Below are 102,353 nucleotides of genomic sequence, written 5' to 3'. Positions count from 1 at the left end.
GGCCCCGCGAGCGCCCCGGTCGCCGGGACGCGCGGGCGCGGCCGGTGCCGCCGGTGGCCGGGACCCGGCCACCGACCCGGTGGGGGCGGGAACCGGGGCGGCCGGGGCGGATGGACCGGCGCTCGAGCCCGGACTCGGGGTGGGCGACGCGCTCGGCGTGCTGCCGCCGCCGAGCAGGCCGTCGACGATCTGCCCGACGCCGCCGAGGAGGTCACCGACCGGGCCGGACGTGGCCGACGGCGACGGCGCGGGTGCCAGGGCGAGGGTCAGCGCGAGCACGACGACGGCAGGCATGGGTCACCTCGAATGGGTCGATGTGCCAGGCACGCTACCCCAGCGTGCTGCCACGAGTGACCCGACGACGGGGTGGGGGACGCGCGTCGCGCGTCCCCCACCGGCGTCATCCGTTCGGTCAGACGGGCAGGCCGCCGACCTGGGTGTTGATCCAGGAACGGATCGAGGGCAGGTCGACGTAGATGGACGGGCCGGTGGCGCAGGTGGAGTTGTTGTTGCCGGCCCGGCTGGTGGCGCCGATCAGGTTCCACACCCCGTTGACCCGACGCACCTGCGGGCCGCCCGAGTCGCCGTAGCAGGCACCCGAGTTGCCGTTGGTGTTGTTGGTGCAGATCTCGTACGGGCCGTTGATCCCCGAGCAGCGGCTGTCGGCCACGATCGAGGTGTCCAGCTCGTTGGCGACCGCCGGGGCCGAGCCGCAGCTCGGCCGCGGGCAGGTCTGGCCCCAGCCGATGATCCGGGTGGCGGTGCCGACCGCGCCGGAGGTGGTCGGGATCGGGGCCGGCGCGTAGGTGACCGAGCTGGCCAGTTGGAACAGCTTGACGTCGACGCTCGGGTGGTTGACCGCGCGGGACACCCGGGCCACGGTCCCGCCGCTGCTGCGGTTGACGCTGCCCACCCGGACCGAGGACGGCGTCGGGCAGTGCTTGGCGGTGACCACCCAGTTGGCCTTGATCAGCGTGCCGGTGCAGCCGGAGACATAGACCATGAACGGGTAGTTCTCGGTGGCGGGCCGGCCGCCGACGACCGTCGGCCCGATGTCCGAGGCGCCGGTCCAGGTGTACGTGGTGGCGGCGGGCGGGGCCAGCGAGCCGGCGAACAGGGAGTTGACCCGACTCGCCTCGGCGGCGCTGGGGTTGGCGTTGCGACAGGAGACCGGGGCGCTGCTGCCGGACATCAGGTCGGTGCAGAGGCCGGTGCGCCGGTCGGGCAGGCCGAGGATGTGGCCGAGCTCGTGGGTGGCGATCCGGGTACGGTCGTAGCCCTGGTCGACGGCCTGGCGACCCATCCAGATCCGGCCCGAGCCGAGCCCGGTCGGTTGCGCCCGGGGCCAGCCGCTGTCGACGTAGATGGTGATGCTGGCCGGGGTGCCGGCCAGCAGCCGGACGTTGCTGACCCGGCTGTTCCAGATCTGCGCCGCCTGGTCGAAGTTGGTGCGGAACTCGCCGGTGCGGCTCGCGTCGTAGTAGAGGGTCCGCCCAGCGGCGGCGGGACCGCCGGTGGCGAGCTGCACCCCGGCCGCTCCCAGGATCACCGCCAGCATGGCCAAGGCCATACGTCTCACTTGTCGTCGGAACATCACGCACTCCCCTGCGATCGTCCGGCGACCACGGTGTCGCCGGTCATTGATGTACGTGAATGCTAAGCGAGCATAGGTCGAGATCGGGCATAACGGATTCGTCATACCGACGTTGCCGTTGTTACCCGGCCGTTACGCCGCAGCGAAGTGGCCGTGCCGGGGCGGGCCCACCGTCAGCACAGAGGGCCGCCGGCAACACCGCCGCGATCGGCCTCGGACACGGAACGGAGACACCACGATGAGGATCAGGAGCGCACTGACGGCACTGGCGGTCGTACTCGCCGGACTGGTCGCCGGCGCGGGCAGCGGCGCCGCGGCGAGCACCACCATGGCGGCGACCGGGTCGCCGTACTGCGGGATCACCTGGGGCAGCGCGGACAAGACGGCCGGCACGCTGAGCACCGCCCCGCTGATCGAGGTACGGACCGGCCGCCAGGACTGCTACGACCGGGTGGTCTTCGAGTTCGCCGGTCCGGTGCACGGCTACTCGGTCGGCTACGGCGAGACCTGGACCGAGGGCGAGGGGCTGCCCCTGTCCCCGTACACCGCCGGGGACGAGCTGCTGCGGGTCTCGCTGCGGGCGCCGGCGTACGACGCGGCCCACCAGGGCACGGTGCCCTACCAGGTCGGTGAGCACACCGCGAACGTGCTGCGCTACCCGACACTGCGCGACGTCGTCTTCGGCGGCAGTTTCGAGGGCTACACCACCTTCGCGGTCGGCGTACGGGCCCGACTGCCGTTCCGCATCCTCGTGCTGGCCGGCCCCGGCACGCACAGCCGGATCGTGCTCGACGTCGCCCACCAGTGGCAGGAGTGACGCCCGTCGAGGCCACGGCCGGGGACCTCGACACAGGGCCTAACCCGCGGGGGCGCGGCGAGCCGTACTGAACCTCCGCTGGTAGGCCGCAGGGCTGATCGACAGGTTCCTGGCGAAGACCCGTCGCATGCTCTCGTAGCTGGGGAACCCGGCGAGGGTCGCGGCCTGCGTGGCGGTGTGGCCCTGGTCGAGCAGGGCCCGGGCCATGTCGAACCGGATGCTCTCCACGTAGCGGGCCGGTGTCGTGGAGAGCTCGTCGCGAAAGAGCCGGGTGAGGTGCCGGGTGCTCACGTTGAGGTGTTTCGCGAGTTCGCTGAGCGAGTGGTCCCCGCGGGGGTTCGCCGTCACGACGTCGGTAATTCTGCGCAGAGCCGGCGAGCGGGGCGGCGGCCCCTGCAGCGGCGCGGAGAACTGGGACTGCCCGCCCGCGCGTTGCATGTAGACCACCAGGGCGCGGGCGACATCGCGCGCCAGGTCGGGCCCGTGGTCCTCTTCGACAAGAGCGAGCGCCAGGTCGATGCCGGCCGTCACCCCCGCCGAGGTGTACGTGGTGCCGTCGCGGACGTAGATCGCGTCGGGCTCGACGCGGCAGGCTGGACACCGGGCAGCAAGCTCGTGCGCGACCTGCCAGTGGGTCGTCGCGCGCTTGCCGTCGAGGAGGCCAGCGGCGGCGAGGACGAACGCTCCGGTGCAGATCGACGCGACCCTTCCGGCCGCAGCCGCCGGTATCCGTGCGGCGTCCGCCAGGTCGGCGGGGACCTGGACGCGCGGGTAGTGGTCGGACCCGGCCACCAGTAGCGTGTCGACAGGTGGCTCAGCGGAGACGGCACCGTCGACCGCCATCCGAATCCCGAGACTCGACGTGACGTCCGCACCGGTCGGCGACAACAGCACGATCCGGTAATCGGCACCGAAACGGTTCGCCTCCTTGAACACCTCGGCCGGGCCGGCGACATCCAGCAGTGTCACCCCGTCGTAGACGACGACCGCGACGCGGTGCGGACCAGCGTTCAGCACCCCGGGCCTCTGGGAGCCGGATCCGTACGGCGAACAGGCGGCTTCGACACCTTTCATTGGTAGCACGCCGTTACCGGAGATGACGGAATGCCCCCGTGGACGGATTTGCCCACCTGGCGATTTTCGTCGTAAACGAACTCCCCGTGATCTGTGGTCGATAACGTGCAGGTTGTCCACGATTTCGCCCTGTCCAGATATGAGGGATTCCTGGCTGGACGAGGGCGGCGCGTCCGACGATCGGCGGGCAGCATGGTGGCCGTAAGCCCGTTCGCGCGCACTGCTGGGGAGGTCAGAGGACATGTCAGAGGTCATCGCGGGGTTGGAGATTCCTGCGACAGCGGCGGTTGCCGAGGCAACCAGGCACATTCAGGCGACAACCAGGCCGGTCATCTACCACCACTCCCGACGGGTCTATCTCTTCGGTCTGATCCACGCTCGCAGGCTTGGCGTGGAACCGGACCCGGAGCTGCTCTATCTGGCGGCCATGTTTCACGACACCGGCCTCCTGACCCCGTTTTCCGACGTCGAGCAGCGCTTCGAAATCGACAGCGCCGACCACGCACGCACGTTCCTCCTGGACCGGGGCTTCTCGACGGCCGCTGCCGAGACCGTGTGGACGGCGGTCGCGCTGCACACCACGCCGGGCATCCCCGACCGGATGGGCCCGGAAATCGCGACCACCTACCTCGGCGTCCTGACCGACGTGCTCGGCCTCGGCCTGGACGGCCTGGAACACGACCAGCTCGACGAAATCCTCGCCGTCCATCCACGGGACGACTTCAAGAACGAGTTCCTGCGCGCCCACGTCGACGGGCTGAAGAACCGCCCCGAAACCACGAACGGCACCGTGAACTCCGACATCCTCGAACACTTCATCCCCGGCCTCCAGCGCGTGACGACGGTCGAGCGCATCGTCGGCTCACCCTGGCCGAGCTGATTGGACACGCATGCGAGCTATCACCGCGCGCGACCGTAACGCGGGTGTCAGCGGGCTCACCCTGACCGACGTGCCGTATCCCCACGCAGCGGAGAACGACGTCATCGTGCGCGTTCACGCCGCGGGCTTCACTCCCGGAGAGCTCGACTGGCCGGCGACGTGGTCCGATCGTGCCGGCCGCGACCGGACACCGAGCGTCCCCGGGCACGAGCTGTCCGGAGTCGTGGTCGACCTCGGCTACGGCACGACCGGCCTCACCGTGGGCCAGCGGGTGTTCGGCCTGACCGACTGGACCCGCAACGGTTCCCTGGCCGAGTACACCGCGGTGGAGGCTCGCAACCTCGCCCCGCTCGCGGCCGACATCGACCACACCGTGGCCGCGGCGCTGCCCATCTCCGGACTGACCGCTTGGCAGGGCCTCTTCGACCACGCCCATCTCGCGACCGGCCAGACCGTCCTGATCCACGGCGCCGCGGGCGGCGTCGGCTCGATCGCCGTCCAACTCGCGCGTGAGGTGGGCGCCCACGTGATCGGCACCGGTCGAGCCGACGATAGTGATCTCGCGCTCGCCCTCGGCGCGCAGACCTTCGTCGACCTGGACGCCGACGATCTGCGGCACGTCGGCGAGGTCGACGTGGTGCTCGACGTCATCGGCGGCGACATCCTCCAGCGATCGACCGAACTGGTCCGCCCCGGCGGCACCGTCGTCACCATCGCCATGCCGCCCACCGTCCAGCCGAGGGACGGGCGAGCCATCTTCTTCGTCGTCGAGCCTGATCGCGCCCGGCTGATCGACCTCGCCCAGCGCCTACGGACCGGGCGGCTCAAGCCCGTCGTCGGCGCCGTGCGGCCGCTGGCCGAAACGGCCTCCGCGTTCGCCCGTCACCACCGGGCACCGGGCAAGACGATCATCCAGATCGTGGACGACCACACAACGCAGCATCCGGGCGAGCACGTCGACACGGGGAGACGCGAATGGCCAAGGTAATAGTGGGAGCGACCCCATTCGAGGGACACGTGAGCCCGGTCCTCACGGTCGCGGCGGACCTGGTCAGGCGTGGTCACGAGGTGATGGTGTACACCGGATCCCGGTTCGAGGAGCGCGTTCGGGCGATCGGGGCGCGGTTCCGGGCGCTGCCGCCGGCAGCCGACCTCGACGACCGGAGGCTGGACGTCCTCTTTCCGGTGCGGGCCACGCTGCCGCCGGGGCCGGCCCAGTTGTCGTTCGACTTCGAGCACTTCTTCCTGGGCCAACTGCCCGCGCAGGTGCAGGGCCTACGGGCGCTGCTGGCCGAATTCCCCGCGGATGTGGTGCTGGGTGAGTTGGGGTTCTGGTCGATACCGGTGCTCCACCTCTCCACGCCGCCGGAGGAACGTCCGACGCTCGTGACGCTGGGCTCCGTCCCCCTGCTGATGCAGAGCGAGGACACTCCGGCGTTCGGTGCCGGAATACTGCCGACGGCAGGCGAGGAGGCACGCGCCCGCAACCGAGCGATGAACGCTGAGGTGCGCCAGGTCTTCGCCGCTCTCCAGACGTTCGCCGAGGCGACCCTCACGTCGTTGGGCGTGGCGACGACGGATTACCTCTTCGACGTCCCCTTCCGCCGTACGGACCACTACCTGCAGCTGACCGTGCCCGGCTTCGAGTACCCCCGCGGCGACCTTCCGGCGCACCTACGCTTCGTCGGTACGCTGCCTCCGGCACGCAGCAGCGGCTACGAGGAGCCGGCCTGGTGGCCGGAGTTGTCGTCGGGTCGGCCGGTGGTGGTCGTCACCCAGGGCACGGTCGCCAACAACGATCTGCACGACCTGGTCATCCCCGCGGTGCGTGCCCTCGCCGACCTCGACGTCCTCGTGGTGGCCGCCACCGCGCGCGAGGACGGCCCAGCCCTGGTACGCCAGGCCCTGCACAACGTGCCGGACAACGTGCGGCTGGCCAGCTTCGTACCGTTCGACGGGCTGCTCCCGCACGCCGACGTGCTGGTCACCAACGGCGGTTACGGCGGGGTGCAGACCGCCCTGTACTACGGAGTGCCGCTGGTGGTGGCCGGTGCCAGCGAGGACAAGCCGGAGGTGGCCGCCCGCGTCGAGTGGACCGGCACCGGGGTCAACCTGCGCACCAGCAGGCCGGGGATCATCGAGCTGCGCGCCGCGGTGCAGACGGTGCTGCACGACCCCGGCTACCGCTCCCAGGCCGAGGTCATGGCCAAGGAGATCGGCCAGTACAACCCGTTCGACGCGATCGCCGACATCATCGACGAGGCAGCCGGCGGCACCGCCCGCCCTGGCCGGCTCGGATAGCCGGTGGACGTGCGGTGCCGCTGTCCGGGTCGTCAGTAGTTCACGTAGGCGGTGACGGCGCGGTGCTCGGAGTACTCGCCGCCGGTCATCGACGGCGTGATGGTCGCGACGTTGCTGAAGCCGTTGCCACTCTTGACCAGCAGGAAGTCGATCCGCCGGCTGCCGTTGGTGTCGTACGCCGAGGAGCAGTCCCGGCTGCCGCACTTCTCGGCGATCGGGTCGCGGTACCCGTCGGCCTTGCCGTCGTTCCACCAGCCCGCGTCCTCGGGCTCCGCGTTGGCATCACCCGCGACGATCTTCAGGCCGCCGCCGAGGCGGTCCATCGCCTCGTCGGCCTCCTTGATGTTCTCGTCGGCGCACAGGGGGCCGTGCCAGGTGTTGGTCGGCCAGTGGATCGAGGCCACGGACACGTCCTCGTTGCGGACGTTGTCGTGCAGTCGAACGGCGATGTTGTGGACGCGGTCCTGGCTGCTGCGGGTGGGCTCGAGATTCTGGCACCCGCCGGTGCCGGCGTCGTAGTCCTCGGGGGCGTCGGACCGCCAACGCGTGGCGTCCTCGTAGGTGAACCGGTCCGAGCGGTAGATGACCGCGTTGGTCTGCTGGTTCTTCAACTTGCCGCAGGTGCTGGTGTAACCCATCGAACCCGGGCTCGCGATCGCGATCTGCCCGGCGTACGTGCCGGGTAGCTCGTCGGAGAGACGCTGCGTCAGGGTGTTCAGCTGCGTCTGGTTGGACACCTGCTGCACCGTGAAGACGTCCGGGCTCAACGGCCGGCCCTTGATGTAGGTGATCAACCGGTCCCAGCTGTAACCGTCCGCGCAGGAGCTCGGCAGCCAGTTCTCGATGTTGTTGTTGTAGACCACCAGATAGCTCGCCGAGCTGTTCACGGCGGCCTGGGCCCCGGTCGAACTGGCGACGCTGATCGCCGCGGTTGTCAGGGCCGTGGTGAGCACAGCGACGGTGCCGCGCAGGAAACGGCTACGACGGATGGACAAATTCGCTCCTTTGGTACGCAGAACAGCCAGTGTTGGTACGGGAGAACCAGTGAGCCTCAGAGCGTGCGCTGGTACTCCTCCCAGGTCCGTTTGGGACTGACCGCCGGGCCATCATCGGCGCCCCGGTTGGCCAGACCGTTACGACCGAGGTAATAGTCGCCGGCCTGATTCTGCGCACCGGTCGACTGGTCGGTGTCGGAGAGCGCGATAGCGTGGATGTGGTAGCCCCAGTCCCCCTGCGCCGGCGTTCGCAGCCACGCGGCAAAGCCCACCGTCCGCAGTCGACGCAGCACGTCCGTCCGGACAGCCGAGGACAGACCGCTGACCGAGAGGTCGAGCGCACCACCGCCGTCGTGGGTGCCGGCGGAGGCGCCCACATCGCTGCTGTACGAGCCCTGCGTGATGCCGAGCTGACGGCCGAGCAGGCGTTCGGCCTCGAACAGCATCGACCTGGTGCGGGTGTTGACCTGCACACCGCGCAGGGTCACCACACTGCCGGGTGAGATCGCCTTGACGACGGTGTAACGGCCCTCGCCGAGCGACCGCAACGACGACGGGCCGGGAAGGCCCGTCGCGTCGAGCCCGGTGTAGCCGAGGGAGCGCTGGTACGCCGCGTACGCGGCGATCGTGCTGGTGCCGAAGTGCCCGTCGACGTACGTCGACGACAGCAGCCCCTTCGCCTGAAGTGCGCGCTCGACCAGCAGGACGCTGTCCTTGGCCCCCTCGGTGAGCGCCGTGTCCGGCCGGCGCGGGTCGATCTGCGCCGCCTTGATCAGCGCCTCCATGTCCAGTTGCGGCAACGCGGCCGCGGCCGCGTTGGCCAGCGGTACGGCGCCGACAACCGCAGCACCGGCAGCGACGAGCAGGCTTCTTCTCGTGACCACGTTTCCTCCGTAAAATATTGACGCATCCGCATAGCGCGATGGAGCTATTCTTCAATGTAAAAGCCGAGTTGTCACCCCGCCGGAAGCCCCATCCTCGAAGGACCCGTTCTGGGCTGCGTCCGGTCTCCCGGATCACGAACCTCGCTCGTCGGCCCTCGTCGTAGCGCGCGACCACACCGAGGCCGTCTTCTCTCCCCTCGCTGGGCTCCAAGGTGACCGGCTCAGGTTCGCGTCCTTTGCTCTGCTTCAACGGACGCAACGAAGCGACCCGATCGGTGTTGCGCCGGGTGAAGCAGAGCAAAGGACCCGAAACAGCAGGCCCGGGGCACGAGGCCCGACGGCGGGCTGAGCGATGACTGACCGCCCTCGACCCGCCGTCTCCTCAAGAAATCCGCGAAACAGGACCTAGCGGCCAGAACCCTGCTGGGCCTGATCGGGCACCTCGTCGGGCGCCTCGTCGGCCAGGTGCCAGACCTCGCGCATCGGGGCCCACCAGTCCCCCGAGCCGGGCTCGGCGATCGACTCCTGACACGGGTCGGTCAGCTTCCACCACGCCTGCGTCTGCGGGTCGGCGGCGATCAGCCGCAGGTCGGCGTCGTAGTCGTCACCGACGTACTCGTAATAGCCGAACAGCAGGTCGTCGCGGAGGAAGATCGTGTAGTTGCGGAAGTTCGCCGCCCGAAGCGTCTTCTCGACGCTCGGCCAGACGGCGGCGTGTAACCGCAGGTAGGTTTCCCGCTGCTCCGGGCGGAGTCGAATCACGCAGCCATGACGTTGCACGTGGCGCCCCTTCGTGTGCGGTGATCGGATCGAGGACGAGCCCGGTGGCCGGCCGGCCTACCGAAACCGACCATGTTGCCAGGACTACGCACGGTGGCAGCGGGTCTACCCTCAGGTGATGGAGGGCCGCGTGCTGGTGGTCGAGGACGATGCCTCCATCCGGGAGGTCACCGCCCTCGGTCTGCGCCGTGCCGGCTTCCGGGTCGACACCGCCGTCGACGGGCGGCAGGCCCTGGCGGCGTGGCGGGCCCATCCGGTCGACCTGATCGTGCTCGACGTCATGCTGCCCGGCCTCGACGGCCTGGAGGTCTGCCGGGAGATCCGACGGACCAGCCAGGTGCCGATCCTGATGCTGACCGCTCGCACCGACACGCTCGACGTGGTGGTCGGGCTCGAGTGCGGGGCGGACGACTACCTGCGCAAGCCGTTCGACCTGCCCGAGTTGGTGGCCCGGGTCCGCTCGGTGCTGCGCCGGGCCAGCGCGCCGATCGCCTCGACCACCATCGAGGTCGGCAACCTGGAGATCGATCCCGGCAGCTTCGTGGTCCGCCGCGACGGCCGGGAGGTGGCGTTGACCGCCACCGAGTTCCGCCTGCTGCTGGAGTTGGCCCGCCGGCCCGGGCAGGTGTTCACCCGGGAGCTGCTGCTGGACCTGGTCTGGAACCACAGCTTCCTGGGCGACTCGCGACTGGTCGACGTCGCGGTGCAGCGGTTGCGCGCCAAGGTCGAGGACGATCCGGCCCGCCCGCGGATGGTCCGCACCGTGCGCGGCGCCGGCTACAAACTGTCCAGCGACTGACGGAAGGGGCGGCGATGGCCGGACGCGCGGTGCCCCCTGGTCGCCTGCGACGCCGGCTGACGATCGCGTTCGTGCTGGTCGCCGGGGTGTCCGCCGGCCTGCTCGCCGGTGGGGCCGGGCTGCTGTTGCGCCAGTCCTGGTCGGACGCCTCGCTCCAGCAGGCCGCCGCCGACGCCCGCTACCAGCTCGTCCTCGCCGGGCAGTTCCTGCCGCTGACCGACCAGCGCGGCACCGACCTGCTCACCAGCTTCGAGGGCAGCGGTCGACACGTGGTGCTCGTCGACGGCCCGGCCCGACCCTCCCACCCGGCGTACGCCCCGACGATCGGCGAACGGCTGCGGGCCACCGTCGCCGAGGGGCAGCTCGGTTACCAGCGCTCCGCCCCAGCGGAGCGGCCTCGGCTGCTGGTGGTCGGCGGCCGGATCCCCGGCTCGACCGCCGAGCTGTACGTGATCACGGTCGAGGACGACATCGCCGCCGACGTCGGTCAGCTCCGCACCGCACTGCTGGCCGGCTGGGTGCTCGTGGTGCTGCTCGCCGCCGCCGTGGGCCACGCGCTGGCCCGCCGCACGTTGGAACCGGTCGGCCGGGCCAGTCGGGCCGCCCAGGCGCTCACCGAGGGTCTGCTCGCCACCCGCCTACCGGTGCGGGGGCGCGACGAGTTCAGCGTCTGGGCGGCGTCGTTCAACGAGATGGCCGACGCGCTGGAGTCGAAGATCGTCGCCCTGTCCGCGGCGCAGGCCCGGGAGCGGCGGTTCACCGCCGACGTCGCGCACGAGCTGCGTACCCCCGTGACCGCCCTGGTGGCGGCGGCATCGCTGCTGCGCGAGCACCTCGACCAGCTGCCCGGCGACGCCCGGCCGGCCGCGCGGCTGCTGGTCGGCGACGTGGTCCGGCTGCGCCGCCTGGTCGAGGACCTGATGGAGATCTCCCGGCTGGATGCCGGCCGGCAGCCGCTCTCCGTCGGCCCGGTCGACGCGCCGGCCCTGCTGCACGCGATCGTCGCGGCCCGGGGCTGGTCGGACCGGGTGCTCATCGCTGCCGACCCGGTCGTGCTGCCCACCGACCCGCGTCGGCTGGAGCGGGTGCTGGCCAACCTGGTCGCCAACGCGGTCGAACACGGCGCGGGCGAGATCCGGGCCAGCGTGGCCGCCGCCGGCCCCCTGGTCGTCTTCGAGGTCACCGACCAGGGGCCGGGCATTCCGGCCGAGCATCTGCCGCACCTGTTCGACCGCTTCCACAAGGTCGACCCGGCCCGCTCCGGCCCCGGCAGTGGCCTCGGTCTGGCCATCGCCCGGGAGAACGCCATCCTGCTCGGCGGGGTGCTGAGCGTGCACAGCTCTCCGGGCGCTGGCGCCCGGTTCCGGCTGGAACTGCCCGCCGAACCGCACGGCGGCGACCGCGAGCAGCGACCGGCCGAGCCTCCCGCACAACACACCGGCGGCCAGCCCGCCGGCACGACGACGGGCGGCGCGGGATGAGGCGGGGGCGCGCCGCCGTGCTGACGCTCGTCGTCGCGCTGCTCGTCGGCGGGTGTGGCACATCCCGCTCCGGTGCGCTGGGCCCGGCACCCACCGTGGCCCCGTCGACCGCCGCGCCGACCGTGCGCCCGAATCCGGCGCCGACGCCGTCGGCAGGGCCGCGACCGTCCGCCACCGGCACCCCGTCTGACCCGGCGGCGCCGGCCAGCACCGGAGGACGCCAGCTCGACACCGTGACGATCGAGCTGTGGTACGTCCGGTCCGGGCGGCTCGTCCCGACCCGGCGGACCCGACCGGCCACCGTGGGGACGTCCCGACTGGCACTGACCGAACTGGCCGCCGGGCCGACCGCGGCGGAGGCGGCGACCGGGCTGGCCACCCTGCTCCCGGCCGGCGTCGAGATCACCCGGATCGTCGACGGCGTGGCGACGCTCGGGGCCGTCCCGTCGGTGGACGACCGGTTGGAGCACCGCCTCCGCGAGGCGCAGGTGGTGTGGACGCTCACCCAGTTCCCCACCGTGCGGCAGGTCCGCTTCGCCGGGGGCGCGCCGGTCGACCGGGCCGACTACGCGGATCTGCTGCCGCCGATCGTGGTCGCCGGCCCGAGCGTCGGCGCGCGGGTCACCTCTCCGCTCACCGTCACCGGCACCGCCGACGTGTTCGAGGCCACGGTGAGCGTCCGGGTCCTCGACGGCACCGGCCGGGAGGTGGCCACCGGCTTCGGCACGGCGAGCTGCGGCAGCGGCTGCCGGGGCGCGTACCGGGTGGTGGTCGGCTGGCGTACGGCCCGGGAGCAGCGCGGCACCGTCGAGGTGTACGAGGTGTCCGCGCGGGACGGCTCCCGGATCAACACGGTGGCCGTACCGGTGCTCCTCTCCCCTACCGGTGGCTGACCACCTGGTTCATCCGCCGGACGCCAGGGCGAAACGTAATCGTTTCGGCAGCTCAGTGCGACGAAACTCATAAAACCCTGCATGATCTCCAAACCGCGAACTACGTTCAGTACGACATCGTTTCGCGGGGGGTCGAGATGCTGGGTGGTCAGCAGGTGGGCGCGGGCGCCGGGGTGCCGGCCGCCCGCAGTGCGCGGTGCACCGACAGCGCCCTCTTCGCGGTGGTCATCGAGCTGCTGCGTGAGGTCGGTTTCGACCGGTTGACCATCGACGCCGTCGCCGCCCGCGCCCACGTCAGCAAGGCCACCGTCTACCGGCGCTGGGACGGCAAGGCCGAGCTTGTGGTGGCCGCCCTGCGCGACCGGCACGTGGGAGTGCTCAACCCGCCCGACACCGGCTCGCTCCGCGGCGATCTGATCGAGCTGCTGCGCGCCACCGCCGCGATCTGCGTCGCCGACTGCGACCTGATGCAGGCGTTGACCTTCGCCATGCGGACCAACCCCGAGCTGGAGCGCCTCGTACGCCACCAGGTGCTGCCCGCCGGGCGGGTGGCCAGCACGGCCATCCTGGTCCGGGCCGCCGCGCGCGCGGAGATCCCACCAGAGGCCGGCGAGCGGGAGCTGTTCCACGATCTGGCCCCCTCGCTGATGATGTCGCGCATCGTCGCGCACGGCCTACCCGCCGATGACGCGTTCCTCACCCAGGTCGTCGACCAGGTGCTGATCCCGGTGTTGCTCTACCACCCCGACCGCCCGTCCCACGCCTGATTCCACTGACACACCAGAAACACGGAAGGCTTCACCATGCCCGGAACTACCTCGACCGCGCCCGGCGCACCTGACGCCGGGACGTCGACAGGCGCACCGCATCCGCGGCGCTGGATCGCGCTGGCGGTCATCGCCGTCTCGCAGCTGATGGTGGTCCTGGACGCCACCATCGTGAACATCGCGCTCCCGAAGGCCCAGGTCGACCTGGGGATCACGGACGCGAACCGGCAGTGGGTGATCACCGCCTACACGCTGGCCTTCGGTGGCCTGCTGCTGCTCGGCGGCCGGATCGCCGACTTCTGGGGCCGCAAGCGCACCTTCCTGGTCGGTATGACCGGTTTCGCGCTCGCGTCCGCACTGGGTGGTCTGGCCACCACCGGCACGATGCTCTTCGCCGCCCGCGCGTTGCAGGGCGCCTTCGGCGCACTGCTCGCCCCGGCGGCGCTGGCGCTGCTCACCGTCCTGTTCACCGAGGCCACGGAGCGGGCCAAGGCGTTCGCCGTGTACGGCGCGATCGCCGGTGGCGGATCCGCGGTCGGCCTGCTGCTCGGCGGGGTGCTCACCGAGTACGCCAACTGGCGCTGGTGCCTGCTGGTCAACATCCCGGTCGCCGCGATCGCCATCGCCTTCGCGCTTCCGCTGGTGCCGGAGAGCCGGGCGCACGGCAACACCCGCTACGACGTGCCCGGAGCGGTGGTCGTCACCGCCGGCCTGGTCTCCCTGGTGTACGGATTCACGAAGGCCGCCGAGGATGGCTGGGACGCCGCCGCGACGCTCGGCTTCATCGCCGCCGGTGTGGTGCTGCTCGCCGCGTTCGTGGTGATCGAGTTGCGCTCAAACCACCCGCTGCTGCCGCTGCGGATCATCCTGGACCGCAACCGCGGTGGGGCGTACCTCGCCTCGACGCTGATCGGCGCCGGCCTGTTCGGCGCGTTCCTCTTCCTGACCTTCTACTTCCAGGTGGTGCTGCAGTACAAGCCGCTGGAGGCTGGGCTCGCGTCGCTGCCGGTCACCGCGGGTGTGCTGATCGCCGCGGGTGGCGCCAGCCAGTTGATGCCGCGGGTGGGCGCCAAGCCGCTGATGGTCGGCGGTTCCGTGCTCGCCGCCCTGGCGATGCTGGCGCTGACCCAGATCGACGTGGACACCTCGTTCCTCACCCTCCTGCTGCCCGCCCAGGTCATCCTCGGCATGGGCCTCGGTTTCACCTTCGTGCCGCTGTCCAGCCTCGCGCTGGTCGGGGTGCCGGAGCACGACGCCGGCGCGGCCAGCGCCACGCTCAACGCCACCCAGCAGGTCGGTGGCTCGCTGGGCACCGCGCTGCTGAACACCTTCTACACCAGCGCGGTCGCCGCCTATCTGGTCGGCCGGGCGCCGAACCCGGTCAACCAGGTCGAGGCGCTGGTGCACGGCTACCGCGTGGCGTTCGCGTGGGGCGCGGCCCTGATCGTGCTCGCCGGTCTGGCCACCCTGATCCTGATCAAGGTGCGCAAGGAGGACATCCCCACCGGCAACGCCGTGCACATGGGCTGAGTCGACCGTCGGGGTCGCCGGCCGGCCCGCCTCCAACCCGGGGGTGGACCGGCCGGCGACCTCGTCCGGTAGCGTCCCGATTATCGTCGAAGTTCCGTTGAGGAGACCTATGTCCACGGCTGCCGACCACGTCATCACGACCCTGCGCGCGGGCCACGAGGAGCTCGCCGCGCTCGTCCGGGACCTCAAGGACGACGACCTGCTCCGCCCGTCGGGCGCCAGCGAGTGGCCGGTGTCCCAGGTGCTCAGCCACCTCGGCAGCGGCGCGGAGATCGGCCTCGCGTCGCTGACCGCCGCCCGGTCCGGCGCGCCCGGCCCGGACGGCGATTTCAACCGTGGCGTCTGGCAGCGCTGGGACGCGATGACCCCGGCCGAGCACGCCGCCGGGTTCCTCGCCGCGAACGAGAAGTTGGTCGAGGCGTACGAGGCGCTGGACGCCGAGAGCCGGGCTTCGCTGCGAATCCCCCTCGGCTTCCTGCCGGAGCCCGTCGACGTCGCCACCTCGGGTCGGTTCCGGCTCAGCGAGTTCGCCCTGCACCAGTGGGACGTCGAGGTGGCGTTCAACCCGTTCGCGGCGGTGACGCCGGACGCGGTCACGCTGCTGCTGGAGCAGATCGGCGGCATGCTGGCCTGGTCGAGCCGACCGGACGTGCTCGCGGGTCGGCCGACCACGCTGCGGCTGCGGCTGACCAGCCCGGAGCAGACGTACGGGCTGCGGCTGGGCGAGCAGGTCGAGCTGACCGACGTCCCGGAGCAGCCGGACGGGGAGCTGACCATGCCGGCCGAGGCGTGGCTGCGACTGGCCACCGGCCGTCTCGGGTCCACGTACACGCCGGACACGGTGACGCTGACCGGCCCGCTGACCCTGGACGAGCTGCGCCAGGTCTTCCCCGGCTACTGAGGCGACCGCGCGGGCCGGTCCCACCGGCCCGCGCGTACCGCTCTCAGCCCTTCACGCAGACGACCTGCTTGAGGTGCGCGACCACCTGCACCAGGTCCTCCTGCTGGGCCATCACCTCGGTGATGTCCTTGTACGCGCCGGGGATCTCGTCGACCACCCCGGCGTCCTTACGGCACTCCACACCCGCGGTCTGCGCGGCGAGGTCTTCCGTGCTGAACGTCCGCTTGGCCTGCGCCCGCGACATCCGCCGCCCGGCCCCGTGCGAGGCCGAGCAGTACGCGTCCGGGTTACCCCGGCCCCGCACGATGTACGACCCGGTGCCCATCGACCCGGGGATGATGCCCAGGTCGCCCTGACCGGCCCGGATCGCGCCCTTCCGGGTGACCAGCACCTGCACCCCGTCGTAGCTCTCCTCCGCCACGTAGTTGTGGTGGCACGAGATGGGCTCGTCGTAGCTGACCTGCGGGAAGTGCTCGCGCACCACGCCGCAGAACAGCGCCAGCATGACCGCCCGGTTGCGCCGCGCGTACTCCTGCGCCCACCACAGGTCCCGCCGGTACGCGTCCATCTCCGGCGTACCCGCGAGGAACACGGCCAGGTCCCGGTCGGGCAGGTCCGCGTTGTGCGGCAGCTTCCGAGCCACACCGATGTGCCGCTCGGCCAACTCCTTGCCGATGTTGCGCGACCCGGAGTGCAGCATCAGCCAGACCCGGCCCTCGTCGGCGCCGCCCTGCTCCAGGCAGACCTCGATGAAGTGGTTACCCCCGCCGAGGGTGCCGAGCTGCCGCCGTGCCCGCGTCTCCAGCTGCGCCACCCGCCGGTCCAGGCCCGCGAACCGGCCCCAGAAGTCGTCCCAGCCGGCCTGCTCCAGACCACGGATCCGGCGCGGGTTGACCGCGTCGTCCCGCTGCGCGAAGCCGACCGGGATGGTGGCCTCGATCGCGGAGCGCAGCCCCGCCAGGTCGTCGGGCAGGTCGGCGGCGGTCAGCGAGGTGCGGACCGCCGACATCCCGCAGCCGATGTCGACGCCGACCGCGGCCGGCGAGACGGCCTGCCGCATGGCGATGACCGAGCCGACCGTGGCGCCCTTGCCGAAGTGCACGTCCGGCATCACCGCGACACCCTGCACCCAGGGCAGCGCGCCGATGTTGCGCAGTTGCTGAGCGGCCTGCGGCTCGATGGCGTACGGGTCGGTCCAGACCCGGACCGGTGCCCGCGTACCGGCGAGAGGGGTGAATCCCATGGTCGTCTCCTTATGTCGTGCCGCCATCAAACGATGACCGAAAATGATCAGATGCGGTCGCGGGGTGGCGCGACGGCGTGGATACGAGAAAGCCGCCCGATCCTCGAAGGGATGGGCGGCCGACGGACGCGTCAACGTCAGTCGTGCCCCCCTGGCTGCCGGCGCTCGTTCAGGCGGCAGCAGCGGGTTTTGGCACCGCAATAGACAAGGGTGTTGCCGGGGAGCAGGTGCCAGGCGGCGTTGGTACGGACGCGCTGCGACACGGCGTGCTCCCTTCGGGGTTGTGGTCGACCTTGCACTGACGAGAGTAGGAGGGCCGGACCGAGTCCGCAATGGATATCGGCGCACCGCGAGCAGAGGGCGGGGCCGCAGCCCAGAGCCACGATCCACCTCCCCTTTTGTGGACGTCGTTTGCAAGACAATCGCTGGCAGACTTGCCGGCATGGTGGAGACCTCGGTGCGGCTGCTGCGGCTGCTGGCCCTCTTGCAGGGCCACCGGGACTGGTCCGGCGCCACGCTGGCCGAGCGGTTGGCGGTGACCACCCGGACCGTGCGCAACGACGTCGAGCGGCTGCGCGTCCTCGGCTACCAGATCGAGTCGCGCCCGGGGGTCGCCGGCGGCTACCGGCTCGGTGCCGGGTCCGCGCTGCCACCACTGCTGCTCGACGACGACGAGGCGGTGGCCGTGGCGGTCGGCCTACGGGTCGCCGCGTCCGGCACGGTCAGCGGCATCGAGGAGACCTCGCTGCGCGCGCTGGCCAAACTGGAGCAGGCACTGCCGGCCCGGCTGCGGCACCGGGTGGACGCCCTGCGCACCGCGACCGTCTCCGCCGTAGCCGGTGGGCCGACCGTGGAGGCGGCGACACTCACCGCCGTCTCCACCGCCGTGCATCGCCGGGAGCGCCTGCGCTTCGACTACGACGGGCATGACGGCGCGGCCACCGTCCGGGACGTCGAGCCGTACCGGCTGATCTACACCGGCCGCCGGTGGTACCTCCTGGGATGGGACATTGGGCGCGGCGACTGGCGGACCTTCCGTGCCGACCGGATCCAGCCGCGGACACCGACCGGCCCGCGCTTCCCACCCCGGGAGCCGCCGGGTGGTGACGCGGTCGCGCACGTGCTGCGCGGCGTCGGCTCCACGGCATGGCGACACTCCGCCCGGGTACGTCTGCACGCCCCGGCGGCGCTGATGACCGAACGGATCCCGACCACGGCGGGGCTGCTCGAGGCGGTCGACGAGCGCACCTGCCTGCTGCACACCGGTGGGGAGTCGCTGGCCAACCTGGCCGCCTTCCTCGGCACCATCGAGGTCGACTTCGACGTGCTCGACCCACCGGAGCTGCGCGCCGTGCTCCAGGCCGTCGCGACCCGGTTCGGCCGTGCCGCCGGGTAGTCGTCGCAGGGCCTGACCGGGACGCCGGGCGGACGCCCGACGTCCCGGCGTGGGTCAGGCCGGGATGGTCCAGCGTTGGTTGGCGTTGCCCGTGCAGCTCCAGATCTGCAGCGGCGTTCCGTTGGCCGTGCCCTGCCCGGCGGCGTCGAGGCACCGGCCCGTCGCCGGGTTGACCAGGGTCTGCGCCGAGCCGCCGTAACGCCACTGCTGGTTGCCGCTGCCCGCCACGCAGTCCCAGATCTGCACCCTGGTGCCGTCGGCGTTGACGCCGCCAGCCACGTCGAGGCACTTGCCGAGCGCCCGGACGGTGCCGTCCGACCCGACGGTCCAGCCCTGCGCCGTCCCGTTGGTGTCGCAGGTGTAGAGCTGCACCACGGTGCCGTTCGCGCTGTTGGCTCCGGCCACGTCGGCGCACTTGCCGCTGCCGACTCCGCGGATCTTGCCCGACGTCACAGGCGGGGGTCCGGAGCCGAGGGTCACCTCACCCTGGTTGAGCACCCGCGGATGGTAGTAGGTGGCCTGGATCTCGGCGTTGGTGTTGGTGCCGCGCAACTGCTCCGACCAGATCATGAAGTACGCCCAGCGCGGCTGGCTCGACAGCAGCGCCGCGTTCGGCACCTTGCCCAGCTCGGCGAGGGCGATCGGCTTGCCGGCCGCGATCGACTGGATCTGCTGGTAGTCGCCCGCCGACGGATAGTTCTTGTACCAGGCGTCGAGCGTCACCACGTCCACGTAGCCGTTGCCGGGGTAGTAGTTGGCCCAGCCGCCAGCGGGGTTGTCCTGCACGTTCCACACCCAGATCAGGTTGTCGAGACCCTGGCTGTCGAAGTAGTCGCGCATCTGCTGGAAGAGCTTGGCGGAACCGTTCGCGCCGGGCCGGTTGCCCCACCAGTTCCAGCTCTCGTTCATCTCGTGGAACGGCCGCCACAGCACCGGCACCCCGGCGTCCCGGAGCTGTCGCAGGTACGGCACGACGGCCGCCATCCGGCTCCGCCAGGTGGTGTTGAGCGCCGTGCCGCCGGTCACGACCTGCTGGAACTGGGCGTCGGAGATCTGCGTCTGCACCCCACCTCCGAAGGCGCAGGTGGCGCCGACGGTCGGCGAGCAGGCGTGCCAGGTGAGCGCGACCAGTGACCCGCCGGCCCATTCGAGCTTGGCCTGGTCGATCACCCGCTGCCGGTTGGCCACGTCGTCGGGGTTGAACATCATGTCGCCGCCCCACAGGCCCGGCCACTGCCCGGTGACGTCGTACACCTGGCGGGTGTACTGGCCCGGGGCGGTGGCCGGTTCCTTGTTGTGCTGGCCGCTGACGATCGAGACTCCGGTGATCGAGCGCAGGTAGCTCAGCACCGTCGACTTCGGCGTCGCGGGGAAGGCCTGCGCGGGTGGCGGGGCCAGGGTGGCGACGACGAGCGCCGTCACCAGGGCGGTCAGGGGAATCCGCCGGACTTTCATGGGCTCCTCCTTCGTGGGGAGTGGACGGACCGGGCGCGGCTCACGCCCGGCGGAGCACCGTGGCCAGGTCGGTCAGCACCCAGGGCGCCTTGACCAGGGCCGGTTCCAGCTCGGCCGGTCCACGGACGGCGATCGTCGTGGATTCGCCCGGCAGCAGGGTGAGAAAACCGCGGTCGGTGACCGCGGCCGGGTGGATCCGGTCGGCCTGCAGCAGCACGTCGCGGGCCAGTCCGGTGGCCTGCACCCGCACGTCGAGGCCGCCGGGGACCGCGTCGGCGCTCACCGTGAGACCGGCGTCGGCGTGCGGAAAATCCCGATCCGGTACGGCGAACCAGAGCGCCCGCGCGGCGTCGAGCCGAGCCACGAGGATCTCGGCGTCCGAGGTGAACCCGGTGACGTGTCGCGGTACCGGCACCAGCGCCACCGTCCGCGCGGCGACCGTCGCCTCCTGCGTGTGCTCGGCGACCACCTCGCCGCCGGCGTCCTGCCGCGCGACGGTGAGCTGGCCGTGCCACGGCTGTGGGCTGTCGTTGAGCACCGCCAAGACCAGGTCCCCGTCGCGCGGTTGGATGGTCAGCGCGCGCGGCGCGTAGAGCTCGCCGAGCGCGTGGTACAGCGGCTTGTACCGTCCCGCCCCGTCGATGGCGGCCCACGAGGTGACCGGCCAGAGGTCGTTGAGCTGCCAGAGGATGGTGCCGCCGGTGTGCGGCCAGGACGACCGCCAGTGTTCGACACCGGTGCGGATCGCCCGCACCTGGTTGAGCTGGTGGAGGTAGTGCCACGCCTCGACGCTCGTCGGCTCGGGAAAGTGCGGAGCGAGACCACGGGCGAGTTTGCCGTTGCCGTCCTCGGCCTTCTGGTGGTGCAGCACGCCGGGCGAGTCGGGGCGCAGCGGCTCATCGGAGATCGCGTCGCGCAGGGTGCGCCAGGCGGGTGGTGCCTGCCAGCCGAACTCGGCGACGAAGCGGGGCGTCGAGTCGCGGTAGTGGTCGTAGCCCTCCCGGTTCCAGACCTCCCAGGAGTGGAAGGTCTGGTGGTCGGGATCGTTCGGCGCGTGCTGCCACGAGCCGGACCAGGGGCTGCCCGCCTGGTACGGGCGGCTGGGGTCGAGCTCGGCGACGATCTCCGGAAGCGTCCGCAGGTAGTAGGTCTCGCCCCAACTCAGCTCGCCGCCGGGCTGCCGATCCCAGCCACTGGCTCCTCGCAGCCACAGGTTCTCGTTGTTGCCGTTCCAGGTGATCAGGCTCGGGTGTACGGCCAGCCGGGTGACGTTCTCGCGCGCCTCGGCCACCACCTCGGAGTAGAGCGGCTCCTCCTCCGGGTAGCAGGCGCAGGCAAAGAGGAAGTCCTGCCACACCAGCAGGCCCAACTCGTCGCACACCTCGTAGAAGTCGCGGCTCTCGTAGATGCCGCCGCCCCACACCCGGATGAGGTTGACGCCCACGGCGGCCGCCTCGCGGAGCCGCCGCTCGTAGCGCTCCCGGGTCATCCGGGCCGGAAAGATGTCGTCGGGGATCCAGTTCACGCCCTTGATGAGCACCGGATCGCCGTTGACCTGGACGACGAAGCGGTGGCCGACGGCGTCGGGCGTGCGGTCGATCTCCGCGCTGCGGAAGCCGGTACGCCGCTGCCAACGGTCCAGGACCTCGCCGGCGGCGCTCAACTCCACGGTCAACTCGTGGAGCGGCTGGTCGCCGTACCCGATCGGTGCCCAGGGCCGCACCTCGGCGATGGCGGTCTCGACCCTGCCTCTTCCGACTCCGGGCGGCAGCACGAAGTCGGCGACCGCACGCCCGTCGAGCAGTGCCCGTACGCGCAGCGGCGGCTCGTCGCGGGTGCGCTCGACCTCGACCGTCAGGTCGAGCACTCCCCCGCCGTCGCGCCAGGTGGCCAGGGGCCGGACCGCCGCCAGCCTGGCGGTGCTCCACCCTTCCAACCGGACGGGCCGCCAGATGCCGGCGGTGACCAGCGTCGGCCCCCAGTCCCAGCCGAAGCTGCACGCCATCTTGCGGATGAAGTTGAACGGTTCCGGGTAGGCGTTCGGTCGAGGGCCGAACGCGGAGCGCATGGTGTCCGCCTCGGTGTAGGCCGACGTGAACCGCACCTGGAGCGACCTCGGATCGCCGTCCAGCAGGGACGTGACGTCGAGTCGGTAGGCGCGGTGCATGTTGCGCGTCGTGCCGAGGGTGACGCCGTCCAGTTCCACCGTGGCCACCGTGTCGAGCCCGTCGAAGACCAGATCGACGCGGTCGTGGGCGGGTCCCTGCCAGGCGACGTCGCGGCGGTACGTCCAGTCGGTGTGACCGACCCAGGCGACCGCCAGCTCGTTGGCGTCCTGGAACGGGTCGGGCAGGAGGTCGGCGTCGAGCAGGTCGACGTGCACGCAGCCCGGTACGGTGGCGGTCAGCTCCCGGCCGACCAGCGGCGCGGCCTCGGGGGCGGTGGCGTCGTCCGCGACCCGCAGGCTCCACGGCCCGCCCAGATCCTGCACCCAGATCATCGATCGTCCTTCCGCGCGGTACGCGCTCACTTGGTGGCTCCGGTGGTGATGCCGTTGTAGATGAAGCGCTGCAGCATCAGGAAGATCACGACCGTCGGCAGGATGACGATCATCGTGCAGGCCGCGATCGTCTCCCACTGCGCTCCGTAGGGGCCCTTGAAGCGGAAGAGCGCCGTCGAGATCACGTTGAGGTCCGACGACCGCAGGTAGAGAAACGGGATGTAGAACTCGTTGTAGATGGCGATGCCCTTGATGATCACCACGGTGGCGATCGCCGGTCGCATCAGCGGCAGGACGATCCGCCGGTACACGGTGAACCGGGACGCGCCGTCGATCACCGCGGCCTCGTCGAGGCTGCGCGGGATCGACTGCATGAACTGCACGAAGATGTAGATCGAGACGATGTCCGTGCCGAGGAACAGCACGATCGCCGAGCCCAGCGTGTTGACCAGGCCCATCGACTTGACGATCTGGTACGTCGCCACCTGGGTGGTGACGCCCGGCACCAGCGCGGCCACCAGGAAGAGCCCCAGCACCAGCCGCTTGAGGCGGAAGGTGAAGCGGCTCACCGCGTACGCGGCGAGGGTGCCGACCGCGACCGTGCCGATCAGCGAGATCACCAGGATGACCGTCGTGTTCCAGAAGCCGCGCAGCATGTCGCCGTCGGTCCACGCCGTGCGGAAGTTGGCGAGGTTGAGCCAGTCCCGTGGCGGGGTCAGCGGCCCGGTCGCGTTGTACTCGGCGTGCGTCTTGAACGCGGCGAACAGCACCACCACCAGCGGCACCAGCGTCACCACCGCGGCCAACAGGAGGGAGGCCCACTTACCCGTACGGGCGAAGAGGTTCACGACAGCGTCACCTCGTCGTCCGGGACGAGCCGACGCTGGACCCAGGTGATGACCAGCACCAGCAGGAGCAGCACCACCGCCATCGCCGACGCCAGGCCGATCTGCCGGAACTGGAAGGCTGTCTCGTACGCCCGGATCACGAACGTGCGGGTGCCGTTCGCCCCGCCGGTCATGATGAACGGGATCTCGAAGACCGCGAGGCTGCCCGAGATCGCCAGGATGAACGAGAGGCTGATGATCCGTCGGATGCCGGGCGCGATGATGAAGCGGAACTGCTGCCACCGGCCCGCACCGTCGATCTCCGCTGCCTCGTACAGCTCGGTCGGGATCGACTGGATCGCGCCCAGGAACAGCACGAAGCTCAACCCGGTGAACCGCCACACCGACGTCCCGGCGAGCGAGAAGTTCGCCACCTCGGCGTCGCCCAACCAGTACCTGGTGTGCTCGCCCAGCCCGACGAGTCGCAACACCGTGTCGAGCGTGCCGTCCGGCTGGAACAGGTAGAGGAACACGAACCCGACCGCGACCCCGTTGAGCAGGTACGGGAAGAACAGGATGCCCTTGAACAGGTTGCGCAGCCGGGTCTGGAAGCTGAGCAGCACCGCGAAGTAGAGCGCGATCGCGATCTGCGCGAACGAGGCGACGAAGTAGTAGAGGCTGACCAGGAAGACTCGCCAGTAGTCCTCGTCGCTGAACACGCGGCCGTAGTTGTCCATCCCGACGAAGGTCATCGTCGGGCTCAGGCCGTCCCAGCGTTGGAAGCTGTACCAGATCATGTTGCCGACGGGCACGTAGGTGAACGTGATGAGCAGGGCCAGCGCCGGTGCCAGGTAGAGCCAGTGGGCCCACCGGCGCCACCACCCCGTACGCGGCCTGCCAGCCGCCGAGCCGGTCGCGGGCGGCGACGCGGACACCGCCGCCCCGGCCCGGTACTCCACACTGGTCACTTCATGACCTGCCGCTGGGCCTCGCCCCACCGCTCGTTGAGGTCGGCGAAGTAGGACTCCTTGTCGCCCTTCGCGGCGCCGCGCGCGATGTCGACCAGCTTCTGCCGGTAGATGTTGCCGGTCAGGTCGATCTCGGAGTCCTTGATGATCAGATCCTCCTTACCGGTGTTCGTGGTGGCCGCCGGCAGCTCGATCAGACTCACGCCGGTCTTCTCGAAGTCCTGCAGCACCGCCGGCAGCGGCTGGCCGGTGGGGGTCGGGATGGCCTGCTGGTCCTGGGCGAACCCCGACTCGCCGACGAACCAGTCCAGCCACGCTCGGGCGGTCGCCTTGTTCTTCGAGTTCTTGCTGACCCCGGCCTTGTAGTCGCCCTCGATGCGGGCGTGGAACTTTCCCTCGGTCTGGTAGGGGAACGGCCAGAACGCGATGTCGTCGGGATTCGCCCCGGCCGCCTTCGCCGCGTCCTTCATCTGCGGCACCGCCCACGAGCCGAGGATCATCGCGCCCACCTTGCCGGTGGCGATCATCGGCTTGGAGTTCTCCCAGTTGGTCGTCAGCGGGTCCTTCTCGCTGAGCCCCTGGCGCACGATGTCGAACAGCAGACCATCGGTGATGTACGCGAGCTTGCCGGGCTGCCAGGGCGCCGGATCGGTCGGGAACGTCTCGTTGATCGCCGGGTCGGCCAGGATCGCGCGTTGACTGTTGAAGAAGCTCAGGGGCCAGCCGTCCTTGTAGTTCGTGTAGTACGGCACCGCCTGGGTCTTGTCCTTGATCGCCCGTAGTCCGGTGAGGAACTCCTCCGGCGTCCGGGGCGGCGCGGTGATTCCGGCCTGCGCCCAGATCCGCTTGTTCACCACCACGCCCTGCGCCACGCCGCCGAGGGACAGGCCGTACACCTTGCCGTCGTAGGCCTTCTCGTCGGCGAACCGGAACTTCGGCTTCAGCTCGTCGGCGCTGCCCAGCGGCGCGAAGAACTGTGCGAGCTGGTCCACCGGCACCGTGTTGGGGATCAGCAGCACGTCGCCGTAGTCACCCGAGCTGAGCTGAGTGGTGACGTCGCCCTCGTAGTTGGTCACGGGCTCGAAACTGACCTTGGTGCCCGGGTACTTCGCCTCGAACGTCTTGGCGTACGCGGGCAGCGCCGTGTTCGCGAGGTCGGTGCGGTTGGTCAGCACGGTGATCGACCCCTTGACGTCGCCGGAGAAGTCGCCGGCGTCACTGTCGTCCGTACCGGCTCCGCCGGTACAACCCGTCACAAACGCGAGCACCGCGGCCGTGCCCAGGGCGAGAGTCTGTCTTCTGGTTGTCATGCTGATGTCCTTCTGCCTCGGCATCGATCCACGCTGATGGAGTTGCGGGTGGCGTGGCTCACAGCATGCTGCGGAGGTTTCGGAGGTGTCAAGCATAGATTAATAATTTAAGTAGTAGCCGCCTCCGATGTGGAGCCGTGACGTGCCGATAGATCAGTGCGCTGCGGTGCTCTCGCGAACCACGATGTGAGCGGTCGGGGCCTCGTAGACGGCAGCGGGTCGGTCCGCCATCACGTCGCTGATCGCCTGCGCGGCCAGCTCACCGATCCGGCCCACGTCATGGCTCATGGCGGACAGCGCCGGGACCGCGAGCTGGCACAGGGCCGAGTCGTCCCAGGCCACCATGGACACATCGCCCGGCACGGCCAAGCCCCGTTCGGCGGCCGCCTGCAGACCGCCGAGTGCCATCAGGTCGTTGTCGAAGACGATCGCGCTCGGCCGCGACGCCTCCACGGCCAGCAGCTCGGCGGTCGCGGCACGGCCGGTCTCGTAGGAGTAGTCACCCTCGGACGTGAGCAGAGTCAGACCACGGGTCGCGCTCTCCGCCTCGAGACCGCCGCGGCGCAGCTGCGTGTGCGCGAACGACAGCGGGCCACTCACCTGCCCGATCACCCGGTGCCCCAGGTCGGCCAGGAACCGCACGGCCTCGCGGGCGAAGCCGGCGTCGTCGGTCCAGACGGTCGGCAGGCCGTCGGCGGTCGACGGATCACCAAGCACCACGGCGGGCAGACCCAGCCCGGCGACGAGCCCCACGCGCTCGTCACCAGGGCTCAGATCGACCAGGATCACCGCGTCCACGCCGCGCTGGGCGGCCCAACGCTCGTACACGGCGACCTCGGCGGGCCGGTCAGTGACCACGCTGACCAGCACCGATACGCCCGACGGGGTGAGTACGCGCTCCAAGCCCTCGAGAAACTCGTGGTAGAAGGGTTCCTCGCCGAGCACCTGGGAAGCCCGGGCCAGCACCAGGCCGACCCGCCGTGGTGTCTTGGTCACCGAATCCTCCGCCCATGCCCCTGCCGTGCTGGCAGGTACGGTATCGCCTGACCACCGACGGCCGCGCGCCGTCAGCCCGAGATCGGAGTTCGCAGTCGGATGGCACGTCGTGAAGCGCCCGCCGCGGGGCCGGGCAGCCGCGCGCTGGTCGTCGACGTGATCCGTTCCGCGGGCGCGATCAGCCGGGTCGAACTCGCCGAGGTCACCGGTCTCACCCAGCCCTCGATCTCGAACATCGTGCGTGACCTCATCGCCGAGGGCGTCATTCACGAGACCGGCTCCATCGATTCGGTCCGGGGCAAGCCCCGGAAACTGATCTCGATAAACCCGGCGAGTCGATTCGGCGTCGGATTCCACCTCGGCCCGGACACGATGACCTGCGTCGCCATCGACCTGACCGGGGGCGTGGTGGGCCGCGAGGTGGTGCCGCGGATCCCCGGCGACGACGCACTCGCCGCCGGGCTGGCCGACCGCTTCGATGCCTTCACGGCCGGCCTCGACCTGCCCACCAGCCGCATCGAGGGCCTGGCGATCGTGGCGCCGACGGCGGTGCCCGGCCGGCCCACCGAGCCGGCCGAAACCGGCGACGTACGCGCCCAGGTCGCCGACCGGATCGGCCTGCCGGTCATCGCCGAGAACGACGCGGCGGCGGCCGCGCTCGGCGAATTCTGGAGCCGCCGGGTCTCGCGTGAACAATCGTTCGGCTGCGTCTATCTCTCGGCCGGAATCGGTGCCGGATTCGTCTTTCACGGTGCACTCTTCCGAGGTGCCAGTTTCAACGCCGGCGAACTCGGCCACCTGTCGATCGACTTCGACGGGCGGGAGTGCCCCTGCGGCAACCGCGGCTGCGTCGAGCGGTACGCCTCGATGACCGCGGTCGTCGAGGCGGCCCACGCCGACCCGACCCTGCGAGGCATCCTCCCGCCCGACGCCACCACGACCGCCGGCACCTACGACGTGCTGGCCCGCGCCGCGGTCAACGGTGACCCGGCCGCGTTCGCCGTCCTCGACCGGGCAGCCGCCCAACTGAGCGTGGCCGTCACCTCGGTCGTCAACCTGCTGGACCTCGGTCGGCTCGTCCTCACCGGCCCCGGAGTGGCGCTGGCCGGGTCGATCTACGCCCGTCGGGTCCGCGCGCACCTGGACCGGACCGCGCACGCTCGTCACCGCCACGGCATCGTTGTCGAGTTGTCCGCCCAGCCCCGCGACGCCGCCGCGATCGGCGCGGCCGCCCTGGTCGTGCAGGCAGCGGTCGCCCCCGGGCACTACGGGCCCGAAAGCTGAACCCCCTTCTGCGCGATCTTGCACTTGCTGCCTCGACGTAAGGCACATTTCACGCAGATCGGCGACCGAAAGTGCAAGATCGCCGGGGGTCGGCCGGTTCGGCGGTGCGCATCCTGACCCAGAACATCGACGGCCTGCACCAGAGGGCCGGGTCCACCCCGCGCAAGGTCCTGGAACTGCACGGCAGCATGCGCGAGGTCGTCTGCACCGGCTGCCACCTGCGGTCACCCACGGCGGCCACGCTGGAGCGGGTCGCGGCGGGAGAGGAAGACCCCAGGTGTACGACGTGCGGCGGGATCCTCAAACTGGCCGTCGTCCTCTTTGGTGAGCACCTCGACCCCGCAACGGTCGCGCAGGCGGAGAAGATCGCGCAGGCGTGCCAGCTCATCCTCGCGGTGGGCAGCTCCCTGCGGGTGGAGCCGGCCGCCTCGCTGTGCGCCGTCGCGGTCAACACCGGGGCTCGGCTGGTGATCATCAATCGGGACCCGACGCCCTACGACGACCTCGCCGTCGCGGTGGTCCGCGAACCGATCGGCACCGCACTCCCCCGCATCACCGCAGCCCTCGCCGAGGCCCGGACGGCGAACCGACCCGCAGCCAGTCGCTGATCGGGGATCGCCGTCACCGCGCCGGACGGGGGCGGATGGTGTCGGCCGGAGGCAGGCTTCGGACCGGCTCGTCGATCGAGTAGACCTCGAGGCAGGACAGGAAGCCGTCGCGTACGAGAAGGATGACACCGGCGTAGGAGTCGCCCTCGCCGAGGTCGGCCGAGACGGGTGCCGTGGTCACGACCGGAGCAGGGGCCGCTGCGGACCGTTCGACGGACAGGTTGATCGTCGCGCAGCCGCACCGGCAGCCACCGTCGACGACGGTGTGGCCCAGTTGGGCCAGCAGCTCGTCCCGGCCCGGGAACGGTACGGCGAGCAGACGTTCGATCACCGCGCGTTCGGGCTGGCGAAGAGGGCGGGGCAGGTCCTCCGCCCCATCATCCTCGGTAGGCATGTTCCATGTCCCTCAGGTGTCGTAGCAGCCGTCCCAGGGTGGGTCGAAGCCGAGATCGTCGGGGAGGAACTCGGCGTGGTCCTCGCCGTCGTACTCCTCCGACTCGTCGACGAGGCCGAAGATGTGCCCGTCGACCTCGATCTGGAACAGCCTAATCGCGATGTCAGCGAAGACACGGCCGGGCAGCGCGTCGAGCCACTCGACGAGGTGAGCCTCCGCCGAATCGCCGGAGGCTGCCTCGTCTTCGCTGGTGCCCGCGAACCACACGTCCGACCCGGCGTGCGTGCCGTCGGCGTCGAAACGGTGCAGCACGGCGTACCACCGCTTGTACCGGTACCAGTCGTCCTCGGCGCCGCTGCCGTCCTCCAGGGTGGCCGTGACGGAGCCGAAGAACTGACCCTCGTCATATCGACCAATGTAGCGAGTGCGGTAGTCGGGTTCGTAGGAGATGGGTACGCGGTCGGGGATGGCCATGCGCGGACGTTACTGCACCGGTTCTACGGCTGGGTCACCAGTCGGAAGGACTGCGCCGCAGTGCCGTTGCAGGTGAACTGGATGAGCTGAACACTGTCCGCGGTGGACCCTCCCGGCACGTCGAGGCACTTGCCACTGTTGCGGTTGACCAGCCGGTAGTACCCGCCACCCTCGGACTCTGCCCGCCACTGCTGGTTGTTGCCGTTGCTGTAGGACCAGAGCTGGATGGGGGCCGAGTCGGCGGTCGACACGTTGGTTACGTCGAGCACCTGGGCGGGATTGTTGCGGTTGTTGACCCGCAGGTAGCCGCCGCTGGTCGGCACGAACTGGTACTGCTGGGCGTTGCTGCTGTTGCAGGCGTACTGCTGGATGGCGGTGCCGTTCGAGCTGGCGGCGGCCCGCGCGTCGACGCACTTGCCGTTGCCGCGGTTGACCACCGTGTGCCAGGCGGTCGGCGAGATCGGGCCGTCGGTCGGCGGGGGTGTCGTGGGCGGGGTGGTGCCGACGCCGGCGAGCCAGTGCAGCCCGTCGATCACCAGTTTGTTCTGCTGCGCGCTGTCAAAGGTGGACGACAACCCGGTGTTGGTGTTGTAGTCCATCGCGTTGTGGCCGAAGTTCGCGTACAGCATCTTGTACTGCCGGTTGCTCCACACGATCGGGTAGTAGCCGCTGTACCAGGATTGGTTGGGGTCGGTGCCGACCGGGAAGCTGGACGGGTCGATCGACGCGAGGATGTCGATGTTGGGGTTCTGCCGCAGGTCGTTGCTCCACGAGTACCACTCGCTGATCGCCGAGGGGAAGGTCGCGGGCAGGTTCCGGGTGGCGGCGTGGGTGCGGTTGTCCGCGCGCAGCGTGACCCGGGTGGGGCCCCAGGTGTTCGTCTGGAACGCGCCGGTGCCGAGGAAGGTGTTGTAGTACCAACTCCAGCTCGACGGGTTGGTGTTGAACGCCGTCACGTGGAAGCCCATCCACGCCCCGCCGTTGCGCATGTACTGCTCGAACGCGGGCCGCTGCGCAGCGGGCGGCGCGTCGTCGAGGAACATGATGACCTTGTACTGGGCCAGGTTGGCGGTGTTCAGCAGACCCCAGTTGGTGGTCGACTCCCAGGAGAAGCCGTACTGGGCCGCGGCCTGCGGGAACCAGGCACGGGCGTCCCGGTCGAAGTCGATGTGGGCGGCGTCCCAGGTGCCGTTGTAGAAGGCGAGGACCTTGAACGTCGGTGCGGCCTGCGCCGGCCGGGAGGCGTTGACGAAGATGCCGGCGCTGACTGCCACGACGAACGCGACCAGCAGTGCGAGAACGCGCCTTGCGCGAGAGGAGAAGTCTGTGATCACCGTGATCGCCCTTCGATGGTGGCGTGGGACGCGCGCCGCCGCGTCAATCTGCCTTTTGTTCACAAGGTTTACAGATTGATGAAATGTTATTCGCAGCATCGGGTGTCGTCAATCGCGAGCCCGGTTCGCTGGCGAGGTGCGATCGGCGCGGTAACGGGTAAACCGGCCGGATGACCAGCCCGGACGCGGTCGACGTCGACCAGCCGCTCGCCCTGGACGTGCCTCCCGCACCGCACGACGCCAGCGGCGAGCGGGTGCCAACCCGCGACCTGTCCGGCTTGGCACCCGCGGCCCGGCCGGCACGCCGCTGGACCCCGAACCGGGTGGTCGCCACCCCGGCCGCACTCGAACACCCGCACGGTCAGCGGATCGTCGACCGGGTACAAGCCCTGGGCATCGAGGTGGAACCGCTACGCGCCAACCGGCTCACCGGGGTACGCGGGCAGACCGACCGAGAGACGTACGCCCGCGCCAAAGGGACCCTGGCGATCGTGGTGAGCCCGCCGTCGCGACGCACCCTGCAACCCATCGCGCCCAGCGCCGACTGGCGGGTCGACCTGGCCGAGGGCTGCCCGGCGCACTGCCAGTACTGCTATCTCGCCGGGTCACTGACCGGCCCGCCGGTGACCCGGGTGTACGCGGACCTCGACGACATTCTGGCCGGGCTCACCTCGTACGCGGGGCGCGGCACGGTGACCAGCCGCAACGCGCGGCGCGCCGACGAGGGCACCACCTTCGAGGCGTCCTGCTACACCGACCCGCTCGCGCTGGAGCACCTGACCGGCAGTTGGCAGCGGGCCGTGCAGCACTTCGCCGACTGGAACGCGCCGGTGCAACTGCGCTGGACCACCAAGTACGCGGACGTGGACAACTTCGTCGGGCTGCCACACGCCGGCCGTACCCGGGTCCGGTTCAGCGTCAACTGCGCCCCGGTCAGCGAACGGTTCGAGGGCGGCACCGCCCGGGTGCCGGACCGGCTCGCCGCGCTGCGCCGGCTCGCGCTCGACGGCTACCCCGTCGGGCTGACCATCGCGCCGATCATCGCCCTACCGGATTGGCGGGAGAGCTACGGCGAGCTGCTCGAGCAGGTCCGCGCAGCGGTCGACGGGGTGCCGGAGCTGGACCTGACCGCCGAGCTGATCACCCACCGCTTCACCCCGGGAAGCAAGGACGTGCTGCTGAGCTGGTACCCGCGGACCCGGCTGGAGATGGACGAGGAGTCGCGCAGCCGCAAACACGGCAAGTTCGGCGCGGTGAAGTACGTCTACCCGCGCGACACGATGGCCGAGCTGCGCGACTGGTTCTACGCCGAGCTGGCCGCGCGAGTACCGGCCTGCCGAATCCTCTACTGGACCTGACCCCCACGCCCGCACCCGATGGTCCAGTGTTGCGTCCTTTGCTCTGCTTCAACGGACGCAACGAAAAGGTGCCGCAAGTGTTGCGCCGGTTGAAGCAGAGCAAAGGACGCCGAACAGTGGCCCGGGGCGCGGTCGACTCACTTCCGGTTCGCACGCCGGTGCGATCCCTGTCGTGACGGTCCGCGGCAAAGCGGCCCAGGCACTCGGCCTCACCACAGGAGAATCCCAGGTCGACCAGGTGGCCCGCGTTGCGCAACGCCGAGGCGTGCTCAGACGCCGACGGTGCCGTCGACCCCCTCGCGCAGGAAGTCGGCGTGGCCGTTGTGTCGGGCGTACTCGTGGATCAGGTGCAGCATCACCAGCCGCAGCGACACCACCTCGCCGGAGCGGGCGTTGCGGCCGGTCACGTCCAGCGATGGTGCCGCCTGCTCGATCCGGCGGGCGTGCGCGACCTCGCGCTCCCAGGCGTCGAAGGCCTCCGCGCGGGTGGACGAGCTGGCGTCGTACGCCTCCTGGAAGTCGCCGGCCTCCGACCAGACCAACGGGATGTCCTCACCGTCGATCACCCGCCGGAACCAGGCGCGTTCCACCTCGGCCATGTGCCGAACCAGGCCGAGCAGGGACAGCGTGGAGGGCGGCATCGACTGCCGGCGCAGCTCCTCGTCGGAGAGGCCGTCGCACTTGAGCGCCAGCGTCGCGCGGTGGAAGTCGAGGAAGGCGCGCAGCGTCTCTCGCTCGTCGCCGGTAACCGGGGGGCCGATCCGTTCGGTGGTCATTGAACCGATCATGCCGGATCGCATCGGCGGCGGCGGTGCCGCCCCGGCCTCAACCGATCGAGGAGCGGGCCACCGGCGCGGCGAAGTAGGTGTCCGGGTACGGCTCGTCGCGGAGACCGTAGTGCCACCACTCGAGGTCGTAGTTGACGAAACCGGTGTCGGTCATCAGCCGCCGCAACAAAAGCCGGTTGTCCCTGGCCACGCCGGTGATCCGGGGGTCGGCGGTGTGCGCGCGGGCGTCGAAGCAGTCGAAGCCCGTACCCATGTCGATGCTGTTGTCGGCGAAGCGCTGCCCGCGCGGCGCGGTGCAGGCGACCAGCGACTGCCCGGGCCGGTACGGGGGCTGGCTGGCGGCGGGCTCGTCGACCAGCGTCAGATCCATCGTGCTGCCCCGGCTGTGCGCGGTGGGCGCCCCGATGTAGCCCTCGGCGAAGAGCCGACTCTTGGGCACGTCCGGATAGAACTCGGCCTTGGTCTGCTGCTCGTTGGGGCGCTTCGCCCAGGCGACGAAGTCGTCCACGGCCGGCTGCGGGCGGTAGCAGTCGTACACCTTGAGGCTGTGCCCACCCGCCAGCGCGGCGTCCTGGACCCGGCGCAGCGCCTCGGCCGCCTGCCGGGTGAGCAGGCACAGCGGCTCCGGGTAGGCGGTGATCGGCCGGCCGACGAAGTTGTGCGGCGTGGCGTACCGGATGTCGGCGTGGATGCGCGGGTCGACGTCGGTCAGCACCACGAAACCGGGCAGCTGGGCGGCTGCGGACGCCGACGGGGTGGGGCTCACGGCCGAGGGCCGCGGTGGGGTGGGCGGCGGGCGGGACTCCGCCCCCGAGCAGCCGCCGGGCAGCGCGACGAGCGCGAGTACGGCGGCGGCGAGGCGGTGGCGCACCAGTTCTGTCTATCAGCCCCACTCGGCCGTCGTGGCAGCTCAGGCTTATCCGCGCGCTTGATCGCCCCACCTATTACGGCTGGACGGTTACGAGCTGAACCGTCGCGACGATGCGGTCGCCCGTCGGGAATTGCTCGTCCAGCCGAGGGGTCGGGGTGCTGAGCCCGTCACGCGTTAGCACGAAACGGAAACTGTCCAAGATCTGTAGGCCAGGCCCGCCGCACTGGGCAGTTTGGCGTGCTCATCCAGCACGGTGATGGTCAAACTGCGGGTGCGGCCGGCGAATGGGTCCGGCTGTCGTGCCGAGGTGCCAAGATCCGCGCACTTTCCAGGAAACTGCTGCCTCCCAAGCGGGTCGAGACAACAGTTTCCCTGAAGTTGCGCGGATCTTGACCTGGGGCGCTCAACGCAGCGCGCTCAGCCCAGCGTGATCACCTCGAACTCCGCGTGTAGCCGGCGGGTGTGGTCCACGTGCCGCGCCGGACCGGCCAGCGCGACCGCCGCCACGAGCCGCGCCTGCGTACTCGATGAGGCCAGCCGCAGTTCGACATCGCCCGGCTCGACCACCCGCCGTCCGTCGCGTCCGGTGAACGAGAGCAGGTCGGCCGGTACGGTCACCGCGATCCGGCAGGACGCGCCCGCCTCCAGTGGCACCCGCAGGTAGCCGATGAGCCGCTGTACGGGCTGCACCACCGACGCCACCGGGTCGTGGGCGTAGAGCTGCACCACCTCGCTCCCCCACCGGGCACCGCTGTTGCGCAGCGTGAACGCCAACCGCAGTTCCCCGTCGGTCTCCGCCACCGCCTGCTCGACCATCAGCTCCGACCAGTCGAATCGCGTGTAGCTGAGCCCGTGCCCGAACCCGTACGCCGGGGTGGGGTCGAGGTTGGAGACGTCACTGGCCTGCCCCAGCCGGGCGGCAAGGTAGGTGGTGGGCTGGCCGCCGGGGCTGCGCGGCACGCTGACCGGCAGCCGCCCCTGCGGCTCGACGCGTCCGCTGAGCAGCCCGGCGACCGCCGAGGTGCCCCCCTCGCCCGGGAAGAACGACTGCACGATGGCCGCCGCCTCGTCGACCGCCCGGCCCAGCGCGTACGGCCGGCCGGCCACCATCGTGACCACCACCGGCGTGCCGGTGTCCAACAGCGCGTCGAGCAGGTGCTGCTGCATCCCGGGCAGAGCCAGCGACTCCGCGTCGCAGCCCTCGCCGCTGGTGCCCTGGCCGAAGAGCCCGGCCCGGTCACCGAGGGCCGCGATCACCACGTCAGCGCCCCGGGCCGCCTCGACGGCGGCGGCGACCCCGCCGGTGTCCGGGCTGTCGATGCCCACACCCGGCGCGACGATCACCTCGCTCGCGGGGAACTCGCCGGCCAGCGCCTCGGCCAGGGTGGGCAGCTCGATCCCGACCGGGATCTGCGGGTGGCGGGACCCGACGTGCAGCGGGAACGAGTAGCAGCCGAGGGTCGCCGTTGGTGTCTCTGCCTGCGGACCGATCACCGCGATCCGCGCCGGGCGGCCCAGTGGCAGCGTGCCGTCGTTGCGCAGCAGGACGACGGCCTGCTCGGCAACCTCCCGAGCGAGCGCCCGGTTATCCGGCGGGTCCAGGTCGACGGTGCCGCGCAGCACGTCGACGTCGATGTCGGCGTCGGTGGGATCGATGCCGTCCAGTGCCGGCGGCACCGGGCTCCACCCCGCGTCGAGGAGCCCGAGTTGCCCCTTCTGGTACAGCACCCGGCGCACGGCCCGGTTCACCAGCGCCTCCGGCACCTGCCCGGCGGCGAGCGCCGCGAGCAGCGGCGGGCCGAACGTCTTCACCGTGGGCAGCTCGATGTCCACCCCGGCGGCGAGCGCGGCACCGGCCGCTTCGCCCCAGGTGCCGGCGACGCCGTGCAGGGTGCGCAGGAAGGCGATGGCGAAGTAGTCGGCGACGACCGTGCCGGTGAACCCCCACGTCTCCCGCAGCAGACCGGTCAGCAGTTGCTCGTCGACCGCCGACGGTATCCCGTCGGTGTCGGTGTAGGCGTGCATCACCGACCGGGCGCCGCTCTCGCGGACCGCCATCTCGAACGGCGGCAGGATCACGTCCGCCCGCTCCCGGGGGCCCATGCCGACCGGCGCATGGTTGCGCCCGGCCCGGGAGGCGGAGTAACCGGCGAAATGTTTGAGGGTGGCGACCACGCCCGCGGACTCCAACCCCTGGATGTACGCGGTGGCGACCGTGCCGACCAAGTAGGGGTCCTCCCCCACGGTCTCCTCGACGCGTCCCCAGCGGGCGTCGCGGACGACGTCGAGCACCGGCGCGAGCCCCTGGTGTACGCCAAGGCGACGCATGTCCGCGCCGATCGTGGCGGCCATCCGCCGGATCAGCCCGGGATCGAAGGTGGCGCCCCAGGACAACGGCACGGGGTACGCGGTCGCGCCCCAGGTGGCGAAGCCGGCCAGGCACTCCTCGTGGGCCAGAGCGGGGATGCCGAACCGGTTGGCGGCGGTGATCCGCTGCTGGGTCCGCAGCAGCGACAGCGCGCCGAGCGCCGGGTCCACCGGCGCGGTGCCGAACGGTCGGGTGAGCTGTCCGAGCCCGGTCTCCAGCAGCGTGTCGAGGTCGACCGGCTCTTCCATCTCGTGCTGGTAGGGCGCGACCTCGCCGCCGTCAGCGGACGCACCGACCCACACGCCGTAGAGCTGTGAGACCTTCTCCGCCAGGGTCATCGCGGCGACCAGGGCGTCGACGCGGATGGTCAACTCCTGCGTCGGGTCGTTCCAGATCGCGGTGCCTCGTTCGATGTCCAGGGTCACGTTGTCGGTCACTTTCCTCCGACGCCCATCAGACCCTGCACGAGGGCCCGGCGGGCGAACAGGTAGACGAGCAGGACGGGCAGCATCGACAGCACCACCGCGGCGAGCAGCCCGGGGATGTTGACGCCGTGCTCCGTTTGGAAGTTGTAGAGGCCCAGCGTGATGACCTTGGTTTCGTCCGACTGGGTCAGGATCAGTGGGAAGAGGAAGCCGTTCCAGGCCTGCAACGCGGAGAAGACCGCGATGGTGGAGACGCCACCGCGCGACAGCGGCAGCACCAGGCGTACGAACACCCGTACGGGTGACGCCCCGTCGATCGCCATCGCCTCGTACAGGTCCGAGGTGATGTCCCGCATGACGCCGCTGAGGATCAACGCGCAGACCGGCAGGCAGAACGCGGCGGTCGGCAGGATGACGCCGATCAGGTTGTCGTAGAGGCTCGCCTTGCTGATCAGGTAGAAGATCGGCACGACGACCGCCTGCGCGGGGATCGCGAGGCCGAGCAGGAACAGCCGGAACACGCCGCTGGTGAGTCGGCTACGGCTGCGCACGATGGCGTACGCCAGGGGCGGCACCAACAGCAGCACGATCGCCACCACGCTGACCGTCACCACGACGGTGTTGACGAAGTACCGGCCGAAGCCCTCGTCGAAGGCTCCGGTGTAGTTCTCCAGGGTGAAGGTGTCGGGCAGAGCGAGCGGCCCGTTCTGGCTGTAGCCGGGCCGGGTCTGCACCGTGATGGCCACCATCACGTAGATCGGCAGGCCCACCAGCAGCAGCCAGAGCACCGAGCCCACCCCGGCGATCCAGTTCGGACGGTGCCGGGTCACAGGCCCTCCATCGTGCTGCGCATCTTGTCGTACCCGGAGACCCGCACCACGATCAGCGAGATGATCGTGGCGACCACCACGAGCAGCAGCGCGATGGCCGCGCCGGCGCCGAAGTCGAAGCTGCGGAACGCCTGCTCGTACATGTAGTAGGCGCTGATGGTGGTGTCGGTGCCCGGCCCGCCCTGGGTGAGGATCAGGACGGTGTCGAAGGTGGTCAGCCCGCCGACCACCATGAGCACCACCGAGGTGATCATGGCGTTGCGCAGCTGCGGCAGGGTCACGTGCCGGAACTGACCCCAGCGTCCGGCCCCGTCGACCTCGGCGGCCTGGTAGAGCACCTCCGGGATGGCCCGCGCCGAGCCCTGGTAGATCAGCGCGTGGAACGGGATGAACTGCCAACTGCTGACGAAGACCAGTACGCCGATCGCGCCGGTCCGGCTGCCGAAGAGGTTGCCGTCGCCGAACAGCCAGCTCGCCTGCCCCGGCACCCCGAAGTTCGGGTCGAGCAGCGCGCGCCAGAGCACCGACACGGCGGTGGCGGACAACAGCAGCGGCAGGAAGTAGATGGCGGACAGGACCGCCCGGTTGCGCTGGAGCCCGGCCGCCCAGACCCCGATGAGCACGCTCAGCGGGGTCTGCACGGCGACGCCCAGCGCAGTGAGCAGCACGCTCAGCCAGAGGCTCTGGATCATCGTGGGGTCGGCGGCGAGGCGTCGCCAGTTCGCGAGGCCGACGTACTCGGCGGAGCCGATCCCGCTCCAGCTCATGAAGGAGAGGGCGACGACGAGCACCAACGGCACGATCGCGAAGAAGCCGAAGAAGAGGGTCGCGGGCAGGGCCCAGGAGAAGCCCGGGCGGCCGTGGTCAGCGCCGCCCGAGCGTCGTCCGGACCGGAGCGTCTCCGCCGTGGGGCGGGGAGCAACGGTGGTGATGGTCATGGTTGCTCGGCCGTCAGCTGGCCTGCAGCGACTGCATGGCCTTGATGAAGGCGTCCGCGCTCATCCGGCCGTTGAGGTACTGCTGCACGGCCTGGTGAATGGTGGTGGTCGCGGCCGGCGGGTACGCCTGGTCCCAGGAGAGCTGGAACGACGGCGCCTGCTTGACCAGGTCGAACTGGAACTTCGAGTACGCCGGGCTGGTGGCGGTGTCGAGGAACTTCTCGGTGTTGGTGGTGGTGGGCAGGTTACCGATGGACAACTGCGCCTTGACGAACTCGTCGGAGTACTGCAGCTTCAGGAACTCCGCCACCGCCTCCGGGTGCTTCGTCTTCTTGAGCACCGAGTAGAAGTTGTTGGTGTTGCCGGCCACGTTGCGCTGGTCGCCCTTGCCACCGGGGACGCTCGGGAAGGCACTCCACCCGAGGTCCTTGGCCGCGAAGGCCGGGTTGGCGTCGTTGTGGGTGGAGTAGTTCCAGGAGCCCATCAGCTCGAAGCCGGCTTTGCCGTTGGCGAGCAGCGCGGGCGAGCCGCCGTCGGTGAACTTCACCGAGTCGAAGTTGGTGCCGAAGGCGCCCGCGTCCTTCAGTTGGCGCAGCAGCTCCAGCGCCCGCCGGCTGTCCGGGCTGTCCCAGACGCCCTTGTCGCCGCCGAGGGCCTTCGCGAACAGCTCCGGCCCGGCCACCCGGTCGTAGAGGTACTGGTACCACATCTGGGTGGGCCACTGGTCGCCGCCGCCGAGGGCGATCGGGGTGACCTTCCTGGCCTTGAGGGTGCCCACCGCGGCGATCAGCTCGTCCCACGTCTGCGGCGGGGTGATGCCGGCGTCGGCGAGCACCTTCTTGTTGTGGAACAGCAGCACCGGCTGGGTGCCGCGCATCGGCACCCCGTACGCCTTGCCGTCCACCACCGCGGTGTTGAACACCGAGGGCAGGAAGTTGCTCTTCAGCCCGGGGTCCTTGGCGATCATGTCGTCGAGCGGCAGCAGCAGGTTGGCCTTGATGAACGGCGTGATGCTGCCGCCACCCCAGTTGAAGAAGACGTCGGGGGCCTGGTTGGTGTTGATGATGGTCTGCAGCTTGGTCTGGTAGTCCGCGCCGGGGATGGTGTCCAGCACGGCCTTGACCTTCGAGGTCTTGTTGAAGGTCTCGACGAGCTGCGTCTCCACTTTGTTGGTGGCGTCGCCGTAGACCAGGATGTGGATCTCGTCGGCGTCACCGGCGGAGTCACCGCCGCCGCAGGCGGCCAGGGGCAGCGCCAGGGCGAGGGCGGCACCGACCGCGACGGCCCGGGCGAGCCGGGATCGTACTGTCATCATCGAGCCCTTTCAGTGTGGTGGGGGGTGGTGAAAGGCGACCGATAAACTTCCGGAACATTTCCGTAACTCTGGCGAACGCTAGAACCGACCTGCCGTGTCGTCAACCCCTCGCCCGTGGGGCAAGATGACCCGAGGAACGGGCACGCCGTTCGAGACACGGGGTTGGCGACGGCTTGCGGTCGACCTTCCGGACCGGTGAAGGAGGCGCGGGTGGGCGCGGACGACGAACGCAGGGTGACCATCACCGCGATCGCGCGGGAGGCCGGGGTGTCGGTGCCGACCGTGTCCCGGGTGCTCAACGGCCGGTCCGATGTGGCCCCCGACACCCGCGAGCGGGTCGAGGAGCTGCTGCGCCACCACGGCTACCGCCGTCGCACCAGCCGCCTGGTCCGCCGCGTCGGGCTCGTCGACCTGGTCTTCAACGACCTCGACAGCCCGTGGGCCGTGGAGATCATCCGGGGCGTGGAGGACGTCGGGCACGGCGCCGGCGTCGGCACCGTGGTCTCCGCGATCCACCGGCAGTCCACCGCGGCCCGGCAGTGGCTGCAGAATCTGCGCACCAGGGCCACGGACGGGGTCATCTTCGTGACCTCCCACCTGACTCCCCCGCTGCACGCCCAGCTCCGTCGCCTCAACGTGCCGGTGGTCGTCGTCGACCCGGCCGGCGTACCGGCCATGGACGTTCCGACGATCGGCGCCACCAACTGGGCCGGCGGGCTGGCCGCGACCGAGCACCTGCTCTCGATCGGGCACCGGCGGATCGGGTTCGTGGCCGGGCCCACGCACCTGCTGTGCAGCCGGGCGCGGCTCGACGGGTACCGGGCCGGGCTGGAGGCGGCCGGGGTCCCGGTGGACGACGCGTTGGTGCACCCGGGCGACTTCTACCACGCCTCCGGGTTCGCCGCCGGCACGGCGCTGCTCGACCTCGCCGACCCGCCGACGGCCATCTTCGCGGCCAGCGACCAGATGGCCTTCGGCGTCTACGAGGCCATCCGACGCCGCGGCCTGCGGGTGCCGGACGACGTCAGCGTGGTGGGCTTCGACGACCTGCCCGAGGCCCGGTGGGCCTCGCCACCGCTGACCACCGTGCGCCAACCGCTGGTCGAGATGGGTCGGCTGGCCGCGCGGACCGTGCTGCGCCTGGCTCAGGGCGAGGGCATCGACTCACCCCGGGTGGAGCTCGCCACCGAGCTGGTCGTCCGGGACAGCACCGCGGCGCCGACCGGGCCGACCGACCGGTCGTAACGGCCGGAAGCCGTTCCGGTCCAGGCCCGAAAGTTTCGGTACCCGCGCAGCGGGCGGCGGTGATCCACCACCGCATCAGCGGGCGGACGTGACGTGGCTGGCCTCGATGCGCTGAGGCATCGCGTGAACGACCGACGCTGGCGCGGTGAGTGACCCCCCGGGCCGCTCACCGCGCCGCACGTGTCAGTGGCCGTGGTGATGCGAGCGGACCGCCCGGCGGATGTCGACCGGCAGCGCGGGTGCACCGTCGACCGGCGCCGGGTCCTCGGCGGTCGGGGCCACACCCCCGGCGGCGATCCGATCCAGGGTGGCCAGCCCGGCACCATCGACCGTGCCGAAGATCGTGTAGTTCGGGCGCAGCGCGGAGTTCGCGTACACGAGGAAGAACTGGCTGCCGTTGGTGTCCGGCCCGGCGTTGGCCATGGCCAGCACGCCCCGCGCGTACACCCGGCGCTCCCCGGTCGGGTCGGTCGGTGCCGGCGGCAGGTCGGTCGGCAGCTCGTCGCGGTACCGGTAGCCCGGGCCGCCCTCGCCGGTGCCGGACGGGTCACCGCACTGCAACACGCTCAGCGTCGGGTACGCGGTGAGCCGGTGGCACGGGGTGCGGTCGTAGAAACGCTTGCCGACCAGGTGCAGGAAGCTCTGCACGGTGCACGGCGCGGCCGCCCGGTCCAGCGTCAACCCGATCGGCCCGTGGTTGGTGGAGAGCGTCACCCGCACGGTGCCCCGGCTCGGGGTGCGCCGCGGGTCGGGCGGCAACGGCACCGGCCGGGCGGCCGGCTCGTCGGGCGTCGAGGTGTACGCGCACGGGCCGTGCGTGGTGCGCGGCGGTCGGGTGGCGGCATCGGCCTGCCGCACGTCGGTCTGCGCGGCGGACGCGGCCACCGCGGTGCCGGGCGCGGCCGGTGCGGCCACGGCGGTGGCGGACGCGCCGGCGACCAGCGCCCCGGCGAGCGCCGTCACCCCGGCGAGGCGGGTCAGCGCGCGCACCGACCGGCGGGGTGCCGCCGCGCCGGGGTGCGGTTCGAGTTCACTCGACACAGGGATCCTCCTGGACTCGTGTGGTGCCAGAAAGATCGGAGTCTATGGACACCGGGGCCGGTTGTCGATCCGTCAGGGCAGCCGACGCCGTCGCCACAGCAGCCCACCGCCGAGCAGAAGCACCCCGACGCCGCTCAGCGCGGTCACCAACCAGAGCCAGCCCGACCCGGTGTGCACAGGGCCGCTGGCGCCCGCCGGCCGGGGCGCGACCAGCGCGGACGGCGCGGCCGACGGCGTGGCGGTCAGCTCGCCCGGCTCGACCAGCCGGCCGACGGCGGCGTCGCGCGGCAGTGTGAACCCCCAGTCCAACAGCGCCGCGCCCTGCTCCCAGCCGCGCTTCGGCGCCGGCTCGGCGCCGAGCAGGGTCACCACCAGCCGCCGCCCCTCGCGCTGTGCCGCGCCGACGTAGGTGTGCCGGGCCAGGTCGGTGAAGCCGGTCTTGCCGCCGAGCGCACCCGGGTACCGGTAGATGAGCTTGTTCTCGTTCTGGATCCGGAACCCCTTGGTGCGCTGCGCCGGCTGGGCCGGTATCGACGCCTCCTCGGTGAGCGCGTACCGGCGGAAGGTCGGGTCGGCGAAGCAGGCCCGGGCGATCAGCGCCAGGTCGTACGCGCTCGTGAACTGGCCCTTGCCGTCCAGCCCGGACGGGGTGACCGCGTGCGTCTGGAGCGCACCGAGCCGGTGCGCCTGCTCGTTCATGGCCCGTACGCCACCGGCCGCGCTGTTCGTACCGCTGCCGAGCCGGGCCAGCGCGTTGGCGGCCTCGTTACCCGAGTTCAGCAGCAACCCGAGCCAGATGGTCTCGATGGTGTACCGGCCGCCCTCGACCAGCCCGACGGCGGAGGAGCCGGGCTCGATGTCCATGTCCGCCTCGGTGACGGTGACCGTCTGCCTCGGGTCCAGCCGGGGCAGCATCGTGGCCGCGAGCAGCAGCTTCTGCACGCTGGCCGGGGTGCCGTACTCGTGGGGCCCGCACCCGCCGAGCACCTGGCCGGTGTCCAGGTCCGCGACCAGCCACGAGGTGGCGGTGACCCCCGGTGGCGCGCCGACGCCCGCCGGCACGACCAGGCCGCGGGTGTCCAGCCCTGCGCCGCCGATCACCCGCTGCGCGGGCACCGCGGGCGGGGGCGAGGGGCGCGGTGGCCGGGACATCGCCGGCGCCGGCACCCGCGGGCAGCGTACGGTCGGCGCGGCAGCGGTGGCCGTGGCGGTAGGGACCGGCGCGGGAGCGAGCAGGACGGCGGTCGAGGTGATCGCCAGTAGCGCAGCTCTCATGTGCCCGACCCTAACCAACAAGATCGCCCGACGGGACTGGTTGGCCTCGCTGGTGCAGGTAGTCGTGCAGCGCGGCGCTCCCCCGCAGTCGGCGCAGGCTACGCGCGTGCAACTCCTGTTCGCGGCGGGCCAGCTCGGCACGGACCCGCTGGGCGCTGCCCGTGGTGCGCAGCTCAGCGAGCACCGCCGCGATGATCTCGAAGGGGTAGGCGCCCCGGCGTAGCAGCGCGACGACCTGCGCGGCGCGCAGCTCGCTCTCGTCGTACACCCGGTAGTTGGTCCCCGGCGTGCGGCCCGGCCGCAGCAGGCCACGCTGCTCCCACAGCCGCAGCTGCGGGGTGCGGGCCCCGACCAGGGCTGCGACCTCGCCGACGCGCAGGCCGCGGCGCGGCCCCCGCGCGGTCGGACTGGCCAGGACGGTCTCGAATGCGCCGAGCACCCGGCGGATCTCGGCGCGCTCCCGGTCCAGTTCGGCATGGCCGCCGTCGAGCGCCGCCAGCGCCGTCGGCAGGTCACCCTGGTGCACCGCCGCCATGATCTCCCGGGTACGGCCCCAGCCGTGCCCCTCGGCCAGCCGCCGCGCCACGCGCAGCGCCCGAGCGTGCTCGCTCGTGAAGATCCGGTAACCGCTCTCGGTGCGCCGCACCGGCGGCAGCACGCCCGCCTCGACGTAGTTGCGCACCTGCTGCACGGAGATCCCGGCGGTGGCGGCGAGGTCCACCGCGCGCAGGCGGTCCTTCGACTGGGCGTTCACCTCGGTCACCGTACCGGTTGCCACGTGATTTGAGACTTTCCAGGTCGTTCCGGCACAGCCAGCAGCGGAATCTCGCCGAAAGCCTCTATGTGGGTATGAATGAGACAATGTAATGCGTCAGGTGCCCGGCGGGGTTGGTCCCGCCATGAGTCTGTGAAGGGTTCGCATGCCGCATCCAGCTTGGTCCGCCGCCGACAGCCACGACATGATCGAGGTACGCGGAGCGCGGGAGAACAATCTCGCCGGCGTCTCGGTCGACATCCCCAAGCGCCGGTTGACGGTCTTCACCGGTGTCTCCGGCTCGGGCAAGTCGTCGCTCGTCTTCGGCACCATCGCGGCCGAGTCCCAGCGCCTGATCAACGAGACCTACAGCGCCTTCCTCCAGTCGTTCATGCCCAACCTGAACCGGCCCGACGTCGACTCGCTGCGCAACCTCGGCGCGGCCATCGTGGTCGACCAGGAACGGATGGGCGTCAACTCCCGCTCCACCGTCGGCACCGCCACCGACGCGTACGCGATGCTGCGGATCGTCTTCAGTCGGCTCGGTGAGCCGTCGGTGGGCGGCTCCGGCGCGTTCAGCTTCAACCTGGCCGAGGGCATGTGCCCCGCCTGTGAGGGGCTCGGCCGCGTGTCCGACCTCGATGTGCACGAGCTGGTGGACGTCGAGCGCTCGCTCAACGACGGGGCGATAACCGCGCCGAACTTCGCGGTCGACTCCTGGTACTGGCAGACCATCGTCGGCTCCGGCCTGTTCGACCCCGACGTCAAACTGCAGGACTTCACCCCGCAGCAGTGGGACGACTTCCTCTACAAGCCGGCCACCAAAATCAAGATGGGCAGCAACAACTGGACGTACGAGGGCCTGGTGGTAAAGATCAAGCGGCTCTACCTCGCCAAGGACCGCGAGTCGATGCAGGGGCACACCCGCGCCTTCGTCGACCGGGCGTTCACCTTCACCACCTGCGTCCAGTGTGGCGGCACCCGGCTGAACGCGGCGGCGCTGTCGTCACAGATCGCCGGGCGCAACATCGCCGAGTGCTCCGCCATGCAGATCAGCGACCTGGCCGCCTTCGTCCGGGGTATCGACGACCCGGCGGTGGCCCCGCTGGTCGCCAACCTGCGTGACCTGTTGGAATCACTGGTCGAGATCGGGCTGGGCTACCTCAGCCTCGACCGTGAGTCGGCGACCCTCTCCGGCGGTGAGGCGCAGCGGGTCAAGATGGTCCGGCACCTCGGCTCCAGCCTCTCCGACGTCACGTACGTCTTCGACGAACCCACCGTCGGCCTGCACCCGCACGACATCGCCCGGATGAACGACCTGCTGCTGCGGCTGCGGGACAAGGGCAACACCGTGCTGGTGGTCGAGCACAAGCCGGAGACCATCGGGATCGCCGACCACGTCGTCGACCTCGGGCCGGGCGCCGGCACCGCCGGTGGCCAGATCTGCTTCACCGGTGACGTCGCCGAGCTACGCCGCTCCGGCACGCTCACCGGCCGGCACCTGGACCACCGGGTGTCCCTGCGCGCCGATGTACGCCCACCCACCGGGCAGCTCGCCATTCGCCAGGCCGACCTGCACAACCTGCACGACGTGGACGTCGACATTCCACTCGGCGTGCTCACCGTGGTCACCGGCGTCGCCGGCTCCGGCAAGAGCTCACTGATCCACGGGTCGCTACGCGGCCGAACCGGAGTCGTGATCGTCGACCAGTCCGCGATCCGCGGGTCACGCCGCAGCAACCCGGCCACCTACAGCGGGGTGCTCGACCCGATCCGCACCGCCTTCGCGAAGGCGAACGGGGTCAAGGCGGCACTGTTCAGCGCCAACTCGGAAGGCGCCTGCCCCGCCTGCAAGGGCATCGGCCTGATCTACACGGACCTGGCGATGATGGCCGGCGTGGCGAGCGTCTGCGAACGGTGCGACGGTCGGCGGTTCACCGACGAGGTGCTCACGTACACCCTGCGCGGCAGGAACATCAGCGAGGTGCTGGCCATGTCGGTCACCGAGGCGCACGTGTTCTTCCCGAGCGGGCCGGCGCACGTCATCCTCGGCCGGCTGGTCGACGTGGGGTTGGGCTACCTCAGCCTCGGCCAGCCGCTGACCACCCTCTCCGGCGGCGAACGGCAACGACTCAAGCTCGCCATCCACCTGGCCGAGAAGACCAGCACGTACGTACTGGACGAGCCGACCACCGGCCTGCACCTGGCCGACGTGGACCAACTCCTGGCCCTCCTGGACCGCATGGTCGACGCCGGCAACACGGTGATCGTCATCGAGCACCACCAGGCCGTCATGGCGCACGCCGACTGGCTCATCGACCTGGGCCCGGGTGCCGGACACGATGGCGGACGGATCGTCTTCACCGGCACACCGGCCGAACTGGTCGCGCACGGCGACACCCTCACCGCCGACCACCTGCGCGAATACGTCAGCGAGCCGGTGTTGGCAGGCTAGCCGGGGCTGAGGCGCTCACGGCGACGGCCGCTGTCGTGGCATCGTGGCGGCCTCGTGGCGCCGGGGCAGCCTCGTGGCGCCGGGCGGCGGCCGTGGCGCCGGGCGGCGGCCGTGGCGCCGGGCGGCGGCCGTCAGGCGACCCGGCGCAGCCAGCGCCGCTGCCAGGGGGTCTCCACCGCCTGCGGGTTATAGCCAGCCCGGACCCACGGCACCGCCCGTTCAGCCGGCAGGCCGTCGAGGATCGCCAGCGCGGCCAACGCCGTACCGGTGCGCCCCACCCCACCCCGACACGCCACCTCGACCCGCTCACCGTCGTGCGCCCGGCGCAACGCCGCCCGCAAGGCATCAAGCGCGTCGGCCCGGTCGAGCGGCACCCAAAAGTCGGGCCACCGGATCCGCCGGTGCGGCCAGGGCGGCACCGGCCCGGGTGCTAACAGCAGGGCGAAGTCGGCGGGCGAGGCGACCGCACCGACGCGGCGGCCGCGCACCGTAACTCCGCTGGGCAGTACGAGCAAACCCGGCTGCTCGGACCAGCTCTGCGCGACATTCACCTCAGCATTGTGCCGGGACGGCGGCTCCGAGCAGATACCGCCACGGTTGAGCACAGACAGCACCGCCCCCGGCGGGTGAGCCGGGGGCGGCGCTGGTGTCGGTGTGCAGGTCGCCTCTCGGCGAGTGGCGCGACGCGGCTCCAGCCGAACGGTATTCCGCGAAGGCGATATTAGGTGAGGCCCGGGGACACTGGATCACACCGACACATGTGCACAACCACCCGACACCCAGCCTTGTTCCCGCTCGTCCCTGCTACCCCGGCTCGCCCCTGCGTGAACTCCGCCTTTGCCTCCTGCGCTGACCCGCGCCCGGTGAGCACGTCGTCCTGGGCGGTCGAGTCGTCATCGGCGGTGTCGGGCAGCCGCTGACCCGGTGGCCCACCCCAGAGGCCCAGAGGCCCAGAGGCCCGGCGACCCAACGGCCCCAGCGACCCGGCGACCCGGCGACCCAACGGCCCCGGCGACCCCGCGACCCAACGGCCCCGGCGACCCCGCGACCCAACGGCCCCGGCGACCCCGCGACCCAACGGCCCCGGCGACCCCGCGACCCAACGGCCCCGGCGACCCCGCGACCCAACGGCCCCGGCGACCCCGCGACCCAACGGCCCCGGCGACCCCGCGACCCAACGGCCCCGGCGACCCCTCGACCCAACGGCCCCGGCGACCCCTCGACCCAACGGCCCCGGCGACCCCTCGACCCAACGGCCCCGGCGACCCCTCGACCAAAGGGCCCCGGCGACCCAGCGACCCGGCGCCTGGCGGCCCACTCGCCCACTCGCCCACTCGCCCACTCGCCCACTGGCGAGATCTTGGACAGTTTCCGTTCGCGCGGAACGGAAACTGTCCAAGATTGCCGGCGGTGCGCGCTGATCGGCGTGCTGCAGGCATGGAGATGCCGCTGGCCGGCATCCGGTGTTCGGGTGCCGACCAGCGGTTCGAGTCTTGCGGCGGTGGAGATGCCGCTGGCCAGCACCCCGAAGTTCAGGGTGCCGGCCAGCGGTCGGGGTTGTTCGGTGGTGCTGGGGTCAGCTGTTCCAGTACTGGGCAACCAGGTCGGCGGCCTGCTGCTCCCACTGGGCGTAGGCGTCCGGGTAGGCCGACACCTGCACCGTCTGCGCGGCCTCGGTCAGCGGCATGTCCTGCCAACCATCAACCTGGCGCAGACCCTTCAGGAACGCGGTCGTCGCGTAAGCCGGGTCGGTGATCTGCTCCGGGGTGCCCCAACCACTGGACGGGCGCTGCTGGAACAGGCCCAGCGAGTCGTGGTCGTTGGCATCACCCAGGTGACCCAGGTTCTCCAGCTTCGACTCCTGCAAGCTCGTCGCGATCGAGATGACCGCCGCCCGCTCCGGCAGACCCGCCTTCTTCGTGGCCGCGATGATCGCCTTCGCATCAGCGATCTGCTCACCGTCGAGGGTGATCTTCGACTGCTCACCCTGGGTGCCGTGCGGGATCAGCTTGCCCATGTCCGGCTTGTCGGCCTGCACCACGGCGACCGACTTCGCGTCCGCGCCCGGGCTTACGGCGTGAGCGATCGGGCCAGCGGCCACACCACCGGCGAAAGCCAGACCAGCAATGGACAGGACGCTGTTACGAATGATCGTGTTCATGGGGGTAGCTCCTTCGGGGGTAGACGCCCGCGGTGCCCAACGGCCTACGGGTGTGAGCACCTCGTCCGGCGCTGCAAATACGGGGGAAGTCTCTTCGGCTGCCTACGGGCGGGGGCCTCGTGGCGCCGGGTCCAGATGTAACGACTGCCAAGCCGATGTCATTCCGGGCCGGGGCGACCCACCGGCCACGCTGTCGCCTCGGGCCGAGGCCGCAGGCATCCTGTCGAACAGGGCCCGGGCCGAGAACGGAGGCAACTTGTCGAACATGCCTCGGGCCGAGGTCGTAGGCACCTTGTCGAACAGGGCCCGGGCGGTCGTTCGGGGATCTGCAACGACCGGGCGAGGGCCGGCATTCCAGCCCCGGGGCCGGGGCCGGTGGTCCTGCGATCGTCAGGGTGTGTAACGACCCCGGGCCCGCCCCGATTCCACCACCCGAGTGCAGCCGGTCACACGCCAGACATGGTCATACCGGACAGACCCCCCGATCTTCCGGCGTCACGGGCGTCTGATTGGCCGGATCAGGCATGATCAACTCAAGATCGCTGATACCGGGGTTTCCGCGGCGGGCGGACACGCCGACATCATTGACGTCGAGTCGATCAAAGCAGGAGAGCCCTGCAGGGGCGACTTCGCACAGCCGGCCACACCGGGCGCCCACGACCACCGCCCCCAATGCACCCACCGCATCCACCGCCCTCACGGCACACACGGCACTCACGGCACCCACGGCACCCAACGCACCCACCGCCGCCCTCACGGCACCCACCGCCCTCACGGCACCCACGGCACTCACGGCACCCACCGCACCCACCGCACCCACGCACCCACGCACCCACCGCACCCACCGCACCCACCGCACCCACCGCACCCAACGCACCCAACGCGCCCAGCGCACCCAGCGCACCCACCGCCCTCACGGCACCCACGGCACTCACGGCACTCACGGCACTCACGGCACCCACCGCACCCACCGCACCCACGGCACCCACGGCACCCAACGCGCCCAGCGCACCCATCGCACCCACCGCCCTCACGGCACCCACGGCACCCACGGCACCCGGCTCACACCGGGACCCCAACCCCATCCCGAACGCCGCTCGCAAAGATCCACACACTTCCGGGGAAACTGCTGCCTCGATGCGGCGGGAGGCAGCAGTTTCCCCGACGTTGTGCGGATCTAGGTTGTCGTCACCCGGGACCGCCCGGCGCCTCCGGGGGGTGATCGACTCCGGATCCGGGATGTTGGGGTGTCCCGTTGACTCGGACACCCCGACATTGCTGAAACGGGGTCGATCAGCCGGAACTCCTACCCAGGGATGAGGCCGTGCTCCGACCGTTGGCCGCGATCGGGGCTCCTGGTCGGGCGCGGCTGGGTAGCGCATTAACCAGCATCTACAGACATGACTACCGCAGCGCGCCGGGCGGCACACTGGCACCGCCCACTGATGGTCTTCGTCTCGATGATGGCGGTGCTCGCCCTCGTCGCCGCGGTCGGCATCGTGACCGACTCGCGCATCCTCACCGGTGCGCCGATCTGGCTCAAGCCGTTCAAGTTCGCCGTGTCCTTTGTGCTGTACGGATTGACCCTCGCCTGGATGCTCTCCCTGCTGCCGAAACGGAGCCGGGTCGCGGAGTGGGCCGGCACCGTCATCGTGGCCACGGCAGTGATCGAGATGGCGCTGATCGTCGGGCAGGTGGTACGCGGGAAGACCAGCCACTTCAACGGTACGACCCCGCTGGACGGCATCCTGTTCTCGCTGATGGGCGCATCGATCATGGTGCTGTTCATCGCGCACTTCATCCTCGGGATCGCGGTGCTGCGCCAACGGATCGGGGACCGGGCCGCCAAGCAGGCGATCGGTTGGGGGCTCGGCCTGTCCCTGCTGGGCATGCTCGCGGCGATACCGATGGTGCTGCCCAGCCAGGAGCCGGGGATCGACGGCATCAGCGGAGCGCACAGCGTAGGCGTGCTGGACGGTGGGCCGGGACTGCCGCTGTTCGGCTGGAGCACCACCGGTGGTGACCTGCGGATCGGGCACTTCGTGGGCCTGCACGCCCTCCAGGCGCTGCCGATCCTGGCGATCCTGCTGAGCCGGTTCCTCGGCACGCGGCTGGACGAGGCGATTCGCGCACGGCTGCTGGTCGTCGCGGGCGCGGCGTACGGCGTACTCACGGTGTTCTTGACCTGGCAGGCCCTGCGCGGGCAGCCTCTGCTGCGTCCGGACGCGCTCACCGCGGTGGCCTTCCTGGCCCTGGCGGTCGCGACCGTGACCGCCGTCGGCCTGGTCGTGGTGCGTCGGCGCCGACCTGACCTGGAGCTGGCCGCATGACCGAGACGCTGTTCACGCTGACCTTCGCGGTGGCCGCGCCGTTCTGGGCGTTGATGATCCTGCTGCCGCGCTGGTCCTGGACCGCCCGGATCATCTCGTCGCCGTTGATCGTGCTGCCGGTCGTGGTGATCTACGCGGTGCTGGTGATTCCGGCCTTCGACGTCGTGCTGCCGGCCGTGGCGGCACCGAGCCTGGACGGCGTACGAGAACTGCTCGGCACCTTCGACGGTGCGGCGGCCGGGTGGGCGCACATGATCGCGTTCGACCTGTTCGTCGGCCGGTGGGCCTGGTTGGACAGTCGGGAGCGGGGTGTGCCGGCGCTGGTCATGGCGCCGGTGCTGGTGGTGACGATTCTGCTGGGGCCGCTCGGCCTGGCGGCCTACCTCGCGGTCCGGAGCAGGTGGGTCCCTTCGCCGGGGGCTGCCGACGCCGAGCCTCGACGCCTAGGCTGACCGGCGTGGGGTGGTTGGGGCGGCTGTTCGACACACGGGACAGGCTCGTGCGGATGGTGCTGCTCAACCTCAGCGGTGTGGGCTATCTGCTCTTCGGCACCCATGCGGGCCACGCGCCGACGACCCTGCAGTGGTGCTTCGCGGTGGCGGCGTTCGCCGTGGCGCTGCTGCTCCACCGTCGGCCGCTGGTCAACCTGATGGCGCAGGCAGCGCTGTTGGCGATCGCGATCCCCCTGCTCGACGACGTCATGATCAACCAGGTGGGCGCCAGTTGGGCCTTGTTCGAGGTGACCATGCAGGCGCGTCGCAGTGGCACCATCTGGCTGGCCGGGGCGGTGCTGTCCGTGGTCGACCTGACGGATTCGATCGGAGATCCCATCGGTCGGTTCACCTCCGGCGTCTTCGGGCTGATCGTGGAGGTCGGCGTACCCCTGCTGCTCGGTCTGGTCATCCACGCCAACCGCGAGCTCAGTCGACAGGCGGTCGAGCGGGCTGCGGCGGAGCAGCGTCGGCAGGAGTCGGAGAGCCGTGCCGCGCGCGCCGACGAGCGCAGCGCCATCGCCCGCGAGCTGCACGACGTGGTCGCGCATCATGTGGCGTCGATGGTGCTGCGGATCGGCGTGGCCCGGCACGTCCTCACCGACCTGGACCCTCGGGTCGACGAGGTCTTCGACGACGTGCACGGCACGGGGACGGCGGCCCTGGCGGAGATGCGCCGGCTGGTCGCGGTGCTGCGCGACCCCGACGGGGTACGCGGTGACGCGGCGCTGACCGCGATCGAGCCGTCGGCGCTGCCGGCGGCACTCGGCGCGGCGGTCGACCGGGCCCGTCAGGCCGGCATCACCGTGGAGGCCGACATCGACCCGGCGGTCGGCTCGCTGGACGCGGTACGCGGCCTCGCGGTGCTACGACTGACTCAGGAGGCACTGACCAACGTGGCCAAGCACGCGGGCACGGCCGCGCTGGCGCGCCTGACGGTCTCGGTGGTCGACGGAGCCGTCCACTGGGAGGTCTCGGACAGCGGCAACGGGTCGGCGCTGACCGCGCTGCCGTCCGGCGGCGGGCACGGCATCACGGGGATGCGGGAACGCGTCGACGTCCTCGGCGGTCGGCTGGAGGCTGGGCCGACCGGCTCGGGTTGGCGCGTCCGTACCGTCCTCCCGGCCGTGCTCCCCCCGCCCGCCGCCGGGTCGGTGCGCCGCGCACACGCGCCCTCGGTCGCGGCACCCGAACCGGAGCTGGCGTGATCCGCGTCCTGCTGGTCGACGACCAGCAGCTCATCCGCGCTGGTCTGCGCATGCTCTGCGACGCCCAGCCCGACATCGAGGTCGTCGGCGAGGCCGACCACGGCCGCGACGCGATCCTCCTCGCCGCACGGCTGATGCCCGATGTCGTCGTCATGGACCTGCGGATGCCGGGCGTCGACGGCATCACCGCGACCAGCCGCGTCCTCGCCGACCGGCCGGCCACTCGCGTCCTGGTGCTGACCACGTTCGGCGACGACGATCACCTCTATCCGGCCCTGACCGCCGGGGCGTGCGGGTTCCTGCTCAAGGACGCACCGCCCGCCGACCTGCTGGACGGCATTCGCCGGGCCGCTGCGGGCGACAGCCCGTTCAGCCAGGAGGTGTTGCAGCGCCTGGTGCAGCGCGCGGTGCAGGCTCGTACCGAGACGCCACCGCCGGCCCAGGGTCTGACCGTACGCGAGCAGGACGTGTTGCACCTTGTCGCCGAGGGCCTGTCCAACACCGAGATCGCCGATCGGTTGCACATCGGCGTCACCACGGTCAAGACCCACATCACCAGCCTGATGGCCAAGACCAACAGCCCCAATCGGGTACGCCTGGCGCTGTTCGCCCACGGCGCGTGAGGCGGGCCTAGCGCTCCCAGGAGCCTCCCCGGTAGAGGGTGCCGCGGCCACCCGGGTCGGGCACGCCGCGCGCCGGATCGCCCTGCGCGCCGCGGTCGGCCGGCTCGGGGTTGCGGGCGGCCCGCCGCGCCCGCAGCACGCGGGACCCGACGAACCAGGCGACGGCCGCGACGCAGACCACGATCACCACGTTCTGGAGTACGCCGACATAGCCCTCGACGAGGTGCCAGTTGTCACCGAGCAGGTAGCCGGCGAGCACGAACGTGGTGTTCCAGATCAGGCTGCCCAGCGTGGTGTAGAGCAGGAAGGTGGTCACCGGCATCCGTTCCACCCCCGCCGGGATGGAGATCAGGCTCCGGAAGATCGGGATCATCCGGCCGAAGAAGACCGCCTTCACACCGTGCCGCAGGAACCACGCCTCCGTGCGGTCCACGTCGCTGAGCTTCACCAGCGGCAGTCGGGCCACGATGGCACGCATCCGGTCCCGGCCCAGCGACGCTCCGATCAGGTAGAGCGCCAGCGCGCCCACCACCGAGCCCAGGGTGGTCCAGAAGATCGCACCGATCAGGCTGATCCGGCCCTGTGCGGCGACGAAGCCGGCGAGCGGCAGGATCACCTCGCTGGGGATCGGCGGGAACAGATTCTCCAGCGCGACCGCCAAGCCCGCGCCCGGCCCGCCGAGCCGTTCCACCAGGTCACTGACGTAGCCGACGATTCCGCCCTGGGGCGGTTCGGCTGCGGCGGTGGGGGTTCCGGTGGCGAGCAGGGCGTGCGACGTTCGAATCATGGCCCCACGCTACGAAGTGAATCTGAGAGACAACCAAGAGATCGACCGTACGCCGCTGCGGCTCGCGGTCGCGCAGCCACTGTGCGTACCCCTGGACGTCGCGGCGAACGCGCGGGCGCACGCCGCCGCCGTCCGCGCGGCGCGCACCCGGGTGGTGCTCTTTCCGGAACTGTCCCTGACGGGGTACGAGTTGGACGCGCCGGTCGTGCCGGTCGACGATCCTCGGTTGGCGCCACTGGTCGAGGCGTGCGCCGAGACGGGCACGCTGGCGCTGGCCGGTGCTCCCGTCGCCGGTGACCACATCGCGACGCTGGCCGTGACCGGCGCGGGCGTGTCCGTGGCGTACCGGAAGATGTTCCTGGGCGACGCGGAGGCCCGCCGGTTCCGGCCGGGTGACGCGCCGGCCGTGCTCGACGTGGACGGGTGGCGGGTGGGGCTGGCCGTCTGCAAGGACACCGGGGTCGCCGCGCACGCGGCGCAGACCGCCGCGCTCGGGATGGACGTCTACGCGGCGGCGGTGCTGGAGTCGGCGCTCGACGCCGCGGTGCCCGACCAGCGGGCTCGCCGGATCGCCCTCGCGCACCGGGTCTGGGTCGCGGTGGCGAGCTTCGCGGGGTCGACCGGCGGCGGCTACACCGAGGCGGCCGGACGGTCCGCGATCTGGACGCCGCAGGGCGAGGTGTGTGCCCGCGCGGGCACGGAGCCCGGCGTTACTCGCACCGCTACTGTGACCAGATGATCTCCGGACGCCTGGCGCAGGTGCGACGCTATCCGGTGAAGTCGCTGCTGGGAGAGCGGCTGCCCGCCGCCGAGGTGGGCGAGAGCGGCGTCGCCGGTGACCGCGTGCTGGCCCTGGTGGACGAGGCCACCGGCCGGGTGGCCAGCGCGAAGCAACCCCACCGGTGGCGCGGGTTGCTCACCCTGCGAGCGACCGGCACGGCACCCGAATCGGCGCGGATCACCCTGCCCGACGGCCGGGAGTTCTCCACCGCCGATCCCGACATCGACGTGACGCTGTCCGCGGCGGTGGGCCGCCCGGTGACGCTGGTCGACGCCGTACCGGCCGACGCCACACTGCTGCGGTCCCACCCGGACGCGGTGCTGGCCGCCGGACTGGCGGACGAGGTTGCGGCGGACGAGAGCAGGCTCGGATCGGCGGCCCCCGGCACCTTCTTCGACTTCGCCCCGATCCACCTGGTCACCACGGCCACCCTGGACCGGATCGCCGCCGACCTGCCGCCCGGGGCCGGCACGGTGCAGCGCTACCGACCCAACCTGGTGCTCGACACCGCCGAGGACGCCTTCGCCGAGAACGGCTGGGTGGGCCGGGAGCTGCGGATCGGCCCGGACCTGGTGCTCGCCGTGCTCGCACCGACGCCGCGCTGCGCCGTGTCGACGCTGGTGCACGGCCCGCTACCCCGGGCGGTCGAGGCTCTGCGGGTGCCCGCTCGGCTGAATCGGGTCGAGCCGCTGCCGGGCATGGGTCCGCAGCCGTGTGTCGGGGCGTACGCCCGGGTGGTCCGCGCCGGCCGTGTGGCGGAGGGCGACCGCGTCTCGGTCTGCTGACGTCCGGCCCCCGGGTGTCGGGTGAGCCGGGCATGATCGGCCCATGAGTACGCTTCCTCCCCGACTGTCCGTGGTCACGCTGGGTGCTCGCGACATTGCCGCGTTGCGCTCGTTCTACCGTTCGTTGGGCTGGCACGAGCTGCCCGGCAGCGACGGTGGCTGGACGGCGTTCCTGCTCGGTGGCGTCTTGCTCGCGTTGTACCCGTTGCCGGAGCTGGCCGCCGAGGCGGCACCCGATGTGCCTCCACCGGCCGGTGGCTGGTCCGGCATCACGCTGGCGTGCAACGTGGACAGCCGCGAGCAGGTCGACACGGCGTTCGCCGGGGCCGTCGCGGCAGGTGCGACGGTCGTGGCCGAGCCGACCGACCGGTCCTGGGGCGGGCGCTCGGCCTACATCGCCGACCCGGAGGGCAACCGCTGGGAGATCGCGTGGGCGGGCTCGGCCGTCTTCGACGACCGAGGCGCCCTAGTCTCGTTCTTGTGACTAGACGTATACGCCTATAGGGTGAGGCGGTGCCGTTGAACGCATCGCAGAACAGCCTGGTGCTGCCGCTGCTCGGGCTCCTCGTCGAGCAGCCGTCCCACGCATACGACCTCACGACGCGCCTGGTCGCCCGGTACGGGCAGGTGTCGGCCACCCGAAGCACGGTCACGTCCCTGCTGAAGTCGCTGGAGAGGGCCGGTCTGGTCACCGCCCGCGTCCCCGAGCGGTCGGGTAACCGGCCACCCCGCACGGCCTACGAGTTGACCGAGGCGGGCGTGGCCGACTTCCGCCGGAGGGTCGAGGTGGGGCTGCGTGACAGCCAGGCCGCCTCCCTGGACTTCGTCATGGCCGTCGCCTACGTGGGGATCCTCCCCGCCGAGCAGGCGGTGTCCACGCTGGACGCCCGCGCCGACCGGATCGGTCGGGAACTGGTCGCTCTCGAGGGCCAACCGGACGGCGTACTCGAGGTGCACATGCTCGAGGTCGCCTACTGGCGCACCATCGTCGCCACCGAGACGACCTGGATCAGGCAGCTTGCGTCGCGGATCCGCGCGCACGACATCGAGTGGCCAGGCACGCAGCCCGACGAGCCGGAGAGGGGCGAGGCGTGAAGTTCGGCATCTACCCGGGCGGCCGCGCGGGCACGGTCTGCTCGCACCCGTCGGACCAGACGGCGGTCCGGGATCTCGTCGACGACCTCGCGGGCGGGCGTCCCTTCGTCGTCCGCGAGTACGTCCACTTCTTCGGCGACGCGACCCCGTCCGAGGTCGTGACGTCGCTCGGCGCCAACCACGAGCTCGTCCATCTCACGATGCCCGACGAGTGGTACGTCGAGGGCGGCCGGGAGCTGGACCTCGTGGTGAGCTACATCCCGCAGGTCGCGGACGTCGCCGGGTGGCTGACCTTCCTCGACACCGTCATCGATCGGTACGGCCATCTGACGCGCTACCTCCAGGTGACGCTCGAGCCCAACTTCGCCATCCCGTTCATCGACGGCAGCTCCCCCGGCGTCCTCGAAGCGCTGACCCGCGGCGTGCCGCACACTCGCGCCGCACTGGACCGACGGGGCCTCCACGACGTACGCATCGGCTTCTCCGTCGCCGAACCACCCGAGTGGCTGGGCGGCGACGACGACTTCTGGCGGCACCTGTCCGCCATCCCCCCGCAGGACTTCGCGGCCCACCTCGACTACGTCGGCCTGGGCCTGTACCCCGACGCCTTCGCACCCGTCGCCCCGCGCGGCACACCGGGGGACGTCGCGTCCCTCACCGCCCACGCCCTGCAGCACCTGCGGGACGACTCTCTGCCCCGCGCCCACATCCCCGCCAGCATCCCGATCCACGTCGTGGAGAACGGCACCCCGAGCGGATCACCGCGCACCGAACAGGCCCAGTGCGACTCGCTGACCGACATGCTCCGCACGATCCTCGCCTGCCGAGAGTCCCTGAACATCACCCAGTACGAGTTGTTCAGCCTCCGCGACGCGGACAGCGGCTCCGACCAGCCGACCGGGACGCTGGGCATCGTCACCGACACCTACCGGCCCAAGCCGGCCCTGGCCCTCTATCGCGAGATCGTCCAACGCACCGTTGACGGTGACCCTTCCGAGCAACGCCATGGGCCGCGGACACTACGATCCAGCTCATCGGTCAACCAGTGAAGCGGAGTGTCGCCAATGGATGCCGGACTGACCGCGATGACAGTGGCCGCCGTCGGCGTCGTCGGCACCCTGCTCTCCCCCGTCCTGGCGCAACGATCCGTCGCTCGGGCGAGCAGGCTCGCTGCCGAGATGGACCGCGAACTCCGCCGGGATGAACGGGACGCCGCCAACCAGCGCTCGAAGATCGAGGAACGGCGGACGGAGTACACAGCGCTCAACGCGTTGGCCCGAACGTGCCGGAACGAGGTCAAGGCCTGCGCCCGCCGTCACCCCGCCTCGCGCCCGGAAGACCTGACGGCCGTCCGGGACGCGTGGCTCTCCTACCAGGATCGGTACGACAGCGCCCAGATGATCCTGCCGGACGAGGTGCTCGAGCTGGCCTCGACGGTGAACAGGCTGCTCGCTCAGGGCTACCGCCAGCTCCAGACGCTGGCCTCCACAGGGGCGCCGACTCCGGAGGCGATCGTCGAATTCTGCAATGGCCCAATCCTCGACAAGCTCGCAGAGATGCGACAGGCCATGCGGGAGGATCTCGGCGTGAGCCGATCGTCCGAGGCCCCTAGGCAGAGGATCGTCGGCGTCGAGGCGTAGCGGATCTCAAGATTTCCTCAGTACTCACGCTGTTGTGCGGGGAAAGCCGTTTCGGTTGCGATCATCAATGCCACGACAGTTGGGCGCGAGGCGCCACAAAGCGTTTCGGAAACCTGAGGAGAACTGTGTGCGAAAGACGCCAAAGAAGTCGTTAGGTCTCCTCCTGGCCGCCGGCGCGGTGACAGGGGCGTTGGTCGCTCCGGGCACTGCCTCCGCAGCTACCTGTGGAGTCACCGTGAGCTACGGCCAGTGGAAGCACATTTCCGGCACCGCGACCTGGAACCGTTCGTGGAACTGGACCTTCAAGAACTGCAGCTACAACGTCGTCAAGCGCAAGGCCGTCGTCAACAACGGGCCGGACAGTTCCTGCAGGTCGATAGCGTACGGCGTCACCTCCACCTACAAGGCAACAGAGACCAACACGTTGGGCGTCCGCACCAATCAGTACTCGAGCACCCCCGCCTGTTAGAAACGAGCAGGGATTCCGGTGGTGGTCACCTCGGTGGCCACCACCATTCCCATGCCCATCGGGCACCCGCGTCGTGCATAGGTCGGGCATGATCTGGGCGTGATCCTGTTGGTTCCCGCAGACCCCCTCCGGCCACGCCGCCCGGACGAGCATTTCGCGCCGGAGGCGGCAGCCGCTCGTGCCGCCGGGCTCGACGTGGCGGTGGTCGACCACGACGCGGTGGCGCGAGGCGGTGATGTGCGTCGGGCGGTCGCTTCGGTCTCCGGAAGCGGCGCGGCGATATACCGGGGCTGGATGCTGAGCGGTGGGCGGTACACCGCCTTGGCCGAAGCACTCGCCGCGCGCGGTGTGGTGCTGCGGACAAGTGCTGAGCAGTACCGGCGGGCGCATGAGCTACCCGGCTGGTACGCCGCTCTGGAATCGGTCACGCCGCCGTCGGCGTGGACCGTAGGCCCGGCCCGGACGGACTTCGACCGGGCACGCGCGCAATTGGGTACGGGACCAGCGGTGCTGCGCGACTACACCAAGTCGATGAAGCACTACTGGGACGAGGCCGCGTTCATCCCCGACCTCTGCGACGGTGAGTTCGCGTGGAAAGTGGCGACCCGTTTTCTGGAGCTGCGCGAGGACGACTTCGCCGGCGGGTTCGTGTTGCGTCGCTTCGAGCAGTTCACGTCCGCCGAGGTGCGCACCTGGTGGGTCGACGGTGTGTGCATCCTGGTCGGCCCCCATCCGGACACCCCGGACGACGCCCCGCCCGTCGAGGTGGACCTGACGTCGGTCGTCCCACTGATCGCGGGTCTGGGCCTGCCGTTCGTGACCGTGGACCTCGCGCTGCGCACCGACGGGGTGTGGCGGGTCATCGAGCTCGGGGACGGTCAGGTCAGCGACCGGCCCGCCAGCGTTGAGCCACAGGCGATGATCGCTGCCCTGCTTCCCGGAAGCCCCTGATCGAGGACGGTGCCCGCAGCGCTAGGCCGTGGTCGACGCCGTCGGCGCGGTCGGATACCCGATGGCGTCGATGTCGTCGTGCAGCCCGGCCACGGTCGCCTCCGGGTTGAGGGCCTGCACGACAGCGTCGGTGAGCGGACGGTGCGCGACGACATGCTCGACGGCGGCCCGGTCCACCGCGATCTCGTAGTACTCCTCGGCGAACTCGACGTACCGGTCGACGATGTCGTCGAGCAGGATTTCGAGCAGGTCGGAGCCGTCCGGGGCGCTGCCGACGCCGGACACTCCGTGAGGCGGGGGGAAGGTGATGCCCTCGCCGGCGTGCCAACGGTCGTCACTGGGAAGCCGCCACAGTACGGCGGTCGCGAGGAACCGTCCCTCCTCGTCGCCGAACGCTGGCTCCTCGACCTGCGGGCCGAACACCGCCGGGATGCCGTCGAGCAGTCCGGGCCACAACTCGCGGTCCGGATCGTCGTACGGCGTCATCGCCGACTCGTGGTCGAACAGTCGGATGAACGCGCCGTCGACGGTGAACACGATCGCCCACTCGTCACCGCTGCCGTTGGTCATCAGTGCCGCCTCCGCGTCGCCCCAGTCGCGGACGTAGGCGTAGTAGGGCTCGCCGCCGTCGACGATCGACTCCAGCACGGCGAGTGCCTTGCAGCGGTCCCGCAGCGCCTCGACAGAGGGCAGTTTGGCGGCGATGTCGTACGCGGTCACGCGGTGAACCTACGCCAAGTCGACGGGCCGAAATTGGTGGGTGCCCGCCTGCGCAGACCGTTATCGTCGCCCCATGCTCGAGCTGATCGCGCCCACCGTCCGCCTGCACACCGCCTGGTTGGAGGCGCATGCCGAGTGGGGGCCGGGCGTCCACCAGGACGGTGCCGGGCTGCGGCCGTCCGACGACGTGGAGTCGACTGCCGGGTTCGCGACCTGGGTGGCTCGACTGGCCGACGAATCTGATCCGGCGAAGCCGGTACATGCCGACTGGGTGCACTGCACGTACCGATGGATCGTGGAGGACGGCCGGATGCTCGGTGCGATCGCGCTGCGGCACGACCTCAACGACTTCCTGCTGGAGGCCGGCGGCCACATCGGCTACGGCATTCGGCCGTCGGCGCGTCGGCGTGGGCTCGCCACCTGGGCGTTGGGCCGGACGCTCGACGAGGCACGGGCGCTCGGCCTGGGACAGGTGCTGATCACCTGCAACGTGGACAATGTCGCCTCGGCCAGGACGATCGAACACCACGGAGGGGTTCTCGAAGACGTCCGGGACACCGAGTTGGGCCTCCTGCGGCGCTACTGGATCACGTTGTAGCCGCGCTCACACCCCGTTGGTGTCGTTGAAGCGGCGCAGGGTCCAGCGGGCCGGCGGCCACGTGGTCGTGTCGTCCTCGGTGGTCCATTCGGTGATCGACGCCGGTGCCACGTCCAGGTCGAACGCCCGAAAGAGGGGCTGGGCGCCGAGCGCGTGGAAGGCGCTCTCCACGGTTTCGGAGTGCCCGACCAGCACCACGGTGCTGCCCCGGTGCCGCTGCGCGATCTCCGTGATCGCGCGGCTGACCCGGATCAGCAACTCGGCCCAGCTCTCGTTGCCCTGCTCGAACGGCCGGTACACGCCCCCTCCCGGCGCGGCGTGCTCGGCCTGGAAGCGGGCGGTCGGGAGGCCGTCGGCGTACGGCGGCGTGTGCCAGGTGCACAGGCCGCAGTCGGCGACCGGGCGGACACCGAAGGCATCGGCGATCGGTTGTGCGGTCTCGACGGCCCGGCGCAGCACCGACGAGTAGACCGCCTCCGGACGGTCGGCCGCGAAGCGGACGGCTAGCCGACCCGCCAGCTTGCGTGCCTGGTCCCGGCCCAGGTCGGTCAGGCCCCGGCAGCCGTGTGGGCCGCCCACGAACCCCTCGACCTGATGAACAGACTCGCCATGTCGTACGAAGACCAGCCGTGTCCGCATCGGAACATCATGCCAGCGCGACTGACGGCTCAGTCAGCGGTCGGTGCGGTCGTCCGAAAAAGCATCGGACTGGCGGAGCAGCGCGTCGAGCTGGGCGGCCGTCTGCGCCGGCAGCCGACGCCGGTCCGCCAATTCGGCGATGCGTTCCCGCAGGTCGGCGACGCGCTTGGCGCGATCCCTCGAACGGCGGGTCGCGTCGGCCAGGTCGTCGCGCAGGTCCTCGGCGGTCTTCCGGTCGACGGTGCCACGCGACTGCGCCTCGGCGAGCACCGCGGCGAACTCGCTGGTCAACTGCCGCAGGCTGACCGGCACCTGTTGACCGACGGTCGGGGGCACCGCGCTGCTGTTGGCGGGCGCCGGCGGGGAGGACGGTGCTGCGGGTGTCGGCGACTGCCTGGACGGTGACGGCGTCGGGGCGGTGGTCGGTGACGGGCCGGCGACCTGCGAGGAGTCGGGCGAGTAGAGGCCCTGGGCGAGCAGCGCGCCGACGCCGATCAGCGCCGCCAGGCCGGCCGCGACCAGCACGGCGAGGGGTCGCCGCGACCGGTGACGACGTGGTACGGGGCGCTCCGGTGTGAGCGACGGGCGGGCGGCCGAGCGGTCGATCAGGGTCGGCGGGTGGGCCGCGTGGGCGGGCGGCAGGATGCGCAGCAGCTCGGTGGGCGGCTCGACCGGCTGGCCCGCGCCGAAGCGGGTGGCCAGCTGCGCCGCCGTCGGCCGACGGGCCGGGTCGGCGGCCAGGCAGGCGATGGTCAGTTCGGCGATATCGGCCGGCAGGCCGGACACCCGCAGCGGCTCCACCGGGGTGCCCCGTCGGTGCACCTCCAGCGCGTCCTCCCAGCTCTGCACGGGCAGCGGCGCCCGGCCGGTGAGCGTGCGGTAGAGCAGCGCGCCGAGGGCGTACACGTCGCTGGCCGGGTTGGGCGGCCCGGCGGCCAGCCGCTCCGGGGCGAAGTAGGCCGGCGTACCCATCAGCGGCTCGCCGGTCTCCCCGGCGAGCGGGTGATGCGGGCCACCGAGCGCGGCGATACCGAAGTCGAGCACCTTGGCGCCGGTGTCGGTGAGCATGACGTTGCCCGGCTTGACGTCGCGGTGCACGACGCCGATCCGGTGGGCGGCGGCCAGCGCGGCGGCGATCTGGCCGGCCACCCGGACCGCCTCCGGCCAGGGCAGGGGCCCGTTGCGCAGCCGGTCAGCCAGGTTGTGCCCCTCGACCAGCTCCATCACCAGGTATGGGACCACCGCGCCGCCGGCCAGGGTCGCCTCGGCGTAGTCGTACACCTGGGTGACGTGCGGGTGGGTCAGCCGGGCGGCCGCGCGGGCCTCGCGCTGGATGGTGGCCCGCAGCTGTGGGTCGGCGGCGAGCTGCCCGGCGAGCACCTTGACCGCGACCGGGCGACCGAGCACCTCGTCGTCGGCCCGCCAGACCTCGGACATGCCACCGAGACCGATCCGCTCGTGCAGTACGTAGCGGTCGTGGAGACGGAGAGTGGGGGTGAACGGAGACATGGCCTACCCAGTTTGCCTGGCCGATCCCGTACCGACCACCCGCGCCGCCCGGTCCGGGCCCACTCCTCCCCTGCGTACCGAAATGGCCGGTCGTGCAGGTGACGGGGGCCCGGACACCGGGCTGCGCCGGCGGTCGGCCCGGCCCGGCGGTTCGGTCAGGAGCAGCGGGTGGCGGTGGGCAGTGGTCGAGGCTGGATCCGGTCGGCGAGGCGGCGCAGGATGCCGGCGGTGGCCTGCCGGGTCGGGTTGAGCAGCGCAGGGCGGACCCGCTCGACCTGGACCGGAGCGTCCGGTCGGGCCGAGTTGACGTGTCGGTTCACCGCGTCGAGGGCGGCGAGGTAACCGGTCGAATGTTCCATGGTCAACTCCTCGGGACAGGTCCGGTGGAAGCCCGGACGACGAGTGCGGTGGGCAGCAGCACATGACCGGCCGCGACGTCCGCTGGCGGGTCGAGCAACAGCTCGGCGGCGATCCGGCCCTTCTCTTCGGCGGGTTGCCGGACGGTGGTGAGGCCGGCCACAGCGGCCTCGGGGATGTCGTCGAAGCCGGTCACCGAGATCGGCGGGCGGTCGCCGGCCGGCCTCTCGGCCAGCGCGTCCAGGACGCCGAGGGCGAGCACGTCGGAGCCGGCCAGCACGGCAGTGGGCGGCGCGGGCCGGTCGAACAGCCCGGCGACGGCCGCGGCTCCGGCCTGACGGCTGTTGCCCGGGGCGTTGAGCAGGATCAACTCGGCCCAGTCGACGCCGACCTCGGCGAACGCGTCGGCGAACCCGGCGAGCCGGCCGTGGGTGGTCGGGTGGGGCACCTGGCCGACGCCGGACAGGGTGAGCGGGCCGGCCGGCGCGTCGGGCAGCACGGAGTCGGCGAGCAGGGCGACCCGGCGGTGACCGAGACCGGCGACGTGCGCGGCGACACCGCGGGCCGCGGCCCGCTCGTCGATGCCGACGAACCGCTCGTCGGGGCCGGCGTCGTCGCGGGCCGCCGTGCTGACGTAGGGCAGACCGCGGTCCCGGATCACCTCCAGCGCCCATTCCTCGTCGGCGACGCAGTAGACGCAGAAGCCGTCGACGGCGGCATTCTCCACCGCCCGCCGAGCGTCGGTCGCTCCCTGTGGCAGCGGCACCAGCAGCATGCTGGTGCCGTGCCGCTCGGCCGCGGCGCCCACGCCGGCGAGGAAGCGGACCGCGAACGGGTCGGTGAAGGCGTACGACAGTTGCGAGGTGAACAGGACCCCGATCGAGCCGACGAAACCACGGCGCAGTGAGCGGGCGGTCGGGTTGGGGCCGGGGTAGCCGAGCTGCCGGGCGGCGTCCAGGATCCGGCCGCGCAGCGCGGCGGAGAGCTGGTCGGGGCGGCTGTAGGCGTTGGACACGGTGCTGCGAGAGACGCCCACGGCGTCCGCCACAGCTTGCAGGGTCGGCTTCATCCGCACCTCTCTGCATCGATTCAGACTGGATCGATACAGAGACTAGCCGGACAGCTCGGCGTCGGTCAATGCCAATGCTGAAGAGTGCCGCCCGGCCTCGACGAACGGATCAGGGCAGGCGGGCGACCGCGCCGTACATGCTCACCTCGACCACCGAGGGACGCGGCTGCGGCTCGCCCTCGGCCCGCCACTCGGCGACCGAGGTGATGCCCGGCTCGACCACGTCGAGATCCGCGAAGAAGCCGGTGAACTCGGCCCGGGTGCGCAGGTTGATCAGGCCGTGCGGGCTACCGCCCTTGGCCGCCACCTTCGCCTCCGCGGCGACCTCTGGAGGCAGGTAGTCGTGCGTGGCGTGCGAGGCGGCCAGGTAACTGCCCGCCGGCAGCGCGTCGAGCAGCTTGCGCACCAGCGCGTACGGGTCGTCGCCGTCGGGCACGAAGTGCAGGACCGCCACCAACATGAGCGCGACCGGCTGAGACAGGTCGAGGGTGCGCAGCAGGTCCGGGTGGGTGAGGATCTGCTCCGGGTCGCGCAGGTCGGCGTCGATGTAGGAGGTGGCGCCCTCCGGCGAGCTGGTCAGCAGCGCCCGGGCGTGCGCCAGCACGATGGGGTCGTTGTCGACATAGACCACCCGGGACTCCGGTGCGACGGCCTGGGCGACCTCGTGGGTGTTGTCGGCGGTCGGGATGCCCGTGCCGATGTCGAGGAACTGCCGAATGCCGGCCTCGCGGGCCAGGTAGCCCACGGCCCGCTGGAGGAAGCGACGATTCTCCAGGGCCGCCGTGCGGATGGTCGGGAAGGCTGCCGCCATCGCGTCGCCGGACTCCCGGTCGGCCTGGAAGTTGTCCTTGCCGCCCAGCCAGTAGTTGTAGCGGCGGGCCGGGTGCGGGACCGACGAGTCGATCCGATCACTCGGGGAGCTGGCCGTCGAGCCCGGAGCGTCGGTGGTCAAGGCTGCCTCCACGAGCGTGCGTCCACAGTCGTCAGTCGTGGACCATGCTAAGGCCACGCCGGCCCGGGGCGTTGCCCCGAGGTGGGCCCGTCAGGCGTAGAGGTCGTCCAGGATCCGACCGAGGATCTCCGGCGTACGCTCCGGCGGCTCGGCCTCGACGCAGAGCCGTTCCATGGCCACCGCGTAATAATCCAGGTCGTCGCGCTTGTCGAGGTAGATCGCGCTGGTGAGCTGTTCGATGTAGACGATGTCGGGCAGCTCCTGATCGCCGAAACGCAGGATCGTGAACGCTCCACCGGCGGCGGCGTGGCCACCGGCGGCGAACGGGATGACCTGGAGCCGGATCGTCGCCGACTTCGTCGCCTCGATGAGCGCGGTCAGTTGGCCGCGCATCACCTCGACACCGCCGATCGGGCGGCGCAGCACGGCCTCGTCCACCACGGCCCAGAGCAGCGGCGGGTGCTGGCGGTGGAGCAGTTGCTGACGCTGCATCCGCAGGGCGACCCGACGGTCGATCTCGGCCGGGTCGGCCGCGCCGTGCCCGAGCAGCACGACGGCGCGGGCGTACTCCCGGGTCTGCAAGAGGCCGGGGACGAACTGCACCTCGTAGCTGCGGATCAGCGCGGCCGCGGCCTCCAGGCCCAGGTAGGACTGGAACCAACTGGGCAACACGTCGCCGTACCGGTGCCACCAGCCGGGGCTGTTGGCGTCCCGGGCGAGCTTGAGCAGCGCGTCACGCTCCTGCTCCTCGGTGACGCCGTAGAGCGTGAGCAGGTCCGCGACATCGCGTTCCTTGAAGCCGACCCGGCCCAGCTCCATGCGGCTGATCTTGGACTCGGAGGCGCGGATCTCCCAGCCGGCGCCCTCCCGGGTCACCCCACTGGACTCCCGCAGGCGGCGCAGTTGGGCGCCGAGCAGCATGCGCAGCACGGTGGGCCCGGTTGTCGGGCCGCCCTCGGCGGGAACCATCGTCACGTGCGGACCTCCGGATACCGACCCCTGGTGGTCGGGTGCCCCACCCGACCGACGCGTAAGCATGCCATGGACCGACAGTGAGGTGAACTCCTCCGCGCGGGTTATTCAGTCCCGTCGGCGGGACATTCCTCCGGCAACGCTCAGTTGATGAGGTGGTCGAAGTCGCCGTCGCGCGCGCCGAGCACGAAGGCGGTGATCTCGTCCACTGTGTAGATCAACGCCGGACCCTCCGGGTGCCGCGAGTTGCGGACCGCGATACCGGCGCCGCCGGGCAGCTCGGCGAGCTCCACGCAGTTGCCGCTGGGGTTGCTGCGACGACTTTTCTGCCAGCTCAACGGGGGCAGCTCATGGATCGGAACGCCATTCGGTGGCGGCTGCATGAGGGCGTCCTTCTGTTCACGAACCCGCCGGTGTCCCCAGGAGGAGCGGTGACGGCGAGGGGTGCGGTATCGATATCGGCCAGTGCTGCACGTGCATTTGCTATTGCATCTGCACCGCACGTCGAGCATGATAACGCACGTGCACGGTACCCATCCGTTCACGTTGCGTTACCCCGAATGGGGCAACCATCAGGCAAAACTGGGCCCGACGCGGCGTGCGCGCCGCGCCGGCCGAAGGCTGGAGGCGGTGACGGCGATGGGAGGGCTCGTGCCAGATCCGATGAGCGTCGCCTCCGGCATCTGCGCCGCGGGCGCGCTGCTCTCGGGCTGGCAACTGCGCCGCCGAGCGGTCCGCGCCGAGGCCGAGATCGGTCACCTCCAGGCCGAGCTCGCCGCCGAGCGGCACGCCGCCAGTCACGACCCTCTCACCGGGCTGCCCAACCGGCGCGCCTTCTACCGCCTCGCGGCCACCCTGCTCACCGACGCGGCGGGGCAGCCGCTGATCGCCGTCGTGCTCGACCTCGACGACTTCAAGCAGATCAACGACCGGTACGGGCATGCCGCCGGCGACAAGGTTCTGATCAGTGTGGCCGAGCGGCTGGCCGGTTTCGCCGGTGACAACCTTGTCGCTCGCCTCGGCGGGGACGAGTTCGCCGGGCTGCTCGCCAGCCCGACCATCGACCGGCGCTGGATCGAGCACGCCACCCGGCGGCTCAGCGAAACCGTCGCCTCCCCCATTCCGCTGGGCGGGCGCAGCGTCCGGGTGACCGCCTCCGTCGGGCTCGCCCCGGTGACCGGGCCGGGCCAGCTCACCGAGGCACTCGGCCGCGCCGACGCGGCCATGTACCAGGCCAAGAGTCTGGGCACCGCCCGATCGCCCCGCCAGTTGGTCGACAGCGCCGGCCTGGCGGAGTACTGAGCGCGCCTCAGCCGTCGAGACCCCGTAGCGCCACGTCGGCGAGGGTGACCAGGCCGACCGGCGACACCAGCCCCCGCACGATCCGTGCCGCCCGGACCCGGTCGGCCGCGGCCGCGCCGGTGTCCAACGCCTGGCGGGTCCAGTCGCTGAGGTCATCGAGCGCGCGGACCGCGAGGAACCAGGCCAGACGGGCCGGGTCGACGTCGACCTGCCCGTAGCCGGCGAGGGCGGCCCGCTGCTGCTCGGCGGTGATCGGCGCGAAGGCGAGCACCCCGCCGAGGAGGAACATCAGGTCACACTCGGGTGGGGCGAGCACCGCGTCGTCCCAGTCGATCAGCCAGACCTGCCCGTTCGGGCCCAACAGCAGGTTGCCCAGGTGCGGGTCGCCGTGGCAGACCACCACCGGCCCGGCCCACAGGCGCTCGTCGGTTGCCAGGCGCTCCACCTGACGAGTCAGCAGGGCCACCGCGTCGGTCACCGCGGACCAGGCCGCCGCCAGCTCGGCGACGAGCGGACCGGCCGGGTCGGCCGGGGCCGGGTCGCGCAGCCGCTCGGCCAACGCGCGGGTCGCCGCCACGATCGACGGGTACGCGGCACCGCCCGGTGGCAGCAGCCCTGCCAACTCCTCGGACACCGGCAGCGCGTGGACGGCGGCCAGCACCTCGCCGTACGCGCGCCAGTGCGCGTCGGTCATCGGGCCGTCGAGCGCCCGCTCGTCGGAGACCCACGGCACCACCGAGAGTCGACGGCCGTCACGGTCGCCGGACAACCGCCCGTCCTGCGTACACAGCGGAGCGGGGACGCCGGGCACCCCCTGCCCGGCCAGGTACGCCGTGACGACCAACCCGGCCGGAGTGCCGCCGCCACTCAGCTTCACCGCGTAACGGGTGCCATCGGCGGTCTGCCCGAGCCACAGTCGGGCGTGCTGGTCGGCGCCGTGGGTCACCTCGTCCAGCGTGGTCAGATCGAGGCCGAAGTCGACACGGACCCACCGAACCACCTGCGACGGCATGTCCCGGAGCATCACGACACCGTGCCAGTGGGTAGGTGTACGCCTCAACGGTTTTTCGGCGGGCCGGGCGCCACCGTGCGCGGCGCCCGGCCCACCGGGTCAGCGCAGTGTGGCCAGGTGCCGGTCCAGCGCGGCGTACGACTCGGCGGCGCCCTGCGCCATGCCGGAGTCGGCCATGCCGTCGCGCTGCTCGGTGGTGTCGAAACGGGTGGTGCCGGTGACGGTGGTGCGGCCGTCGTGCTCGGTGAAGACCAGCGTCTCCACGGCCACCTGGCCCGGCATGCCCTCGAACTCGAAGGTCTGCACGATCCGCTCCGGCACGACGATCTCCCGGAACTCGCCGCGGAAGGCGTAGTCGTTGCCGTCGTCGGCGTGCTCGACGTAGCGGTAGTGGCCGCCCTCCCGGAAGTCGATCTCGACGTCCAGCGGGTTGCCCCGACCCCACCAGTGCTTGAGGTGCTCGGCCCGGGTGTGCGCGGCGTAGACCAGCTCGCGCGGGGCGGCGAAGGACCGGGTCATGGTGATTTCCCGGTCGGACGGGAGGTCGACGACGAGGTCGCGGGGGTTGCTCATGGCTGTTTTCCCTTCAGGTCGCGTAGGTAGTCGTCCAACGTGTCGTAACGGTCGTCCCAGAGCCGTCGGTACTGGTCGACCCATTCGGCGACCGTGCGCAGCGGCGCCGGCTCGAGACGGCACCGACGCCACTGCGCCTCACGGGTCCGCACCACCAGCCCGGCCCGCTCCAGCACGTTGAGGTGCTTGGAGATCGCCTGCAGGCTGATCGGGAACGGCTCCGCCAGCTCGTTGACCGTCGCCTCGCCAGCCGCCAGCCGGGCCAGGATGGCCCGCCGGGTCGGATCGGCGAGTGCGGCGAACACGGTGCTGACCGGATCTGCTGTCATCAGTAGCTCTCAACCATCTGGCTTATCAACCGATAGGTTGAATATACAGCCCACGGTGCCTGCGTCAAGCGAGTCGGGTCGAAGGCCGTCAGGTGTCGCACGGTGGTGTGGGGGTATGGAAGCCCGGTCAGTCCCGAACAGCGCCGGAGAGGAACCACCGTGGCGAGCATCAGGGCCCTCGTGCTCAACTGCACCCTCAAGCCGTCGCCGGCCCCGTCCAGCTCCGAGCAGCTCGCTCGGGAGGTGCTCGCCGAACTGGCCGAACAGGGCGTGGACGGCGAACTGGTCCGGGTGGTCGACCACGACGTGCGGTTCGGGGTGTCGACGGACGAGGGCGGTGGGGACGGGTGGCCGGCGATCCGCGCCAAGCTGCTGGCAGCCCAGATCCTCATCATCGCCACGCCGATCTGGCTCGGTCAGCCGTCCAGCGTGTGCAAGATGGTCCTCGAACGCCTCGACGCCGAACTCTCCGAGACCGATGCCGAGGGCCGGCTCCTCACCTACGGCAAGGTCGCCGGCGTCGCCGTCGTCGGCAACGAGGACGGCGCGCACCACACCGTCGGCCAAGTGCAGCAGGCACTCAGCGAGGTCGGGTTCACCCTCGCCGCCGCCGGTGCCACCTACTGGGTGGGCGAGGCGCTGCACACACTGGACTACCGGGACGCCGGCCCGAAGCCCGACACCACCGGCCGCACCACGAAGGCGCTGGCGCTCAACAGCGCGCACCTGGCACGGCTGCTCGCCGAGCAGCCGTACCCGCCACCGGACGCGCGGAGCGCCGCCGTCGGGCCCAGCCGCGAATGACCGGTTCGGCAGCTCAGCGCGACGGTCAGCGCCAGCCGTAGCCGGTGCGCAGCGCCTGCCCGATACGGTCGAACCGGGGCCGGTCCAGGACCGCGCCCTCGCGGCGGATGCTGTCCTCGCGCATGGTGAGCACCCGGTCCAGACGGACCCAGCTCGGCCGGTTGTCCCGGTCCCACTCGCCGGGCCCGAGCGCGAACCAGTGCCGCTGCCCCTGGCGCTCGCTCTGGCTCGACAGCATCAGCCCGAACAGAGTCCGGCTGTGCCGCCCCACGACCAGCACCGGGCGGTCCTTGCCCTGCCGGGGGTCGTCCTCGTACGGCACCCAGGTCCAGACGATCTCCCCCGGGTCGGCTTGGCCGTCCTTCTCCGGAGCGTAGGTCAACTCCCGCCGCTGCAACGCGCTCACCTGGCGGCGTCGCGCCACCTGCGCCGGGCTCGGCCCGGATCGCCGGGGCGACGGGATCACCGCGCCCACTCGGGAGATGCGTGCCGCCACGTTCCTCAACAGACCAGCCACGGCGGGCAGCCTACCCGTCGCTTGGCGGCCACCGGAGCGGGCGGCGGCTGCGGCAGACTGTCCCCATGACCGAGCTGCCCGTCGACCTGCCGATCCTGGAGCGGCGCGCGGTGCGGGTCGTGGTCCGCGACGCCGCCGATCGCGTCCTGCTGTTCCACACCCAGGACCCGGACCACCCTCGGCTGGGCACCTGGTGGGAGCTGCCCGGCGGCGGCATGGACCCCGGGGAGACCTACCGCGACACCGCCGTGCGTGAGCTGCGCGAGGAGACCGGCCTGGTGGTCACCGCCGACGAGGTGGGTCCGCCGACCTGGCGACGACGGGCGAGCTTCCTGCACCGTCAGCTACGCCACGTGCAGGACGAGGTGATCGTCGCGGTACGGCTGACCGGACCGGGTCCGGACGTGGACGAGACGTACCGCCTCGACTACGAGCGGGAGGACTACTTCGGCTTCCGCTGGTGGCCCCTCGCGGAGGTGGTGGCCAGTCGGGAACGCTTCTATCCCGGGCAACTCCCCCAGCTCATCACGCCGTTCCTGGCCGGTGAGGAGATCGACGAGCCGTTCGAGCTGTGGTCGTGAGCCGGGCCCGCGAGGATGCCGGGTCGGGCGCGGCCGGGCAGAGTGGGGGCATGACGACCGACCTGCACGGGGCGCTGTCCGCGTACGCCGAGAAACTGCACGCCACGATCGGCGACCAGCACCACATCGCCTCCCCGCTCGGCGCCTGGCTGCTGCTCGCGCTCTGCGCCACGACGGCGACCGACCCGGGCGGGCTGGCCCCCACCGTGGCCGAGGAGTTGGCGCAGGCCCTGGGCACCGATCTGGCCAGCGCCGCCGACGCCGCGCACGCGCTGCTGGACGCGCCACATCCCCTGGTCGCGTCCGCCACCGCGCTCTGGCACCGACCCGGCCAGGGCGACGGCGGGCCGACCGAGTGGCGGGCCGCGCTGCCCACGAGCACCGAGGTCGGCGCGCTGCCCGACCAGGCCGGCCTGGACGCCTGGGCCCGCGAGCACACCCATGGGTTGATCGAGAAGTTCCCGCTCCAGATCGGGCCGGACGTGGTGCTCGCCCTGGCCAGCGCACTCGCCACCCGGATCTCCTGGGCCGACCCGTTCGAGGTCGCCGATGCCAGCGCGCTCGGCGCCGACAGCGCCTGGGCCGGCCAGCTACGCCGGGTGCTCCGCAGCCCGCAGCGCGGTCACGGGTGCGCCATCGTGACGACCGAGCGGGCCGGCGACGTGATCATGCACGCCGCGCCGGCCCGACGCGCCGATGGCCCGGGGCTGGTGGTCCTCTCGGTGGCCGCCGAGCCGCACGTGTCACCGGCCGACGTGCTGGCCGCCGCGTACCAGCTCAGCGCCGGCGTCGCCGACAGCACGAGACCGGCGGGCCGCCGTTCCCTGTTCGACCTCCCGCTCGGCGCCGCGCCACTGTGGACCGTGCGGGAGGTGCGGTCGCGGTCCTTCGGCCGCGAGGAGCGGTACGCCGCGCTACTGCCCTGCTGGTCGGCCCGCAGCGAGCACGACCTGACCGATCCGGCGCTGGGCCTCCGGGCCGCCTCCGCGACGGTGGCGAGGGCGCTGGCACTGCCGGTGCAGGACTTCGAGGCGCGGCAGGCAGCGATGGCCCGGTTCGGCCGGTACGGCTTCGAGGCGGCGGCGGTGACCGGTTCGTTCGGGGTGACCGGCATGCCGCCGGAGAGCGTCGCCCGCACCGCCGAGCTGCGCTTCGGCCACCCGTACGCGGTGGTGGCGGTCGCCACCGACACGCGGGCCGACGGCGGCACCGGCCCGTGGCACGGGGTGACGGTCTTCTCCGGCTGGGTCGCCGAGCCCGAGGACCTGCCCGACACCGACGCCTAACCGACGGCTGGCGCATGGGTGACAGTGTTGACCGTCGATCCCCGCTAGCCTCCCGCCATGGGAGACGCCGCCAGCCTCGCGGCCGCCGGTGCCGCGGTACGGCACCTGAGCGGCCTGCTGGAGGACGTCTGGCTGGCGGTGGACGCTCCGGACCACGTGGGCGGTCGTTGGCGTGAGCTCTGCCGCGGGTCACCGGTCAGCCCGGTGTTCGTCTGCGTCGACGCCCTCAGCAACGTGCTGCACGTGCGATACCTCGACCCGGAGAACCTCTCCGTCGTCTACCTGCCCGGCTGGTACTACGAGGTGGCGACGGCCGCCGCGCTGGGCCGGCCGATCGACGCCTCCGCCGCGACCGTGCTGGACTTCGCGACCGCGCGACCGCTGGCGTTCGACCTGGCCGTCGAGCACCCGATCCGGGGCGCCGCGGAGACCGTCACGTTTTCGTCGGGCCGCGACCCGGTCGAGTACGAGCCACTCGCCTTCGGCTACGCGTTCGCGCCCGCACGGGGATTCGGCATCACCGACGCGCCGGCGGGCAGCGACCCGGCGACGGACTGCTCGGCGATCTTCCACTGGAGTGCGATGGCGCTGCGGGTCGCCGCGGCACCCGGTGTCACGTTCGCGCAGCGACCGCTGCTCGGCGACACCGCCCTGAGCGTCGTCCGGGCGGCCTATCGACCGGGTGACGGCACTGTCACCTGCGACCAGACACTCGCCTTCGAGTTCGAGCGGCATCGTTCCGCGCGGACGCTGCCGCCGCTTGGCGCGCCGCTGCGGCCCGTACCCCTGGCGGAGCCGGACATCGTCGCGAACGCCGTGGCTCTGAACGGTGCCCGCGACGAGCCGCGACCCGTGGCGGTGCAGCAGACCTGCCCGGACGGCGTCGACCTGGTGTTGCTGAAGCCGGACCTGCGCCGGCTGCCCCGGGGCACCCCGTGGGGTTGGCAGCCGACCTGGCTGGTCGAGGCGGCGAAGGCCGTCGACGACGTCGTGTTCGCGATGCTGATGAGCCTGCTCGACACGTACGTCCAGTGGCTCGGCGGGCTGCCGGAGACCGCGCCGCTGCCGATCCGCATCCGCGTCGACCCGGCGAGCGGAGAGGACCGCTTCGCCTACCGACTCGACTTCCTGGACCCGGACGGCGAGGTGTCGGTTGAGCCGCCCGGCGAGACCGCGACGTTCGCGCCGTGCTTCCGGCTGAGCGTGGTCCGCACCGAGAACGTGCGGGTCACCGTGGACCTGCCCCTCGGGGCGGCCGGCGAGTCCGACCTCGACGGCGTCGTCGAGTATCGCGAGCAGGTCGTCCGGCACGTCGACGACGTGCCGCTGGTGATCGCCGACGGCGAGGTCGAGGCCGGGGCGCGTCTGGAGGCACGGCCCGCGACGATCGAGGAGATCGTCCACATCGCGGTCGCGGTCGGCGAGTTCGTGCCGTTCCCGCCGCTTCAGGTCGCGTACGACCTGCGTGACCTGGGCAGTGTGGCCTCGTACGTGCTGACGGGGAAGGACCTCTACGGCGCGCCGATGGGCGGCCTCGAGGCGGCGATCACGCTCGGCGGCGTACTGCTGCCCGAGGTCGCCGAACGCGCGGTCGGCTCACTGCTCGCGTCCAGCCGGCGGGTCACCACCCTCGGCGACGATCCGACGCGGCGACTGCGGGAGGCGGCCGAGGCCGTGGTACCCGACGACGCGACGCTGGCCCGTTCACTGATCGAACGCGTCGAGGGAGGCCCCTGATGGCGCGTCCGCCGACCAACGCTGGCCTGTCCGTACCGGAGCGGCTCGCACTGCTGGGCCAACTGGAGCGCATGACCCCGCAGGCACGGGCACTTCTGCCGAGGGACGGCGTGCCCGTCGCCTTTCTGCGCGACCCCGGGCAACTCATCGACCGTTCCGGCGTCTGTCTCCGGTCGGGCTTCCTGCAGCACGCCTTCGAGGCGGCGCGCCGGGACTCCCCAGACCTGACGATGGAGGGTTTCCTGGCCAGAGGTGAACACGGCTCGCTGCTGGCCGGTGTCGTCGACGCGCTGCTCGGCGAGGCGTCCGCGACGCTGCTGCGTACGTCCGATCCCGCGCGCTACGTCGACGCGTTGCGGCGCGCCTACGCCGACTTCCGGACGGTCTCGACACCGTACGACGGCGGCGTGTCGTACGGCTCCTACCGGTACCACGAGGGCTATCACGTCGAGCTGCCCGACGACCTGAACGTCACCCCGATGAACGCTCCGGTCAACCCGGGCCTGCGCTACCCGGCGTACGGTCCCGTGGTCACCGCCCGCGGTCACCGCTCGATCGGCGTGGTGCTGGCGTCACGGGTCTGGGACCGGGAGATACCGCTGACCGCGCGGGGACCGGAGCTCTTCCGGGAGCTACGGGTCCGCAGCGTCGACGAGCTGCACGCCTGGGACTACGACCCCGACCTGTTGCTGTCCGAGGTGCAGATCGCGCACATGATCTCCAGCGGGGACGCCCCGATCTACCGATTCTCGTACGACAAGGGGCCACCCAGCGCGCGAACCGTCGCGCAGGCGCGGTGGGAGCTGGCGGCCCGGCTGGAGGACGAGCGGATCCTCACCGCCGACAACGACGAACTCCAACGGTTGTGGGACCACCATGGCCGGAGTACGGCCGTGCCACGCGGCAACCCGACGGACCTGCGCAGCCGCTACGGCCGTGATCCGTACTACCGGCTGTCGCGGGACGAGCTGTTCGAGACCGCGATGGCGCTTCCGTCGGCGCGAAACGTCGCCATCCGCGTGTACGAGTGGGAGCACGCGCGACCCCAACGGTTCATCAGGGAGATGCAGCGCTGGGCCCGGACGCTGCGCCGCAACCTCGACGAAAGCTTTTGGAGCAGCCGGCTGTCCATGCTGACCGGGGCGTCCGAACCGGGCAACCTGCACCTGCTCTCCCCACCGGACCACGCGAAGACCGACCTCTACGCCGGACGCATGATGGGCGGCATCACCCGGGTCGACCGCTGGGGCAACCGTCTGGTCCCGAGCGTCGCGGAAGAGGCCAAGTACGACTTCGCGGCGCGCGCACAGGATTTCACCTCGGAGTTCGGCGCCACCCTGGAGCCGTTTCCGCTGACCGACTCCGCCCGGGCGACCGAGCCGCTCATCGCGTTCGACCAGCGCACCCTGGCCGACCTCATGGCCGCGCTGCACGACGACGAGTGGCAGAGCGCCCTGGCCTCGACACCGCAGGCGACCGCGGCCTGGAACCACCTCGTGCAACGGCTCAACAGCCACGTCGACGGCTACGGCATGCCGACCGCCCTGCACCTGCCCCACCTTTGACTGGAGGACCGACCATGCCGGCAACGCCCGAGGCCACGCTCCGTTTCGTGCAACTGCGTCGCGCGGGCGACCCCGCCGACACCGAGGACGGCACCTGCACCACCGGACCGAAGATCATCAAGGCGGTGCTGGACTTCCGCGACGACTGGTCGCCACCGGTCCGCGACGCGCTGGCCAGCCGCGACGTCGAGCAGGCCCAGGCGTTGTACGCCGCCCGACGCAAGGAACAGGACGACCGCCTCGAGGACCTCGGACGGCTGGCCATGACGCTGCTGCGGCGCGCCGCGCTCGACTCGTACCTCACGGTCGGGAAGCTGCGCCGCGTTCTCAGCGAGTGGATGGCCGAGCGGCGGGTGACCCCGGAACAGTTCGGCGGCGCGGTGGCCGCCCTCACCCGCTGGACCGTGGACATGACCGCCCTCGGCCGGTTCCTGGGCCGACCGCGCGGCGCGGCGTCGACCGTCCTCCTACGCGTGTTGCGGGGCATCACGCTGATCCGTCTCGCCCTCACCAACGCCGAGGACGCGTGCCTGGTCCGCCGGCTGATCGGTGGCCGCGACCTGGAACTGCCGCCCGCGCCGAAGCCGGCCCCGCAGCTCGACGCCGACGTCGCGGTCGCCCAGCAATTCGCCGACCTGGCCATCCACACCGCGCGCCTGCTCACCCGGGCACGCGCCACCGGCCACCCGGATCCGACGCTCGCCGACCTACAGGCAGCGAACTTCCCGGACCTCGGCCCGGCCATCGAGGCGACCTCCCGCGCCGCAGGAGAACTCGGCGCGCCGGCGACCGCCAAGCTGCGTACCCTCGGCAAGCTCTTCGCCAGCGAACGCGAGGCAGCCCGCCGCCGTGTGGACCGGCGGGCCAACCCGCCGGAGTCGGGGCGGCTGGTCGAGGGCGGCCCCATCGACATCGGCGACGACATCGAGTACGTCCCGCCCCGCGTACCGGTGCTGAGCGCGCAGGCCCGGGTCGCCGGCCGCGGTGACCTGATGGTCATCCGCACCACGCATCTGCGCTACGACCTCGGTGAGATCTCGCACGTCGAGAACGTGCTGGCCAGCGAGGTACGCGGCCGCACCCACGTGGTCGACACCAGCACCCGGGAGTCGGTCACCACGTCGACCCAGTCGATCGCCGAGACCACCCAGGAGTTGGAGACCACCGAACAGAACAGCCTCGACCGCGCGCTCACCACGGCGGCGACCCAGACCAGCTCGATGTCGCTGGGCGTCAACGTCTCCGGTGGCTTCGGGCCGGTGCAGGCCGGCGTCGACATCAACGCCGACCGGTCCACGACCACCGCCAGCAGCATGAGCTCGGCCGTGTCGTACTCCAAGACCCTCACCGAACGGGCCTCGGAACTGTTGCGCAGCGAGGCTTCCGAACGCCGCACCAGCACCAGTACGACCCGGGTGACCGAGACCAACGAGCACCGGTTCGACAACGCCGGTGGTTCGGCGAACATCGCCGGCATCTACCGCTGGCTCACCAAGGTCGACCAGGCCCAGGTTTACAACTACGGGGAGCGGCTGCTGCTCCAGTTCGTCGTGCCGGAGCCGGCCGCCGTGCTCGTCTACCTGGCGCAGCAGACCAGCGACGACGGTGCGGTCGCCAAGCCGGCCGGATGGTTCCTCGACGTCGCCGACCTCAACGAGGAGAACTACGCCGACAAGGCCGCACGCTGGGACGTCGTCGGCGTCGAACCCCCGCCCGAGCCGGTGGTGTCCGCCACCATGACGTTCGCCGACCCGCCGGCCCGGCCATTCGACTACTCCCAGAACTCCACGGACAAGTCCCAACCCGAGTGGGGCTACAGCGCCTACGTCGCCGAGGTGCTGGTGCCGGGCGGCTACGAGGCCACCGAGGCGTACGTGACCACGACCTGGGGACTGGAGGACGGCGAGTACACCGCCGAGGAGGGCAGCCCGCCCCAGGCCGTGCAGATCGCGATCGGGGAGCGCCGCGTCAGCTCCAGCGACGGCGGTGACGGGCAGATGCTCGTCGGGCTGGACCACGTACTCCCCGGGCCGTTGCCCATCGGGATCAGCGCCGACCAGCGTGGCGGCCTCACCGTCGTGGTGCGGGTGCGCTGCGAACGCACCGACGCCGCGTACGAGGCGTGGCGGCTGCGCGCGTACGAGACGATCCGCGCGAGCTATCTGGCGCAGTTGACGGCGTACGACAACGACCAACGCCTTCGACTGGCCCGAGCCGTGTACCGTTCCGAGCAGGCCCCCGAGACGAACCGGCGGGTCGAACAGCTCGAACTGAAGCGGGCCTGCCAGTCCGTGCTCTTCGGCCACGAGTTCGACCAGTTCGGTGGCCTGACCTTCCCCGCCGATGACGCGCCCCGCATCGACCGCCTGGAGACCACCGTGGAGGCCGACCAGATCCAGTTCGGCGAGGACCTCTTCGAGTGGGAGAACATGGTCTACCTGTTCTACCCGTACCAGTGGGCGGGTCGGGAGCGTTGGGCCACCCTGCGGACCCGGACCAGCTCGGACCCCGTCCATGAGGCGTTCCTCCAGGCCGGGGCCGCCCGGGTGACGGTGCCGGTCCGCGCCGGCTACGAGCACGTGGTCGGGACGTACCTGGAGACCTCGCAGATCCCGGCGCTCACCCCGCGGCCCTGGCGGGACGGCACCAACCCGTACCCGCCGATCGAGGACCTGATCGGCGACGCCCTCGACCGGCCGGGCGAGGAGATCGCCGTCGACGAACCCTGGGAGGTCGCCACACCGACGGCGCTGATCTATCTGCAGACGGGGGCCGAGCTGAACCCGGAGCAGTGACGCCCGAGCCGGACCCTGCGCCGTTACGAGGAGGGCGGAGGGGACACTACGACGTGCCGCAGAGAATACTCGGCGCTGGTGTAGGCGCCGCCCTGCAGGGCAGCGGGATCGATCGGGGCATCCGCACCGGGCACCCGAGCGGCATAGTCCTCCGCGTCGTCCAGCGGCAGGTAGCCGAGCTGCGCCCCGGCAGCGGCGTTGTCCCAGTACGCGCGCGTGTTGCCGGAGACCGCATACGCGGTGACGAAGTGCACGTCCGGCGCGGTGATGGCCGCGCGGACGAAGCCGACGCCGTCGCGTGGGCTCACCCAGGTTGCCAGATAACGCGTCTCGGTCGGCTCGTCCTCGAAACTGCCGATGCGTAGGCACACCACCGACAGCCCGAACTTGTCGGCGTACAAACGGCCGAGCGCTTCGACGGCGACCTTGCTCACCCCGTAGAACCCGTCCGGCCGAGCCGGTGCGTCCGGTACGACAACCTGCCCGACCGGGTAGAACCCGGTGACACGATTGCTGCTGGCCAGGACAACCCGGCCCACCCGCTGCCGGCGGGCGCCCTCCAAAACGTTGTACGTGCCCAGCACGTTGCTGTCCAGCAGGTCGGCCAAGGGCGCCTCGTCCGCGAGCCCCGCGAGATGCACCACGGCGTCCGCCCCCTCCAGCGCGGCCACCACGGCGTCCAGGTCCACCAGATCCAGTTGTCTCACCCGCTCCACCGGTGATTGTGGTTGTATCGGAACCCGATCGACCAGCACGAGCTGGCGAACCTCGTCGCGCAGGTGTCGGCGCACCGCCGACCCGATCCGCCCCGCGGCGCCGGTGACCACGACCGTGCCCAGTTGTGACGTCATGGCACACATCCTGGCGGCACCTACCGACGAACCCACCGGCGCTGTCGCCCGGACCTCCCGCTGTCGGCCCGGGGCAAGCCTCAGTCCGCGGTCGCCGGTTCGGCGGGCCGGGCGGTGAAGAAGCGGACGATGTCGTCCGCCGCGGTTGGGGACAGCATCATCGCCTGGACTCGTGCGGACATCTCGGCGATCGGATGAATCCTGCCGAACATCGCCTCCTCGTACGTCCGGATCGCCGAGTCCGGGTCGGCGGGGTTGGCGGCGAGTTGGTTGGCGAGTTCGGCGGCGTCGAGCATGGCCTGGTTGGCGCCCTCGCCGACGGGCGGCATGAGGTGCGCGGCGTCGCCGATGAGGGTGACGCCCGGCTGGCTGGCCCAGCGCGTGCCGTGGGGCATCGCTTCGATCAGGCGCGGCGTCGGGGTGCCGTCGCCGGCCTCGATGAGCGCGGTGAGGCGTGGGTCCCAACCCTCGAAGATGTCCAGCAGAGCGCGCTTGCTCCGGTACGTGTCGACGGGGCGGCCCTCTGCGCGCAGCGAGATCCCGACCCGCAGGCTGCCGTCGCCGAGGCGCTGCGCTGCCAGGATCTGGTTCACGCCGACGCACCACAGGTTTCCGGGGCCGACCAGCTCGGCGAGATCGGGATGGCGCCGGTCGACGTCCTCGATGCTCAACTCGACGAGGGTCGCCACATAGGTCATCTCGACGTCGATCAGCAGTGACCGGACGACGGAGCGCGCGCCGTCCGCGCCGATGAGGATGTCGCAGCTGGTGCGGTGACCGCCGTGGAACGTCAGTTCCCAGCCCTCGTCAGGTCGCGGGGTCGCCGCGACGAGCCGGTGTTGCCAGACAACCGTGTCGTCGGGGAGGGAATCGAGCAGAAGGTCGCGCAGTGCGCTCCGGTCGATCTCGGGACGACCCGAGAATGAGCCAGGTTGCGGCTCGTGATGGATCAGGGTCCGTCCGGTCGGGTCGAGGATGCGGTGTTCCTCGCCCTCGGGCCGCGCCTCCGAACGGAACCGGCCGGCGAGACCCGCCTCGGCCAGGGCGTGTTGCCCGGACTCCGGGTGCAGGTCGAGCGAGCCGCCCTGCGGCCGCGCGGATCGGCTCCCCTCGCGCTCGTACACCACTGCATCGATGCCGTGCCGGTGCAGGACCTGGGCCAGAGTCAGCCCGCCGAGGCCGCCACCAGCGATCGCGATACGCATACTCACTCCGTTACCGTACACTGTATTTGTGGATACACCGTACGGTAGCGAAGCGTTGCCTGTTTGGGAACGGCCCGAGCCTCAGCCACGGGCGGTGCCGGTGCCGTTGAGCCGCGACAAGATCGCCGCCACGGCGATCCGGCTCGCCGACGCGCACGGTCTCGACGGCCTGTCGGTCCGCAAGATCGCCAAGGAGTTGGGTGTCGGTCCGATGCGGCTCTACGACTATGTGCTCAACAAATCCGAACTACTCGACCTGATGGTCGACGTCGTCTACGCCCGGATCGCCGAGGTCGCCCAGCAACCCGAGTGGCGCGCCACGGTGCTGGCCATCGCCCACGCGACCCGCGACGCCGCCCTTGATCATGAGTGGTTCTCCGACCTGCTCGGCGGAAGGCCACACCTGGGACCGCACGCGCTCGCCGTGGGCGAGGCGACGGCAGCGGCGCTGAGCCAGGCCCCCAGCGTGCACGACATCGACGATCTTCAGCGGGCACTGGGCGCCCTCAACTCCTTCATCATCGGAGCGGTCCGCAGAGAGGTCACCGAGCGACGCACCGCCCGTTCCACCGGCACCGATCTCACCGCCTTCCAGGCCAGCCTCGGCCCCTACCTCACGCGGATGTTGGAGACGGGCCGATACCCCACCGTCGCCCGGCTCGTCATCGACGGCACCCATCTCAACGCCGAGGAGACCTTCAAGCACAACCTGACCACCGTCCTGGACGGCCTCACCAGCAGACCCCGCACGTGACCGACTGCGCCGCGGCCAACGGCCGGCCGGAGTGCTGGCGTCCGGCGGCGGCGGGAGGTAACCCGTACGCTGGCGCGGTGATCGACTTTCGTACGGCGGTTGACGCACGTGACCCCGACGCCATCGCGGCGGCCCTCGCCGACAACGTGGTGTTTCGCAGCCCCGTGGCGTTCAAGCCCTATCCGGGCAAGGCCATCACGGCGGCGATCCTGCGCGGCGTGCTGCGGGTGTTCGAAGACTTCCGGTACGTCCGAGAGCTGAGCGGCGACGACGGTCGCGATCACGCGCTGGTGTTCGAGGCGCGGATTGGCGACGTCGCCGTCGAGGGCTGCGACTTCCTACACCTGGACGACAACGGCCTGATCGACGAGTTCACCGTCATGGTCCGTCCGCTGTCCGCCGCACAGGCCCTGGCCGCCGCGATGGCCGCCCAATTCGAGCAGATCCAGCGTGAGGCCACCGCCGGCTAGGGTCTGGACGAAGGCCACTGTCCCAGCGCGCGCACGGCAGTCGAAGACACCGCGGCCAGTTCGGGCTCCGCAGGCAGAAATACCGTGGGGACACCCAGCGACTGGTTCATCGCGGCGAGCTGGTACTCGGCCCGAAGGTCGGTCGTGTTACGCACACCCCGGACGATCACGCCTACTTCGTGGCGACGGCAGTAGGCGGAGGTCAACCCGCTCCAGGCCGCGACGGTGACGGAGGCCCACTCGGCCGGCAGGAGAGCCCGGACAGCGGCCGCTCGCTCCTCTTCGTCGGTGCCCGGATGCTTGATGCTGTTGACCGCGACGAGCACGACCACCTCGTCGAAGAGGCCGCGCGCCCGGTTCACCACATTCAGATGCCCAGGAGTGCAGGGATCGAAGCTCCCGGGGTAGACGGCTCGTACGCGTACGCGACCCGGAGTGCGTGCTGTCGCAGTGCTCATGGCCCGACTCTAGGGAGCGGCCGTCGGATTCGCCGCGTCGATCTAGGGGAGATTGCTGCGCCCGAAGATCCACTAGCAGCAACATGCCCTAGATCGACGCGGGGCTCGCTGCCCCGGGCCCGCGCTGGCCCTGGGTGTGGCCGATCCGTGTGGGCCGGACCGCCGGGCAGTTCGTGGAACGCCTGCTCTCGGGAGACACGGTTCCCGCGTACGCTGCCGTGGTGCAGATCGACCTGGTTGCCCTGATCATCAACGAGTACGACCCCGCGATCGCGTTCTTCACCGACGTACTCGGCTTCGACCTCGTCGAGGACACTCCATCGCTGACCACTGACGATCGACCCAAGCGGTGGGTCGTCGTCCGGCCGCCGGGCGCCCAGACCGGGATCCTGCTCGCCCGCGCCGACGGAGAACACCAACGTGCCGCGATCGGTAACCAGGTAGCCGGCCGAGTCGGGTTCTTCTACCGCGTCGACGACTTCGACGCCGCCCACCGGCGGCTGACCGAGGCCGGCGTCACCTTCGTCCGGGAACCGCGCACCGAGCCCTATGGCCGGGTCGCGGTCTTCCTCGACATCGCGGGCAACCGGTGGGACCTGCTCGGGGCGAGCTGACGTCGCCGCAGGTGCGATTCAGCTAGTGGCCCACCGTGGCCGTGTCCACAGGCCAGGTGCGTCTTGGTGGTCCAGCCCCGGGAGCGGCCGAGCGACGACACCAGCCGCCAGACGAGACAGGGTCTTGATCCACCGATCAACGACGACGCCGCGCTAACGGTGAACTGGCGGCGATGGAATCCTGTGACTCAGCGCGCGCGGCGGTAGTGCATGGCCACCACGCCGTTGCGGAGCGGCTCCGCCGAGAGCAGCTCGAGCTGGCGCGTGCCGGGCAGCCCGCCCTGGTACAGCGTCGGGCCGTGGCCGGCGATCCTGGGATGGACGAGCAGCTTGTACTCGTCGATCAGGTCCAGCCGGTCGAGCTCGGTCGCGAGCTTGCCGCTTCCGAGGAGGACCCCGGCCGGGGTCGCGTCCTTGAGCTTCTGCACGCCCTCGCGCAGATCGCCGGCGATGTGGTGGCTGTTGGTCCACGGGAAGTCCTTGCGCGTCGACGACACCACGTACTTGGGTTTGGCCTCCAGCTTGACCGCCCACTCGCGCAGGGCCGGCGGCGCAACCTCATCGCCGCGGGCGACAGCCGGCCAGTAGCTCTCCATCATCTCGTAGGTGACGCGACCCCACAGCATTGCCCCGCCCTCGTCCATGAGACGGGTGAAAAAGGCGTGCGTCTCGTCGTCGGCGATCCCCTCCTGGTGGTCGACGCAGCCGTCCAGGGTGAGGTTGAGGCTGAAGGTGAGGAGTCCCATGGCCGGCGAGTCTAACGCCGCTTCCAGGTCGGCAAGGTGCAACGAAACACGGCCTAGGAGCCGAGGCAGCACAGGATCGCCAAGACCCGGCGACTGTAGCCAGCCGCTTGGGACAGGTCGAGCTTGTCGACGATGACGTTGATGTGTCTCTCGACCGCGCTCTGCGACACGTGCAGACGTTCGGCGATGGCCGCGTTGGCGTAACCGCACCGGCCCGGCGACCGATCCGTTGACAACATCACTCGCCTCTCGCGGTGCGCCGCCGAGTGCGACACCCCGAACAGGGGGCCGATCTGCCGCATCGTCAGGTTCGTGCGCCAGTAGGCGGCCACCAGCAGACCGATCCGGCAGGCCCAGGGCCCACTGCCGACCCGGTCGGCCATCAGCGACGCCGTCACCGCCACGCTCGGCGACCAGCCGGTCTGATTCACGGAGCGAGTGACTTGCCCTGTCCGCCCGGCGCTGGAACGTGGGGCTGGCTCGAAACCAGTTGCGTCTCCGGCCCCGCTGTTGCAGCGTACGAACATGATCAATTCGGTTCGACTGCTTGCGGCCTACGACGAACAGCTTCGGACTGACGCCGAGACGCCGAGCGCGATCTCGGTCACCCGACACGGACCACTGCGTCTCGTGACCTTCGCGGGTGGTCGTGGTTTCGTCACCTACCGCGATCTCGGCGGAGCGGACGCCGACACGATTCGTCGGCTCGTCTCGGAGGCGCTCGCTCACTACCAGGCAGACCCCGAGATCGCGCGGATCAAGTGGAAGGCGCGTGGGCACGACCATGCACCGGGGTTGCACGAGGCGTTGCTGGTGAATGGTTTCACCGCGGATGAGCCTGAGTCGATCATGATCGGCGAGGCGCGGCTACTCGCCGTTGACGTTTCGCTGCCCGAAGGCGTGACCCTGCGTCGGGTCAGCGAGGAGGCAGACGTCCGCGCGATGAGTGCGATGCAGGACGAAGCCTTTGAGAACCCGGTCAGCGATGACATGGCGAACGCCCTCCTGCGCCGCCTGGCCCGCGATGACGGAATGGAGTTGTGGGTTGCAGAGGTGGGTGGACGGATCGTCAGTGCCGGCAGACTGGAGCCGGTGCGTGGGACCGACTTCGCCGGGATCTGGGGCGGCGCGACTCTTGTGGAGTGGCGCGGCCGTGGGATCTACCGCGCGTTGACCGCGGCGCGGGCCCGCTCAGCACTCCGTATGGGCAAGACACTCATCAACAGCGACTCGACCGAGTACTCGCGCCCGATCCTTGAACGCTACGGTCTGATCAAGGTGTCGACGACGACGCCCTACAACTGGCAGCGGTGAGCGCTCGCACGCCGTCCCTCCCGATTCGGTCCAAGAACCAGCTGCCCTCGCTTTTACACCTCCGCCGCCCCACCGTGTCGCAGTGAGTTCTGGCCGTGGTCGGGTGGGTTGGGGAACCCAGCCGTGTCGTCTGGTGTCCTGCACGGCGTTGTCCCAGTCGGCGAACATCGCGAACGGATCCCTGGCGACATCTGCCTCAATGCCACAGGTCTCGCGGACCACAGTGCAAGGTGCCGCACCGCTCGCAGGCGACACGCGGGGTCGCGCACTCTGATGGCGGCTTGGGGGCCGTTCGAGACGGTGGGCCAGTTGCCGGGCCGGCCGACAGTAGTGCCCGTTCGACGACTCATCCGCGTAGCAGGAGGGACCTCAGGAAGGTCCACAGGTTGTCGCCGGCCACGGTCTCGACACGGTTCGGATCCGAGATCGTGTCGACGAACGCGACTTTCCCGGCGAGTTCACCGCTGCTGATGAGAACGTAGTAGTTGCCGCAGCCATCGCCGGCCACCGGCAGCCAGCCAAGTTCCCGCCAGCGCGGATGCAGTGCACGGTGAGCGGCGATATCGAGATGGTCGTGTCCGTCCCGAGCCCCGAAGACACCACCAGCGCAGATGGCTTCTCCCTTACAGAGCCGCAGCCACTGGGCGAGCACCGTGGGCAGAGGCATGCCGAGCCGTCGCTCCAGATCAGCCAACTCGTGGTCGCTTGCGCCTCCAGGCATCGGTTGCTCCGGCGCCCGCTCCACCTCAAGCAGAAGTCGCTGAACATCGCCTCGCGCATCGTGATCCTTCACCGGAACAGAATGGCATCGGCAGGACCGCGGCTCCCGCGGCACGTGCAGCGCGGTTCTCGGTCAGGTGGTTGGGCTCCATACCCAGGGAGTCGTGGTGCTGACAGCCTGTAGGCCCAGTTGGTGGAGAATTGGGCTGCTGTCCTTGGACGCGTCGACCATGAGGTACATGATGCCCCGGTCGGTGGCCAGCTGTGCGCGACGGGCGACCAGCGCACGGTAGATGCCCTTCCGGCGCCATTGCCGCAGGGTCGAGCCACCCCACAACGCGGCGAACTCCGTGCCAGGGATGACGACCAGCCAAGCGGCCGACACGACCTCGCTCGCAGCCTCTGCGACGAAAACGACGATGTTCTCCGGGGCCGACTCGATGCGGTCGCGTAGATCATCGGCCAGCCAAGCCCAGTCGGCGCCCCAGACCTCGGACTCCAGGGCCGCGATCCGGCGCAGGTCGACGGGATCCGTCGTCTCGCGGATGGCGATGCCGTCGAGGGCTTGGCCGGCCGCGGTCAGATCGGTTGCCAGACCGATGAGGAGTGTCTCCTCGTCCTCCGGCGCGAACCCCGCAAGCCGCAACCGCTCGGTCAGATCGCGCCGGTCGTGGCCGTACGTCTTCCACTCGATTGCCTTGCCGCGCGCACCCGAGCGGTCACGCACCCGACGGATGAGCGCGTCCAGTTCCTCGACGTCGAGGTCATCGAGATCCTGCGCGAAGGCAAACCCTCTCGTGGGGGTGGCGACCTGCAGGACGGGGCCATCCCACGACGACTCCCAGTGACGCGGCAGCCGCGACGCGATGGTGCCTCGCACCTGTTGGTCATGTAAGGCCAGAAGTTCGCTGCGTGTCGTCATCACGGCGGAGCATGGCAACGGCGCCGCCTGTCGGCAACCCGTTTCCGTCACGTCCCTTTCTGCCGCTGACCGCGCGGCTTACCAGGAGACGACCGGCCCCCATGTCGTCGCGCTGGTGCCGGTCACCAGGGCTCAGCCCTGCTGGTCCGCCGTCCGGCGCGCCGCGCGCTCGTGGCGGTCGACTGCTCGGGCGTGAGCGATCTCGAGCAGCCGGTCGACCTCGGGCAGCATCTGCGGGCCGGGCATGACGATGCTGCCGAAGCCGTACAGCGCATATCCGGGATGCGGCACGAGGGTGTCCAGCCGGGCGAAATCGAACTCGTGCCGGTGTTCCTCGAACGCCTTGGGTGGAAAACCGAACCGCCTCTCGAACTCGATCCGGCCCAGGTCGAGGTTGAGGCGGTAGACGCCGGGGCGGTCGAGTTGGGAGGACTCGTCGAAGCCGGGCACGTCATGCTCGACGAGGGTGGCGAATGGCTGACGGCGGTCCGGGCCGACGTAGAAGAACCGGTCGCCCCAGGCACCCTCGGGTGAGCCGTTGTCCTCGCTCGCGACGAGTTGCTCGACACCGGGCAGCGCGAGAATCCGATCGGCGAGCACGGCGATGTCGACACCGGTCGGGATGTGTAGCACCGCGTCAGCGTGTTCGATGGTGACCTGATCCAGCGGGAAGTAGCGGTAGTCGTGTGTTCTCTGCTCGGCAGGTGGGATCTCGGACGCGCGGACGTACCGGGGCAGCATGGCCTCCTGCTGGAGTCTGCCTTCGTAGGTCGACGTGGGGGGCGCCCCGATGCCGAGCGCAGGGCTCACGCCGACGCTGCCGACGATCACCGCGTACCGTTCGTTCAGCAGCGATGCGAGAATCGTGCCGGCGCCGGCCCACGACATGTCCTTCCCGGCCATCGTGATCGTGCTCGGCTGAAGCTGCAGGTGCGTGTTGTGCGCGAAGGCCAGCGTGGGCCCGCGGTGCGCCTCGGCCGACCGGATCGCGAGCAGGTTTTCGGCCATCAGCGCGTCCCGGACCCCGGCCAGGCGAGCGAAGCGTTCCTCCCGCGCCAGTGGTGCTGCGGCCGCGGCGTGGTAGCGCAGCACCGCGACCGCGGTCGTGGCGTGTACGAACGCCTCCCGCCAGCCCTCAATCCGTCGGGGTGCCTGCAGGTACAGCTCGGTCAGCAGGTCGTCGGCGATCACCCGCAGGCGCTGCGCGTCCGCCGAGCGCCCGATCGACCTGCCGGGCTCCCAGATCGCGGCCGTGTCGCTCCACCGGGCCTCATCCCCGATCAGGTCGTCGATCTCCGCTGATCGGTCGAGGCCGAGAAAGTCACAGACCCGGGTGAGGTAGCGCCATGGGCTCGGGGCGTGGTCCATTTCGAGCGGGGCGTCGAAGCCGTGGAACGTCAGGTGCCCGGAAGCTGGCCGCCCAGCGTTCCACTCGCGCATCCGCAGCAGCAGGTCGCGGTTGGCCGGGGCGGTGCCGAACCCATGGCTGAACCCTTCGGCGAGCGCACGTTCGAGCGTCACGGTGGTGGAGCCCCGGACGAACTCGTCGGCAATCAGCCCTGCCACCCGGTCGCTCTCGAGTGCGATCGACCGATAGCCGTGCTCGGCCAGCGACATGAAGGCCTCGTTGCGGATCTGGAGGAAGGCGGACTCGCCATGCGTCGGCTCACCGAGCGCAAGCAGGGTCGGCGGTACGGCAAGCAGATCGAGAAATGACGTCATTGCATCAACCGTATCCTTGAACCACCGGTTGAGACTCACCAGCGATGGAGCGCCGTGGCAGCCACAAAACCCTCAAACCCAGGGGTACGTCGACCAGTCGACCTCGCGCGCCGTCACGGCCTTTCCACGCAGGCCGTGCGCAACTACGAATCCGACGGCGTCCTGCCGCCGGCCGAGCGGAGCGCGAACGGCTACCGCCGGTTCACCGAGGTGCACGCCAAGGCGCTCGACGCCTACCTCGCGCTGATCGCGGGCCACGGCTACGCGGCCAGCGGCGAGATCATGCGTGCCGTCAACCGGGGCGAGATCGACACAGCGTTGCGGGCCATCGACCACAGCCATGCCCTGCTACAGCGCGACCGAGAGACCCTTGACGCGGTCGAGGAGGTGGTAGCGCTTCTCACCGCCGGAACGGAGCCACAGCCGCAGAGCCGGAAGGCCGTGCCGATCAGCGTGCTGGCACACCGGCTCGGTGTAACACCCGCGACCCTCCGCAAGTGGGAGCGGGTCGGGATTCTGCAGCCGGAGCGCGATGCGGCCACCCGCCACCGCGTCTACTCAGCAGACGACGTCCGCGACGCCGAACTCGCCCATCTGCTACGCCGAGGCGGGTACCAGCTCGGCCACATCGCCGGCGTTGTGCGTCGGGTGCGCGACGCTGGTGGAGCCGAACCGCTGGCAGCCTCGCTGCACCAGTGGCGGGAACGGCTCACCGCGCGAGGCCGAGCCATGCTCACCGGCGCCGCCCGGCTCGCCGAATACATCGCGGGCCGCCACAGACCCACCGTACGGCCCCACTGATCGGCCGCTCGTGCCCCCGCTTCCGCCGTTGACCGGGCGTTACTACGCCCAGGGCGGGATGTGTCGATTGACGTATTCGCGGGCACGGGGACGAGGGTCATCCCAATACTGGTTCGGCATACGGTGGTGGTTTCTGGCACAGAACTCAGCGAGGCTGTCGGTGATCTCGAGCCGCTCCAGTCGTCGGCCCTCGAAGTCTCTGTTGACCGCCAGCAACTGGGGCTCGGGATTCCAGCCCGAGTGGTCGAATGCCCAGCCATCCCACACCGCGTAGACATGGAACACCTCCCGCTCGCCCGCGAAGCGCACCGCCGCTAACTCGACCGGCCGTTCCGGGTGGGAGTCGCGGCAAACCCAGGCGAGGATGTGACACGCTCCGGCAGCGAAGAAGGCCTGGTCCGCGCGGTCCCAGGCGACGCGCTGGTCTGATCGCTCGATCGGCGTCCGCCGAAACGTTCCCGCTGCTCTCGCTGCCACAGCAGGGACGCTAGTGCGTGGACCGGCGCGACTGGATGGCCGAACCGAGTGCGTTGACACCTCCGTGCCTCACTCTTGGGCGGGAGCAGACCCACCCGAGGGAGGGAGGCGTCGTCGAGCTGACCTGGCGATGGTGCTGGTATGCCCGCTTTCAGAGGTCCGCGCTGGGCGCACGGCGCTCTCGCTTGGTTGGTCTTCTTCGTGGTGTCCCACGTGATCCTGGTGTTCATCCCCGGCGACGATCCGACCGGTGACGGACCTTGGAGCATGAGGGCGTACGTCATCTTCAACGTCGTGCTCATCTCCATATCGGCCGTCGGGGCAGCCGTCGTGCTCGCCACAGTCCTTCCGTGGGCTCGACATCTCCCTCGGTGGCTACTCCTGACGCCACTGTTGTGCGGCAGCGTGCTGCTCGTCCTCCGGGGTGTCCCGGGGATGGCCGAGAATCTGCTGATGGTCACGGGCATCCGTCGCGGCGGCTTCGTGGGGGCCGAAGACATTTCCACGGGCGAGTTCTGGGCCGGCATCGGGATCAACAGCTACTTCTTCGCGGGGGCCGTGTTGCTGGTCGTGGCGACCGTCTCCTACTGCCGCCGATCAGCGGAGAGCGGTCCGGAAGGAGCACCGGATCCGTCTCGGTAAGGCATCCGAGCCGGGCAGCCCCAGCGGGGGTATCGATTAAAGGATCTTGTCGTACTAGTCTTCGCCGCATGGCTTTGCGACCGGACGAGTTCTACGACCACGCCATCGCCGTCGCGGACGGCGAGCGCCGGCTCCCGTTGGCGGACATGACGGGATGGGACATCAGTCCGTTCGACCCGGACGGCCTGCGCGTCGCACCGTTGCGCGAGCCGGTGCTCCCGGAGCCCGCGCGGCACGGCGAGGACCCGTCGGACTGCAGCGCTTGCCGCGACCGCGACGAAGGCATCTGGTTCAACGAGCGTTGGCGGCTCGCCCGGATCACGGGGGTGGGCGTCCCGCTGGCGCTCATGCTGTACCCACGCGATCACTACGACATGGCCGATCTGCCGGACGAGCTGGCCTCCGAACTGGGGCTGTTGAGCGTTCGCATCGTCCGCCACGTGCAGGCGCTGCCGCACATCTCGCGGGCACACGTCTACCGCGTCGGGGACGGTGCCGCCCATCTGCACGTCTGGTTCTTCGCTCGACCCGAAGGTCAGGCCCAGCTGTACGGGTCGTGGCTGGTCATCTGGGACGACCTGCTACCGGAGTACCCAGCGGCCATCGCGGACGCTGACGCCGAAATCGTGGCAGACGCGCTGGTCGCGAGCCACGGAGGCCACCGGTCACCCACCAGCGAACCGGCCGCCTGACCGGCCTGGCCGACCTGGAGGGCCCGCTGCCGCGAGCGTGGGGAGCTGCTCGGGGCTGGGTATGCCCAGGTGAAGGACGGACCAGGTCGTCGACGGCGTCGAGGACGACGGCTTCTGCGGAGGGCCACCACCGGCAGATCGAAGATCTCGGACCTGACGGGCGTTCCGTGCACCCAGAGCCCGGTACGGATCATCCAGGAGAGGGCCATGACGAGCAGGTTCACTGAGTTGGTCATCGACTGCCATGATCCGGAGAGGCTCGCGGCCTTCTGGTGCGAGGTCCTGGATTTCACGGTGATCGACCGCGGCGAGGGCAGGGTCGAGATCGGCTCCTGGACGCCGACCGTCGAGAAGGTCCGGGCCCGCCAGATGTCGCCCACCCTGCAGTTCATCCAGGTGCCCGAGGGGAAGGCCGTGAAGAACCGGCTTCACCTCGACGTCAGTCCGATCGACGGCAGCACCGAGGACGAGGTGACCAGATTGCTCGGCCTCGGCGCCACCAGGGCGGATGTGGGCCAAGGAGCAGACCGGAGTTGGGTGGTCATGGCAGACCCTGAGGGCAACGAGTTCGACGTCGTACGCACCCTCGCACCACAGCACTAGCCGCGGCTGGCCAGCCGCACCCCTCTGCAAGGGTCGATAGGTAACACGACATCGGAGTGGGTGCGGTGGTCAGCGCGGGGCAGGATTGGTTCCGTGACCAGCTTCCCCGCGCAGGCACGCCGCGTCCACGACAGCACGCGCTCTCCTCAGCGCAGGCTCCACGCGTTGCGGGAGTGCACGCTGCACTGCGCTCCGTACGGATTCCGTGCCACCTGGCACCACCTGATCGTCACCGCCCGCATCCCACGCCGCCTGACCGACGACCTCGACGCACTTGTCCGCGCCGTCGACGAGCTCCAGGCCGTACGCGACGTGGTTCTGCCTCGTGCGCAGGAGTACGCCGCCGAGCGGCGTCGAGAGAAGGCGACCGGGCGGCGAATCCCCCAGACGTCGCCGCCCTGGAACTCGTGGGGCTGGTGCCAGATCGCCTACTGCCCCGAGCCTGAGCACCACCCGACCACACCGCTCGCCACGGTCGTCCAGGCGGTCTTCGATCGCCACGCTGCCGGGGTCAGCGTCGACACGCACTGCCTCGCCTGCGGCACCGAACGGCGCCTGCCGGGCAGAGGATGCCCGGTCTGTGGCGTCCACGCGGATGGCCCCGCCGCACGCCACCACGGCATCCTGGCGGCCGAACGCTGGCAGCGGATCTGGCACCGCGAGCCGGACGACGGGCGGGCGTCCCTCGCCCCGTGAGTTGGACGCGCACCGTGGCTCGATGCTCATAGGGCGGACCGGCAGGTGGTTAGGCTCCCCGCCGCGGTGGAGAACATGGTGTGGTTCAACGAGCCGAGTGACTGGTCAATCAGGGATGGCGTGCTCCGCGCGGTCACCTCATTGAGGACGGACTTCTGGCGGGAAACGTTCTATGGCTGGACCACCGACAATGGACACTTCCTCGGCGAGCCGGTGGCTGGTGACTTCACCGCTGAGGTCGTCGTGGCCGCCGCGTGCCGGGCTGGAGGCGACGTTTCGCGACTTCCGGATCGGCCCGCCAACCCCCCGCGACAACCTCGAGTAACGCGTCCGCCGCGCGCCCTGCCCCACCTCGTTGATCAAGAGGTTTTGGTCAGACTCCGCCGTCCTGATGACGCAAACCTCTTGATCAACGCTCTGCCCGCCCCGCCCCGCCGCGCCGTCGTCGGTCGGCCGCACCCCGGCGGGTGACGGTGTGACGCCGGCTCGATGACTCAACCGCCAATGGATCCCTCGCCGCGCTCGGCTGCCTCGCGTACCTCTTGGTTCGCGGTTGTGGGGTCGTCGCCGGTGGCGCGGAGCAGGTCGCTGGCGGCGGTACGCAGCTGGGTCACCACCGCGTCGCCGAACTCGTCGACCCCTTGGGCCCGGGCGCGACCGGCCTGGTAGACGGCGTCGCGTACCGCGTGGCGGGTCTTCTCGGTGGGGCGCCCGGCGCGGTGCTCGCGGCGGAGCAGCTCGACCGCGTCGGCGAATCGTCCGACGCTGGCGGGCAGGTCGGGGGGTATCGGCTCGGAATATTGCAGCGCGATCGCCGACCGGCGGGCCACTCCCCGGCTGTGTTCGATGACGCGTTCCAGGTGTTGGCTCGCGCGGGCGAACCGCTCCACGTCCTGGCGGCGCAGCCACCGCGCCGGCGCGAGACTGACCACCTCCTCGGCGCCGCTGAGCGCCTGGTGCATGCGCTCGAGGTCGGGGCCCATGCCGCGGAGTGTGTCCAACGCGCGAACCGCCCGCTGCTGATCGCCGGTCGACAGCGCCGCGGACACCTCCCGGAGTTGACCGGCGAGGCAGTGGTAGATCGGGGCCGCGTCGCGGTCGAGGATCCGCATCGGGTTCAGCGGCACCAGCAGCGCGACCACCACGAGGCCCACCACGCCGCCGACCATGGCCTCGACGATGCGCGGCCACTCCAGGTCCTTCTGGGCCGGCGTCAGGGCCGCGAGGAGCACCGCCGTCCCGCCAGCCTGGCCGACGGCGGCGCCGCTGCGCCCGAACAGCACGAGTGTGGCGAGGATGGCGCAGCCGACGACGAAGCCGGTCTGCCAGAAGCCGGTGCCCAGGACGGACAGCAGGAGATCGGTGGTGGCGATGCCCAGGCCGACTCCGAGCAGCAGTTCGACCGTCCGGTGGGCGCGTTGGCCGAGTGCGGCGACGATCGTGCCCACTGCGGCGGACGGAGCGAAGATCGGCGCGGGGTTGCCCAGCACGTCGTGACCGATCGACCAGGCCAGAGCCGCCGCGAGGCCCGCCTGCACCGAGATCACCAGGGCGGCTTCCAACTGACTCAGTCGCAGTCGTCCCGCCCGGCGACCGCGACCGCGAACCCGAGCGGCAGCCGCCCGCACACGGCCCCAGCTCAGGCCGGGTTGGCGACGGCCGTCAGAGTTCACCGAGCACTCGTACCACGCCGCCGGTCGGCAGGTCCGGGCAATCGCCGAGAAGGGGCCGCCGCAGGTACCGCGGCGGCCCCTTCGCAGTCGTCACACGCCGACCGGCACCCGCTCCTCCTCGCGCTGGGTGGCGCGGGCCGCCAGCCGACGCTCGCGCTCCTGCGCGCCGATCAGGTCGTCCGGTAGCGAGTCCGCAACCTCCAGGTCGAAGCGGCGCAGCAGCCGGATCGCGAAACCGCCCAGGGTGATCAGGATCAGCGCCGCGCCGAAGCAGACGTACGCGAAGCCGATGCCCCGACCCGGACCGGTGCCGATCACCGCGCCCACCGACCCGGCCAGGGCTCCGTCGGAGGCGAGCAGCGGCTCGAACAGGTTGGTGGCCGCCGGGGCGATCAGCGCGAAGCCGATGGGCAGCGTCGACCAGGAGATGGTCTGGTTGAGGCTGAACACCCGGCCGTGGTAGCGCTGCGGCACCTTGACCTGCACGATCGTGGCGTAGATGGACTGTGCCGTGGTCATCGACATGGCCAGCCAGAACGCCCCGACGCAGATCATCGCCACGGACGCGTCCAGGCCGACCAGGACGCAGCCGACCGCCGTGCCGAGGTTGCCGATCAGCACGCCGATCATGCGCCGGTTGCGCGGACCACCCCAGAGCGACATGAGTACGCCGCCAGCGACCGCGCCGAGCGCCTCGGCGAGAGCCACCTGGGCGACCTGCGTCGCGTTGCCGAACGAGAGCACCAACGGGGTGGTGAGCACCAGCGCGGGCGCCAGGAAGATGTTGCCCAGCGCGAAGTAGCCCAGCATCAGCCGGAAGCCGCGGTGCCGCCACGAGTAGCGCAGGCCGTTGGCGATCGCCACCAGCAGCCGCTCCCGGGGTCGCCAGCCGAGCAGGTCGGGGAAGCGGACCACGGCGAGGGTCACCACGGCGACCACATAACTGGCCACGTCGAGCAGCAGGATGCCCTTGAGGTCGATCGCGGCCAGCAGGCCGGCGGCGAAGACCGGCATCAGCAGCATGGCGAAGCCGTTGGAGAGCTGCGTGATGCCCATCGCGTGACCCAGGTAGCGCTTGGGCACCAGCTGCGGCACCGCCGACTGGAACGCGATCCGTTGGAACGAGCCGGCCACCTGACTCAGCGCCACCAGGGCGTAGATGTGCCAGAGCGCCAGGTTGTCGGTCCAGAGCAGCGCGGCCAGCACGAGCTGGACCGAGCCGGCGCTGCAACTGGCGATCATCATGATCTTGCGACGGCTGATCCGGTCGGTGATCGCCCCGGCGATGGGCAGCACGAGCACGCCGCAGATCAGCGCCAGCGCCCAGAGCAGACCCAGGTTGGTCACCGAGCCGGTGCGGGTGAACAACCAGATCGGCAGGGCGAACGCGGTCAGCGCCGAGCCGGTGCTGGAGATGAGCTGCCCGGCGGTGACCGACACGAAGCGGGCCATGCTGGGCCGGACCACCGGCTTCTCCGGGACGACGACGGCGTCGACGCCCCGGGTGTCGGCCACGGCCCAGCCGGCGTCCTCGCCGCGCGCCTGCGGGGTCAGCTCGCCGACGTCACCGACGAGGAGCGCCGGGTGCACCCGGGTGACGATCTCGGCCAGCTCCTGCGCGCGGTACTTGAGGAAGAAGTGCCCAGCCTGGTCGAGCACCACCAGCGCCAACCGGTCACTGAGGAACTGCCACTCGGCGTACCGCTCGATGTGGTAGTCGGTGACCGGGTCCTCCGAGCCGACCACCGAGATGATCGGGGCGCGCAGCTTCACCGCGCCCTGGTCGAGCAGCGCGGTGAAGTACTCCTCAGAAGCCCGGGAGTCGGCCCGCATGTTGCTGATGATCCGGTCCGCCTGCTCCGGCTCCAGCTCGTTGGTGTCCACACCCATCGACTTGAGCCAGCTCGCGTAGTGCTTGTTGCTGCGCAGCTTCTCCAGCCGGGTACGCGCGGCCGCGAACAGGCCCTTCGGCCGGGCGAACGGGAACATCGCGCCGATGTAGAGCGCGGTCAGTTCCCGGCCGGCGGCCTCCACCTTGCGGGCCACCTCGGCGACGATCGCGCTGCCCACGCCGCAGTGCCCATAGAGGGCGAGCGGGCCTTCGACCCGCTCGATGATCTCCTCGGCGACCAGGGTGGTCAGCTCGTCGAAGGGCAGCGCGTCCTCGGTGAGCCCCACGTCGTGCCCGGGGATGGCCAGCGACCAGAGCGCGTGCCCGGCCGGCAGCGCGTCCGCGAGGGGCTGGTAGACGATCGCGCTGCCGCCGCCGTACGGCACGCAGACGTACGTGATCACCCGCTGCGCCGCCGGGATCGGCTTGGTCAACTCGTAGAGCAGCCGACGGGGTCCGTCGCCGCCACCACCGGACATGAAGGTGGCCAGATCGCGGATGGTCCGCTGCTGGAACAGGTCCATCACGCCGACCGGCCGCCCACCGTGCTCGGCCTTGCGGATGCGGGCCACCACCTGCGTGGCGAGCATCGAGTGCCCACCCAGGTCGAAGAAGTCGTCGTCGATGCCGAGGGTGGCGACGCCGAGCACGTCGGACCAGATGTCGGCGAGCAGCCGTTCGGTGTCGTCGCGCGGCTCGACCAGCGCCACCGAGGCGGCGCGGGTGACCACCGGCGCGGGCAGCGCCTTACGGTCCAGCTTGCCGTTCGGCGTCAGCGGCAGGGCGTCCAGGGTGACGAACGCGGCCGGCACCATGTACTCCGGGAGGGTCTCCTTGAGCGCCACCTTGACCGCGTCGTGCTCGGCCGCGCCGACCAGGTAGCCGGTGAGCCGCTTGTCGCCGGGGGTGTCCTCGCGGACCAGCACCACCGCCTCGGTCACCCCGGGCTGGGCGCGGAGCGCGCTCTCTATCTCACCCAGCTCGATGCGCAGGCCGCGCAGCTTGACCTGGTGGTCGATCCGGCCGAGGAACTCGAGCACGCCGCCGGGCCGACCGCCGGGCGCGACCTGCCAGCGGGCCAGGTCACCGGTGCGGTACAGCCGGGCGCCCGCCTCGCCGGAGAACGGATCCGGCACGAACCGCTCCGCGGTCAGCGCCGCCCGGCGGTGATAGCCGCGGGCCAGCCCGACCCCACCGATGTGCAGCTCCCCAGCGACGCCGACCGGGCACGGGTTACCCCGGGCATCGAGCACGTGCAGTCGCAGGTTGCTGATCGGCGCGCCGATCGGCACGCTGGCCACCTCCGCCAGCAGCACCGGGTCACACGCCCAGGAGCTGACGTCGATCGCCGCCTCGGTCGGGCCGTACAGGTTGTGCAGGCCGCAGCCGGGCAGCCGGGCGGTGAAGTCCCGGGCCGCGGCGAGCGGCAGCTCCTCACCGGAGCAGATCACGCGGCGCAGCGCCGTGGCCGCCTCGACGCCGTCCTCGGCGAGGAAGACGGTGAGCATCGACGGTACGAAGTGGGCGGTGGTGACCCGCTCGGTGACCAGCAGGTCGCGCAGGTAGCCGGCGTCCTTGTGGCCGCCCGGCTCGGCCAGCACCAGCCGGGCACCCTCGCGCAGCGGCCAGAAGAACTCCCACACCGACACGTCGAAGCTGGCCGGGGTCTTCTGCAACACCGCGTCGTCGGCGCCGAGCTGGTAGGTGCGCTGCATCCAGTCGAGGCGGTTGACGATGCCCCGGTGGGTGTTCGGCACGCCCTTGGGCCGGCCGGTGGAGCCGGAGGTGTAGATGACGTACGCGAGGTGCTCCGGACCGGCCGTCGTGGTCGGGTCGCTCGTCGGCTGGTCGGCCCAGACCGACTCGTCGTCCAGGGCTAGCACCGTGGCGTCCGTCGTCGGCAGCACGTCGCGCAGGTGCTCCTGCACCAGCACCACCGGCGCGGCGGCGTCGGTGACCATGAAGGCCAGCCGGTCCGCCGGATACTCCGGGTCCAGCGGCAGGTAGGCGCCGCCGGCCTTGAGCACGCCGAGCAGGCCCGAAACCAGCTCCACCGACCGTTCCGCGCAGACCCCGACCAGGGTCTCCGGGCCCACTCCGGCGGCGCGCAGTCGGTGCGCGATCCGGTTCGCCGCCGCGTTCAGCTCGGCGTACGTCACCGAGCGGCCGGCGAACCGCAGCGCCACCGCGTCCGGCGTACGGGCGGCCCGCTCCTCGATCGGGGCGTGCAGGGTCTGCTGCTGCGGGAAGTCGCCGTCGGTGTCGTTCCACCCGGCCAGCAGCTCCCGCTCGGCGGGGGCGAGCAGATCGAGCGCGGAGACCGGCAGGTCCGGGGTGGCGACCACGGCGCGCAGCAGCGTGGTGAGCCGGGCCGCCATCCGTTCGACGGTGGCCCGGGTGAACAGGTCGGTGTTGAAGACCAGCTTGCCCCAGAGCCCGTTGCCGGTCTCGACGGCGTGCAGCTCGAAGTCGAAGCGGGTGGCACGCAGCTCCATCGGATGCCACTCGAAGCCGACACCGGCGTCCTCGGCCACCCCTTCGAACCGGCCCATCTCGTAGTTCTGCAGCACGAACATCGCCTGGAACACCGGTGAGCGGCTGACGTCACGCGGCAGGCCCAGCTCGTGCACCACCCGGGCGAACGGCACCTCGCCGTGCTCCAGCCCGTCCAGCACCGCGCGGCGCGTCCGCTCCAGCAGCTCGGTGAAGGTCGGATCGCCGGCCAGCTCGGCGCGCAGCGGCAGCATGTTGATGAACATGCCGACGACGTTCTCCAGCTCCGGCGCGGACCGGCCGGCCACCGACGCGCCCACCGCGAAATCGTCCTGTCCGGCGTGCCGGGCCAGGAACACCTGGTACGCGGCGAGCAGCGTCATGAACATCGTGCCGCCGTAGGCACGGGTCAGCGCGGCCAGCCCCTCGGTGGCGGCGGCGTCCAGGGTGAACTCGACGAAGTCACCCCGGTAGGTCTGGGTCGCCGGCCGCGGCAGGTCCAGGGGCAGCTCCAGCGGGGTGATCCCGGCGAGGCGCTCCTTCCACCAGTCCACGTGCCGCAGCGCGCCCGGCCCGGCCAGCTCCCGTGCCTCCCAGACCGCGAAGTCGCCGTACTGCACCGGCAGGGCGGGCAGCTCCCCGTCGCGGTAGCGGGCGATCAGGTCACGCAGCAGCACGTCCACCGACCAGCCGTCACCGACGATGTGGTGCTGGCCGAGGAAGAGCACGTGCTCGGTCGGCGCCAGCCGGATCAGCAGGGCCCGCAGCAGCGGCCCGTTGGCCAGGTCGAACGGCTCGACGGCCGCCTCGTCGACCAGCGCCTGGGCGGCGGCCTCGTCGGCGGCGTCCACCACGGTCAGCGGCACCTCGACGACGTCGTCGAGCACCACGGTGGGCCGGCCGTCCGAGTCGGCCGGGAACCGGGTGCGCAGCGACTCGTGCCGCTGGGTCAGGTCGGCCAGCGCGCGGCGCAGGGCAGCGACGTCCAGCGGGCCACGGACCCGCAAGGGCACCGCGATGTGGTACGCCGCCTCGCCGGGAGCGAGCTGGTCCATGAACCAGACCCGCTCCTGGGCGTACGACAGCGGCACTTCGGCGTCCGGCGCGCGGGGCGTGATCCGTGCGGCGGGCGTGCTGCCCGACCGGCGGCGCAGCCGCTGGGCGATCAGCGCCTGCCGCGCGGCGTCGCGGGCCGAGTCCTTCACGTCGGTCATAAGGGCGTGTCCTTCTCCGCCGCGAGCAGCGCGGCGACCTCGGTTTCGGAGAGCTCGTCGAGCTCGGCGGCGATCCGCTGTTCGATCTGGGCGGCCAGGTCGGCCACCACCGGGCTGCTGAACAGCGCCCGCATCGGCAGCTCCACGTCGACCTCGGCGCGGATCCGGGCCATCGCCCGCATGCCGCGCAGCGAGTTGCCGCCGAGGGCGAAGAAGTCGTCGAGCGCGCCGACCTTCTCCATTTGCAGGATCTCGGCGTAGACCTCGGCGACCAGCACCTCGGCGTCGGTACGCGGGGCGAGGAAGCCGTCGGAGGTGGCGGCTGCCGGTGCCGGCAGCGCGGCGGTGTCCAGCTTGCCGTTGGGCGTCAGCGGCAGCGCGTCCAACCGGACGAACGCGCTCGGCACCAGGTGTGCGGGCAGCTCCTGGGCCAGGTTGGCGGCGAGCACGGCCTCGTCGACCCCGCCGACGAGGTAGCCGACCAGCGTCGGGTCGCCGTTCTCGTCGCGGACCACCACCGCTGCCTCGGTCACATCCGGGCGGGCACGCAGGACCGACTCGATCTCGCCCAGCTCGATCCGCATCCCCCGGATCTTGACCTGGTTGTCCCGGCGGCCCAGGTACTCCAGTGCCCCGTCGGCCCGCCAGCGGGCGAGATCCCCGGTGCGGTACATCCGCTCCCCCGGCGGCCCGTACGGGCAGGGCAGGAAGCGCTCGGCGGTCAGTCCCGGCCGGCCCAGGTAGCCCCGGGCCAGTTGCGCCCCGGCGATGAACAGCTCGCCGACCACGCCCGGCGGCACCGGGTTCAGCGCGGCGTCGAGCAGGTGGACCCGGGTGTCCCAGGTGGACCGGCCGATCGGCACCGGCCCGGGTGAGATTGGCTGCTCGGGAGCGATCCGGGCCGCGATACAGCCGACGGTCGCCTCGGTCGGGCCGTACTCGTTGATCACCGCGACCTGGGGGTGCCTCGCCCGCCAGTCGGCCAGTTGCTCGCCGGTCAGCGCCTCCCCGCCGATCACCAGGTCCGTGGTGGGCGACAGGGCGTCGTCGAGCAGCGGCAGGTGGCTGGGGGTGACCTTGAGGAAGGTCGGCGGACCACCGGCCCGCGCCGCCGGGGTGTCGATGCCGGCCAGCCGGACCGTGCCACCGGCGGTGAGCGGGCCGAGCAGGCCGGTCACGGTCAGGTCGAACGAGACCGGCGAGTGCAGCAGCGCGGTGCCGGCCAGCCCCGGGTAGGTGTCCCGGGCCCAGGCCAGGTACGCGGTGACCGCGCGGTGCTCGACCAGCACGCCCTTGGGTCGCCCGGTGGAGCCGGAGGTGTAGAGCAGGTACGCCGGGTGCTCCGCGCGCAGGGGCGTACGGCGGTCGTCGTCGGTGAGGGCGGCCGAGTCCAGGTCGACGGCGGTCGTGTCGGTCAGCACCAGCGCGTCGGCGGGTGCCAGCGCGGCCGTCTCCGGGGTGGCCAGCACGAGCGTCGGCTCGGCGTCGGTCAGCAGGTAGCTGATCCGGTTCGCCGGGTAGCCGGTGTCCACCGGCAGGTACGCGGCACCGGCCTTGAGCACCGCGAGGATGGCCACCAGCAGCTCCACCGAGCGGGGCAGCAGCAGCGCGACCCGGGTCTCCGGGCCGGCACCGCGCTCGACCAGCAGCCGGGCCAGTCGGTTGGCCCGAGCGCTCAGCTCGGCGTAGCTCAGCTCCACCCCGTCGCAGACCAGCGCGATCGCGGCGGGGGTGGCGGCGACCTGCCGCTCCACGTCGGCCACCAGCGTGGTCGGGGCCACCGCGTGCCCGGTGTCGGTCCAGGCGCGCAGCAGGTCACGCTCGGCGTCGTCGAGCAGCGGCAGCGCCGACAGACGCGTCCCCGGGTCGGCCACGGCGGCGGTGAGCAGCCGCAGGTAACGGGCGACGACCGTCTCCGCGGTGGCCCGGTCGAACAGGTCGGTGCGGTAGACCAGCCGGCTGGTGCCGCCGGTGATGTCGAAGGCCAGGTCGTCCTTGGTGGTGCCCAGCGGCACCGGGTCCAGGCCGGAGTCCGGGATCAGGTTCAGCGCGGTCTGGAACACCGGCTGCACCGACGGGTCGCGCTGCGGGGCGACCGCCTCGACGATCCGCTGGAACGGGGTCTGCCCGTGCTCCATCGCGTCCACCAGGCCGGTACGGACCCGACCGAGCACCTCGGTGACGCTCGGGTCACCGGTGAGGTCGCAGCGCAGGGCCACCGGGTTGACGAACATGCCGATCAGTGGCATCAGCTCCGCGGTGTCCCGACCGGCGGTGGAGACGCCCACCACCACCTCGGAGTCACCGGAGATCCGGGAGAGCAGCGCCGCGAAGGCCGCCAGCAGCACCATGTACGGGGTGGTCGAGGTGCCGGAGGCGAGCCGCCCGACCCGCTCCAGCAGCCCGTCGGGGAGGTCGAACCGCACCTCGTCGCCGGCGAAGCCGAGCTGGGCGGGGCGCGGCCGGTCCAGCGGCAGGCCGGTCACCGCCGGGGCGCCGGCCAGGTGGGCGCGCCAGAAGGCGAGCTGCCGGTCCAACTCGGCGTCGGTGAGCTGGTCGCGCTGCCAGACGGCGAAGTCGGCGTACTGGATGGGCAGCTCGGGCACGTC

General features: G+C 71.0%; 96 protein-coding genes and 2 pseudogenes (1 of these 98 only partly in view). 46 read left to right on the top strand and 52 right to left on the bottom strand.

Annotated elements, in window-relative coordinates:
• Together V6V47_RS15960 and V6V47_RS15955 are read right to left on the bottom strand one after the other, a co-directional pair.
• Positions 1-294: pseudogene (locus V6V47_RS15960) on the bottom strand (hypothetical protein); the annotation flags it as partial.
• Positions 295-412: 118 nt separating this feature from the next.
• On the bottom strand, positions 413-1,558 hold the full coding sequence (locus tag V6V47_RS15955) for a snapalysin family zinc-dependent metalloprotease (RefSeq protein WP_442934241.1): 1,146 nt from the start codon (positions 1,556-1,558) through the stop codon (positions 413-415).
• A gap of 274 nt (positions 1,559-1,832) precedes the next feature.
• Between V6V47_RS15955 and V6V47_RS15950 the strand changes: the two genes are divergently transcribed.
• On the top strand, positions 1,833-2,411 hold the full coding sequence (locus V6V47_RS15950; RefSeq protein ID WP_334628997.1) for an AMIN-like domain-containing (lipo)protein: 579 nt from the start codon (positions 1,833-1,835) through the stop codon (positions 2,409-2,411).
• A gap of 39 nt (positions 2,412-2,450) precedes the next feature.
• Here V6V47_RS15950 and V6V47_RS15945 read toward each other — a convergent pair whose 3' ends face one another.
• Complete coding sequence (locus tag V6V47_RS15945; protein ID WP_334628996.1) at positions 2,451-3,428, bottom strand: GlxA family transcriptional regulator; 978 nt, start codon at positions 3,426-3,428, stop codon at positions 2,451-2,453.
• 319 nt (positions 3,429-3,747) lie between these two features.
• Here V6V47_RS15945 and V6V47_RS15940 point away from each other — a divergent pair, with 319 nt between their 5' ends.
• From V6V47_RS15940 to V6V47_RS15930, 3 genes are all read left to right on the top strand, one after another.
• On the top strand, positions 3,748-4,365 hold the full coding sequence (locus V6V47_RS15940) for an HD domain-containing protein (protein WP_334628995.1): 618 nt from the start codon (positions 3,748-3,750) through the stop codon (positions 4,363-4,365).
• 70 nt (positions 4,366-4,435) lie between these two features.
• Positions 4,436-5,353, top strand: coding sequence for an NADP-dependent oxidoreductase (locus V6V47_RS15935; RefSeq protein ID WP_334628994.1), 918 nt, complete (start codon positions 4,436-4,438; stop codon positions 5,351-5,353).
• 29 nt (positions 5,354-5,382) lie between these two features.
• Positions 5,383-6,666, top strand: coding sequence for a nucleotide disphospho-sugar-binding domain-containing protein (locus tag V6V47_RS15930; protein ID WP_334628993.1), 1,284 nt, complete (start codon positions 5,383-5,385; stop codon positions 6,664-6,666).
• A 32-nt stretch (positions 6,667-6,698) separates the two neighbouring features.
• Here the strand turns inward: V6V47_RS15930 and V6V47_RS15925 are convergent, their stop codons facing one another.
• From V6V47_RS15925 to V6V47_RS15915, 3 genes are all read right to left on the bottom strand, one after another.
• Complete coding sequence (locus V6V47_RS15925; RefSeq protein WP_334628992.1) at positions 6,699-7,661, bottom strand: hypothetical protein; 963 nt, start codon at positions 7,659-7,661, stop codon at positions 6,699-6,701.
• 56 nt (positions 7,662-7,717) lie between these two features.
• A complete protein-coding gene (locus V6V47_RS15920; protein WP_334628991.1) occupies positions 7,718-8,545 on the bottom strand; it encodes a peptidoglycan-binding domain-containing protein in 828 nt (275 codons plus the stop codon).
• Positions 8,546-8,950: 405 nt separating this feature from the next.
• Positions 8,951-9,307, bottom strand: a complete 357-nt coding sequence (locus V6V47_RS15915) for an L-rhamnose mutarotase (RefSeq protein ID WP_334628990.1) — start codon at positions 9,305-9,307, stop codon at positions 8,951-8,953.
• A 136-nt stretch (positions 9,308-9,443) separates the two neighbouring features.
• Here V6V47_RS15915 and V6V47_RS15910 point away from each other — a divergent pair, with 136 nt between their 5' ends.
• The 6 genes from V6V47_RS15910 to V6V47_RS15885 all read left to right on the top strand — a co-directional run bounded on the left by V6V47_RS15910 (position 9,444) and on the right by V6V47_RS15885 (position 15,696).
• Positions 9,444-10,124 (top strand): response regulator transcription factor, encoded by a 681-nt coding sequence (locus V6V47_RS15910; protein ID WP_334628989.1) that lies wholly within the window; start codon positions 9,444-9,446, stop codon positions 10,122-10,124.
• 14 nt (positions 10,125-10,138) lie between these two features.
• On the top strand, positions 10,139-11,605 hold the full coding sequence (locus tag V6V47_RS15905; protein ID WP_334628988.1) for a HAMP domain-containing sensor histidine kinase: 1,467 nt from the start codon (positions 10,139-10,141) through the stop codon (positions 11,603-11,605).
• A 17-nt stretch (positions 11,606-11,622) separates the two neighbouring features.
• On the top strand, positions 11,623-12,498 hold the full coding sequence (locus V6V47_RS15900) for a Gmad2 immunoglobulin-like domain-containing protein (protein WP_334628987.1): 876 nt from the start codon (positions 11,623-11,625) through the stop codon (positions 12,496-12,498).
• Positions 12,499-12,635: 137 nt separating this feature from the next.
• On the top strand, positions 12,636-13,265 hold the full coding sequence (locus tag V6V47_RS15895; RefSeq protein ID WP_334628986.1) for a TetR/AcrR family transcriptional regulator: 630 nt from the start codon (positions 12,636-12,638) through the stop codon (positions 13,263-13,265).
• Between the two features lie 36 nt (positions 13,266-13,301).
• Positions 13,302-14,795 carry an MFS transporter gene (locus tag V6V47_RS15890; protein ID WP_334628985.1) on the top strand — a complete coding sequence of 498 codons (1,494 nt, stop codon included), beginning with the start codon at positions 13,302-13,304 and terminating at the stop codon, positions 14,793-14,795.
• A 109-nt stretch (positions 14,796-14,904) separates the two neighbouring features.
• Positions 14,905-15,696, top strand: a complete 792-nt coding sequence (locus tag V6V47_RS15885; protein WP_334628984.1) for a maleylpyruvate isomerase family mycothiol-dependent enzyme — start codon at positions 14,905-14,907, stop codon at positions 15,694-15,696.
• Positions 15,697-15,739: 43 nt separating this feature from the next.
• Here the strand turns inward: V6V47_RS15885 and V6V47_RS15880 are convergent, their stop codons facing one another.
• Complete coding sequence (locus V6V47_RS15880) at positions 15,740-16,939, bottom strand: RtcB family protein (RefSeq protein ID WP_334628983.1); 1,200 nt, start codon at positions 16,937-16,939, stop codon at positions 15,740-15,742.
• Positions 16,940-17,381: 442 nt separating this feature from the next.
• Between V6V47_RS15880 and V6V47_RS15875 the strand changes: the two genes are divergently transcribed.
• Positions 17,382-18,335, top strand: coding sequence for a helix-turn-helix transcriptional regulator (locus V6V47_RS15875; RefSeq protein WP_334628982.1), 954 nt, complete (start codon positions 17,382-17,384; stop codon positions 18,333-18,335).
• Between the two features lie 54 nt (positions 18,336-18,389).
• On the opposite strand, the gene V6V47_RS15870 is transcribed toward V6V47_RS15875, so the two are convergent.
• The 6 genes from V6V47_RS15870 to V6V47_RS15845 form a co-directional block, all read right to left on the bottom strand.
• The gene (locus V6V47_RS15870) at positions 18,390-19,790 is read right to left on the bottom strand and encodes a glycosyl hydrolase (protein ID WP_334628981.1); all 1,401 of its coding nucleotides are present in this window, start codon (positions 19,788-19,790) and stop codon (positions 18,390-18,392) included.
• 40 nt (positions 19,791-19,830) lie between these two features.
• Positions 19,831-22,290 (bottom strand): glycoside hydrolase family 2 protein, encoded by a 2,460-nt coding sequence (locus V6V47_RS15865; protein WP_334628980.1) that lies wholly within the window; start codon positions 22,288-22,290, stop codon positions 19,831-19,833.
• A 26-nt stretch (positions 22,291-22,316) separates the two neighbouring features.
• On the bottom strand, positions 22,317-23,138 hold the full coding sequence (locus tag V6V47_RS15860; protein ID WP_334628979.1) for a carbohydrate ABC transporter permease: 822 nt from the start codon (positions 23,136-23,138) through the stop codon (positions 22,317-22,319).
• Entirely contained in the window at positions 23,135-24,085 is a 951-nt protein-coding gene (locus V6V47_RS15855; protein WP_334628978.1) for a carbohydrate ABC transporter permease, read from the bottom strand. The genes V6V47_RS15860 and V6V47_RS15855 overlap by 4 nt, the downstream gene beginning before the upstream one ends.
• On the bottom strand, positions 24,082-25,395 hold the full coding sequence (locus tag V6V47_RS15850; RefSeq protein WP_334628977.1) for an ABC transporter substrate-binding protein: 1,314 nt from the start codon (positions 25,393-25,395) through the stop codon (positions 24,082-24,084). Before V6V47_RS15850 ends, V6V47_RS15855 begins: the two co-directional genes overlap by 4 nt.
• Before the next feature lie 153 nt (positions 25,396-25,548).
• Positions 25,549-26,391, bottom strand: a complete 843-nt coding sequence (locus V6V47_RS15845) for a LacI family DNA-binding transcriptional regulator (protein WP_334628976.1) — start codon at positions 26,389-26,391, stop codon at positions 25,549-25,551.
• A 99-nt stretch (positions 26,392-26,490) separates the two neighbouring features.
• Here V6V47_RS15845 and V6V47_RS15840 point away from each other — a divergent pair, with 99 nt between their 5' ends.
• The gene (locus V6V47_RS15840; protein WP_334628975.1) at positions 26,491-27,675 is read left to right on the top strand and encodes an ROK family transcriptional regulator; all 1,185 of its coding nucleotides are present in this window, start codon (positions 26,491-26,493) and stop codon (positions 27,673-27,675) included.
• Positions 27,676-27,779: 104 nt separating this feature from the next.
• Positions 27,780-28,283 carry an SIR2 family NAD-dependent protein deacylase gene (locus tag V6V47_RS15835; protein WP_334628974.1) on the top strand — a complete coding sequence of 168 codons (504 nt, stop codon included), beginning with the start codon at positions 27,780-27,782 and terminating at the stop codon, positions 28,281-28,283.
• A 13-nt stretch (positions 28,284-28,296) separates the two neighbouring features.
• Here the strand turns inward: V6V47_RS15835 and V6V47_RS15830 are convergent, their stop codons facing one another.
• The 3 genes from V6V47_RS15830 to V6V47_RS15820 are packed head-to-tail and all read right to left on the bottom strand — an operon-like array spanning position 28,297 to position 30,425.
• Entirely contained in the window at positions 28,297-28,677 is a 381-nt protein-coding gene (locus V6V47_RS15830; RefSeq protein WP_334628973.1) for a hypothetical protein, read from the bottom strand.
• A 12-nt stretch (positions 28,678-28,689) separates the two neighbouring features.
• The gene (locus V6V47_RS15825; RefSeq protein WP_334628972.1) at positions 28,690-29,151 is read right to left on the bottom strand and encodes a hypothetical protein; all 462 of its coding nucleotides are present in this window, start codon (positions 29,149-29,151) and stop codon (positions 28,690-28,692) included.
• 23 nt (positions 29,152-29,174) lie between these two features.
• A complete protein-coding gene (locus V6V47_RS15820) occupies positions 29,175-30,425 on the bottom strand; it encodes an RICIN domain-containing protein (RefSeq protein WP_334628971.1) in 1,251 nt (416 codons plus the stop codon).
• Between the two features lie 230 nt (positions 30,426-30,655).
• Here V6V47_RS15820 and V6V47_RS15815 point away from each other — a divergent pair, with 230 nt between their 5' ends.
• Entirely contained in the window at positions 30,656-31,843 is a 1,188-nt protein-coding gene (locus V6V47_RS15815; RefSeq protein WP_334628970.1) for a spore photoproduct lyase family protein, read from the top strand.
• Positions 31,844-32,112: 269 nt separating this feature from the next.
• Here the strand turns inward: V6V47_RS15815 and V6V47_RS15810 are convergent, their stop codons facing one another.
• The 6 genes from V6V47_RS15810 to V6V47_RS15785 form a co-directional block, all read right to left on the bottom strand.
• Positions 32,113-32,619, bottom strand: coding sequence for a DinB family protein (locus V6V47_RS15810; RefSeq protein ID WP_334628969.1), 507 nt, complete (start codon positions 32,617-32,619; stop codon positions 32,113-32,115).
• 49 nt (positions 32,620-32,668) lie between these two features.
• Positions 32,669-33,502, bottom strand: coding sequence for a M15 family metallopeptidase (locus V6V47_RS15805; RefSeq protein ID WP_334628968.1), 834 nt, complete (start codon positions 33,500-33,502; stop codon positions 32,669-32,671).
• A 417-nt stretch (positions 33,503-33,919) separates the two neighbouring features.
• Positions 33,920-36,307: a beta-glucosidase family protein gene (locus V6V47_RS15800; protein WP_334628967.1), complete on the bottom strand. Its 2,388-nt coding sequence runs from the start codon at positions 36,305-36,307 to the stop codon at positions 33,920-33,922.
• Positions 36,304-37,125 (bottom strand): carbohydrate ABC transporter permease, encoded by an 822-nt coding sequence (locus V6V47_RS15795; RefSeq protein ID WP_334628966.1) that lies wholly within the window; start codon positions 37,123-37,125, stop codon positions 36,304-36,306. Before V6V47_RS15795 ends, V6V47_RS15800 begins: the two co-directional genes overlap by 4 nt.
• Positions 37,122-38,063 (bottom strand): carbohydrate ABC transporter permease, encoded by a 942-nt coding sequence (locus tag V6V47_RS15790; protein ID WP_334628965.1) that lies wholly within the window; start codon positions 38,061-38,063, stop codon positions 37,122-37,124. The genes V6V47_RS15795 and V6V47_RS15790 overlap by 4 nt, the downstream gene beginning before the upstream one ends.
• A 13-nt stretch (positions 38,064-38,076) precedes the next feature.
• Complete coding sequence (locus tag V6V47_RS15785) at positions 38,077-39,375, bottom strand: extracellular solute-binding protein (RefSeq protein ID WP_334628964.1); 1,299 nt, start codon at positions 39,373-39,375, stop codon at positions 38,077-38,079.
• Positions 39,376-39,588: 213 nt separating this feature from the next.
• On the opposite strand from V6V47_RS15785, the gene V6V47_RS15780 reads away from it, so the two are divergent.
• On the top strand, positions 39,589-40,623 hold the full coding sequence (locus tag V6V47_RS15780; protein WP_334628963.1) for a LacI family DNA-binding transcriptional regulator: 1,035 nt from the start codon (positions 39,589-39,591) through the stop codon (positions 40,621-40,623).
• 183 nt (positions 40,624-40,806) lie between these two features.
• Here V6V47_RS15780 and V6V47_RS15775 read toward each other — a convergent pair whose 3' ends face one another.
• The 3 genes from V6V47_RS15775 to V6V47_RS15765 form a co-directional block, all read right to left on the bottom strand.
• Complete coding sequence (locus V6V47_RS15775; protein ID WP_334628962.1) at positions 40,807-41,664, bottom strand: peptidylprolyl isomerase; 858 nt, start codon at positions 41,662-41,664, stop codon at positions 40,807-40,809.
• Positions 41,665-41,736: 72 nt separating this feature from the next.
• Positions 41,737-42,939: a D-alanyl-D-alanine carboxypeptidase family protein gene (locus V6V47_RS15770; RefSeq protein WP_334628961.1), complete on the bottom strand. Its 1,203-nt coding sequence runs from the start codon at positions 42,937-42,939 to the stop codon at positions 41,737-41,739.
• Between the two features lie 10 nt (positions 42,940-42,949).
• Positions 42,950-43,717 carry a MerR family transcriptional regulator gene (locus V6V47_RS15765; protein WP_334628960.1) on the bottom strand — a complete coding sequence of 256 codons (768 nt, stop codon included), beginning with the start codon at positions 43,715-43,717 and terminating at the stop codon, positions 42,950-42,952.
• Between the two features lie 142 nt (positions 43,718-43,859).
• On the opposite strand from V6V47_RS15765, the gene V6V47_RS15760 reads away from it, so the two are divergent.
• The gene (locus V6V47_RS15760) at positions 43,860-46,148 is read left to right on the top strand and encodes an excinuclease ABC subunit UvrA (RefSeq protein ID WP_334628959.1); all 2,289 of its coding nucleotides are present in this window, start codon (positions 43,860-43,862) and stop codon (positions 46,146-46,148) included.
• 131 nt (positions 46,149-46,279) lie between these two features.
• Here V6V47_RS15760 and V6V47_RS15755 read toward each other — a convergent pair whose 3' ends face one another.
• Together V6V47_RS15755 and V6V47_RS15750 are read right to left on the bottom strand one after the other, a co-directional pair.
• Positions 46,280-46,699, bottom strand: coding sequence for a protein-tyrosine phosphatase family protein (locus V6V47_RS15755; protein WP_334628958.1), 420 nt, complete (start codon positions 46,697-46,699; stop codon positions 46,280-46,282).
• A gap of 1,025 nt (positions 46,700-47,724) precedes the next feature.
• A complete protein-coding gene (locus V6V47_RS15750; RefSeq protein WP_334628957.1) occupies positions 47,725-48,309 on the bottom strand; it encodes a hypothetical protein in 585 nt (194 codons plus the stop codon).
• A gap of 1,400 nt (positions 48,310-49,709) precedes the next feature.
• On the opposite strand from V6V47_RS15750, the gene V6V47_RS15745 reads away from it, so the two are divergent.
• Genes V6V47_RS15745 through V6V47_RS15730 form a run of 4 tightly spaced genes read left to right on the top strand, consistent with a single transcriptional unit; the run spans position 49,710 to position 52,961 of the window.
• Positions 49,710-50,639 carry a hypothetical protein gene (locus V6V47_RS15745; protein ID WP_334628956.1) on the top strand — a complete coding sequence of 310 codons (930 nt, stop codon included), beginning with the start codon at positions 49,710-49,712 and terminating at the stop codon, positions 50,637-50,639.
• Positions 50,636-51,091, top strand: coding sequence for an ABA4-like family protein (locus V6V47_RS15740; RefSeq protein ID WP_334628955.1), 456 nt, complete (start codon positions 50,636-50,638; stop codon positions 51,089-51,091). Before V6V47_RS15745 ends, V6V47_RS15740 begins: the two co-directional genes overlap by 4 nt.
• A gap of 53 nt (positions 51,092-51,144) precedes the next feature.
• On the top strand, positions 51,145-52,338 hold the full coding sequence (locus V6V47_RS15735) for a sensor histidine kinase (protein ID WP_334628954.1): 1,194 nt from the start codon (positions 51,145-51,147) through the stop codon (positions 52,336-52,338).
• On the top strand, positions 52,335-52,961 hold the full coding sequence (locus V6V47_RS15730; protein ID WP_334628953.1) for a response regulator transcription factor: 627 nt from the start codon (positions 52,335-52,337) through the stop codon (positions 52,959-52,961). The genes V6V47_RS15735 and V6V47_RS15730 overlap by 4 nt, the downstream gene beginning before the upstream one ends.
• A 7-nt stretch (positions 52,962-52,968) precedes the next feature.
• Here V6V47_RS15730 and V6V47_RS15725 read toward each other — a convergent pair whose 3' ends face one another.
• Positions 52,969-53,748: a DedA family protein gene (locus V6V47_RS15725; RefSeq protein ID WP_334628952.1), complete on the bottom strand. Its 780-nt coding sequence runs from the start codon at positions 53,746-53,748 to the stop codon at positions 52,969-52,971.
• 16 nt (positions 53,749-53,764) lie between these two features.
• Here V6V47_RS15725 and V6V47_RS15720 point away from each other — a divergent pair, with 16 nt between their 5' ends.
• The 8 genes from V6V47_RS15720 (at position 53,765) to V6V47_RS15685 (ending at position 59,469) form a co-directional block, all read left to right on the top strand.
• A complete protein-coding gene (locus V6V47_RS15720) occupies positions 53,765-54,487 on the top strand; it encodes a carbon-nitrogen hydrolase family protein (protein WP_334628951.1) in 723 nt (240 codons plus the stop codon).
• Entirely contained in the window at positions 54,484-55,314 is an 831-nt protein-coding gene (locus V6V47_RS15715; RefSeq protein ID WP_334628950.1) for an MOSC domain-containing protein, read from the top strand. Before V6V47_RS15720 ends, V6V47_RS15715 begins: the two co-directional genes overlap by 4 nt.
• Before the next feature lie 43 nt (positions 55,315-55,357).
• Complete coding sequence (locus V6V47_RS15710; protein ID WP_334628949.1) at positions 55,358-55,798, top strand: VOC family protein; 441 nt, start codon at positions 55,358-55,360, stop codon at positions 55,796-55,798.
• Between the two features lie 29 nt (positions 55,799-55,827).
• Positions 55,828-56,409, top strand: coding sequence for a PadR family transcriptional regulator (locus tag V6V47_RS15705; protein ID WP_334628948.1), 582 nt, complete (start codon positions 55,828-55,830; stop codon positions 56,407-56,409).
• Entirely contained in the window at positions 56,406-57,458 is a 1,053-nt protein-coding gene (locus V6V47_RS15700) for a hypothetical protein (protein ID WP_334628947.1), read from the top strand. The genes V6V47_RS15705 and V6V47_RS15700 overlap by 4 nt, the downstream gene beginning before the upstream one ends.
• Positions 57,459-57,473: 15 nt before the next feature.
• Positions 57,474-58,049, top strand: coding sequence for a hypothetical protein (locus V6V47_RS15695; RefSeq protein ID WP_334628946.1), 576 nt, complete (start codon positions 57,474-57,476; stop codon positions 58,047-58,049).
• 235 nt (positions 58,050-58,284) lie between these two features.
• Positions 58,285-58,518 (top strand): hypothetical protein, encoded by a 234-nt coding sequence (locus V6V47_RS15690; RefSeq protein ID WP_334628945.1) that lies wholly within the window; start codon positions 58,285-58,287, stop codon positions 58,516-58,518.
• A 99-nt stretch (positions 58,519-58,617) separates the two neighbouring features.
• The gene (locus V6V47_RS15685) at positions 58,618-59,469 is read left to right on the top strand and encodes an ATP-grasp domain-containing protein (protein ID WP_334628944.1); all 852 of its coding nucleotides are present in this window, start codon (positions 58,618-58,620) and stop codon (positions 59,467-59,469) included.
• Positions 59,470-59,490: 21 nt separating this feature from the next.
• On the opposite strand, the gene V6V47_RS15680 is transcribed toward V6V47_RS15685, so the two are convergent.
• The gene (locus tag V6V47_RS15680; protein ID WP_334628943.1) at positions 59,491-60,189 is read right to left on the bottom strand and encodes a hypothetical protein; all 699 of its coding nucleotides are present in this window, start codon (positions 60,187-60,189) and stop codon (positions 59,491-59,493) included.
• Positions 60,190-60,262: 73 nt separating this feature from the next.
• Here V6V47_RS15680 and V6V47_RS15675 point away from each other — a divergent pair, with 73 nt between their 5' ends.
• Entirely contained in the window at positions 60,263-60,787 is a 525-nt protein-coding gene (locus V6V47_RS15675) for a GNAT family N-acetyltransferase (protein ID WP_334628942.1), read from the top strand.
• Between the two features lie 6 nt (positions 60,788-60,793).
• On the opposite strand, the gene V6V47_RS15670 is transcribed toward V6V47_RS15675, so the two are convergent.
• The 7 genes from V6V47_RS15670 to V6V47_RS15640 all read right to left on the bottom strand — a co-directional run bounded on the left by V6V47_RS15670 (position 60,794) and on the right by V6V47_RS15640 (position 66,668).
• Complete coding sequence (locus V6V47_RS15670) at positions 60,794-61,426, bottom strand: histidine phosphatase family protein (RefSeq protein WP_334628941.1); 633 nt, start codon at positions 61,424-61,426, stop codon at positions 60,794-60,796.
• 33 nt (positions 61,427-61,459) lie between these two features.
• The gene (locus V6V47_RS15665; RefSeq protein ID WP_334628940.1) at positions 61,460-62,935 is read right to left on the bottom strand and encodes a protein kinase domain-containing protein; all 1,476 of its coding nucleotides are present in this window, start codon (positions 62,933-62,935) and stop codon (positions 61,460-61,462) included.
• Positions 62,936-63,090: 155 nt separating this feature from the next.
• The gene (locus V6V47_RS15660; protein ID WP_334628939.1) at positions 63,091-63,294 is read right to left on the bottom strand and encodes a hypothetical protein; all 204 of its coding nucleotides are present in this window, start codon (positions 63,292-63,294) and stop codon (positions 63,091-63,093) included.
• 2 nt (positions 63,295-63,296) lie between these two features.
• Positions 63,297-64,361, bottom strand: coding sequence for a LacI family DNA-binding transcriptional regulator (locus V6V47_RS15655; protein WP_334628938.1), 1,065 nt, complete (start codon positions 64,359-64,361; stop codon positions 63,297-63,299).
• 109 nt (positions 64,362-64,470) lie between these two features.
• A complete protein-coding gene (locus tag V6V47_RS15650; RefSeq protein ID WP_334628937.1) occupies positions 64,471-65,313 on the bottom strand; it encodes an SAM-dependent methyltransferase in 843 nt (280 codons plus the stop codon).
• A 90-nt stretch (positions 65,314-65,403) separates the two neighbouring features.
• A complete protein-coding gene (locus tag V6V47_RS15645; RefSeq protein WP_334628936.1) occupies positions 65,404-66,288 on the bottom strand; it encodes a helix-turn-helix domain-containing protein in 885 nt (294 codons plus the stop codon).
• Between the two features lie 140 nt (positions 66,289-66,428).
• Entirely contained in the window at positions 66,429-66,668 is a 240-nt protein-coding gene (locus V6V47_RS15640) for a DUF397 domain-containing protein (RefSeq protein ID WP_334628935.1), read from the bottom strand.
• 268 nt (positions 66,669-66,936) lie between these two features.
• On the opposite strand from V6V47_RS15640, the gene V6V47_RS15635 reads away from it, so the two are divergent.
• The gene (locus V6V47_RS15635; protein ID WP_334628934.1) at positions 66,937-67,587 is read left to right on the top strand and encodes a GGDEF domain-containing protein; all 651 of its coding nucleotides are present in this window, start codon (positions 66,937-66,939) and stop codon (positions 67,585-67,587) included.
• Positions 67,588-67,594: 7 nt separating this feature from the next.
• Here V6V47_RS15635 and V6V47_RS15630 read toward each other — a convergent pair whose 3' ends face one another.
• From V6V47_RS15630 to V6V47_RS15620, 3 genes are all read right to left on the bottom strand, one after another.
• Complete coding sequence (locus V6V47_RS15630; protein WP_334628933.1) at positions 67,595-68,611, bottom strand: phosphotransferase enzyme family protein; 1,017 nt, start codon at positions 68,609-68,611, stop codon at positions 67,595-67,597.
• 87 nt (positions 68,612-68,698) lie between these two features.
• Positions 68,699-69,172, bottom strand: coding sequence for an SRPBCC family protein (locus tag V6V47_RS15625; protein ID WP_334628932.1), 474 nt, complete (start codon positions 69,170-69,172; stop codon positions 68,699-68,701).
• On the bottom strand, positions 69,169-69,501 hold the full coding sequence (locus tag V6V47_RS15620) for an ArsR/SmtB family transcription factor (RefSeq protein ID WP_334628931.1): 333 nt from the start codon (positions 69,499-69,501) through the stop codon (positions 69,169-69,171). The genes V6V47_RS15625 and V6V47_RS15620 overlap by 4 nt, the downstream gene beginning before the upstream one ends.
• A gap of 159 nt (positions 69,502-69,660) precedes the next feature.
• Here V6V47_RS15620 and V6V47_RS15615 point away from each other — a divergent pair, with 159 nt between their 5' ends.
• Entirely contained in the window at positions 69,661-70,305 is a 645-nt protein-coding gene (locus V6V47_RS15615; protein WP_334628930.1) for a flavodoxin family protein, read from the top strand.
• A 25-nt stretch (positions 70,306-70,330) separates the two neighbouring features.
• Here V6V47_RS15615 and V6V47_RS15610 read toward each other — a convergent pair whose 3' ends face one another.
• On the bottom strand, positions 70,331-70,822 hold the full coding sequence (locus tag V6V47_RS15610) for a type II toxin-antitoxin system PemK/MazF family toxin (RefSeq protein ID WP_334628929.1): 492 nt from the start codon (positions 70,820-70,822) through the stop codon (positions 70,331-70,333).
• Positions 70,823-70,887: 65 nt separating this feature from the next.
• Between V6V47_RS15610 and V6V47_RS15605 the strand changes: the two genes are divergently transcribed.
• The 5 genes from V6V47_RS15605 to V6V47_RS15585 are packed head-to-tail and all read left to right on the top strand — an operon-like array spanning position 70,888 to position 78,786.
• Positions 70,888-71,403: an NUDIX hydrolase gene (locus V6V47_RS15605; protein WP_334628928.1), complete on the top strand. Its 516-nt coding sequence runs from the start codon at positions 70,888-70,890 to the stop codon at positions 71,401-71,403.
• A gap of 50 nt (positions 71,404-71,453) precedes the next feature.
• The gene (locus V6V47_RS15600) at positions 71,454-72,689 is read left to right on the top strand and encodes a hypothetical protein (protein ID WP_334628927.1); all 1,236 of its coding nucleotides are present in this window, start codon (positions 71,454-71,456) and stop codon (positions 72,687-72,689) included.
• Between the two features lie 57 nt (positions 72,690-72,746).
• Complete coding sequence (locus V6V47_RS15595; protein ID WP_334628926.1) at positions 72,747-74,426, top strand: hypothetical protein; 1,680 nt, start codon at positions 72,747-72,749, stop codon at positions 74,424-74,426.
• Complete coding sequence (locus V6V47_RS15590; RefSeq protein WP_334628925.1) at positions 74,426-75,991, top strand: hypothetical protein; 1,566 nt, start codon at positions 74,426-74,428, stop codon at positions 75,989-75,991. Before V6V47_RS15595 ends, V6V47_RS15590 begins: the two co-directional genes overlap by 1 nt.
• A gap of 14 nt (positions 75,992-76,005) precedes the next feature.
• Positions 76,006-78,786 (top strand): hypothetical protein, encoded by a 2,781-nt coding sequence (locus V6V47_RS15585; protein WP_334628924.1) that lies wholly within the window; start codon positions 76,006-76,008, stop codon positions 78,784-78,786.
• 23 nt (positions 78,787-78,809) lie between these two features.
• Here the strand turns inward: V6V47_RS15585 and V6V47_RS15580 are convergent, their stop codons facing one another.
• Positions 78,810-79,637 (bottom strand): NAD-dependent epimerase/dehydratase family protein, encoded by an 828-nt coding sequence (locus V6V47_RS15580; protein ID WP_334628923.1) that lies wholly within the window; start codon positions 79,635-79,637, stop codon positions 78,810-78,812.
• An 80-nt stretch (positions 79,638-79,717) separates the two neighbouring features.
• Positions 79,718-80,842, bottom strand: coding sequence for an FAD-dependent oxidoreductase (locus tag V6V47_RS15575; RefSeq protein WP_334629000.1), 1,125 nt, complete (start codon positions 80,840-80,842; stop codon positions 79,718-79,720).
• Positions 80,843-80,936: 94 nt separating this feature from the next.
• Here V6V47_RS15575 and V6V47_RS15570 point away from each other — a divergent pair, with 94 nt between their 5' ends.
• Positions 80,937-81,596, top strand: coding sequence for a TetR/AcrR family transcriptional regulator (locus V6V47_RS15570; RefSeq protein ID WP_334628922.1), 660 nt, complete (start codon positions 80,937-80,939; stop codon positions 81,594-81,596).
• A 77-nt stretch (positions 81,597-81,673) separates the two neighbouring features.
• Positions 81,674-82,066 carry a nuclear transport factor 2 family protein gene (locus tag V6V47_RS15565; protein ID WP_334628921.1) on the top strand — a complete coding sequence of 131 codons (393 nt, stop codon included), beginning with the start codon at positions 81,674-81,676 and terminating at the stop codon, positions 82,064-82,066.
• On the opposite strand, the gene coaD is transcribed toward V6V47_RS15565, so the two are convergent.
• Complete coding sequence (coaD, locus tag V6V47_RS15560; protein WP_334628920.1) at positions 82,063-82,524, bottom strand: pantetheine-phosphate adenylyltransferase; 462 nt, start codon at positions 82,522-82,524, stop codon at positions 82,063-82,065. The genes V6V47_RS15565 and coaD overlap by 4 nt on opposite strands.
• Positions 82,525-82,742: 218 nt before the next feature.
• On the opposite strand from coaD, the gene V6V47_RS15555 reads away from it, so the two are divergent.
• A complete protein-coding gene (locus V6V47_RS15555) occupies positions 82,743-83,138 on the top strand; it encodes a VOC family protein (RefSeq protein ID WP_442934240.1) in 396 nt (131 codons plus the stop codon).
• A 188-nt stretch (positions 83,139-83,326) separates the two neighbouring features.
• On the opposite strand, the gene V6V47_RS15550 is transcribed toward V6V47_RS15555, so the two are convergent.
• Entirely contained in the window at positions 83,327-83,884 is a 558-nt protein-coding gene (locus tag V6V47_RS15550) for a dihydrofolate reductase family protein (RefSeq protein WP_334628918.1), read from the bottom strand.
• 251 nt (positions 83,885-84,135) lie between these two features.
• Positions 84,136-84,262 (bottom strand): annotated as a pseudogene (locus tag V6V47_RS15545) (helix-turn-helix domain-containing protein); the annotation flags it as partial.
• A 147-nt stretch (positions 84,263-84,409) separates the two neighbouring features.
• Between V6V47_RS15545 and V6V47_RS15540 the strand changes: the two are divergent.
• Positions 84,410-85,198, top strand: a complete 789-nt coding sequence (locus V6V47_RS15540) for a GNAT family N-acetyltransferase (protein WP_334628917.1) — start codon at positions 84,410-84,412, stop codon at positions 85,196-85,198.
• Between the two features lie 346 nt (positions 85,199-85,544).
• Here V6V47_RS15540 and V6V47_RS15535 read toward each other — a convergent pair whose 3' ends face one another.
• From V6V47_RS15535 to V6V47_RS15525, 3 genes are all read right to left on the bottom strand, one after another.
• Entirely contained in the window at positions 85,545-85,991 is a 447-nt protein-coding gene (locus V6V47_RS15535) for an SMI1/KNR4 family protein (protein WP_334628916.1), read from the bottom strand.
• Positions 85,992-86,051: 60 nt separating this feature from the next.
• On the bottom strand, positions 86,052-86,840 hold the full coding sequence (locus V6V47_RS15530; protein ID WP_334628915.1) for a GNAT family N-acetyltransferase: 789 nt from the start codon (positions 86,838-86,840) through the stop codon (positions 86,052-86,054).
• Positions 86,841-86,972: 132 nt separating this feature from the next.
• The gene (locus V6V47_RS15525) at positions 86,973-88,562 is read right to left on the bottom strand and encodes a DUF6194 family protein (protein ID WP_334628914.1); all 1,590 of its coding nucleotides are present in this window, start codon (positions 88,560-88,562) and stop codon (positions 86,973-86,975) included.
• Positions 88,563-88,616: 54 nt separating this feature from the next.
• Here V6V47_RS15525 and V6V47_RS15520 point away from each other — a divergent pair, with 54 nt between their 5' ends.
• The gene (locus tag V6V47_RS15520) at positions 88,617-89,363 is read left to right on the top strand and encodes a MerR family transcriptional regulator (RefSeq protein WP_334628913.1); all 747 of its coding nucleotides are present in this window, start codon (positions 88,617-88,619) and stop codon (positions 89,361-89,363) included.
• A 42-nt stretch (positions 89,364-89,405) separates the two neighbouring features.
• Here V6V47_RS15520 and V6V47_RS15515 read toward each other — a convergent pair whose 3' ends face one another.
• On the bottom strand, positions 89,406-89,840 hold the full coding sequence (locus V6V47_RS15515) for a hypothetical protein (protein ID WP_334628912.1): 435 nt from the start codon (positions 89,838-89,840) through the stop codon (positions 89,406-89,408).
• Positions 89,841-89,981: 141 nt separating this feature from the next.
• Here V6V47_RS15515 and V6V47_RS15510 point away from each other — a divergent pair, with 141 nt between their 5' ends.
• The 5 genes from V6V47_RS15510 to V6V47_RS15490 all read left to right on the top strand — a co-directional run bounded on the left by V6V47_RS15510 (position 89,982) and on the right by V6V47_RS15490 (position 92,944).
• Positions 89,982-90,482 (top strand): hypothetical protein, encoded by a 501-nt coding sequence (locus V6V47_RS15510; protein ID WP_334628911.1) that lies wholly within the window; start codon positions 89,982-89,984, stop codon positions 90,480-90,482.
• A gap of 68 nt (positions 90,483-90,550) precedes the next feature.
• Entirely contained in the window at positions 90,551-91,174 is a 624-nt protein-coding gene (locus tag V6V47_RS15505; protein WP_334628910.1) for a hypothetical protein, read from the top strand.
• Between the two features lie 207 nt (positions 91,175-91,381).
• On the top strand, positions 91,382-91,777 hold the full coding sequence (locus tag V6V47_RS15500) for a VOC family protein (RefSeq protein ID WP_334628909.1): 396 nt from the start codon (positions 91,382-91,384) through the stop codon (positions 91,775-91,777).
• Between the two features lie 93 nt (positions 91,778-91,870).
• The gene (locus V6V47_RS15495; RefSeq protein WP_334628908.1) at positions 91,871-92,473 is read left to right on the top strand and encodes a hypothetical protein; all 603 of its coding nucleotides are present in this window, start codon (positions 91,871-91,873) and stop codon (positions 92,471-92,473) included.
• 75 nt (positions 92,474-92,548) lie between these two features.
• On the top strand, positions 92,549-92,944 hold the full coding sequence (locus V6V47_RS15490) for a DUF1349 domain-containing protein (protein ID WP_334628999.1): 396 nt from the start codon (positions 92,549-92,551) through the stop codon (positions 92,942-92,944).
• A gap of 23 nt (positions 92,945-92,967) precedes the next feature.
• On the opposite strand, the gene V6V47_RS15485 is transcribed toward V6V47_RS15490, so the two are convergent.
• From V6V47_RS15485 to V6V47_RS15475, 3 genes are all read right to left on the bottom strand, one after another.
• Positions 92,968-94,035 carry an FUSC family protein gene (locus V6V47_RS15485; protein WP_334628907.1) on the bottom strand — a complete coding sequence of 356 codons (1,068 nt, stop codon included), beginning with the start codon at positions 94,033-94,035 and terminating at the stop codon, positions 92,968-92,970.
• Positions 94,036-94,236: 201 nt separating this feature from the next.
• Positions 94,237-99,744 (bottom strand): non-ribosomal peptide synthetase/MFS transporter, encoded by a 5,508-nt coding sequence (locus V6V47_RS15480; protein WP_334628906.1) that lies wholly within the window; start codon positions 99,742-99,744, stop codon positions 94,237-94,239.
• A protein-coding gene (locus tag V6V47_RS15475) for a non-ribosomal peptide synthetase (protein WP_334628905.1) crosses the window boundary here: on the bottom strand, positions 99,741-102,353 show its 3' portion. Its footprint extends 504 nt past the window's final position; 2,613 of the gene's 3,117 nt are visible here — the last part of the coding sequence; the start codon falls outside the window, past its right edge — the gene reads right to left on this strand; its stop codon occupies positions 99,741-99,743. The genes V6V47_RS15480 and V6V47_RS15475 overlap by 4 nt, the downstream gene beginning before the upstream one ends.

Source organism: Micromonospora sp. CPCC 205539 (assembly GCF_036906815.1).
Classification (GTDB): Bacteria; Actinomycetota; Actinomycetes; order Mycobacteriales; family Micromonosporaceae; genus Micromonospora.
Note: the sequence above shows the minus strand (reverse complement) of the source record. Positions and strands in the feature narration are given on the sequence as shown.

What these genes read in the sequence shown, in the direction of transcription:
- V6V47_RS15955 (WP_442934241.1), bottom strand. Translation starts at nt 1,558, where the DNA reads ATGCTGGCGGTGATCCTGGGAGCGGCCGGGGTGCAGCTCGCCACCGGC.
- V6V47_RS15950 (WP_334628997.1), top strand. Translation starts at nt 1,833, where the DNA reads ATGAGGATCAGGAGCGCACTGACGGCACTGGCGGTCGTACTCGCCGGA.
- V6V47_RS15910 (WP_334628989.1), top strand. Translation starts at nt 9,444, where the DNA reads ATGGAGGGCCGCGTGCTGGTGGTCGAGGACGATGCCTCCATCCGGGAG.
- V6V47_RS15905 (WP_334628988.1), top strand. Translation starts at nt 10,139, where the DNA reads ATGGCCGGACGCGCGGTGCCCCCTGGTCGCCTGCGACGCCGGCTGACG.
- V6V47_RS15895 (WP_334628986.1), top strand. Translation starts at nt 12,636, where the DNA reads ATGCTGGGTGGTCAGCAGGTGGGCGCGGGCGCCGGGGTGCCGGCCGCC.
- V6V47_RS15890 (WP_334628985.1), top strand. Translation starts at nt 13,302, where the DNA reads ATGCCCGGAACTACCTCGACCGCGCCCGGCGCACCTGACGCCGGGACG.
- V6V47_RS15885 (WP_334628984.1), top strand. Translation starts at nt 14,905, where the DNA reads ATGTCCACGGCTGCCGACCACGTCATCACGACCCTGCGCGCGGGCCAC.
- V6V47_RS15880 (WP_334628983.1), bottom strand. Translation starts at nt 16,939, where the DNA reads ATGGGATTCACCCCTCTCGCCGGTACGCGGGCACCGGTCCGGGTCTGG.
- V6V47_RS15875 (WP_334628982.1), top strand. Translation starts at nt 17,382, where the DNA reads ATGGTGGAGACCTCGGTGCGGCTGCTGCGGCTGCTGGCCCTCTTGCAG.
- V6V47_RS15870 (WP_334628981.1), bottom strand. Translation starts at nt 19,790, where the DNA reads ATGAAAGTCCGGCGGATTCCCCTGACCGCCCTGGTGACGGCGCTCGTC.
- V6V47_RS15865 (WP_334628980.1), bottom strand. Translation starts at nt 22,290, where the DNA reads ATGATCTGGGTGCAGGATCTGGGCGGGCCGTGGAGCCTGCGGGTCGCG.
- V6V47_RS15850 (WP_334628977.1), bottom strand. Translation starts at nt 25,395, where the DNA reads ATGACAACCAGAAGACAGACTCTCGCCCTGGGCACGGCCGCGGTGCTC.
- V6V47_RS15840 (WP_334628975.1), top strand. Translation starts at nt 26,491, where the DNA reads ATGGCACGTCGTGAAGCGCCCGCCGCGGGGCCGGGCAGCCGCGCGCTG.
- V6V47_RS15830 (WP_334628973.1), bottom strand. Translation starts at nt 28,677, where the DNA reads ATGCCTACCGAGGATGATGGGGCGGAGGACCTGCCCCGCCCTCTTCGC.
- V6V47_RS15825 (WP_334628972.1), bottom strand. Translation starts at nt 29,151, where the DNA reads ATGGCCATCCCCGACCGCGTACCCATCTCCTACGAACCCGACTACCGC.
- V6V47_RS15815 (WP_334628970.1), top strand. Translation starts at nt 30,656, where the DNA reads ATGACCAGCCCGGACGCGGTCGACGTCGACCAGCCGCTCGCCCTGGAC.
- V6V47_RS15810 (WP_334628969.1), bottom strand. Translation starts at nt 32,619, where the DNA reads ATGACCACCGAACGGATCGGCCCCCCGGTTACCGGCGACGAGCGAGAG.
- V6V47_RS15790 (WP_334628965.1), bottom strand. Translation starts at nt 38,063, where the DNA reads ATGACCATCACCACCGTTGCTCCCCGCCCCACGGCGGAGACGCTCCGG.
- V6V47_RS15785 (WP_334628964.1), bottom strand. Translation starts at nt 39,375, where the DNA reads ATGACAGTACGATCCCGGCTCGCCCGGGCCGTCGCGGTCGGTGCCGCC.
- V6V47_RS15770 (WP_334628961.1), bottom strand. Translation starts at nt 42,939, where the DNA reads ATGAGAGCTGCGCTACTGGCGATCACCTCGACCGCCGTCCTGCTCGCT.
- V6V47_RS15760 (WP_334628959.1), top strand. Translation starts at nt 43,860, where the DNA reads ATGCCGCATCCAGCTTGGTCCGCCGCCGACAGCCACGACATGATCGAG.
- V6V47_RS15750 (WP_334628957.1), bottom strand. Translation starts at nt 48,309, where the DNA reads ATGAACACGATCATTCGTAACAGCGTCCTGTCCATTGCTGGTCTGGCT.
- V6V47_RS15745 (WP_334628956.1), top strand. Translation starts at nt 49,710, where the DNA reads ATGACTACCGCAGCGCGCCGGGCGGCACACTGGCACCGCCCACTGATG.
- V6V47_RS15740 (WP_334628955.1), top strand. Translation starts at nt 50,636, where the DNA reads ATGACCGAGACGCTGTTCACGCTGACCTTCGCGGTGGCCGCGCCGTTC.
- V6V47_RS15735 (WP_334628954.1), top strand. Translation starts at nt 51,145, where the DNA reads ATGGTGCTGCTCAACCTCAGCGGTGTGGGCTATCTGCTCTTCGGCACC.
- V6V47_RS15725 (WP_334628952.1), bottom strand. Translation starts at nt 53,748, where the DNA reads ATGATTCGAACGTCGCACGCCCTGCTCGCCACCGGAACCCCCACCGCC.
- V6V47_RS15715 (WP_334628950.1), top strand. Translation starts at nt 54,484, where the DNA reads ATGATCTCCGGACGCCTGGCGCAGGTGCGACGCTATCCGGTGAAGTCG.
- V6V47_RS15710 (WP_334628949.1), top strand. Translation starts at nt 55,358, where the DNA reads ATGAGTACGCTTCCTCCCCGACTGTCCGTGGTCACGCTGGGTGCTCGC.
- V6V47_RS15695 (WP_334628946.1), top strand. Translation starts at nt 57,474, where the DNA reads ATGGATGCCGGACTGACCGCGATGACAGTGGCCGCCGTCGGCGTCGTC.
- V6V47_RS15675 (WP_334628942.1), top strand. Translation starts at nt 60,263, where the DNA reads ATGCTCGAGCTGATCGCGCCCACCGTCCGCCTGCACACCGCCTGGTTG.
- V6V47_RS15670 (WP_334628941.1), bottom strand. Translation starts at nt 61,426, where the DNA reads ATGCGGACACGGCTGGTCTTCGTACGACATGGCGAGTCTGTTCATCAG.
- V6V47_RS15665 (WP_334628940.1), bottom strand. Translation starts at nt 62,935, where the DNA reads ATGTCTCCGTTCACCCCCACTCTCCGTCTCCACGACCGCTACGTACTG.
- V6V47_RS15660 (WP_334628939.1), bottom strand. Translation starts at nt 63,294, where the DNA reads ATGGAACATTCGACCGGTTACCTCGCCGCCCTCGACGCGGTGAACCGA.
- V6V47_RS15655 (WP_334628938.1), bottom strand. Translation starts at nt 64,361, where the DNA reads ATGAAGCCGACCCTGCAAGCTGTGGCGGACGCCGTGGGCGTCTCTCGC.
- V6V47_RS15640 (WP_334628935.1), bottom strand. Translation starts at nt 66,668, where the DNA reads ATGCAGCCGCCACCGAATGGCGTTCCGATCCATGAGCTGCCCCCGTTG.
- V6V47_RS15630 (WP_334628933.1), bottom strand. Translation starts at nt 68,611, where the DNA reads ATGCTCCGGGACATGCCGTCGCAGGTGGTTCGGTGGGTCCGTGTCGAC.
- V6V47_RS15625 (WP_334628932.1), bottom strand. Translation starts at nt 69,172, where the DNA reads ATGAGCAACCCCCGCGACCTCGTCGTCGACCTCCCGTCCGACCGGGAA.
- V6V47_RS15620 (WP_334628931.1), bottom strand. Translation starts at nt 69,501, where the DNA reads ATGACAGCAGATCCGGTCAGCACCGTGTTCGCCGCACTCGCCGATCCG.
- V6V47_RS15605 (WP_334628928.1), top strand. Translation starts at nt 70,888, where the DNA reads ATGACCGAGCTGCCCGTCGACCTGCCGATCCTGGAGCGGCGCGCGGTG.
- V6V47_RS15600 (WP_334628927.1), top strand. Translation starts at nt 71,454, where the DNA reads ATGACGACCGACCTGCACGGGGCGCTGTCCGCGTACGCCGAGAAACTG.
- V6V47_RS15595 (WP_334628926.1), top strand. Translation starts at nt 72,747, where the DNA reads ATGGGAGACGCCGCCAGCCTCGCGGCCGCCGGTGCCGCGGTACGGCAC.
- V6V47_RS15590 (WP_334628925.1), top strand. Translation starts at nt 74,426, where the DNA reads ATGGCGCGTCCGCCGACCAACGCTGGCCTGTCCGTACCGGAGCGGCTC.
- V6V47_RS15585 (WP_334628924.1), top strand. Translation starts at nt 76,006, where the DNA reads ATGCCGGCAACGCCCGAGGCCACGCTCCGTTTCGTGCAACTGCGTCGC.
- V6V47_RS15580 (WP_334628923.1), bottom strand. Translation starts at nt 79,637, where the DNA reads ATGACGTCACAACTGGGCACGGTCGTGGTCACCGGCGCCGCGGGGCGG.
- V6V47_RS15575 (WP_334629000.1), bottom strand. Translation starts at nt 80,842, where the DNA reads ATGCGTATCGCGATCGCTGGTGGCGGCCTCGGCGGGCTGACTCTGGCC.
- coaD (WP_334628920.1), bottom strand. Translation starts at nt 82,524, where the DNA reads ATGAGCACTGCGACAGCACGCACTCCGGGTCGCGTACGCGTACGAGCC.
- V6V47_RS15550 (WP_334628918.1), bottom strand. Translation starts at nt 83,884, where the DNA reads ATGGGACTCCTCACCTTCAGCCTCAACCTCACCCTGGACGGCTGCGTC.
- V6V47_RS15540 (WP_334628917.1), top strand. Translation starts at nt 84,410, where the DNA reads ATGATCAATTCGGTTCGACTGCTTGCGGCCTACGACGAACAGCTTCGG.
- V6V47_RS15530 (WP_334628915.1), bottom strand. Translation starts at nt 86,840, where the DNA reads ATGACGACACGCAGCGAACTTCTGGCCTTACATGACCAACAGGTGCGA.
- V6V47_RS15525 (WP_334628914.1), bottom strand. Translation starts at nt 88,562, where the DNA reads ATGACGTCATTTCTCGATCTGCTTGCCGTACCGCCGACCCTGCTTGCG.
- V6V47_RS15510 (WP_334628911.1), top strand. Translation starts at nt 89,982, where the DNA reads ATGCCCGCTTTCAGAGGTCCGCGCTGGGCGCACGGCGCTCTCGCTTGG.
- V6V47_RS15505 (WP_334628910.1), top strand. Translation starts at nt 90,551, where the DNA reads ATGGCTTTGCGACCGGACGAGTTCTACGACCACGCCATCGCCGTCGCG.
- V6V47_RS15500 (WP_334628909.1), top strand. Translation starts at nt 91,382, where the DNA reads ATGACGAGCAGGTTCACTGAGTTGGTCATCGACTGCCATGATCCGGAG.
- V6V47_RS15490 (WP_334628999.1), top strand. Translation starts at nt 92,549, where the DNA reads ATGGTGTGGTTCAACGAGCCGAGTGACTGGTCAATCAGGGATGGCGTG.
- V6V47_RS15480 (WP_334628906.1), bottom strand. Translation starts at nt 99,744, where the DNA reads ATGACCGACGTGAAGGACTCGGCCCGCGACGCCGCGCGGCAGGCGCTG.